The following is a 114,030-nucleotide window of genomic DNA, read 5'->3' as shown; positions in this document are numbered from 1 at the left end:
CACCTGCGTCGGCGCCCTGGTGCTGCTCGACTACGAACCGCGCGCCTTCACCGAAGCCGAAATCGCCCGCCTCGCCGCCGCCGCAGCCGATCTGGTACAGAAATTCGGCGGTGGAGAGGAGGAGGCCAGTCCGGTCGCTGCCGTCCCCACAACCACGGCGTCATCCCGGCCTTGAGCCGGGACCCATCCTGAGATGGCGGTGCTGGCGTGATCTGGAGATGGGCCCGGCTCAACGCCGGGGTGACGCGCGGTAGGGGTTGGGCAATTGAGGGGGCCCTACGCCCCCGCCTCAATCCAAACCGGCACCGACTTAAACGCCGGCGTCTTGCTGCGCGGATCGACTGCGGTCCCCACCAGCACATTGGCCTCGGGATAATACGCCATGGCGCTACCCCGCGGCAGGTCGAACTGCGTCACAATCGCCGTCATCCGCCCGGTATCCGACGCCAGCGTCACCGATTGCCCTTCGCGCACCCCGAACGCCGCCATATCCTCGCCATTGAGGAATACCGCATGCCGCCCGGCGCCACCGCGATAGCTGTCCTTGTCTTCATAGATGATGGTGTTGAACTGGCCCTCGCTGCGCACCGTCGCCAGATGCAGCCGTTCATGCGCCAGCTTCGCCAGCGGCGTCACCACGAAATGCGCCTTGCCATCGATAGTGCCGAATTCGGGCGTATGCAGCAGCCGGTTCTTGATGTGGAATTCGCGCTTGGCCACATCGATATCGGCCAATTCCTCCATGCCCGGCACGATGGCCGCAATCGCCTCGCGCACCTTGGAATGCGCGCTGAACGCCTTGAAGGCGATCGGCGAGTCCGGCAGCAGTCCCTGCCCGATTTCGCCCAGAATCCAGCTTTCCGGCCGCACATTGTCCAGCCGCCTGATGCCGCCATCGCTGAGCCGCACATAGTTGAACATCGATTCTTGGGTCGTCGGCTCCCATTCCTCATCGCGTGCCGTCACCGGCAGCACCAGCACCTCACCCTCGCCCAACCCATGCACATGGCCCATATTCAGCGTCGTGGTCAGGAACAGCTTGAAGCCGATGGCTTCCATGGCCCGGCTGGCAAAAGCCGTGTCCGGCGTCGCCCCCCACAGATTGCCGCCCATGATCACCGCGCTGTCGATCTCCCCCGCCTCGGCCGCCTTGAGGCAGGCCATGGTGTCGAAACCCGCTTCCTCGGGGAATTTGACGCCGAATGCTGCTTCCATCTTGGCCAGCACATCCTTGGCCAGCACCGGCTTGACCCCGATAGTGCCGATGCCCTGCACATTGGAATGCCCGCGCAACGGCAACAGCCCGGCATAGCGCTTGCCCACCATGCCGCGCAGCATCGCCAGATTGGCGATCGCCTCCACATTGGCGACGCCATGCATATGGTGCGTCATGCCCATGCCCCAGGCAAACACCACCCGCTCGGCCTGCCCATAGCGGCGGGCAATATGCTCGATCTCGTCACGCGAAATCCCGCAGGCATCGGTCACCGCATCCCAGCTCAGTGCCGCAATATCGGCCTTGAGTGCGGCAAAGCCAGACGTGTGCGCCGCGATGAACTCATCGGCCGCAAAACCCAGCTCCAGCACCGCCTTGGCGATGCCCTTGAGCAAGGCAATATCCGAGCCGATGCGCGGCTGCACATAATCCGAGGCGATTTCGCTGCCGCCCTTGAGCATCGAGCTGGGCGATTTCGGCACGGCGAATTTGACCAGCCCCGGCTCCTTGGCCGGATTGATCACGATCACCTCGCCGCCCCGGTCGCGGCAGTTTTTCAGCATGTGAATGAAGCGCGGATGGTTGGATGACGGATTGGCCCCGATGACGAAGATCAGATCGGCCCCGGTCAAATCCTCCAGCTCGACGCCGGCCGTGCCCTTGCCGATGGTGCTGCCCAGCCCCTCGCTGGTCGCCTGATGGCAATAATACGAGCAGTTATTGACGTTGTTGGTGCCATAGGCCCGCGCCAGCAGCTGGAAAATAAACCCCGCCTCGTTGGACGAACGCCCCGACGAATAGAAAAAGCTCCGGCGCGGCGCCGTGGCCGCCAGCTTTTTCACCGCATGGGCAATGGCAAAATCCCAATCCACCGGCGCAAAGCGATCTGCCCCCGCCGCTTTGAACAAAGGCGTCCCCAGCCGCCCCAGATGCTCCATTTCGCGCCCGGTCAGTTCCTGCAGGTCGGCCAGTTCGTGCTCGAAAATCTCATGCGGAATCGCCGGCTGGATATCGGTCGATTGCGCCTGCACGCTCTTGTTGCAGACCGAGGGAAACTCATCGAGCTCATTGGTCATGCCGCCGCGCTGCCCGCCCATGCCATAGGCACAGGCCTTGCAGGTATTCTTGGCCGTCAGCGCCTTGGCCGCCTTGCCCACGCCCATGCGGGAAATGGTGGCGAGGGTATAGAGAACCTTCTTGGGTCCGCCCCCGACGATGTGGCTGGTATCGGCCAATTTTTCTGCTCCGGCTTGCTGTTGGCGCAGTTTCGACGGACCGTGCCGACGAAGCAAGCCCGATTGCGCCTACTTCCCCTCCGGCGCCACCCGGATCAGCTGGCCATTGGCCTCGTCGGTCAGCAGATAGATCGCCCCATCCGGCCCCACCCGCACATCGCGAATTCGACCCAGTTGCCCGGCGAACAGCCGTTCCTCGCCGACAATGGCATCGCCCTCGACATCGAGCCGCACCAGCAATTGCCCGCTCAGCCCCCCGGCCAGCAGATCGCCCTGCCAGTCAGCCAGCAAATCGCCGTCGTAAAAATCCAGTCCCGAAGGCGAGATGGACGGGTCCCAATAATGCAGCGGCTGCTCCATCCCGGCTTTTGCCGTGCCTTCCCCGATCGCCAGCCCGGAATAATCGACGCCATAGGTGATCACCGGCCAGCCATAATTGCCGCCCGGCTGCGGCATATTCACCTCATCGCCGCCGCGCGCCCCATGCTCGACGGTGAACAATGTCCCATCGTCGCGCAAGGTCGCGCCCTGCGGATTGCGGTGGCCCTTGCTCCACAATTCGGGTGCCCAGCCCTCCAGCTTGGGATTATCCGCCGGCACCGAACCATCGGGGGCGATGCGCGCAATGGCCCCCGCCAGATCGCCCATATCCTGCGCCCGGTCCGCATCGCCGCGCTCGCCCAGCGTCACGAACAGATTGCCGTCCTGCCCAACCACGATGCGCGAACCGAAATGCCGGTTGGTGGTGGTGAAATTATTCATGCGGAAAATCACCTGGCTGTTTTCCAGCCGCCCGCTGTCGCCCTCCAGCACCAGTTTTGCCGACAGCACCGCCGTGCCCTGCCCGCGTTGCAGGCCCGCATCCGCGGCACGCTCGGCAAAACTCAGATAAATCTGCCCGCTGCTGGCAAAGTCGGGTGCCAGCGCCAGATCGAGCAAGCCGCCCTGCCCTTCGGAGTACACTCTAGGCACGCCCGCAACCGGCGCCCCCACCACGCCATCTTCGATCACCCGCAACTGCCCGCTGCGCTCGGTCACCAGCATCCGCCCATCCGGCAGAAAGCCCAGCGCCCAGGGATGGTCCAGCCCTTCGGCCACCACAGTCGCACTGAGCGGGCCGGCGCTTGATTCGATCGTCTGGGCCGTAACCGGCAGGCTGGCGACACCCAGCATCAGCATGGCAAGCAGGGAAATCCGAAATCCGGGCATAGTGGGGCCTTTCGACGCTATTGGGTTCAAAACTTGAATGCGTGTGTGGACATGACCATCTTCAGTGTCACACCCGCTTGACCGAAACGCGGCCGGCGGGCAACGTGGGCCAAATTCCCCTAAAATTTTATCGTGAAGCGCATGCCGCACGGATTTTGGCTGGGGATGAGGCTATTTATCTGCCGTGCCGCATGGAGGCGACGAAATGGAAAAGATCCCGATGACAATTGGCGGCCATAAGGCGCTGGTCGTCGAGTTTGAGCATCGCACCGCCACTGAGCGCCGTCGCATCATTGAGGCCATTGCCGAAGCGCGCGCCCATGGCGACTTGTCGGAAAACGCTGAGTATCATGCTGCCAAGGAGCAGCAGAGCCTCAACGAAGGCCGGGTCAAGGAACTCGAGACGATTCTGGCGCTGGCCGATATCATCGATATCACCAAGCTGTCGGGCTCGACCGTCAAGTTCGGCGCCACCGTGACCTATGTCGACGAGGATACCGAGGAAGAAAAGACCTATCAGGTCGTCGGCGATCCCGAGGCCGATGCCTCGGCTGGCCGCATTTCGATTTCCTCGCCCATCGCCCGCGCCATGATCGGCAAGGAAGTCGGCGATTCCTTTGAGGTCTCGGCCCCGGGCGGCGCTCGCAGCTACGAGATCCTCAAGGTCAAATACGCCTGACGCCTTCGGGCGCTCACGCCAGCTTTGCATGCGATTCGCGGCGGCATCCTGCCGTCGCTTCTCGTTGCCGGCCCCAAAACGCGGGCCGCTGTCCGGCATGGCTGTGACATTTGCGTGTGTTCCACAGGCACATGCAGCTCTACGCAATGGTTTGCCTTGAAAGAGTGGCCCTTAGACCCTTAACTAGGGCCTGAGGATAATTCGCATTTAGTCGGAGAGCGTTGCGATGCACGCGAAAGTCATCATCATCGGTTCCGGCCCGGCCGGCTACACCGCCGCCATCTATGCGGCGCGCGCCATGCTTGAGCCCGTGATGATTCAGGGTCTGCAGCCCGGTGGGCAGCTGACCATCACCACCGATGTCGAGAATTACCCCGGCTTTGCTGACGTGGTTCAAGGCCCCTGGCTGATGGACCAGATGAAGGCGCAGGCCGAACATGTCGGCACCAAAATCGTCAACGACCTCATCGTCGATGTCGATTTCGACAAGCGCCCCTTCGTGCTCACCGGCGATAGCGGCGACATCTACACCGCCGATAGCATCATCATCGCCACCGGCGCCCAGGCCAAATGGCTGGGCCTGCCGAGCGAACAGAAATTCCAGGGCTTTGGCGTTTCCGCCTGCGCCACCTGCGATGGCTTTTTCTATCGCAACAAGGAAGTGCTGGTCGTCGGCGGCGGCAATACCGCTGTCGAGGAAGCTTTGTTCCTCACCAATTTTGCCAGCAAGGTCATCCTGGTGCATCGCCGCGACGAATTCCGCGCCGAGCGCATCCTGCAGGACCGCCTGTTCAAACACCCCAAGATCGAAGTGCGCTGGAATACCGAGATCGCCGATATCGGCGGCTCAACCATGCCGCCCTCGGTCAATTCGGTGACGCTGCGCGATATCCCCACCAATCGCACCTATGAGCAGCCGATCGACGGCATTTTCGTCGCCATCGGCCATGCCCCCGCCACATCCATCTTTGCAGGTAAGCTGGACATGAAGCCCGGCGGTTATCTGCTGGTGAAGCCGGGCACCACCGAAACCAATATCCCCGGCGTCTATGCCGCCGGCGACGTCACCGATGATGTCTATCGTCAGGCAGTGACGGCGGCGGGCATGGGCTGCATGGCAGCGCTCGAAGCCGAGCGCTATCTCGCCGAACACGAACTTGCCGAGGCGGCGGAGTAACAGCCGGCCAAATTAGAAAGCGTCAAACGAAATGCTCGACTGGGACAAACTCCGGATTTTCCACACCGCCGCCGAGTCGGGCAGTTTCACGCATGCCGCCGAAAAACTCGGCATGAGCCAGTCGGCGGTCAGCCGGCAGATTTCCGCGCTTGAGGATGATCTGGGTCTCAAGCTGTTCATTCGCCACGCCCGGGGCCTCGTGCTTACCGAAGTGGGCGAGCAGCTGTTCCGCACCGCCCACCGCATGAGCTGGGAGCTGGCGCAGGTCGAAACCCAGATGTCCGAAAGCCAGGATGTCCCCACCGGTCCCCTGATCGTCACCACCACCGTCGGCATCGGCTCGACCTGGCTCAGCTCGCGGCTTGATGAATTCCTCAAGCTCTATCCGCTGATCCAGCTCGAAATCCGCCTCAACGACGCCGAGCTGGATCTGGCGATGCGCGAGGCCGATGTGGCCATCCGCCTGCACCGCCCCAACCAGTCCGAGATGATCCAGCGCAAGCTGTTCACCGTGCACAACCACTTCTACGCGTCGAACGCCTATCTCGACGCCTATGGCGTGCCCACCAGCGCCGAGCAGCTCGATGATCACCGCATCATCAGCTTCGGCGAGCCGGTGCCGTCCTATCTGGGCGACATCAACTATCTCGAACGCATGGGCCGCACCGATTCGAGCCCGCGTCGCGCCGCGCTCAAGGTCAATGCCATCTATGGCATGCTGCAGGCCTGCCGCGCCGGTATCGGCATCGCCATGCTGCCCGCCTATGTCACCGAAAAGGCCGATGGCCTGATCCAGGTGCTGCCCGAGGTCGAGCTGCCGGCTTACGAGGCCTATTTCGTCTATCCGCCAGCCCTGAAAAACTCCAAGCGCGTCGGCGTGTTCCGCGACTTCCTCGTCGGCAAAGCGCGTGAGTGGAGCTTCTGACCGGCCAAGGCAAAATCACGCCAGTGGCGTGATTTTAGGTCAGAAGGCCATGAGGGCTACGCCCGAATGGCGGTCCCTGCTCCAGCACACGACGGCATAGCCCCATGCCCATGCCCATCACCACCATCGCCTTCGACGCCGACGACACCCTCTGGCAAAACGAGCAGTTCTTCCGCCTCACTGAGCAGCGCTTCGTTGATCTGCTGCGCGACTATACCGACGCGCCCGACCTCAGGGAGCGCCTGATCGCCTCGGTCATGCGCGACCTGTCATTTTACGGCTTCGGCATGAAAGGCTTCGCCCTTTCGATGATCGAGACGGCGCTGGAGGTCACCGACCACCGCGTTCCCGGCACCGTCATCGCCGAAATCCTCGCTGCCGGCCGCGAACTTCTGCGCTACCCCATCGAGACCCTGCCCTATGTCGATGCCGCGCTGGACCAGTTGCAGCAGACCCACCGGCTGATTCTGATCACCAAGGGCGATGTGTTCGACCAGGAGCGCAAGCTCGCCGCCTCCGGTCTCGCCGAGTATTTCGCCGCCGTCGAAATCGTCGCCGACAAGAATTCGGCGGTCTATGCCCGCATCTTCGAGCGTCACACCGATGGCGCTGCGCGCACCATCATGGTCGGCAATTCGCTGCGCTCCGATATCCTGCCCGCGCTGGCTGCCGGCAGCTTTGCCGCCTATGTGCCGCATGACCTCACCTGGGCCTATGAGCAGGCCGAAGAACCCGCCAATGAGCCGCATTACATCAAAATCGCCCATCTGGGCGAGCTGGCTGCGGCCATCGCCAGCTTCGATTCGCTGCAATAACCCGGTTAATTGCCAAGCCTTTCACCGACCTCTTTTAAAACCACATGCGCAAGACGCATGGCTTCCATGTCACCTGCTCGATTGATGAGCAGAAGCTCGCGGCCTATATGCCCACCAGCACAGCGGGCGCTTCTCCTCCTCCCTTGCGCCTGCTGCGTTCCCTCCTTGCGGGGGCTTGCCCCTGCAAACTGATGTGGCTCCACTCTCCCCTCGAGTGGGGCCACATTCATTTTCGGCCTACGCGAAATTTGCATGGCTGACATGTTGGTGATCCTATTGTCTACCAACTCACTAGAGTACATATTGCACCTGTCGCTGAGACGCGGTCTGAACCCTCCTCCCTCGGACCAAGTATCGCGACACCGAACCGGGATCGTATCCTCCTCCCTCGATCCAGGTTCAATGGCAGAGCGCATCTCCTCCTCCCTTGCTCTCTGCCCCACTTTCGATTTGGCTTCGGCCCAGTCATCAGGCCCTGTCTTCGGACAGGGCCTTTTTTTTCGTCGGTGCCGCTGCACGCAACGAAACACCAACCGCCGCGTTGAGCATCGCGCAACCTGCGCGTTTGGAGAATTCCGTGGGCACTTCCGTTCTGATCAGCATCCTGATCACCTTCCTGGTGATCGTCCTCATTCTCTGGCTGGTTCAGCGCCTGCCGATCGAAGCGCGCATGCGCCAGATCGTGCAGATCGTGGTGATCGTCATCGGCATCATCTCGCTGCTGAAATATCTGGCGATATTCTGAGCGTTCAGAAAGGCATGGACAGATTGCCGCTGTCAGAATTGCATGGCAGTCATGCTGACCTTTCCCTTGCTGACCAGACGGTCAAAACCTATATTGGCCTTGTCGCTGGTGAAGCCGCTCCGTACCTCCTCCCTCGGACCCGCTTCTTGCGACACCGGACTTAGGCCTTTTCTCCTCCCTCGGCCTCTGTCCACCCGGTTCGGCGCATATCCTCCTCCCTTGCGCTGGGCCATTACTAAGATTTGGCTTCGGCCCTATCATTGGGCTCCAACTTCGGTTGGAGCCTCTTTTTTTTGCCTATATGCCGGCGCCGACCAGCGAATCTGCATGGCAGCACTTCCCATTGCGCGTTTGTGTCGCGCCTGCCGTCATCAGATAGTCATCTCGACCAGATCAACGGCGTTCGTGGCGCCGTTCCTCCAAGGTCAGATGCTTCGGCTGATGACCCCTAGGCCCTGCCCATCCCCTCGGGCGGGGCCTTTTTTGTCCCCCACCCGGCACATTCTGCCGCCCCTGCTCCACCCGTCATTGATTCTGCACGGTTTTTTGTCGGCATAGAGCTTGCATGACGGTCCCTGACCGAATGCAGGAGTGTCCGATGGTTGGCATCAACACCACCTACCCCACCAGCAGCTACTATCAGGCCGCCGCCTCCAATCACGCTGCCAGCAAGGCCAGCACCGCTTCCGCTGCATCCACCGGCAGCAGCACCACCGATTCTGCGGCGACCATGGTGACCCTCTCCGACGAGGCCCGCGCCGCCCTGACCGAGCGCGATTTCGCCACGGTGATCACCGACACCCGCGCCAAGCTGACCGCCCTGCTCAAGGACGCCGACCGCACCTCGCCGCTGCAAGGCGGCAAACTCGCCCTCGACCTGACCAGCCTCGATCCCCGCGAACTCTTCGCCATGGCCAGCGATGACAGTTTCAGCCCCGATGAACGGACCGCCGCCGGCCTCGAAATGCAGCGTCGCTTGGAGGCGGCATTGTCCGGCCCCGCCGCCGTCGCCAAGGTCACCGGCAATTTCACTGGCCTCTACAAGGCCGCCGCTGACTATCTCGACAGCCTCAGCGCCGAGGAAAAGGCCGGCGCCGACTGGATCGCCGGTCGCGCCGCCGTCACCGATGCACAAAAGCAGTTGCAGACCGATCCCAAGACCATGCCGGATGCCGGCGACGACGATCCGGTGGCGCTCTATCTGGTGCTGCTCGACGCCGGCAAGCAGACCGCCCCGCCCGACATCGCCGATGTGGCGACCGGCACCCGCAAGGTCCTCGACCAGCTCTATGCGACGGCGCTGGAAAACGGCAAGGCGCCGACGTTCAACAAGGCCACCACCGTCGGCACCTATATCGACATGGCTAAATTCGACAGCCGCAGCCTGTCATCCATCGTGCTCGACGGCACCGCTCAATTCAACACCGCCGAAATCAACGCTGCCCAGACCGCCTTGCGCGGCAAGAGCGGCGCCGCCCTGCTGGCCGGTTTCCAGAACGCCGCCAAATCCAGTGACCCCAGCGCCTTCAGCCAGAACATCATGGCCATCTACGGCTCGATGAGCGCCGAAGAACGCCAGGCCGTCGGCTGGAGCGACCAATTCTACCAGGCCGCCGTCTCCAGCTACCAATCGACCAACAAACTGATGCAAATGTTCGCCCAAGCCGGCGGCAGCGATACGGGCTTTCTGAGCTGGATGGGGAAATAGGACCAGCGCCCTACGCCTAGCGATCTCACCCACCCGCCGTGTCACCCCGGCCTTGAGCCGGGGCCCATCCTGAGATCTCGAGATGGGTCCCGGCTCAAGGCCGGGATGACATCGTGGTCGTGGGACGAGCGGGGCCCCTACCGAATCCCAGCACAAAACCCCTGGATCCGCCGCACCGCTTCTTCCAGCTCGGCATTGCTGGCCGCATAGCTCAGCCGGAAATGCCCCGGCAGGCCAAACGCCGTGCCGTGCACCAGCGCCACGCCGGTCTCTTCCAGCAGCGCCATGACGAAATCCTCGTCCGTCACCAGCTTGGCCCCGCCAGCCGAAGTCTTGCCCAGCAGCCGCTGGCATGACGGGAACACGTAAAACGCCCCCTCCGGGATCAGGCAATCCAGCCCGGTATTGGCATTGAGCCCGGCCACCACCAGATCGCGGCGCGCCTGGAACACGTCCCGCCACTCGGCCAGGAAGTCCTGCGGCCCGTTCAGCGCTTCCACCGCCGCCCATTGCGAGATCGAGCTGGGATTGGTGGTCGACTGGCCCTGCAATTTGGTCATCGCCGCCAGCAACGGGCGCGGCCCGGTGCAATAGCCGATGCGCCAGCCGGTCATGGCATGCGACTTGGACACCCCATTCATGGTCAGCGTGCGCGCCTGCAATGCCGGCTCGACCTGGGCGATGGTGGCGAAGCTGCCGCCATCATAAACCAGCACCTCATAGATATCGTCGGTGAGAATATGCACCTGCGGATGGCGCAGCAACACATCGGCCAGCCCACGCAATTCCTCGGCGCTATAGGCCGCGCCGGTCGGGTTGGACGGCGTATTGAGCAACAGCCACTTGGTTTTGGGCGTGATCGCCGCTTCCAGCACTTCGGGCGACAGCTTGAAGCCGGTCGACGCATCCGCCACCGCAAACACCGGCTCGGCCCCGCACAGCCGCACGATTTCGGGATAGCTCACCCAATAGGGCACCGGCACCACCACCTCGTCGCCGGGGTTCAGCGTCGCCATCAGCGCGTTGAAAATGATCTGCTTGCCGCCGGAGCTGACAAAGCAATCGGACGCCGTCACATCGAGCCCGTTGTCGCGGCGGAATTTGGCGGCCACGGCTTCCTTCAGCTCGGCAATGCCATCGACATTGGTATAGCGGGTCTTGCCCTCATCCATGGCGCGCTTGGCAGCGTCGCGCACATTGAGCGGCGTATCGAAATCGGGTTCGCCGGCGCTGAGCGCGATGATATCGCGGCCCTCCTGCGCCATGACGCGCGCCTTCTGGCTGATTGCCACCGTCGCCGACGGCGCCACCCGCGCCAGTGCTTCGGACAAGAACCCCATTTCATTCTCCCGCTTAAATGCCGGGCAGACTGATACGGGCTCGCCGGGTCGGGAGCAACTGGTCAGTTCGGACGAGGCGCCCCGGTACTGCCCCGAATGACCAGCTCCAGTGCCAGCAATTCCCGCCCATCGGGCATCTGGTCGTCGAGTACCGCCGCCACTGCCCGTTTGGCGATCTCCTCCATCGGCTGCGCCACCGTGGTCAGGCCCGGCAGCGTCTCGGCCCCTTCAGGCACGCCGTCAAAGCCGACAATGGACACGTCCTCCGGCACGCGCCGGCCCCGTTGCTGCAGCCAGTCCATCGCCAGCAGCGCCACCCGGTCCGACATGGCCAGCAGCGCCGTCGGACCATCGCCCGCGCCGAACAGCTGTTCCATGATCGCCGTAACACCGGCCCGGCTGGCATCGGTCTCAAACGCGACCACCTCCGCCGGCGCTGCCTCCAGCGCCTGCGCATAGCCCTCGGCCCGGTCACGCACCGTCGCATAGGGCCCGGCCCGCAACGCCGAAAACTCCAGCGCCACCATTGGCGCGTCGCCCAGCCCGATAATGCCAAACCGCCGATGCCCCAGCCCCAGCAGATGCTCGGCCGCCTGCCGCGCCCCGCCCAGGTTGTCGATGGCGATGGCCGGCACCTTGCCCATCGCCTCATCAAGAGCCAGCGCCACGAAGGGCAGGTCGCGCTGCTGGGTCAGATCCACCAGCAACTCACCCTGTTCGGCGCACATCAGCACGAAGCCATCCACCAAGGCGCTCTGGATATTCCAGGCCGGCCGCTGCCGGTTCTGCGCCGACACCAGCGCGATGCCGGCGCCGCGCGCATCGCAACAGGCCGAAATCGCCGCCATCATCGCCCGCGCCCACGGGTCCTCGAAAAAATACGATAGCGGCTCGGCCGTCGCCACGCCGATGGCGTTGATCTTGCCCGCCCGCAGCAGCCGCCCGGTCAGGCTCGGCCCGGCATAGCCCAGTTCCTTGGCCACAGCGCGCACCCGCTCGCGCACTTCTTCACGCACGATATCGGGCCGGCTGAACACGTTGGACGCCGTGCCCTGCGACACCCCGGCAGCCTTCGCCACGTCCTTGAGCTTGATGCTGGTCTCGCCCTGCTTTGCCAATTTCCACCCGCTCCGGTTTCTCGCTGTTGCGGTATCACAATTTTTGTATCGGTTCAATTTCCACTTGACTCCGTGGCAGTACAGCTCCTATTTTGAACCGGTTCAACGCATTCCTCCACATATATATAACGCATTCCTCCACATATATATATTGAACCGATTCAATATGGAGCCTGAAATGATCCCCGCCAGCTATCTGTTCAAGTCTATCTATCACCAGCACTGGATCGAGACCGATACCGCCCCGGTCGTCACCGAGCGCAACCAGCCCTATATCGATGGCCTGACCAGCCCGCTCACCGCCGCGATCACCGCCATTCTGGGCCGCCCGCACAAGGCGCATCGGCATCGTTAACCCAGCCTGAGCCGCCGGTTGCGGAGCCTGTTTTCCGCCTCCGGCGGCTCGCTCCGCCACAGTTTTGCCTTCAAATGGTACGCGTCGGACCCCATTGCCCCCAAACTCGAACCGCATTCGCGTGGCTTGATGAGGGCATTGCGAAAGACAAGGCAGACGTCGATCCCATGCACAATTCCACGTCCGGCAAGCGGAAAAATATCGGGCTCTATGCTGTAGCCTCCACGGCCCTGCTGGCCCTGGCTACGGTTTCAGCCCTGCTGGTTGGCGTTACGCCGGCCACCGCCGCCAATCTGGCCAGCCAGCCTGACACCCAGATCGCGGTGTTCATGGTGCCGCTGACCATCCTGGTCCTCGCAGTGTTGTTCGAAGTCACGCGCTTTGCCTTGCGTGGCAATTTGCCGGCGGAGGCCCCTGCTCCCCGGCGTATCGCGCATCATTGGTCCCCTAGCCAGCGCTACACCTGATCTCCGACGTCCTCCCTGACCAACGTCACCAACTGGGCCGGCCTTGCGCCGGCCCTTTTCTATTTTCTGCAACTCGACCATCGGCCTATTGCCGCGCGCCCGACGGCGGTCCAGACTTGGCGCAAGGAGGACTTCAACATGCTTGTCGATACCATCCTGCAAACCAAGGGCGTGATGGTTCACACCCTGCCCGAAGCCGGCACCCTCAGCGATGCGGTGGCCGCGCTCAATGCGCATAATGTCGGCGCCTTAGTGATCACCGATGCCGGCGGCGCCATCATCGGCATCCTCTCCGAACGCGACATCGTGCGCCGCCTCGGCCAGGACCCCACCGGCGCCCTCGCTTTGTCGATCAGCCAGTGCATGACGCGCGGCGTCGTCACCTGCACCCGCGACACCCCCATCGCCGATGTTATGGAGCGCATGACCCAGCTCCATATCCGCCATATGCCGGTTGCCGAAGATGGCGATCTGGTGGGCATCGTCTCCATTGGCGACGTGGTGAAGGCCAAGATCGAGCAGGCCGAACGCGAGACCGAAGAGCTGCGCGAATACATCGCCTCCTGACCTGAAACGCCATTGAGTTCGCCCCGCGCCGTAATTAGTGTCGCGACGCATGCGGGGGCAGGTCGATGAAGCGGTTCTGGTTGTGGACGTTAGCGACCGTCGTCGTGCTGCTGCTGGCGGGGCTGCTGGCGTTTCGCCTCAGCCCCTGGCCCTCGGCGCTGCTCATCCAATATGTCTTCGCCCAGGGCGACGCCGCCTCCGAGGCGCGGCTGGAAAAGCACGTGCCGCCCGGCATCGTCACCCGCGCCGATCTGGCCTATGGCCCCGACCCCATCGAGACCTTCGACCTTTACCTGCCGCCTGACGCGACCGCGCCATTGCCCGTCATCGTCTGGGTGCATGGCGGCGCCTGGATCGCCGGCAGCAAAGCCGGCGTCGCCAATTATGTCAAAGTCCTCGCCGGCAGCGGCGTCGCCACGGTGAGCGTCGAATATTCCACCGGCTATGGCAGCAGCTACCCCACCCCGGTCCGGCAGGTAAACGCCGCCCTTGCCTATCTCACGGCCCACGCCGCCGAGCTCAATATCGACCCAACGCGCATCATTCTCGCCGGTGATTCCGCTGGCGCGCAGATCGCCGCCCAGCTTGCCAATATCATCACCGACCCGGCTTACGCCGCCGCCATGGACATCGCCCCCACCATCACCCCGGCCCAATTGCGCGGCGCGCTGCTGGTGTCGGGCGCCTATGACATGACCGGCATTGATCTCGACGGCAGTTTCGGCTGGTTCCTGCGCACCGTGTTGTGGGCCTATTCCGGCGTCAAGAATTTCGTCGAGGACGAAGCCTTCGATCTGGCCCCGGTTACGAACTACGTCACCCCTTCCTTCCCGCCATCCTTCATTTCCAGCGGCAATGGCGATCCGCTCGGCGTGCAGGCCGTCGCCTTGGCCCAGCGCCTCACCGAACTGAATGTATCGGTTGAGTCCCTCTTCTTCCCCGCCGATCACGTTCCTTCCCTGCCGCATGAATTCCAGTTCAATCTGGATACGCCCGAGGGTATGACCACGCTCGACGCCATCAACGCCTTCGTCGCCAGCCGCTTCCGCTAGCCCCCGAGCACCCCCATGCTGCAGAATTATCTCATCGTCCTGCTCGGCGTCGTCGCCGCCCAGGCTTCGCCCGGCCCCAATATGTTCGCCGTCATTGCCGTGGCGCTCGGCCGAGGCCGCCGCTTGTCCCTGCTGGTGGTCGCCGGCATCGCCTCCGGCACGCTGGTCTGGGCCGCCATGACCGCCCTCGGCCTCGGCGCCCTGTTTGCCGCCGTGCCGGCTTTGCTCACTCTGCTCAAATTCGTCGGCGGCGCCTATCTCTGCGTCATGGGCTATCGCGGGTTGCGGGCCGCTTTGCGCGGCAGCGATGCGGCGCTGAAACGCGAAACCCGCCCGCTCTCCGAACTGGCCGCCTGGCGGCGCGGCTTTTTCGTCGTCATGACCAACCCCAAAGCCCTCTTGATGTGGATGGCCATCGCCACCTTCCTGTTCGGCTCCGGCCTGGGCGGCGGCGAAGTGCTGCTATTCGGCCCCATCGCCGCAACCTCGTCCATCCTCATCTACGGCACCTACGGCATCTTGTTTTCCAGCGGCCCCGCCAGCCGGGGCTATGCCCGCTTCTGGCGCTGGATCGAAGCCGCCTTCGGCACCGCCTTCGGCGCCCTCGGCCTCACTTTGATCCTCTCCGGCCTCCGCGACCTGCGGCCTTAGGCCAGCCGCATCAACCCCGCAGCGGTCGGCCCAAAGCCGCATTGCCGGTAAAACGCCTCCAGCTGCGGCTCGAAATCCACATGCAGCCACTGCGCCCCGCGCTGGCGCGCCGTCTCCCCTGCCTGCTGCACCAGTTGCACCGCGATGCCGCGTCGGCGATAGGCCGGCGCCACGCAGGTATCGAGAATGAAGGCGTGCACGCCCCCATCCCCGGCCACATTGACGAAGCCAATCAACGCCGCGCCGTCATACGCCCCGACATGCCCCAGGCTCCGCTGCAATATCGGCTGAAAACTCTCCGCCCCCTCGCCGCCCCAAGCCAGCCGCCACAAGCCCCGCATGGCGTCGTCAGACGGAAACGGATCGACCACAATCTCGATCATGCCAGCCCCCATTTACCGATCGCCCCCCACACTCGATCAGTCCCCTCGCCCCTCCGGGGAGAGGGTTAGGGTGAGGGGGCGGCGGCCCCAAACACGGAATGCCCAAACGACCCCACCTTACCAACCTGACCAAGTCTTCACCTCCCCGCAAGGTCACGCATAGGCAACACCAGCTAGGGTCCTTCTTGCCGGGCCTACCCGGCTCCCATGCAAAGGACCTCCCATGAAGACGATCACCACCACCGCCATCGTGGCTCTGATGACCGCCACCATCGGCCTCGCCGCCGTCGCCCCGACCTATGCCCAAAGCGCTGCCCCCTCCGCCCAGCAACACAACTTCCGTGCCGACCATCACGGCCAGCGTCAGGGTGGCCGCATGGATGCCCGCATGGGTGGCGGTGATGTCCTCAATTTCGCCCGTGGCGCTGAAGGCGTCGAGATCGCCCTGGTCCGCCTCAGCCACCGCGTCACGCTGACCACCGAACAGCAGCCGCTCTTCGACACGCTCAAGACCGCCGCGCTGGCCGCCGCGACCGACTTCACCACCGCCACCGCTTCCCTGCGTCCCACGGCTCCCGCTGATGGCGAAACCGCCACGCGTCCCGGCCCCGCCGAGCGCCTTGATGCCCGCATCGCCATCGCCGCCGCCCATCTCGCTGCGCTCGAAGCCGTGCAGCCCGCCGCCACCGCCTTTTTCGATAGCCTCAGCGCCGAGCAACTGGCCCAACTGACCCCACAGCGCCCCGACCGCGGCGGCAAGCCGGGCCAGTTCAACAAGCGCGGCCCCGCCGCTCCGGCAGTAGAAACCGCGCCCGCCCCCCAGGGCTGACGCCACCGTTGCGATAACCCGCCAGCCCCCGGGCGGGTGGTCGCTCAAACCCCGGCGCTCAACCGCCGGGGTTTGCTTTTATCTGCCCATCCTCTACCAATCGGAGACCCGCCGCTTGGACCCATAGCTGATGAGCACTCTGCCTCTCGACCCGGCCCGCATTCGCGCCGAATTCCCCGCCTTTGCCGAACCGTCCCTCCAGGGCCAAGCCTTTTTCGAAAATGCCGGCGGCTCCTACACCGCTCGCGCCGTGCTCGCCAAGCTCGACCATTATTATCGCGCCACCAAGGTGCAGCCCTATGGCTTCTACCCGGCCTCCGAGGAAGCCGGCGCCGCGATGAATCTGAGCTTCGAGCGGCTGGCGCAGGCGCTCAACGTCACCGCCGACTGGATCCATTTCGGCCCCTCGTCATCGGCCAACACCTATGTGCTGGCCAATGCCTTTGCCGGCTGGCTCAAGCCCGGCGACGCCGTCATCGTCACCAATCAGGATCACGAGGCCAATTCGGGCGCCTGGCGCAAGCTCGCCAAAATGGGCGCCGAAATCCGCGAATGGCGCGTCGATCCGGTCACCGGCCAGCTCTCCCTGGCCGATCTCGACAAGCTGCTCGATAGCAAGGTCCGCCTCGTCGCCGCGCCGCATTGCTCCAATATTGCCGGCGAGATCAACCCCATCGCCGATATCGCCGCCCGCGCCAAAACCGTCGGCGCGGTCACTGCCATCGACGGCGTCAGCTACGCCCCGCATGGCCTGCCCGACCTCATGGCGCTCGGCGCCGATATCTATTTCTTCTCGGCCTACAAAGTGTTCGGTCCGCATCAGGGCATCATGGCCGTGCGTCCCGAACTGGCGATGGCGCTGCCCAATCAGGGTCATTTCTTTAATGAAGACAAGCCGCGCTACCGCCTGACCCCGGCCGGCCCCGACCACGCCCAGATCGCTGCATCATCCGGCATCGTCGATTATCTCGAAACCGTCGCCACCATCGCCGGCGACAATGTGGAAGGCGAAAATCCCTATCGCCGCGCCCACGCCGCCATGCGCGCCCAGGAAATCGCCCTCGCCGCCCCGCTGCTGGATTATCTGCGCGGCAAGAACACCGTCCGCCTGATCGGCCCCGCCGACCCGGCCACCCGCGCCCCCACCATCGCGCTTGGCCTTTCCGAACCCGGCGCCGCCGTCGCCACCAGCCTCGCCAAACACGGCATCATGGCCGGCGGCGGCCACTTTTACGCCTACCGCCTGCTCGAAGCCGTCGGCATCGACCCCACCCACGGCGTCCTGCGCCTCTCCTTCACGCACTACACCTCGCCAGAGGAAATCCAGCAGCTCATCGCCGCACTGGATGCCGAGCTGAAGTAGGCGAAATCCAACAGTCGACAACCCTCCCCCCTGCGGGGAGGGACAGCGAGATAGGACTTAGCGTTTGCTAAGTCCGTGATCGAGCCGGGAGGGGGTATCTCTCCGCAAGCTCGATGCGCGTGATTACCCCCACCCTTGATCCCTCTCCGCAAGGGGAGGGTGTCGACTGCACACTCCACCCCAACCAAAAAGCCAAATCCAATGTCCCGCCCCGTCGCCGCCCTGCTGCTTCTGATCTGCACCATGCTGTGGGGCTTTGCCTTCATCGCGCAAAAATCCGCCATGGACAGCATGGAGCCGCTGACCTTTGCCGGGGTGCGTTACCTGCTGGGCGGCCTTCTGGTGCTGCCGCTCGCCCTACGCGAACGCCGTCGCCGTGTCGAACCGCTCACCCGCGCCCATTGGGGCTTCATTCTCGCCATGAGCGCGGTGTTCTTCGCCGGCTCCTGGCTGCAGCAGGCCGGGCTGGCCACCACCACCGCCACCAATGCCGGTTTCCTCACCGGGCTCTATGTCTTCTTCGTCCCGGTGCTGGGCTATGTGCTGTTCCGCAACCGGGCCCATCCGATCATTTTCGTCTGCGTCCCGCTGGCGCTGATCGGCACCTATTTCCTCAATGGCGGCGGCCTCGACAGCTTCAATGGCGGCGACGGCCTCATCGTCATCGGCGCAGTATTCTGGGCGCTGCATGTCATCCTGCTCGGCCATGTCGCCCGCGCCACCGGCCTGCCGATTTTCGTTTCGGCCGTCAGCTTCCTCATCGCCGGCGTGGCCGCATCGTCGCTGGCCTTCGTCCTCGAAACCCCGACCATGGCCGGCATCAGCGCCGGCTGGCTGGAAATCGCCTATGCCGGCATTCTGTCCACCGCTGTCGCCTTCACCTTCCAGGCCATCGGCCAGCAATATGTGCCGCCCGCCAATGCGGCGCTCATTCTCTCCGCCGAAAGCCTGTTCGCCGCCATCGGTGGCGCGCTGCTGCTGGGCGAGCGCCTGCCCCCGATCGGCTATGCCGGCGCCGCGCTGATCTTCGCCGCCATCCTCGCCGTCGAAGCCCTGCCCCCCCTCTGGTCCCGCCGCCAGGCCCATATGGCCCGAACAACGAATTAGGGGCCTGCGTCCCAACCCACCGCTCGTCACCCTCGGGCTTGACCCGAGGGCGTTGCACTTACGCTAAGCGCAGCAAGTATAGAGCCCTCGGGTCAAGCCCGAGGGTGACGGACCGGGGCGAAGCCCCCCCCTACTGCCCATACCGATACATCTGATACGTCTTGCAGATCACCAGCAGCACGCAGCCCTGCAGCGTGATCTGGTCATCGCTGACCTGGGTGATGGTCCCGCTGGCGGTCTGCCCATAAATATGCAGATCGCCCTTCCACAAATTCGGCGCCACCGGCTTGGCGTGATCGATCATCAGCGTGTTGAGATAGGGCAGGTTTTCCTTGTTGTCGGCGCCATTGCCGAGCCAGATCAGCGTGCCGCAGAGTTGGGTGCCATCGCCGCATAATTCGACGCTGTAGCGCGAATCCCGCATCTCGATTTCCCAGATACCGGCCGGCGACGCCGCCAGCACCGGCTGCGCCAGCAGGGCCAGCGCCCCAACTGCAAAAACCGCTTTCCGCATCGTCAAAACTCCATACAAATTCGGCCCCACAATGGCATCAGCCAAGCTGAACGCCAACTGAACGGCGGGCCTCACGCCGTCATGCCGTCGTCACACAGCGCCGCTAGCCTCCCCTTGGTCCCGGCCCCTTCCCCAGGCGGCCCGACCCTGGGAGCCTGCGGCCGCCAACCCCGCCGCTCCTGCCGACGCCATCGGCATTTCTGGCCGCCCACCCCCGGGCGGCCATTTTTTTTGTGGAGCACCGCTCTTAGCCCTCGCGCGTACTCCACAGGTCCGGCACAAACAGGCATGGCCAAGCTCTATTTTTCCTACGCGGCGATGAATGCCGGCAAGTCGACCTTGCTGCTGCAGGCCGCCTATAATTACCGCGAGCGCGGCATGCGGCCGCTGCTCTATACCTCGGCGCTTTATGTCGAAAACGGCATCGGCCTGATTGCCTCGCGCATCGGCATTGCCGAGCCGGCGGCCCTCTATTCCGCCGATGACGATCTGTTCCACGCCATCCGCGAAGAGCAGGAGAGCGGCAAGGTCGATTGCGTGTTTGTCGATGAGGCGCAGTTCCTCACCCCGGATCAGGTCTGGCAATTGGCCCGGGTCAGCGACCGGCTGAAGATTCCGGTGATGTGTTTCGGCCTGCGCACCGACTTCCAGGGCAAACTGTTTCCCGGCTCCCAACAACTGCTTGCCATCGCGGATGAGTTGCGGGAAATTCGCACCATCTGTGAGTGCGGCGCCAAGGCCACCATGGTGGTTCGCCAGAATGTCGATGGCCGCGTGCTGACCGATGGCGAGCAGGTTTCGATTGAGAAATCGGTCTATATCTCGCTCTGCCGCAAGCATTGGGAAGAAGCTGTCGGCCGCTGGCCGGTGAAAGGACCGTGATCGTGCAGCCTAGCCCCAGCGAGCCCATTGGCGTCCTGACCATCCGCACGCTGGCCATGCCGGCGGACACCAATCCATCCGGCGACATTTTCGGCGGCTGGGTGATGAGCCAGATGGATATTGCCGGCGGCATCGCCGCCCATGAACGGGCTCAGAGCCGCACCGTCACCGTGGCCGTTGAGGCCATGACCTTCATCTCCCCGATCAAGGTGGGCGACGTGCTGTGCGTCTACACCACCATTGAGCGCGTCGGCACCACGTCGATCACCGTAGCCATCGAAGCCTGGGCCCGCCGCAACCACGTTGACGATCGCGTCAAGGTCACCGACGGCCGCTTCATCTATGTGGCGCTGGGCGAAGACGGCAAAAAGCGTCGGATTGAGCCCTGACTCCATGCTGAACGGGGTCTGCCAATCCGTTCAGCCAGCGTTCAGCCAGCCGCCGCTATTGACCATATCGACAGATCCGGTTGCGGGGGTCGGAACTCTTTTCTTCCTGCCCCCGTTACTTGACTAAACAGTAAGCGTCACCGGCCGCCAGCGTCGTCCCGATCCCCGGGACCGGTCGGCAGAGTCCTGAGGAGCAGACCATGAATCGCCAAACCCGCAAGATGTTGCTCAATATCGCTACCGGCGTTGCCGTGGCCGCCACCGCTGCGGTGGTGTTCCTGCCGGCTGCCTATGCCGCACCGGGCACCATCACCAGCAACGTCAATGTGCGCTCCGGTCCGGGCACCAATTATGCCGTGGTCGACACCGTGCAGCGCGGCACCACGGTCGATGTGCAGCAGTGCCAGGGCTCTTGGTGCTTTATCGCCAAGCCCGGCCCCGATGGCTGGGTCTCGGCCAGCTATCTCAATGCCGGCGGCGGTCGCCCGGTCAATCCGAGCCAGCCCGGCCTGTCCTTCGGCTTCCAGGTCGGCCCTGACGGCCCCAGCTTCAATTTCGGCGTTGGCCCGACGCCGTCGCAGCCGCCCTACACGCGCCCCACACCGTCGCGTCCCCCGGTGGTTCGCCCGCAGCCCCCGCGTTTCTCGGAAGTCTGTTTCTATGATCGTTCGCGCTTCCGTGGCGACAGCTTCTGCATGAATGAAGGTGATAGCGTGCGCAATCTGGGCGATTGGGCCGACCGCATTTCCTCGATCGAAAATCGCGATGGCCTGCAGGTCCAGGTGTGCTCGGACAGCAATTTCCGCAGCTGCCGCACCTACACCACCAGCGCCTCCTCGCTGGGCGACTTTGACGACTACATCGTCTCGATCCGCCTCCGCTAACCTCATCTGATACGGGCGCAGCTTCGGCTGCGCCCTTTTTTTGCGCCTTGGAGCCCGGCTCCCGCCGCGCTAGGCTGCTGTCGTCGATCAACGCCGGGGATCATACCGCCATGCGTCGTTTCCTGACCGCTCTTGCCAGCCTCCTCACCCTTCTCCTGCTCAGCCAGGCCCCGGCCTTCGCCGCCCCGGAGGTCGCCGGCACCCATGCCTGGAGCCGCCAGCCGCTGGTGCTCTACAACGGCCCCGGCGCCCAATATGCCATCACCGGCCAATTGCCCGCTCTGGTCGCCATCAAGGCGATGCGCTGCCAAAAACTATGGTGCCTCGTCGATGGCGCTGGCGGTCGCGGTTGGACGCCCAAGCACGGCGTCGCTTTCGGCCAGCCCCCCGGCACGCCTCGCCCGCCTTATGCCGGCGGCAGCGGCAGCGTCTGCTTTTATCAGGGCGCCAACTACACCGGCGCAGCCCTCTGCGTCCCCTCCGGCCGCGTCATTGACGACCTCGCGCTACTCGGCCTGGATAACAGCTTCGCCTCGGTCAAAATCGATGGCCCGGTCTCCGCCGCTGCCTGCCGCGATCGCTTCTTCCAGAGCTATTGCGAGCGCATCACCGCCTCCCAGCCCACCCTCGACCGCTACCTCCGCCGCGCCCTCTCCTCGATCCGGGTTTACTGACAGCTGCCCCAAACACCATGCGGTCCCCTCCCCCTTGAAGGAGGGTTCCTTTGGACTCGGCTCCGGCATATCGGTTCCTTCGCCTCCCTCCCCCTTGAGGGGAGGGATTGAGGGTGGGGGTCGTGCAGTTGCCCACAATGCCACCCCCTCCCCGGCCCTCCCCTCAAGGGGGAGGGAGGGCAAGAGCCGATAGTGTCATTGCCGCCAACGCAGCGTTTCGGAGCGGCAGTCTAAAATAACACTCTCCCCTCGATGGGGAGGGAACGAGGGTGGGGTGGGGCCAAATACACCGACGCAGCGGCCCGCGTTGCACGGCCCACCGCGTCCCCCAACAGCAATAGCTTTCCCCAACCAACAGTCTATCGTGCCTCCGCTGGACTGAGTCCATGAGGGGACTGCGACGCCAGCGTCTCAGGGGGAAACCATCATGCCACGCATCTCCGAATACTTCTTTCGCACGGCCATTCTGTTCCTGCTCGTCGGCATCGCCGTCGGCCTGCATATGTCGATCAGCGGCAATCACGGCGTGGCCAGCGCCCACGCCCATATCAACCTGCTCGGCTGGGTCACCAGCGCCCTGTTCGGCGGCTATTACGCCCTGAACCCGGCCAAGGCCGTCGGTCGCCTGCCCATGCTGCAATATGCGATCTACACGCTCGGCGTCGTAGTGATGACCGCCTCGCTCTACATGCTGCTGCAGGGCAACACCGCCATCGTGCCCGTGCTGTCCGTCTTCTCGATCGTCACCTTCATCGGCGTGCTGCTCTTCGCCTGGATCGTCTGGACCCCGGCCCGCCACTAAACCCACCGCGCCGCCCCGCGGGGCGGCGCGTCTCCCCTCCCGGCAATCCATCGTCCCTGCACACCGCATGGCCCACCCGGATAAACCGGATGGTGACGATGGCAGCCCGTTCTGCCTTGATCTCGCCGCCAAGCTGCCGTCTCTAGAATGATTACTTTTGCAAAGGGTCATTTCATGGGTTTCTTCGACGATATCAAAGGCAAGATTTTCGGCGCTCCGGTCACCGCCTCGACCACCAGCACCCCGACCCCGGCTCCGACCACTTCGGTCGCCGACAAGCAGCAGGCCGCGCTCGACGCCGGCATGGCCGCCGCCAACAAGGTGATTGCCGACTCCATCGCCGCCAACGCCGCCGCCGCTGCTGCCGCCCCCGCCGCCAAGGTGGATGTCGCCGCCGTGCTCGACGCTGCCGTCGCCAAATCGGGCCAGAAGCTCAACTGGAAGACCTCCATCGTCGACCTGATGAAAGCCCTCGACCTCGACAGCTCGCTCACCGCCCGCAAGACCCTGGCCGACGAACTCGGCTACACCGGCGACAAATCCGACTCCGCCACCATGAATATCTGGCTGCACAAGCAGGTCCTCGCCAAACTCGCCGCCAATGGCGGCACCGTCCCGGCGACGCTACTCGCCTAAGGCACAAAGCCGCCCCACCCCGATGTCATCCCGGCCTCGAGCCGGGACCCATCCTGAGATCGAGCCGGATCAACCGGTGCGTTGCCCCCAGCGCCTCCCTCCCCTTCGATGGGGAGGGACCGAGGGTGGGGTGGGGCCACGCACACCGAGCCCCCGCGACAAGCCCACCCATGACTCCGCCGCCAAACCGGACTACACAGCCCGTCAACACAGGAGTCCGGCATGCTGCCATGGGTTAAACTCGATGAAACCATCATGCCCGGCGGCGGCGCGCTCAAGCTGATGCAACGCGGCACCGAGTTTTCCATCATGTCCGGCGTCATCGAGCTGATGAACAGCCGCCTCAGCGGCTCCGAAGAACAGCTCGCCACCCTCTCCGTCGCCCGCATCGGCACCCGCGCCAAACCGCGCATCCTGATCGGCGGCCTCGGCATGGGCTTCACCCTGCGCGCCGCCCTCGACAGCTTCGGCCCCGACGCCGAAATCGTCATCGCCGAACTGGTCCCCGCCGTCGTCGCCTGGGCTCGCGGGCCCCTGAGCATTATCCATGGCGCCAGCCTCGACGATCCCCGCGTCACCATTCACGTCGGCGACGTCGCCACCGCCATCAGCGGCGGCAAACCCTTCGACGCCATCCTGCTCGATGTCGATAACGGCCCCGATGGCCTGTCGCGCCCCGCCAATGACTGGCTTTACAACGCCACCGGCCTCGCCGCCGCCAAGGTCGCGCTCACCCCCGGCGGCCATCTCGCCGTCTGGTCCTCCGCTCCTGACGCCCAATTCACCCGCCGCCTCAAGCGCGCCAATCTCGCCGTCGAAGAGCTCAGCGTCCGCGCCAGCAAATCCGGCCGCGGCGCCCGCCACACCATCTGGTTCGCCACCAAGCCCGGCGGTAAACCAGCGGCCTCCTGACACCCCTTGTCAGCAGCGGCTGTTCCCTCTCCGTTCGATAGCCCCTATGCTGGCGGCAACATTGCATAAACGCGCCTCAGCCCCCATCTGAGTCGCCTCCCCAGCGCATGGTGTCTTCATGGCCGACAAGTCCGCACGCCCCGGCAAAGCCGAGTTTTCCATCGACGATTTCCTCGGCGAGATCGAGAAGGCCGAGGATATCGCGGCCAGCAAGCCGCTTTATGCCGAGCGCATGCGCAACAAGCGCGCCCTCGACCGTGCCGACCAGAAAGTCGCGTCCGACGCCGCCGAGGCCGAAGCCGCTGCGCTCAAGGCCGAGCAGCAGGCCGCCAAGAAGAAGACCGCGCTGGAAAAGCGCCGCACCACCAAATCCTCCAACGACACCGCCACCGGCATGGCCGCCAAATCCAGCAAGACCAAGATCAACTCGGTCGACCGCGTCGATTTCGACGGCATGGGTGAAACCCCACAAGCCGGCTTCGGCCATATGCCCTCGCCCGCCGCCATGTCGGCCCGCGACATTTCCCGCGCCGCTGCCGCCGATCCCGAAGCTTTGTCCAAAATCCGCTCGGCGCTGGATGACAGCATCAAGAAGAACAAGGCCCGCAAGGGCGAGAGCCTGGAAAACGCCCAGACCGTCGGCATCACCGCCACGGTCAAGGCCCTCGAGCAGATCATCCTGCATGGCCGCAAGGAGGTGGAGGGCTCCTCCCCCTGGGTGCCGCACAAGGCGCAGTCCAACCTCAAGCGCGACGCCGGCAAGCCGTTCCGCATGGTCACGCCCTATGAGCCCGCCGGCGATCAGCCCACCGCCATCGCCGAGCTGGTCGAAGGCATCAACAATGGCGAATCCGACCAGGTGCTGCTCGGCGTCACCGGCTCGGGCAAGACCTTCACCGCCGCCCAGGTCATCGCCCGCACCAACCGTCCGGCGCTGATCCTCGCTCCCAACAAAACCCTCGCCGCCCAGCTTTACGGCGAGTTCAAAAGCTTCTTCCCCGACAACGCCGTGGAATATTTCGTCTCCTATTACGACTATTACCAGCCCGAGGCCTACGTCCCGCGCACCGACACCTACATCGAAAAAGAATCCACCATCAACGAGCAGATCGACCGCATGCGCCACTCGGCCACGCGCGCCATTCTCGAACGCGACGACGTAATCATCGTCGCCTCGGTCTCCTGCATTTACGGCATTGGCTCGGTGGAAGATTACACCGCCATGACCATCGACGTGCAAAAGGGCCAGAAGATCGACCAGCGCGAGCTGCTCGCCAAGCTGGTGGCCCTGCAATATAAGCGCGGCGACACCGGCTTCGTCCGTGGCACCTTTCGCGTGCGCGGCGACACGGTGGAAATCTTCCCCGCCCACTATGAAGCCGCCGCCTGGCGCGTGTCGCTGTTCGGCAACGAGATCGAATCCATCACCGAGTTCGATCCGCTGACCGGCAAAAAATCCGCCGATCTCACCTTCATTCGCGTCTTCGCCAATTCCCACCACGTGACGCCGCGCACCACGATGAACCAGGCCATCAAGGCCATCCGCACCGAGCTGCATGCCCGACTCGCCGAGCTGAACGCCGCCGGCCGCTTCCTCGAAGCCCAGCGCCTCGAACAGCGTTCGCTGTTCGATCTGGAAATGATGGAAGCCACCGGCTCCTGCGCCGGCATCGAGAATTACTCGCGCTACTTCTCCGGCCGCAAGCCGGGCGAGCCGCCCCCGACGCTGTTCGAATATCTGCCCGATAACGCGCTGGTGTTTGTCGACGAAAGCCACGTCACCATCGGCCAGCTCGGCGCCATGTACAGAGGCGACCTCCGCCGCAAGGCGACCCTGGCCGAATATGGCTTCCGCCTGCCCTCCTGCATGGATAATCGCCCGCTGCGCTTCGAGGAATGGAACGCCATGCGGCCGCAATCGGTCTATGTCTCGGCCACCCCTGGCAGTTGGGAGATGGACCAGACCGGCGGCGTGTTTGCCGAACAGGTCATCCGCCCCACCGGGCTGATCGATCCCCCGGTGGAAATCCGCCCGGCCAAGGCGCAGGTCGACGATGTGGTCGATGAAATCCGCCAGACCAACAAGAAGGGCTACCGCACCCTGCTCACCGTCCTCACCAAGAAGATGGCCGAGGATCTGACCGAATATCTGCATGAGCAGGGCATTCGCGTGCGCTACATGCACTCCGATGTCGACACCATCGAGCGCATCGAGATCATCCGCGACCTCCGCCTCGGCGGTTTTGACGTGCTGGTGGGCATCAACCTGCTGCGCGAAGGCCTCGACATTCCCGAATGCGGCCTCGTCGCCATTCTCGACGCCGACAAGGAAGGTTTTTTGCGCAGCGAAACCTCACTGATCCAGACCATCGGCCGCGCCGCCCGTAACGTCGACGGCAAGGTGGTGCTCTATGCCGACCGCATCACCGGCTCGATGGAACGCGCTTTGGCCGAAACCAGCCGCCGCCGCGACAAGCAGACCGCCTACAATCTCGAACACGGCATCACCCCGCAATCGGTGCGCAGCAACATCCACGACATCGTGGACTCGGTCTACGAACGCGACCACGTCACCGTCTCCATCGGCAAGGGCCGCGACGGCAAGGAACAAGTCCAGGTCGGCGCCAACCTCGCCGCCGTCATCAAAGACATCGAAACCCAAATGCGCGAAGCCGCGACCAATCTGGAATTCGAGAAGGCGGCCAGACTGCGCGACGAGGTCAAGCGGCTGCGGGAGATGGAGTTGGATACGTTGAGCGGGGAGGTGAGGTAGGCCGAGCCCTTGGGGCACGACCCAGAAGGGCCTAGGACTGGCCGTCGCTCGCTTGAGCTAGGTTAGCAAGATCTGTAACTATCGAGCCAAAATTCCCTTGTTTTGACTTAGCCCAGTCACAAAAAGATTTATCGAGAGGCTGGCCCATCCCGCCCCTTACTGCATCGACCCAGGTTTCGTACTCATCCTTAGGCAAACAGGTCGCACCGACTATCAGCGCGTACTGTTCAAAAACACTAAACTGATCGAAACGGGTCTTATTTTTACGAAAATAGGCCACGTTAGCGATTGTCGCATTAATTAGTATGATCTGCCGGCCGTCGAGTTCAGAGACTCGCTCAATTTCTCCGAGTGTCTTTGCCGTTATTGGTGTCACCCGTCGAACAAATAGCTCTAGGAGCCACGCTCTAATCACCGGGACGCTTCGCCCGGCGCCAGCCTTAAGATGGCCCACAACTGACGGTGTGATATCAAATCCATTTGGAAGCGCTCCAGACTTTGAAAGATTATCAAGTAACAGAACCACATCCTTGATAAACGGAAGCAACAACTCCAGGTTATCACCGATAAACTGTACGCATTCCGCATTCTGGGTAATTCGGAGCGCCCTGAGTATAGAACGAATTTTTCCAAAGTCCCAAAATTCTGCACTTAGTAGGTCGGAGAGTAGTTCGACTAGGTTCAGCGCTTGCAGAAGCCAGTTCTTCCTCATCAGGCTCCTCAGCTTCATCAAAGTAGAGTGAATTGGAGAGCGATTCTAATGCGGCGCGCTGCGCCTCATCGAATGCGTCCAGTCCCTCATCATCAAGAAAGTCCACATACTGCTCACGGGTAACAACCCGCGTCTTCTGAGCATTCAGGGTGAGCCCCTCTGACAGAAGAACCTCAGCCGCAAATGCCAAAGAACGATACGCGCTCTCCCCTTGACGTACATAAATTCGGATATCGTCAACAAAACGAGTGAATTCGCACTCTTCAGCTTCTAAAGCATGATCAAAATCCGACAGCACAGCTTCGGCAATAAACCGTGACGCTGTTCCACCCACAGGTATTCCATAAGACTGCTTCGCACGTATCTTCTTGATAATCTTCTCTATCAAGTAAGCAACGCCTTTATTTGCTGAGGCAGCGCGAAGAACATTCTCTATTCTATGAAAATAAATTCTCTGATAAAAATCGGCAATGTCGGTAAAAACGACAAATTCAATAGTCTCATCCTTAGCTATTTCTCGCTGAAACTCAATCCAATCTCGATATGTCCGGCCATCCTTCAATACAGACCCGGAACCTTTATTCTCAAATCTGTATGAAAACGGCCCAAACACTTCATTTGGCGCCTTAAAATTCTCCAAATCAGGCGCGATGTCTACAGTTCCTGCCATTAGGAGCAGAGCATCAAGCATAATTAGCTGGTTCGCAATTCTGAAACCGTAGCGGGATTTTGGTGCTAATGCTTCGACAGAATGAGACGGCTGGAAATTGGAAACATCGTACGACTTAAGCTGATCTACGATCTCATCCACCTTTTCCGCCAGGTAGACGAGTTCAATTAGATGAGGAAAAATGTCGGTATCACCGAAGCGACAAAGATGGCTTACCGCCGTCCGAATAGAATTTTCTGCAAGATAAGTCGCCAATTCATGCCCCCCGATTGACCGCATCTTCATAATTGCAATCGTTGTTAAAGACAACGGCGATGCGAATTCTGCTCCTTGCCTGCTGAACAAGCATGAATTTTGTCTCGTTGCTGTTTTTTGGTCGCACTTGAGAGAGGTCGAGTTTGTTGCGGGTCCGCCCTTATCCCGCCGCACAATTTGCTCTCGCCAGATTAAGCCGAACAGCCCACACAAACTCGGTGTCATCCCGGCCTTGAGCCGGGACCCATCCTGAGATGGGGCCGCATTAAACGAACTCAGGATGGGCCCCGGCTTCCGCCGGGGTGACGCGGTGGGTGGGCAGTATCCTGCCAGCCCGGTCCACCGAGGATCGCCCCCTACCGACAAAGCTTCTCACACGGCACGCCATCCCCGTCGCCATCCAGCTTGCTCCCCCAGCTGCAATTGGCCAGATAGAACCGTGCTTCCTGACAGGAGCTAATCTCGGTGCAATAGCGCCGCGACGGGCAGGACGCGGCATTCTGCGGCTGCTGCACCACGCGCTGTCTCGGCTGGCTTTGCACCGGCACAGACAGCGCTGGCGCGATAGGTGTGGCGCCGAGATAGTCATCGCTGACCCAGCCGACCCGGCCATTGACCGAGACCTGCACCCAACCACCGCGCCGCTCACCGGTCCGCACCGGCGTATTGCGCGGCAAAGTCGTGAGCACACGCGCGCCGCTGGTCGGGGCCTCGCGCAGATTGAGGCTGCTGGCCGACACGAACATGGTCGCTTCGAAAGCCGGTGCGGTCGGGATCGCTGCCTGCACGGCGGCAGGATTGGTCGAGGCAATGACCGGCGTGTCCGTGCCACCGATAATATTGCCCAGCGCCCCCAAGGCCATAAGTCCGGCCAGCACCCAGAATAGTTTTCGCATCCTCGTCCCCCGACACACCATCGCGTCTCACGCGCGGTCTGTCCATCCAACGGCCTCGCCCGAGGGGGGTGGGCTGTCGCGCCGGTGTGCTTGGCCCCACCCCACCCTCAATCCCTCCCCATCAAGGGGAGGGAGGCGCAGGTTGTGATGCCGGTGTTCATCGTCTCCCTCCCCCTTGTGGGGAGGGATCAAGGGTGGGGGTGGGTCACACGCACCGAACCAGCGGACCAGACCCCAACTTCTCCCCGCGCCCGCCAGCCGCGCTACACTCTCCGGTTATCCCGTTCACCGGAGCCCACCATGTCCAAACGCCCCCGCAGCCTCAGCGGCAAATCCATCACCGCCTATAACCGCCTCTCGGTCGACCTCGCCGCGCTGAATTATGTGCTGCGCATCAACAAGCCCTCCGGCGTGATCAGCGAGGCCAGCGTGCAAACGCTCAATGCCGCCATCGATGCCGCCAATCGGCTGTTTTGCCGGGAGCCCGCTTTGCCGCGCTTTGTCGCCCTCGATCCGCAGGTCAAATTCACCGCCGCCGATTTTGCCATTCTGGTTACGCGGCTCAGCGGCGCCGCCGTCACCTTCGAGGGGCGCTATCTCCACCTCACCAAGCCCAACACCAGTGCTGACACCAGTGCCGGCACGAATGCCCGCCGGCTCGGCCCGGACGGCCTGCCCTCGCCGCATCGCTGAGCCCTCCCCACCGTCACCACCCGGTTTATCCGGGTGGTCCACACTGCGCCCTGGGAAGATGGATTGCCGGGACAAGCCCGGCAATGACGAAGGCGTACAGCGCGAAAAACAAAAAATCTTATCCCCGCCCCATGACCCGCATGCCATCATGCTCCCATTCCCGCCAGTTCACGCGGCCCCTACGCAGGGTCGGGTGGGAAGACCGGCAGGAGGGGGCGCCCGCCTGGGTAGGGGATTTCGTCGCTGGATCCGGCACAGCCGGACAAATCTCGCCTCGGCGACATTTGCAGCATTGAAGGCCAGGAGGGCTGTGCTCCCGGCCCGGCAGCCGCACCTGCAAGAATGGTCGCGCCTGAACCGGCCCCAGCCTAAAATCCGGCTCGTGACGGGCGGCCCTTGGCTCGCTTTGTACTATTCGGTGGAGTCAAAGGCCGCCCGTTACCGTGTCCCCGCCGGCGCTTGCGTCGGGCGGCATTTCGGCGTGCCTTGCAACCGCCACAGCGCTGAGGCATTGCCAGTCTCAGTGTCCAAACCGTCCCCGGAGGCTCCCATGCGCCCATTTTCCCGCCCGGCCCAGGCCAGCCTTGCCGCCATCGCCGCGCTGCTCCTCAGCGTCGCTCTGGCCGCGCCCGCATTGGCGGCGCCGACGGCACGGGTCAGCGGCGGCAATATCGCGGTGCGCACCGGTCCCGGCAGCCATTATCCCACCATCGGCAACCTTGCCGACGGCAGTGAGGTGACGCTGGATTATTGCACCCGCAATGAACAATGGTGCTTCGTCACCGACACCGGCTGGGTGCGCGCCTCCTATCTGGTCGGCTGGGCCGCCAAAATTCCGGTCACCCCGCCCCGTTTCGAGGGTCCGATTTTCGGCCCCGAATTCGGCTTCCAGCACCGCTGGTAGGCTAGAGCGGCAGCACCCGCGAATATTTCACCTGCCCCAGCGAAAAGCTGCTCTCAATGGAAGCGACGCCCTCCACCTGGGTCAGCTTTTCCCGCAAAAACTGCTCATAGGCCCCCAGATCGGCGCAGACCACCCGCAGCAGAAAGTCGAATTGTCCGGTCATCAGATAGCATTCCATCACCTCGGGCCACCGGCTGATCGCCGCGCCGAACGCATCCAGCTCATGGCTCCGCTGCCGCTCCAGCTTGATCGAAATGAACACCGAAACCGGCAGCCCCACCGCCGTCTGGTCCACCGTCGCGCTATAGGCGGCAATAATCCCCGCACTCTCCATCTGGCGTATTCTGCGCAGGCAGGGCGACGCCGATAGGCCCACCCGGTCGGCAATCGCCTGGATGGTCATCCGCCCATCCTCCTGCAGCGCCCGCAGGATTTTGCGATCGATGGCGGTCAGCGCGATTTCGGCGGTTTTCACCATTTTCCTGCTCAAATCTTCCTAAATCCTGCGCCATCCTGCGCCGTACGGGTCAAAATAGACGAGAAAGACTTCCCCGCAAGGCGCAAAATCGTCAAAATTGCGGGGAGGCCTCATGGATAGCGGCGGCATTGGCGGAGCGACGGACACGCGGGTCGCCAGCATTGAGGCGCTGACGCGCAAGATTCTGTGGCTCTCCAACTGGATGATCCACCACGCCAATCACATTCGCCCCAATGTCGACGGGGTGAAAGTCGGCGGCCATCAGGCCAGTTCCGCCTCGATGGCGGCGATCATGGCAGCGCTGTATTTCGGCGTGCTGCGGCCCGAGGATCGGGTGGCGGTCAAGCCCCACGCCGCCCCGGTATTCCACGCCATCCAGTACCTGTTCGGCAAACAGAGCTTGGACAAGATCGAGAATTTCCGCGCCTTTGGCGGCGCGCAATCCTATCCCAGCCGCACCAAGGATACTGACGACGTCGACATTTCCACCGGCTCGGTCGGCCTCGGCGTCGCCTTCACCGCCTTCGCCAGCCTGATCCAGGACTATGTCAGCGCCAAATCCTGGGCCGATACCAGTCGCCCCGAAGGCCGCATGATCGCGCTGGTCGGCGATGCCGAGCTGGACGAGGGCAACGTCTACGAATGCCTGCTCGAGGGCTGGAAACACGGCCTGCGCAACACCTGGTGGATCATCGACTACAACCGCCAGAGCCTCGACGGCGTGGTCCGCGAGGGCCTTTACGACCGTATAGAAGCCATTTTCCGCGCCTTCGACTGGAAGGTCGTCACCCTGAAATATGGCGCATTGCAACGCGCCGCCTTCGCCGAACCGGGCGGCGACAAGCTCAAGGCCTGGATCGACGCCGCCCCCAACGCCATCTATTCGGCGCTGATGTTCCGCGGCGGCGCCGCCTGGCGCGAGCGCCTCAATGACGAAATCGGCGATCAGGGCAAGGTCAGCGCTTTGCTCGCCCGCCGCAGCGATGCCCAACTGGCCGAACTGATGGCCAATCTCGGCGGCCATTGCACGCAGAGCCTGCTCGAACAATTCGAGGCCGCCGGCACCGAACAGCCGACGGTGTTCATCGCCTACACCGTCAAGGGCTGGTCTACGCCGCTGGCCGGCCACAAGGATAATCACGCCGGCCAGATGACCGGCGCGCAGATAGATACTTTGCGCCAGGCGATGAATGTCCGCGAGGGCCATGAATGGGACAAGCTCGAAGGGCTGGAGCATCCGGCCGCCATCGAGCGCTTCCTCGCCCAGGTGCCGTTCAACACCAGTGCATCCCGTCGCCACACCTCGCCCGCCGTCGCCACCATCGGCCCGCAATTCGTCGGCACCGGCGCCACCTCCACCCAGACCGCCTTCGGCAAAATCCTCGACGCCATCGCCAAAACCGATAGCGATCTGGCCCGCCGCATCATCACCACCTCGCCCGACGTCACGGTGTCCACAAATCTGGGCACCTGGGTCAATCGGCGCAATCTGTTCGCCAGCCACGAGATGGCCGACACCTTCCAGAAAGAAGCTATCCCCAGTGCCCAGAAATGGCGCTTTACTCCAGAGGGGCAACATCTGGAGCTGGGCATCGCTGAAATGAACCTTTTCCTCGCGCTCGGCGCGGCCGGCCTCAGCCATTCGCTATTCGGCGAGCGCCTGCTGCCCATCGGCACGCTCTACGACCCGTTCATTTCGCGCGGCCTCGATGCGCTGAACTATGCCTGCTACCAGGACGCCCGCTTCCTGCTGGTCGCCACCCCCTCCGGCGTGTCGCTGGCCGGCGAAGGCGGGGCGCACCAGTCCATCGCCAGCCCGCTGATCGGCATGTCGCAGGATGGCCTCGCCAGCTTCGAGCCGGCCTTTGCCGACGAGCTGTCGATCATCATGGATTGGGCGTTTGACTATATGCAGCGCTCCGGCGATGCCCGCCCCGATCTGGCCGATTGGCCGCGCGACGTCACCGGCGGCTCGGTCTATCTGCGCCTCTCCACCCGCGCCATCGAACAACCACCCCGCAGCGTCGACCAGTCCCTGTCCGACGCCATCATTCGCGGCGCCTATTGGCTCAAAGCCCCAACGCCGGAGTGCGAAGTGGTTATCGCCTATCAGGGTGTGCTCGCCAGCGAAGCCATCGCCGCAGCGGCAGCCATCGGCGGCGACCGGCGCAATGTCGCCGTGCTCGCCGTCACCTCGGCCGACCGGCTCAATGCCGGCTGGCACGGCGCGCAACGAGCGCGCCTGCATGGCGACCGCACTTCCACCTGCCACATCGAAACCCTGCTCGCCGACGTGCCGCGCCATGCCGGCCTGATCACCGCCATCGACGCCCATCCGGCGACGTTGGGCTGGCTCGGTAGCGTCCTCGGCCACCGCACCATCACGCTCGGCGTGGAGCATTTCGGCCAGACCGGCACCGTCAACGACCTCTACGCCCATTTCGGCATCGACGCCGCCGCCATCGAAACCGCCGCCCGCAGCCTGATGGGAAGGGGATAGAACGTTTCCGGCACAGGAAATCATCGGCTCTTGCCCTCCCCTCCCCCTTGAGGGGAGGGGCCAGGGGTGGGGGTCCATCAGTGCCCCACCAAACCACCCCCTCCCCAACCCTCCCCTCAAGGGGGAGGGGGCGACACCGCCCACATCCGTGGCAGCCACGCCCTCACCAGCCGGGTGGTGCCGCCCCCTCCGCCGCCAACAAAGTGAACGCCCCTCGCACAAGCTGGCTTGCCAAGCAAAATTGGATTTGTCAGACATATGGCATTGGACTGGTTTCGGGAGGAAACCGGGCCGTCGCGGATAGCGGCGCCAGGCGCAAAATGACCAGCTCCGGCAAGGAGCGGCTTACGGAAACGTCCAGAAGAGCATCTGCAACAAGGAGGGAGCATGATGAATTCAATGCTGAAATTCGCCGGAGTGCTGGCCGTCGCCACGGCTTTGACGGCACCGGTTTTGGCCCAGACCACCGTCGTCGCGCCGGGGCAGTCCACCACCGGCACCTATATGGACTACATGAAGACGGTCTATGACCGCGCCACCTTCGCCGAATTGCTGCAGGTGCCGATTGCCACCTTCGACAAGGAATTCGAGCTGACGCCAATGGCGGCCGAAAGCTGGAGCCAGTCCGAGGATGGCCTCACCTGGACCTTCAAGCTGCGCCCTGGCCTGGTCTGGTCCGATGGCGAACCGCTCACGGCCGATGACTACATCTTCGCCCTGCAGCGCGCCGCCACGACCGGCTACGACTTTGCCTGGTATTGGGATTTTGCCGGCGGCATCAAGGGCTGGAAAGAGGTCACCGAAGGCACTGCCGACGTCTCCACCCTCGGCCTCAAGGCCGTCGATGATCTGACCATCGAAGTCACCACCATCGCGCCAAAACCCTATCTGCCCTCGGTCACCAGCCTCTGGTATCCGGTGCCGAAACACCAGTTCGACAAATTCGGCGACGATTGGGCCGTCAATGTCGACACCATCGTCTCCTCGGGCCCGTTCGAGCTGGAGAGCTGGGAAAAATCCAACAACTCGGTCGTGATGACCAAGTCCGACACCTATACCGGCCCCTGGCAGGCCCAGATCGACCGCCTCGAAATCGACCCCACCCTCGGCGCGCCCGAAGTGGGCCTTCCGGCCTTCCTCGCCGGCGATGCGGATTATTCCTTCCTCAATACCGGCCAGGTGCCGGTGGCGACGCAGCGCTACCCCGATGGCATCCGCAAGAACGCGGTCTTCGCCACCTCCTATATTTCCTACGATCTGGATGCCGCGCCGTTCAACGACGTCAATGTCCGCCGCGCCTTCTATTATGCCGTGGACCGCAACGAGCTGACCTCAACCGTGCTCAAGGACATCGCCATCCCCGCCGGTTCGATCCTGCCGCCGGGCTATCCTGGCTACAATCCCGACATCGCCGCCGAGGCCGTATTTGACCCCGAAAAGGCCAAGCAGTTCATGGCCGATGCCGGCTTCGCCAATGGCGAGGGCTTCCCCGAAATCGAGATCTGGTATCGCGAAGAGGGTGGCTATAACGGCGCCATCATCCCGGCCATGGCGCAGTTCCTGCAGGCCGAGTTCAAGGACGTGCTGGGCATCACCATGAATATCCGCGTCCTGCCCGGCGCCGACTGGATGGATGGGCTGCTCAACAAGAAGAACAACATCTTCATCGCGCCCTATGAGTACGACTATCTCGACCCGTCCAACTTCTACGGCATCTTCTACAATGGCGGCCGGCACGGCTACCACATCCCCGAATATGACGCGATCGTCGCCGAGGCCGACTCCGCCTCGGAGTGGGATACCCGCTATCAGCTCTACGCCCAGGCCGAGCAGATCATGATCGATCAGGGGCTGATCGTGCCGCTGGTCCACCCGATCACCATCGCCGTCATCTCCGATGAACTCGGCGGCGATGCCTCCCAGCCCAATGCCCTGGGCTTCACCCCACTCGACCGCCTGGCCCACTACTTCTTCACGCATTTGACGAAGCAGTAATCCCGGTCTTGCCGCGCCTCCCGGTCCCCGGACTGGGAGGCGCCCTTCTCTCCTGCCAGGGCCAACCCATGCCACTTGTCGAAATCGAAGACCTCCGGGTCAGCTTCAGCCAATATGGCGGCCAGATCGATGCGGTCCGTGGCGTCAGCCTGACTGTCAACGAGGGCGAAAGTCTCGGCATTGTCGGCGAATCCGGCTCCGGCAAATCGGTCAGTTGCGCCGCCCTGCTGCGCCTGCTGCCCGCCACCGCCAATGTCAGCGCCAGCAAGCTCCGCCTCGACGGCATCGACGTCCTCACCGCCAACAAGGAAGACCTCGCCCGCCTGCGCGGCCGCGCCGCCGCGATGATCTTTCAGGACCCGATGACCGCCTTCGACCCGGTCTTCACCATCGGCCACCAGATCGGCGAAACCATCCGCGCCCACCGCCGCGTCTCGCAACGCGAAGCCCTGGCCGAAGCCGAACAATTGCTGCTGCGCGTCGAAATCAAGAACGCCGGCGACGTGCTCAATTACTATCCGCACCAGCTCTCCGGCGGCATGTTGCAGCGCGCCATGATCGCCATGGCGCTCTCCTGCCGCCCCAAAGTGCTGATCGCCGACGAGCCCACCACCGCGCTCGACGTCACCATTCAGGCGCAGATACTCCAGCTCATCAAACAGGTGCAGGCCGAGTTCGGCATGGCCCTGATCATGATCACTCATGACCTCGGCGTCATCGCCGAAACCGTCGACCGCGTGCTGGTGATGTATGACGGCGCGGTGATGGAAGAAGGCTCGGTGCAGCAGATATTCGATGCCCCGCAGCACGCCTATACCAAAACCCTGCTCGCCAGCCTCACCACCAGTTTCGACCCCTCGCGCGGCGACGATGCCACCGCTGCCCCGGCGCTCGAATTGCGCGGTCTCGCCAAAACCTACCGCATCCGCCGCCGCGCGGGCCTGCTCTCGACCTACAGCGATTTCCACGCCGTGCACCCGGTCGATATCGTGCTGCCGCGCAACAAGATCGTCGGCCTGGTCGGCGAATCCGGCTCCGGCAAAACCACCACCGGCATGATGGCCATGCGCCTCACCGAGCCCAGCAGCGGCCAAATCCTGGTCGATGGCACCGATATCTCCGGCCTCGACTCCGACGCGCTCAAAGCCTTTCGCCGCCGCATGCAGATCGTGTTTCAGGACAGCTATTCTGCCCTCGACCCGATGATGACTTTGGCCCAGATCATCGCCGAACCGCTGCATATCCATGGCGTTGGCACCGCCCGCGAACAGACCGAAAAGGCGCTCGACTGGCTCGAACGCGTCGGCCTGCCGCGCAATTTCGGCAATCGCTATTCGCACGAACTCTCTGGCGGCCAGCGCCAGCGCGTCGCCATCGCCCGCGCCCTGATCCTCGGCCCGACTGTGCTGGTGGCCGACGAACCCACCTCGGCGCTCGATGTCACCGTCAAGGCGCAGATCATCGGCCTGCTCAAGGAGTTGCAGGCCGAAATGGGCCTCTCCATGCTGTTCATCAGCCACGATCTATCGACGGTCAAATCGCTCACCGATAGCGTCGTCGTCATGTATCGCGGCCGCGTCGTCGAGGAAGCGCCCACCGACCGCATCTTCAACGAACCGCAGCACCCCTATACCCGCGCTCTGCTCGACGCGATCCCCGCCGCCAATCCCCGCGACCGCCGCACCCGCAGCTTCCTCGCCGCAGAACAGATCGCCGCGCAAACGCCGCGCTACACCGTGATCCAGACCGGCCTCGCCCCCAACGCCACCCCGCAACTGGTGACCATCGCCCCCAACCATCGCGTCGAAGCGATTGTGACCACGTGAGGGAGATCGATATGCAGCAGCTCAGCAAATCACCCCCTCCTAACCTCCCCCTTCAAGGGGGAGGTACTGTCCGATGGGTAAACCCAGATCGCGCCCCAAACTCGATCTTTACCTCCCCCTTGAAGGGGGAGGCTAGGAGGGGGTGGAGTCCCACGCACCCGGCAGCGAGGACGCCATCATGCTAGGCTACATCCTGCGCCGCCTGATCTCGGTCGCCGTCACCTTCATCGTCGTCTCCCTCATCATCTTCTTCATGATGCACGCCATTCCCGGCGGGCCGTTCGACGCCAATGACATGCCGGTCTCCGCCGCCGTGCGGGCCAAGCTGATGGCCCAGCTCGGCCTCGATCAGCCGTTGTATGTTCAGTATCTGCGCTACATGTGGGGCGTGCTGCATTTCGACTTCGGCGTGCCCTATCAAAGCCCCGGCGAAACCGTCACCCAACTGCTGTCCCGCGCCTGGGTCCCCAGCCTCGTCCTCGGCGGCCTCGGCGTCGTCATCGGCACCCCGCTTGGCATTCTGCTCGGCATGGCCGCCGCGCTCAATCGCAACACCTGGATCGACTATCTCGCCTCGACGCTGGCGACATTGGGCCTGACCATTCCAGTCTTCGTCTCGTCCATGCTGCTGATCCTGGTCTTCGCCGTCTGGCTCAACTGGCTCCCCGCCAGCGGCTGGGGCAAGCCCGAGCGCTGGATCCTGCCGATCACCGCCTATGCGCTGATCCCGCTGGCCACCTATGCCCGCTACACCCGCTCGGCCATGCTCGACACGCTCAACCGCCCCTTCGTCACCGTGCTGCGCGCCAAGGGGCTCAGCGAGCGCCGCATCGTCTTCCAGCACGTGCTGCGCAATTCGGCGATCCCGCTGGTCACAGTATTCCTGCCGATGTTCATCGGCACCGCCACCGGCTCGATCTTCGTTGAAGCCATGTTCCGCGTGCCGGGGCTCGGCGCCTATTTCGTCTCCTCCATCGAGGGTCGCGATTATCCCCTCGAAATGGCGCTGATGCTGATGATCACCTTCATGTACTGCATCGCCTATCTGCTCAGCGACATCGTCTATGCCCTGATCAACCCCCGCATCCGCGTCGGAGGCGAGCCATGACTATCGCTGCGCCCGCCCCCGCCTATCGCCAGCGCAATCCGCTCTGGTTCGCCTGGCGGCGCTTCACCGGCAACAAGGCCGCCGTCACCGCCGGGGTGGTGCTGGCCATCCTGATCCTGATGGCCATCTTCGCGCCGCTGATCACCCCCGCCCCACCCGAGGCCCAGCTGTTCCGCAAGGAGGCGCTGGCCTTCCCCTCGGCCCAGCACTGGTTCGGCGTCGATGATCTGGGCCGCGATTTTTACACCCGCATCGTCTACGGGTCCCGCGTCTCGCTCACCATCGGCTTTGCCGCTGCGGTGTTCAGCATCATCATCGGCATTCCCCTCGGGGCGCTGGCCGGCTATTTCGGCGGCCGCACCGACTGGATCGTCATGCGCGTCATCGAGCTGTTCTCGGTGGTGCCGCCACTGCTGGCCGCCATGCTGCTCGGCGCCCTCACCCGCGGCGGCTATTTCACCATCGTACTGATCGCGGCGCTGTTCGGCTGGGTGCAGGTGTGCCTGCTGGTGCGCGCCCAGGTCAAAGCCTTCCGCGAAAAGGAATTCGTCCGGGCCGCGCAGGCGCTGGGGGCTTCCCCCTGGTATATCATCCGCCGCCACCTCATTCCCAATTCGATCTCCCCGATCATTGTCGGCTTCGTGCTCGCCATCCCCATGGCGATGATGCTCGAAGCCAGCCTCAGCTTCCTCGGCATCGGCGTGCCCCCGCCCACCCCGACCTGGGGCCAGATGATCAATGAGGGCATCGATTTCATGTTCTTCTACTGGCACATGGCGGTGTTCCCCACTGCCGCGCTCGCCATCACCGTGCTGGCCACCACGCTGTTTGGCGATGGCCTGCGCGATGCCCTCGATCCGACCCTGAAAGGCCGTTGAAGTGTCCGAAAATCTCGCCCGGCAATTCCTCATTCGCGAGGATGTCGTCTTTCTCAATCACGGCTCGTTCGGCGCCTGCCCGCGCCCGGTCTTCAGCACCTACCAGAACTGGCAGCTCGAGCTGGAAGGCCAGCCGGTGGAGTTCCTCGGCCGCAAGCTGACCGAGAATATGCGCGTCCCCCGCGTCGCGCTCGCCGCCGAACTGGGCTGTAGCCCGGAAGACCTCGTGGGCCTCACCAACGCCACGCTCGGCCTCAACATCGTCGCCCAATCGCTCGACCTCAAACCCGGCGACCAGATTCTCACCACCGACCACGAATATTCGGCGCTGGAAAAGACCTGGGCCTATGTCACCCGCCGCACCGGCGCGGAAGTGGTCGTGGTCAAAGTGCCGATGCCGCTGCTGACCGAGGCGCAGTTCACCGACACCATTCTCGCCGGCATGACCGAGCGCACCAAGGTGCTGTTCCTCAGCCACATCACCTCGCCGACCGCCCTGCTCTTCCCCATCGAACGCGCCATTGCCGAAGCCCGCAAGCGCGGCATCTGGAGCGTCATCGACGGCGCCCACACCCCCGGCCATATCAAGCTCGACCTCGATGCCCTCGGCGCCGATTTCTATGCCGGCAATTGCCACAAATGGATGATGGCCCCCAAGGGCTCGGCGTTCCTCCACGCCCGCCCCGAAATGCAGCCCCTGCTCAACCCGCTGGTCATCAGCCATGGCTGGACCGACAAGTCCAAGGAGCCGGGGACCAAGGGCGCGTTCGGCAATTCGCCCTTCATCGATGAGCTGGAAATGCAGGGCACCCGCGACCCATCTGCCTGGCTCACCGTGCCGGCAGCGCTGGAGTTCCGCCGCGACAATGACTGGGATGCCGTCGCCGCCCATTGCCAGTCCCTGGCGCAGGACACCGCGCGCCGCCTTGGCGAACGCACCGACCTCGCCCCGCTCAGCGCCGCCGAATTCTGTGCCCCGCAAATGGTCGCCATGCCAGTGCCCGACTGCGACGTCGAAGCCATCAAGGACGCGCTGCTCACCCGCTACAATATCGAAATTCCCGTGTTCAAATGGCAGGACATTTGCATCGTGCGCCTCTCGGTGCAGGGCTATAATTCCAAGCCACAGATGGATTTACTGATCGACGCGCTGACCGAATTGCTCGGCCTTTCGGCCTCAGCCGCCCCGCGCGCCGCATCGCAAGGCTGACAAACCCCGCAAACTGTGATGTGTGGAGCCAGCGACACACCAGGAGGATATGGCGCAGTGACACAGGCGGCCCTGAGCTATCTCGAGCCACTCGAAACCCGCACCCGGGGGGTGGCGGTGCTCGACGCGCTGGCCGATATGGTCGAGCGCTCCGGCCTCAAGATCGGTGACCGCCTGCCGCCCGAAGTCTCGCTGGCCGCCACGCTCGGCGTCGGCCGCTCCACCATCCGCGAAGCGCTCAATCGCTGGGAAGGGCTGGGCATCATCCGCCGCCGCCGTGGCGATGGCACCTATCTCTCCGCCCGGGTGCAGACCTCGCGTGGGCTGGTGCCCACCATGGTCCGCCTCGAAGGCGAAGCGCTGCTGCGGCTGATGGAAATCCGCCGCACGCTGGAAAACGACGTCGTGCGCAAGGCAACGCTCAAGGCCACCACCAACCAGCGCCAGCAGATTTCCAGGCTCTGTGATGTGCTGCTGATTGAAGTCGATGCCGGCCGCCCCTGGCGCAAGGCCGACCACGCCTTCCATGGCGCCATTTACGACGCCACCGGCAATCCGATGTATGGCCAGTTGCTGATGAATCTCGATCACGCGCTGGAACGCGGCGGCCACTCGCCCTTCGCCGCCGACAATTTCGGCCTCGACTCGTTCCCCATCCACCGCGAGCTGGCCGACGCCATCCTCGCCAGTGACGTCGACGCCGCCGTCTCGGCCATCAACCGCCTGCTCGACACCGTCGAACGCGAAGTCAAAGCCATCATCGACGGCGGCAAGCTGGCCCAGTAGGCGGTCGCCTAGATCCAGCCGCCCAGTTCGCGGCGTACCATGGCTTCGATCATGTCCATGCCGGCAGCACTGTCATTGAGGCATGGGATATAGGCGAAGTTCTCGCCCCCGGCGTCCTTGAAAATCTGCTGCCCTTCCATGGCGATTTCTTCCAGCGTCTCGATGCAGTCGGCCGAAAACGCCGGCGCCAGAATAGCGATCTTCTTGGTGCCGCGCCCTGGCAACGCCGCCAGCGTCGCGTCGGTATAGGGCTCCAGCCACTTGGTCGGGCCGAAGCGCGACTGGAACGTCACCATGATCTTGGACTCGTCCCAGCCCAGATATTCGCGCACCAGCCGCGTGGTCTTGTGGCACTGGCAATAATACGGGTCGCCCCGCTCCAGATATTCCACCGGCATGCCGTGATAGCTGGTCACCACCAAATCCGGCTCGAAGTCGAGCGCTGCCACGCCATCGCGGATCGAATTGCCGAGCGTCTCGATATATTTTGCATCGGCGAAATAGGCCGGCGCGGTGCGCACGGCGGGCTGCCAGCGCATCGTCCCCAGCGCCTCGAACGCCTTGTCATTGGCCGTTCCCGTCGTGGTCGCCGAGTATTGCGGATAGAGCGGCACCAGCAGGATCTTCTGGCAACCCGCCGCCCGCAGCTTCTCCATCACGCTCTTGGTGGAAGGATTGCCATAGCGCATGGCAAAATCCACCACGATATTGTCGTGCCCGGCCAGCCGCGCCGCCAGCGCCTCGGTCTGGTCGCGCGTGATCACCCGCAACGGGCTCTCATTTTTTTCCTTATCCCAGATCTGGGCATAGGCTTCGCCGCTCTTTTGCGGCCGCACGCTCAGAATCGCCAGATTGAGAATCGGCCACCACAGCCACTTCGGCGTCTCGATGACGCGCGGGTCGCTGAGGAATTCCTTGAGGTAGCGCCGCACGCTCCAGTAATCCGTCGCATCCGGCGTGCCCAGATTGAGCAGCACGACGCCGATCTTGGGCGGTTGAACGAAGGGATGATCGGGCGGAAAATTTTGGGACATGAGCGGCCAGTTTGGAAGGGTTCTAGGCTGGGGCGCACCTTAACCGCTCCACCGTCATCCGCAAGGCGGCGATGGGTCGCGCTAGAGGCTCGCGATCAGCAGCAGCACGCCAAAGGCCAGCACCGCAAACGCCCCCAACAGCTCCACCCACCAGACAATCGCTCCCGTCACCGGGTTGTCGACGCCCCCGATCCGCCGCGCCAGCCCCTTGGCCGTCACCGCCAGTGTCGCCAGCAGGGCCACGGTGATCGCCGTGCCCGCCCCCATCAGGAACACCGCGGCGATTCCCGCCACCAGCAGCCCCTGCGACAACGCGAACACCAGCACCACCAGCGCCCCCGAACACGGCCGCAGCCCCACCGCCAGCACCACGCCCAATTGCTCGCGCCAGCTGCCGCTCGCCGCCTGCGGCGTCACCACATGCGCATGGCCGTCATGGTGATCATGGTCGCGGTGATGTTCATGAACATGATCATGCAGATGCCCACGCGCCTTCTGCGTCATATCCTCATGGTGGTGGTGATGATGGCCCCAGCCAAAAATCTTGCGCGCCACCAGCCACAGCCCCAGCAGCGCCACGAGGCCGTAGGAGGCAATACCGATCCAGTTGGCGGCGTCACCCAGGGCGACACTGCCCAGGCCCATCAGCCCCGCCGCGATCAGTACGAACACCACCGCCACCAGCGATTGCAGCATCGCCGACAGCACGCTCAGGCTCACCCCGCGCCGCAGCTGCGTCTCGTTGGCCAGCACATAGGACGAGATCACCACCTTGCCATGCCCCGGCCCGGCGGCATGAAACACGCCATAGAGAAAGCTCAGCCCGCCCAGCACCCAGAACGCGGTCCAGTCGGTGCGCAATGCGTCGAGCGAATTGGTCATGGCGCCATAAAAATTGCGCTGCTGGTCCTGCAGCCAGCCGAAAAAGCCGCTGCGTGGCAGGTTCAGTCCCGGCTCCGGCGGCGGGCCGCCAAACGGCGTGGCCGGGCGCGCTTCGGCAACCTGGTTGGCTGCCTCCAGCGCCGTCGCCGCCACCGGCGCAGCGCCGCAATTGACCGCGATCATGCCCTGCGTGCCGCGCATCGCCGCCGCAAGATCGGGCGGCAGTTCCAGCACCTCCGGCCCCAGCGCATAGAGCCGTTCCTCGACCGCCCGGTCCATCGGCGTCGGCGGCACCAGCACCGCTGCGCAACTGTCCGGCGCATTCTCCAGCGTGACATCCGTCGCCTCGGCAAAGCTGATGGCGACGTAATATTCCGGGTCATACACCGCCAGCTCGAACCGCCCGCCTGCCGGCAACGGCGTGGTGGCATTCACCGAAAAGCTCAGCGTCACCCGGCCATCGTCATAGACCATGCGCTGGTCGCCCACTGCCGTGAAGGCCATCGGCGCATCGCGCGCGCCGGCATAGGTGTAAAAACCAAAATCGGCGAGGTCGGCCATATTCTCGTCGGCCAGCGGCTGCAATTCCTCGGGGCTGGTGACGCGGTCACCATTGGTGTCGAGCCCCTGTACCATCCAGGCCGAAAAGGCCGCGTCGAAAGTCCAGGCATGGCGCAGCCCGGCCACCGCGCCAGTGCTGTCAAACACCACCACGGCCTTGGCATCGATCAGAATATGCGGATGCGCCATGGCGGGCACGACCAACCCCAGCATCACAGCGACAACGCCGATCACCCGGCGCGAAACAGCCCAAAAATTCAAAGACCTGCCCTTAACCGATAGGATGGTTCTGGAACCACTCGACCAGATGGTCGATCAGCGCCCGCACCTTGCCCGCCAGATGCCGCCGATGCGGATAGACCGCCTGTAGCGTCTGTCCGGTCGGCAAATATTCACCCAGCACCGGCACCAGCTCGCCGCTGTTCACTGCCGGATCGGCCAGATAGGATGGCAATACGACAAATCCGAGACCCATCACCGCCGCCTGCCGCGCCGCCAGCGGGGAATTGACCCGCAGCGGCCCATTGACCGGCACCGAAATGGTCTTGCCATCCTCGACAAAGCGCCAGTTCGACTGCCCCTGCAGATTGACGTCGACAATGCAGGGCAGATGCCGCAAATCCTCGGGATGCTTGGGCGTGCCATGCAGCTTGAGCAGCTCTGGCGCCGCTCCCACCACCACCTGCATATCGGCAATCTTGCGCGCGATCAGCGAGGAATCGCCGAGCGTCGAAATGCGCAGCGCCACGTCTATCCCCTCGTCGATCAGGTCGACATAGCGATCCTCTAGCCGCAGATCGAGCGTCACCTTGGGATATTTCTTGAGATAATCGTAAATCGCCGGCGCCAATGTCGACTCGCCGAAATTGCGCGGCGCCGACACCCGCAGCAGCCCGCGCGGTGCCGCGGTCTGATCGGTAATGGTGGCGTCGAGATCGTCCAGCTGCTGCAACAGCGCGCTGGCTTCGCGGTAATAGGCTTCCCCCGCCTCGGTCAGGCTGAGCTTGCGCGTGGTGCGGTTCATCAGCCGAACCCCGAGATAATCCTCGAGATCGGTGACATATTTGCTGAGCAGTGCTTTGGAGCGCCCATGCTGGCGCGCGGCCGCCGAAAACCCGGCGGCGTCGAAGACCTGAACGAAAGCACGGATGCGGGCGAGGTCCTGCGTCATGGCACTCCGTTCACGTCAGCGAGGTAATCTACGCATAACTCACCTGCGCTGGGTGAACAATAACTGACCTTGGTCCGTCCACGATTAACGATAGGATAGGACGCCAATCGACGTGACCGAGGAGCCGGACTATTTTCCTGCCTATGTCCAGACCTTCATCCCGATCCACTCTCTACCGGCTCATCGAAGCCGGCCAGCTCGCGCATAAGGCGCTGCTGCTGCCTTTGCTCGAGAAGGGACTGGAACCGGGCGACGACGCCGTGCTGTTTGAGCTGGGCCGCTCCGGCACCACCGAAGCCGAGCTGGCCGCCGAGCTAGGCCTGCCCGAGGCCGCTCTGGTGGCCCGCCTCACCCGCCTGATCGAGCGGGGCCTGGTCATTCGCCAGGCCGTTGGCCCCGAACTGGCGCCGGGCATTGCCCTCACCGAACGGGGTGTACGCATCCGCAACAGTCTGGCCGATCACTGGAGCCAGCTGGAAGAAGCGCTGATGGGCGAACTCAAGCCCAAACAGCGCAAGCAGCTGGGCGAGCGCCTCAAGCGTTTCGTGGCGCTGCTGCGCCTTTGAAGTAAATCTGAGCGGACCATTCAGGTCTGGTTCATCCGTAAAAGTGTTTTCTAGGGTCACAGGCAGGCAATGCCTAACAGACAAGGAGAACCAATATGGTTTTGAGCAAGAAACTCATGGCTGGCGGCCTCGCCGCCCTGGCGCTTCTGGCGACGTCTGCCGCGGCCTTTGCAGCCCCGGCAGTCGCCACCGGCAATGTGAATGTGCGCTCGGGTCCGGGCACGCATTACAGCGCCATCGATACGCTGCGCCGCGGCGAACGGGTCGACGTGCAGCAGTGCCGCGGCAGCTGGTGCTATGTGGTCAAGAGCGGCCCGGATGGCTGGGTTTCCGCCAATTATCTCGATCGCGGCCGCCCCGGTCGTCCCGGTGGCGGTTGGGATAATGATAGTGGCTGGGACAATGGGTGGGATCGCCCGCCGCAGTGGAACCCACGCCCGCCGCGTCCGCCCCACTGGAACCCGCGCCCGCCGCGCCCGCAGCCCTGGCCGGGCAACAATGGCGGCAGCGTCTGCTTTAATGGTCCCAACGGCTATTTCTGCATGGGCAACTAATGTTTTGAACGCCGCCCTTCGGGGCGGCGTTTTGCTATTCCTGCCCCGGCAGACGCGGATCGGCCACCACCGGCACCCGCTTGATGCGCTCACGCGCCATCACCACCAGCCCCGCTCCGACAATGATGGCCGTGCCGATCAGCGAGATCGGGTCGATCCAGTGGTTGAACACCACCACGCTGAGCACAATGGCGCAGGGCAGCGAGAAATAATTGAACGGCTGCACCACGCTGGCCGGCGCCATCGAGAGCGCCAGCATCATCAGCCCGTGCCCGATGCTGGTGGTCACCATGATGGTCATCACCATCAGCACATCGTTCCAGCCCATCGGCTGCCAGAAAAATACGCCCACCGCCCCCGACATCACCAGCCCGATGGTCGCGGTATAGATCATGCTGGTCGCCGCGCTATCGTGCCGGCCGACCTTGCGGGTCACCACGATATAAATCGCATAAAGCGTTGCCGAAGCCAGCGCGAACAGCACGCCCCAATCCAGCGGCAGGCCGCCCGGCCGCACGATCACCAAGGCGCCAAGGAACCCGATGCCCACCGCGGCAAAACGGAAAATGCCCACCTTTTCGCCGAGAATGGGAATGGCGAACAGCGTCACCAGCAGCGGATAAACCAGGGTGATGGCCTGCAATTCGCCCAGCGGCACGGTCTGCAGCGCCAGCGCGAACAACCAGATATCGGCCATCAGCAGCACGCCGCGCAGCACCTGCCACAGCGGTTTTTTCGAAGCAAAGGCCTGGCGCAGCGGCGCCTGCCGCATCACCAGAAGCAGCGAAAAAGCGGCAAAGCCCCAATAGCGCATCATGGTGATCTGGAACGGCGAGTAGGTCTGCACCAGAATTTTGGCCAGGGCATCCTGCACGCCGAAGACCACAATGGTGATGAGCGTCAGGAAGATGGCGCGGCCGATATTGTCGGCACGAGCATCGGCAACGGGAATGGACATGGCGATGGGCAATCAATGGACGTGAAAACGCCCCGGCACAGCGAGGTGTCGGGGCGTTCAAAGCGCTATCGCAAAGCTCAGGCCTTGGCCATAGCCGACTTGATCAGACCCGCAATGGCCGTGAGCACGCCGCCGCTGACCAGCCCGGTGGCGCCCTGCCCGGCCAGTGCAGCAAAGTCGAGGCCACCGGCCGCGCCTGCCGTTCCCGCAGCGCTCGCAGCCGCACCAACCAGGCCATCGAGGCCCGGAATCATGCTGGCCAGCCAGGTTCCGGCGATGCCCCCGACCGCGCCCACGATCGAGTTGCCGGCCGTGCCGAGATTGAGCGATTTGGCCAGTTGGCCGATAATGTTACCACCGGCGCCGCCGGCGATGAGCTGGACGAGGATAGGCACGATGACTTCCATTTACTTCCCCCCTCATGGAGTGCCCGCAAGCTAATGGCTTGCCGTAACAACAAGAGCCTACGCCCGATTCTGGTGCAACAAAAGGACAACGCTCCTGTCTGAAACTGTCAGCAGCCCCCGGTAAACCGGCCCTCTCCGGCATTGAAGAAAGCCGCCAAAGCGGCCTATGGTCCGGCCACAAGGTCCCACACAGCCATCATGTCGAATCGCACCAACTCACCACCCGCTCATTCCGCCGCGCTCGTCACCGGGGCCAGCGACCGCATTGGCGCCGCCATTGCCCAGGCGCTAGCCCGTGCCGGTCACCAGGTCATCATCCATTATCGCAGCAACGCCGAGGGTGCCGCTGCGGTGCGCGACGGCATCCGCCAGCAGGGTGGATGCGCCGAAATCATCCAGGCCGACCTCGCCGACCGCTCGCAGCGCGCCACGCTGATCGCGCAGGCCGCCAGCCATTTCGGCCCGCTCACCGTGCTGGTCAACAACGCCTCCACCTTCGAACCCGACAGTGCCCGCGATGTCGATGAGGCGCTGTGGGACCAGCATTTCGCCATCCATGCCGAGGCGCCGATTTTCCTCGCCCGCGACTTCGCCGCGCAACTGCCGGCAGGCGTCGACGGCAATATCGTCAATCTGGTCGATGAGCGCGTGCTGCATCCGACGCCGGCCTATTTCAGCTACGGCCTCTCCAAGGCAGTGCTGTGGTCGGCCACCCGCACCCTGGCGCAATCGCTGGCCCCATCCATTCGCGTCAATGCCATCGGCCCCGGCCCGGTGCTGCCGCATACCCGCCAGAGCCAGGCCGAATTCGAACGCTCCGTCGCCGCCTTGCCGTTGCAGCGTCATGCCGGCCCCGAGGCCATCGCCGATGGCGTCATAATGTTGCTCAACACTCCGTCCATGACCGGCCAGATGCTGGCGCTCGACGGCGGCGAGCATCTCGAATATCTGCCCAAGAGCAAACCGACGCCCCGGCTATGACCGACGACACCACGCCCCCGCCCAGCGGCCACGAAGTCATCCGCGCCTTCGTCCGTACCCTGCCCGCCGCCCCCGGCGTTTACCGTATGCTCAATGCGGATGGCGAAGTCATGTATGTGGGCAAGGCACGGAGCCTCAAGGCCCGCGTCACCAATTACACCCGCCCCGACGGCCTCGAAGTCCGCCTGCAGCGCATGATCGCCGCGACCACCAGCATGGAATTCGTGGTCACCGAGACCGAGTCCGAAGCGCTGCTGCTCGAAGCCAACATGATCAAGCGGCTGAAACCCCGCTTCAACGTGTTGCTGCGCGACGACAAGAGCTTTCCCTATATCCTCATCGCCACCGATCACGAGGCGCCCGAACTGACCAAGCATCGCGGCACGCGTCGCCGGCAGGGTCATTATTTCGGCCCCTTCGCCTCGGCCACCGCCGTTGGCCGCACCATTGCCAGCCTGCAAAAGGCGTTTCTGCTGCGCAATTGCTCGGACAGTTTCTACGCCGCCCGCACCCGTCCCTGCCTCCAATTCCAGATCAAGCGCTGCGCCGCTCCCTGCACCCGCGAGATTTCGCTGGAAGGCTATGCCGAGCTGGTCGAGGACGCGCGTCTGTTCCTCTCGGGCAAATCCAAGGGCGTGCGCGATCATTTGCAGCACGACATGAACCAGGCCGCCGAACAGCTTGATTTCGAACGCGCTGCCCTGCTGCGCGACCGCCTCTCGGCGCTGGCGCTGGTCCAGTCGCAGGGCGACGCCACCGCCAAGACGGTGGAAGAGGCCGACGTCTTCGCCATCCATCACGAAGGCGGCCAGTTCTGCGTGCAGGTGTTCTTCTTCCGCGCCTTCCAGAACTGGGGCAATTACCCCTATCGCCCCCGCGCCGACGCCAGTCTCTCCGACGCCGAGGTGCTGGAAGCCTTTATCGGCCAGTTCTACGAAAACCGCACCCCGGCCAGGCTGGTGCTGATCAGCCACGAGCTGTCCGAACCCGAGGTGATGACCGAGGCGCTCTCCACCCGCGCCGGCCGCCGCGTCTATATCGAGCAGCCCAAGCGCGGCGAAAAGCGCGACCTGGTCAATCACGCCCTCAACAATGCCCGCGAGGCGCTGGGCCGCCAGCTCGCCGAAGGCGCTACCAACCGCGTGCTGCTCGAAGGCGTGGCCGAAACCTTCGGCCTCGAAGACGTGCCGCGCCGCATCGAAACCTACGACAACTCGCATATCTCGGGCACCAACATGGTCGGCGCCATGGTGGTGGCGGGCGAGGAAGGCTTTTCCAAAAAGCACTACCGCACCTTCAACATCAAATCCGACATCACCGCCGGCGACGATTTCGGCATGATGCGCGAAGTGCTGACGCGCCGCTTCACCCGCCTTGCCAATGAGAGCGACAACGAGGCCGAGGACGACACCACCGGCATGCCCGACTGGCCCGACGTGGTATTCATCGACGGCGGCGCCGGCCAGCTCAACGCCGTGCGCGAAGTCATCGCCGAACTCAACCTGCCCAAGGAGGTGATCTTTATCGGCATCGCCAAGGGCGAGGAACGCGACGCCGGCCGCGAAAAATTCTTCATGGAAGGCCGCGAAGCCTTCATGCTGCCGCATCGCGATCCGGTGCTGTATTACGTCCAGCGCCTGCGCGACGAAGCCCACCGCTTCGCCATCGGCACCCACCGCGCCAAGCGCAAAAAGGAGGCGGTGAAAAACCCGCTCGATGAAATCGAGGGCATCGGCCCCACCCGCAAGCGCGCTTTGCTCAACCATTTCGGCTCCGCCAAAGCCACCGGCCGCGCCTCCCTCGCCGACCTCGCCGCCGTCCCCGGCATCTCCAACGCCATGGCCCAGCTGATCTACGATCATTTCAATCGGGTGGAATAGGCCCCCAAGCGCCCCTACCAAAGTCAGACTCGACAGTCCCAACTTCCGGCGCTACAACCACCGCCATGATCCGCTCCGTCGCCACCGTTTCGTTTTGGTTTAGCTATCCGCTCCCGGCGGAGGCTATTGCGCGCTTGATCTGATCTCACAAGATACGACCAAACACCGAGCCAGCCGCCCCCACCCGAGGCGGCTTTTTTATTGGCCGCCTCCCCGAAAATTCCTCGAGGAGACCACCAAATGCTCAAATCTACCGACGACCTTCGCATTACCGCCATCAAGCCGCTGACCACCCCGATCGAGGTGATGCGCCAGCATCCGCGCACCGACGCCGCCACCCGCACCGTCATCAGCGCCCGTCACGCCTTCCACAATATCCTTGCCGGCTCGGATGACCGCCTCGCCGTCGTCGTCGGCCCCTGCTCCATTCACGATCCCGCTGCGGCGCTGGATTACGCCAAGCGCCTCGTCGCGCTGCGCGAATCCCTGGGCGACCGGCTGGAGATCATCATGCGCGTCTACTTCGAAAAGCCGCGCACCACGGTCGGCTGGAAGGGCCTGATCAACGACCCCAATCTCGATGGCAGCTTCCAGATCGATGTCGGCCTGCACACCGCCCGCGCCCTGCTGCTCGACATCAACAATCTCGGCCTGCCCGCCGCTTGCGAATTCCTCGACATGACCACGCCGCAATACATTGCCGATCTGGTCAGCTGGGCCGCCATCGGCGCCCGCACCACCGAAAGCCAGATTCACCGTGAGCTGGCCTCGGGCCTGTCCTGTCCGGTCGGCTTCAAGAACGGCACCGACGGCAATGTGCGGATCGCTCTCGATGCCGTCGCCTCGGCCAGCCAGTCGCACCATTTCCTCGCCGTCACCAAGGACGGCCAGTCCGCCATTGCCGCCACCACCGGCAATGAGGATTGCCACATCATCCTGCGCGGCGGCAAAGCCCCCAATTACGACGCCGCCAGTGTCGACGCCGCCGCCGCTCTAGCCGAAAAATCTGGCCTCGCCCCGACCATCATGATCGATGCCAGCCACGCCAATTCGTCCAAGAAGCCGGAAAATCAGCCCGACGTGCTCGCCGATATCGGCGCCCAGATGGCCGCCGGCGACCGCCGCATCATCGGCGTCATGGTCGAATCCAACCTCATCGCCGGCCGCCAGGACCTCATCCCCGGCCGCGAACTGGTCTATGGCCAGTCCATCACCGACGGCTGCATCGATTGGGACACCACCGTAACCGCCCTCGAAGCCCTCGCCGACTCCGTCACCCAGCGCCGCGCCGTGACCAATCAGGCTGTGGCGTAACGCCATTGTCGCAGTCGACACCCTCCCCCTTGCGGGGCTTCGAGCCGGCCGCAGGCAAAATCGCTCCGACGGAGCGATTTTAGGTGAGAAGGCCATGAGAGCTACGCTCGAATGGCGATCAAGGGTGGGGGTTGGATTGGCCCCAATTCATCGGGGCTCTCGCACCCCCTCCTAGCCTCCCCCGTCAAGGGGGAGGTGCCGTCCGGTGGTTGATGAGAGCGCGCCACACCCTTGACCCCCTCCCCCCATTCCTGTTCTGTCGCCCCATGGCCAGAAACCCGCTCCTCCTCGTTCCAAATCTGATCACCGTCGCCCGTATCCTGGCGATCATCCCCATTGTCTGGCTGGTGATGCAGGGCGATGTGGTGCTGCGGCTGATCGCGCTGATCATCTATGTGATCGCCGCCGCCAGCGACTGGCTCGATGGTTATCTGGCGCGCGCCTGGAACCAGTATTCGCCGCTCGGCCGCATGCTTGATCCGATTGCCGACAAGCTGCTGGTCGGCATTCTCATCGCCGCACTCGCCTGGGATGGCAGCTTCTCCGGCCTCGACATGATCCCAGTCTGCATTATCCTGTTCCGCGAATTCTTCGTCTCCGGCCTCCGCGAGTTTCTCGGCAACACCAAAATCGTACTGCCGGTCAGCTGGCTGGCCAAGTGGAAGACCACGCTGCAGCTGGTGGCGCTCGCCATCGTGCTGCTCGAACGCATCATCCCCGGCCTGCGCCTCACCAGCGATCTGGTGTTGTGGGGCGCCGGCGCGCTGACCTTGTGGACCGGCTTTCAATATCTGCGCGCCAGCTGGCCGCATCTGGTCGAAGAGCCGAAATGAAAATCCTCTATTTCGCCTGGCTGCGCGAACGCCTCAACCGCGGCGAAGAAGAGGTGTCGCCTCCCGCTGAAGTGGCCACCGTCGCCGACCTCATCGACTGGCTGGCCTCTCGCGACGAAGCCTTTGCCCTGGCGGTCGAAAAGCGCAGCCTGATCAAGGCCGCCGTCGATGCCAAGCTGGTCAGCCACCAAGCACCCATCGCCGGCGCCAGCGTCGTCGCGCTGTTTCCGCCGATGACCGGGGGCTGAGATGGCGGTCCGCGTCTCCCCCGACCCCTTCGATCCCGGCGCCGAAACCAACGCCTTCCTCGCCGCTGGCCAGGGAGCCGGCGCCGCCGTCACCTTCACCGGCGTCGTCCGCTCCAATCCCGCCGATCCGATCACCGCCTTGACGCTGGAATGCTATCCCGAGCTGGCCATCAACCAGCTCACCGCCATCGTCGACCAGGCCACGGCCCGCTTCGGCCTGCTGGCCGCCTCGGTGATCCACCGCTATGGCACCCTTGGCCCCGGCGAGCCCATCGTCCAGGTGATGACCCTTTCGCCCCACCGCGACGCCGCCTTCAAGGGCGCCGAATTCCTGATGGACTACCTCAAGACCGACGCCCCGTTCTGGAAACAGGAAACCGGCCCCAAAGGCAGCCACTGGATCGAAGCCAAAGCCGCCGATGACGCGGCGAAAGCGCGTTGGGAATAAGCAGGAAGGCCTGCCAGAACTATTTTGCACCAGACCAGCACCACCCACGATGTCATCCCGGAATTGATCCGGGACATCCTGAGATGTGGGTTGCCCGCGCATCTCAGGATGGGCCCCGGCTTTCGCCGGGGTGACACCGTGGTTGGGGAATGTCTCCACAAAAACAAAAAAAGCCGGGCACTTGGCCCGGCTTTTTCACAAATTGAATCCGCTTACTCAGCAGCGGCAGCGCGCTTGGGCTGAACTTCGGCGGTATAGGCGTCGATCAGCGTGCGGCAGGCTTCGCCCGGGGTAAACTTGTACTCACCGACCTCGCTGACCGGGGTCACCTCGGCGGCGGTCCCCGTCAGGAAGCACTCGTCGAACTGGCTCAGTTCCTCAGGCAGAATATGGCGCTCGGTGACCGTATAGCCATTGCGCTTGGCCAGCTCGATCAGCGTCTGGCGGGTAATGCCATTGAGGAAGCAATCCGGGGTCGGCGTGGTGATGTCCTTGCCCTTGATGAAGAACACGTTGGCACCCGTGGCTTCCGCGACATAGCCGCGATAGTCCAGCATCAGCGCGTCGGCATAGCCATTGGCCATCGCCGCGTCCTTGGACAGGGTGCAGATCATGTAGAGGCCGGCCGCCTTTGCCGACGACGGAATGGTCTCCGGCGACGGACGCTTCCACTTGCTCCATTCGAGGCGAATGCCCTTGAGCTTTTCCTCGACCGAGAAATAGCTCGGCCACACCCAGGCGGCGATCGCCACATGCACCGTGTTATTGCCGCCGGTAACGCTCAGCTGTTCCGAACCGCGCCACGCGACGGGACGCACATAGCCGTCGACTAGGCCGTTTTTTTCCAGCACGAGGCGCTTGGCGTCCTCGATCTGCTCAACCGTCCACGGAACGATCATGTCCAGCGTCTTGGCCGAGCGGATCAACCGTTCGGTGTGTTCGCGCGACTTGAAGATTTCGCCGCCATAGGCGCGTTCGCCTTCAAACACCGAGCTGGCATAGTGCAGCCCGTGCGTTAATACGTGAACCTTCGCGTCTTTCCAGGGTTTGAGTTCGCCATCAAACCAGATCCAGCCATCACGCTGGTCCATGGGCACGCCTGCCATAATCCACTCCCGATAATTTGCATTCAAGCGCCATCATTCATGGCCGCCAGTTGGCGCCAATCATGCCCGAGGCCCAGGGCCTTGGCAAACCGCAAAGGCTGGTGGATAAGACGAGATGGCGTCCTGATGGGAAGAGAATGGCAGCGAACATAAAACATGTCAACATAGCTGACATAAATTCCACGCCCCCCGGCGGCGAGGACCTGCCGCTCGATATTATGGGCCTGTTCTTCTTCGCCTATCGCGATTTTACCGGCGATGCCGATGCCCTGCTCGGGCGCCAGGATTTTGGCCGGGCCCACCACCGGGTGCTGTATTTCGTCAATTTGCGCCCCGGCATGCCGGTCGCCGATCTGCTCGATATCCTCAAGATCACCAAGCAGAGCCTGGCCCGCGTGCTGCGGCAGCTGATCGACAACGGCTATATCGAGCAAAAAACCGGCCATTCCGACCGCCGCCAGCGCCTGCTCCACGCGACCGACAAGGGCCGGCAGTTCTTTGGTACGCTCTCGGCTACGCAGGCCAGCCGCATCACCGCCGCCATCGCCGCCCTGCCCCCCGATTCCCGGCGCATCGTGACGCGTTTTCTGGTCGGCATGGTCGATCCGGCCGATCGGGCAGTGCTTGACCGGCTAAACCTGACGTCAGGACTATAACGAACAGTCGCGCGAACTATTCGCAGCCGTTAACCAGCAGACCATGCCTTCTATTGCCTAGTCGTCATCATCTGACGATATAATGTTGGCAGCACCGGGGGGACTGCTGGATATGCTGGCGCGGCAGAAAAAATACGAAGATTTATTGTTCACCCATCTCGCGGGGCGCGATGCCGGCGAGATTCGTTTCTTCGTCAATGCGCGCCGCTTCGACATTATGCGGCGCACGCTCGAGCCGCATCTGGCTGGCAAGACTGTTCTCAATATTGCCAGCGGCCCCTTCGCCATGGAATTTTACCTGTCGCCGGCCTGCAAGCGCATCGACAGCATCGATATTGATGGCTTGCTGGCGCCCTTGCACACCAGCCTGGTCGACGCCGGCCTGATCGCGCCCTCCAGCTTCGAGGTCTGCGATGTCATGGCCTTCGAGCCCAGCCAGCAATATGACGTGATCGTCGTCAACGACATGTTCTACACCAAATATGTCGATTTCTACGCGGTGATGGAGCGCTACGCCCCCTTCCTCAAGCCGGGCGGGCAATTCTATTTCGACATTCTCGACCGCCGCGCGGGAATCTTGTGGTCGCTGTTCAACAAGGATGGGCGCTACCGGCGCTATGACATGGCCGATGTTCGCGCCACGCTGGCGCGGCATGATCTGGCCGTTGAAACCAGCCTGCCCTCGCTCGGCATCAAGGGCGGGTTGGATGGGATGGTCCGGCGCCTGCTCTGGCGCACCGCCGGCGTCGCCAACAACATCATCTTTCTCTGCCGCAAGGGCGGCGCCGCACTGATTTTAGCCGGCGCGCTGCTCATTGGCGAGCCGGTCATCAAAATCTATAGCGATGATCGGCCGATCGCGGCCCAGACCGCCATTGCCTGACGCTGCTAGATCGGCAGTCCGGTACGCGCCTTGACCGTGCGGATGCTCATATTGGAGTGAATGCGCGCCACGCCCGGCAAACGCGCGCTGAGCCGGCGATGCAGCCGCTCGAAATCGTCGTGATCCTGACAGACCACGCGCAAAATATAGTCCGACTGCCCCGCCATCAAATGGCATTCGAGCACCTCTGGAATGTCCTGCACGGCAGCCTCGAACGCTTCCAGCGCCGCCTCGCTCTGGCTGATCAGCCCCACTTCTATGAAAAACTGCATCGAATAGCCGAGCCGCCCGGCATTGAGCACCGCCCGATACGCCTCGATCAGCCCCTGATCCTCCAGCGCCTTGAGCCGCCGGTGACAGGCCGAAGCCGACAACCCCACGGCCTCGCCGAGCACCTGCACGCTCTTGCGGCTATCCACCTGCAGCAGCCGCAACAGCTTGCGGTCCACCGCGTCGATCGGCAATACCATTGCGCGCTTTCCCTGAAGTCTCGAATGATATTCGACCATGAGCGGCGGTGGCTCAAAAATGCAAGCGCCACGGCAAAAAAGAAGGGCGCGAAACCGAAGTTTCGCGCCCCCACCGGAGACACCACAAAGGAGCGTCAGCCTCTGCAGCAGTCCACCGATCGCTTGGTGTCGGGGAGGACCGGCACCAAAACAGCGTCCGGATGATGACGTTGACTGCCGTCCGGGTTCGTTCGGATAACGGGACCGGACGACAAGGGTTCCCCCGCCGCGCATCTGTGATCGGCGAATGAAGAGGCCAGACCCTGCCCGGCAGATAGGTTTTGCCCTCCAGGGTCGAAATCCGCCACAATCACCGGCCAAGCCTGCCGCCGGAACAAGGAGAATATCTATGCTGCGCCCGACCCTGCTGAGTCTCGCCACCCTCGCTTTGCTGTCCCTCCCGGCGGCCGCCGATGGCGACCCGCTGGCCGATCTGATCGGCACCAGCTGGCAGTTGACCGAACTCGGCGGCGCGGCCTCCGCTGCAGACGTCACCTCGACCCTGATTTTTTCTGCCGACAGCGTGAACGGCAATGGCGGCTGCAATTCCTATGGCGGCAAGCTCGAACCGACCCCGAACGGCATCGCCATCAGCCAAACCTTCTCGACCATGATGGCATGTCCCGGGCTGGATCAGGAGCAGGCCTTCTTCGCCGCGCTCGAAGCCACCAAGAATTTCGCCATCACCGGCGGCAACCTGCAATTGCTGGATGACGGCGCCACCGTTCTGGCCGAGTTCACACCCGCCAGCTAAGCCCCGCTTGCCGGCCCCAGTTCAAACATGAGTCTCCACGCGCGAGCATTGCGCGTGGATTTATCGCCCGCGCCATGGCGTCCCGCCCGCACAAATGCTTTAAGGGCAGCCAATCATCTTGACCCGGACCTGCCCCATGACCATCACCAAGGAACAAGAATTCAAGATCCGCTTCGTCGAAGTGCTCAAGGATTTGCAGCAGAACGGCTCGAAGGACAAGGAAGCCATGTGGCTGCTCGGCAGCCTGGCGGCGGATCTGGCGGACGATCTCAAAACCGCCGATTGGTCGAGCGCCAAGCGGACCATGGCCCCCGCCACCTATGACACGCTGCTGCGCACCTTCGAGGCCCAGGGCAATGAGCATCATCGCGAGGGCCGGTCGGCGCATGCTTATGTCATTCAGGTTCTCGCCATCTCCCTGATTGCCCGCACCCAGGGCGGCGACCCGCAGATCGCCGCGGGCGAAGCCCTGCTCGACCAGATCATCGACTACACCGCCGCCATCTATCGCCGGGAAAAAGTCGCCGAGGCCAACTAGAGCGTGGCAATTTGCGTTGCGCCCTCATGGCCGGACCTGCTCCGGCCATCCGGCACCCAGGTCGATCGTCTCTGACCCAATTCCGCCTTGTGCCGAAAGCACCATGGCGCAACCCAACGGAGGCCCCACCTATGACGCATCCCCTGCTCGCAGCAGCCATCATCGCCACCTTGCTCGCGCCTGGCGCCGCCCAGGCCGTCGAAACCTCGGTCACCATCAATCTGGCGACTCAATCCGACTTCGAGCGCCGCGTCATGCATTATGACTGTGCGGCAGCCGAGCCGCTCACCGTGACCTATATCAACGCGGCGCCGAATTTCCTGGCACTGGTGCCGATTGTCGAGGAACCCGAAGAACTGGTGTTTACCGCCGTCATCGCCGCTTCCGGCGTGCGTTACGCCGCCGGGCAATGGGTTTGGTGGACCAAGGGCGCCGATGCCAGCCTCTACGACATGACACTTGGCGAAGATGCCCAAGCTGTGCTTACTTGCTCGGAGTTGATCAACACCCCGTGAGCCATGGACCCGCACGCTGCGCCGGAGCTTTTTCCCCACATCCGCATCGTTTTGGGCATGGTCGTCGGTCTAGGCATCTCCCGCCTATTGCTGGGCGTGTCCAGTCTGGTTCAACATCCGAAGCGGAAAACCTTCTCGACGCTGCAATTGCTATGGGTCGGCGCGATCCTGCTCGAACTCATTCACTTCTGGTGGTGGGAATTTGCGCTGTTCCAGCTCGACGACTGGACCTTCGGCGTCTTCTTCTTCATTTTTCTCTACACCATCGTGCTGTTCCTGCAGGCGGCGCTGCTGTTTCCTGATTCGCTGGCTGAATATGACGGCTATGAGGATTTCTTCCTTAATCGTCGCCCCTGGTTCTTCGGACTATTCATCGCCAATATTCTTTGCGACCTGGTCGACACCTATATCAAGGGCGAAGCCCATTGGAGCAAATTCGCCTTCGAATTCGCCCTGCAGGCGCCCATCGGCATCGCCCTTTGCGCTATCGCCATCTGGACGCCAAACCGGAATTTTCACCTGACGCTGGTGTCGGTCTATCTCATCTACAAGCTGTCGTGGATCTTCCGCCTGTTCAACACCGTCACCTGAGCCCTGTTGCTCGCGCGTGAGGCGGCGGCTATCACCCCGATCACGCGTTCCTTCCGCACCAGGAGATTCTTCCGCTTATGAGCATGCTGATCGCCGCTTTCATGTTCATCGCCCTACTGGCCGTATCGACGGCGCATTTGCTGTGGTCACTCGGCTTCACCTGGCCGATCCGCGGCGAGAAGCTGCTGGCCCAGACCGTGGTCGGCTTCCGCGATATCGAGCGCATGCCGCCCAGGCTGGCTTCCTTCGCCGTGGCGGTGGTCACCCTGGCTGCCGGCATCCTCGCCCTGGCACTGGCCGACCACACCAGCGGCGGCCTGCCCCTGACGCTGCTGGGCCTGCCCCTCGCCATCATGTTCCTGGCACGCGGCATCATTGGCTACACCGCCTGGTGGGCCGAAAAGACTCCCGAAGCCAATTTCCGCCTCAATGACGCCCGCGTCTATTCCCCGCTTTGCCTGTTCCTGGGCGCCGGCTTCGTCGCATTGGTGATCCTGCGACTGCTCTGAACGCCTACCGCAAACGACCAGCGCCGAACCCTTGCGGATTCGGCACTGGTCCAGTTCGAGGCGACGGGCTGCGCCTAATAGAGGAAAATCTCCGGGTTGCCCTTCGGGTCGGCCACCGCCACCACGCGGTTGACGTCGATATGGTTGGCAGTGAACCAGCCATTGAGCGCCCCGTCGGCGCGAATGGCATCACGGAACTTACCGAGCTGAACCGACTTGGCGGCCTCGGCACTGGCAATCTGGGCCTGTTCAGTTGCCGGATAGAGCGTCTTGGTGTCGAAGGTCTTGATGCTGGTCGCCTTGTCGAGGAAGGCCAGATCGCCGGCCGTCCAGCTACCGATCATGTCGACCAGATTGCCTACCGGCACCAGCTCAGTCTTGACCCCCATGGTCACCTTGGCCGCGGCGGGCGCCGGCGTGGTCGCGGCGAAGGCCGCAGTGCCGGGAATAGCGAGAATGGCAGCGAGCAGCACTGCCGCCGATACTGAGCGCATCGGTTTCATTTTGAACTCCATGGATTGCGAGATCAGGCCGCAGGATTCTGCGAGCGGTCATCGGCGTGACATCGCGTCGACGCTAGCATCAGGCGCTCCACCCAAGGCAATTTTGGGCTTGATCTTGGGAATTGTCGCGGCATGATTTGGGCAATCGCAAGGATTGTGGAATGTTTCAAATCATGTCCGGAATGTAATCTTGGACAGGTGCCGAACTGACTGACGTGATCCGCCTGCGCAAATCTGGTCAAGTCATGGCGGGCAACGCGCCCGCCATTGCACTCTATCAGCGTCTTGGCATGGTTGCCGTCGACTAACCGCGCACCAGCGCCACCACCGAGCGCGGCGTCAGCGTCGCGATATTGTCGGCGATCGGCACCGTGGCCAGACTGTCGGAGAGAATGCCGACGCTCCATCCGCCCTCGGGCAAATGCGCCACCACCGGTTCGGCGCGCCGGTTAAACCACACCAGCACCTCGTCATCCTTGTGCCGCAGCTGCATGCCCAGCACCGAAGCGCTGGAGTCGCCCCAGTCGCCTTCATTCATCTCGCGGCCATCCGGGTGCAGCCAGACCACGTCACGCACGCCGTTCTTCTCCTGCCCGGAGAGGAAATGGTCATGCGTCAACGCGGGATGCGCCTTGCGGAACCGGTTCATCGCGGCGACGAAGTCGACCAGCTCGCCATCGCCGTTTTCCCAGTCCAGCCAGGTGATTTCATTGTCCTGCGCATAGGCATTGTTGTTGCCCTGCTGGGTGCGGAACATCTCGTCGCCCTGCTGCAGCAGCGGCACGCCGCGCGACAGGAACAGCGCCGCCAGCAGCGCTCGCACGTCGCGCTTTCGGGCGGCCTGAATGGTCTCGTCGTCGGTCTCGCCCTCGGCCCCACAATTCCACGAGGCATTGTGGTTGTGGCCGTCATTATTGTTCTCGCCATTCGCCCCGTTATGCTTGTCGTGATAGCTCACCAGATCGCGCAGGGTGAACCCGTCATGCACCGCCAGCATATTGACGCCATGGCTGGGCTTGCGGCCGGAGAAATTGAAGATTTCGGCCGAGCCAGCGACCTTGCCGGCCAAGGCGCCGATCTTGCCGTCCTCACCGCGCCAGAACTCTCGCACTTCGTCGCGATAAGTGTCGTTGTGCTCCTTGAATTCCTTGCCGAACTGGCCGAGCGCATAGCCGCCCGGACCCGGATCCCAGGGCTCGGCCACCAGAATGGCCTTGCTCAGCACCGGGTCGGCCTTGATCTTCTGCAGCATCACCGCATTGGGGTCGAAGCCGGGATCGCGGCCCAGAATGGTGGCCAGATCGAAGCGGAAGCCCGAGACGCCCATTTCCTCGACCCAGTAACGCAGCGAGTCGATCACCAGCCGTTGCGTGGCCGGATGGTCGCAGCGCAGCGTGTTGCCGGTGCCGGTGTCGTTGACCAGATGCTGTTTGCCGTCGACTTCCACGAACCGGTAATAGGTCTTGGCGTCGAGCCCCATCAGGCTCAGCATCGGCCCATTGGCGTCGCTTTCGCCGGTGTGGTTATAGACCACGTCGAGGATCACCGAGATGCCGTTCTTGCGGTAGAGATCGGTCATGTTCCGCAATTCCTGCGGCCCACGCGGCGCCAGCCTTGGGTCGATGGCTGAATAGGCCACCGGATTATAGCCCCAGGCATTGGTCAGCCCGAGCACCGGCAGGTGCCCCTCATCGATCCACGCTGCCGTCGGCATCAATTGCAGCGTGTCGACGCCGATATATTTCAGATGATCGATCACCCGCTGCGTGGTCAGCCCGGCAATGGTGCCGCGTAGCGGCCCCTGCACACTGGGATGGCGCATGGTGTAGCCGCGCACGTTCATTTCATAGAACAGGCCCGGCGCCTTCTTGCGCGGCAGAATAGTCTCGCCGGTATTGCTGATCACGATGGCCTTGGGGATCAGCGGCGCGGTGTCGACGGCCTCGCTGCGATCCAGCCGCAGCCGCGGCGACCGCACGAACACCCGATCCAGCCGTTTGGCATAGGGATCGACCAGCAGCTTCATCGGATCAAAGAAATAGCCCTGATCGGGATCATAGGGCCCATCGGCGCGCAACCCATAGCGCGTGCCCGCCGTCAGCCCCGAGACCAGCCCGGCCCAGATATGGTCCTGATGCACATCGAGCTCGAAGCGGTCGGTTTCCTCGTCCTGCTCGTCATAGATCGACACCCAGATCGTGGTGGCGCTTTCCGAGTACACAGCAAAATTGACGCCGCCCTCGGTGAGGGTGGCGCCGAGGTGCTCAATACTGCCCCCATTGGGGACAATCATGGGTTTCATTGGTGTTCCGATGCTAAAGCAAGGTGTTCGCAAATAACCTTGCGACAACAAAAGGTTAGGGCCGATGAGGTGACCCTGGTCAAATCATGTACGGCCCTAGGTGATGACGCTGGGTTCCCGCCGGCCAGTGCGCTGCTTGATCCCCGTGAGCTGATCGACCAACGCGATGAGCGGCTCCAGGGCAGTTTGCGTCTCGAGATCGTGTCGTCCATCGGCGGCCTCATAGCGCTCCAGATAGAGCCGCAACGTGGCGCCGACCGTACCGGTTCCGCTCAGCCGCACAACGATGCGACTGCCGTCAGTAAAGCCGATCCTGATGCCCTGTCTGGCACTGGTCGAACCGTCGACCGGATCGTGGTAGGTGAAGTCGTCAGCGTAAGCAACTTGCAAGTCTTCTGCAAGAATTCTGCCAGAAAGCTTGGGCAATTCTGCACGCAAATCATCGACAAGCTTGCCAGCGATTGCGGCATCGACCTCTTCATAATCGTGACGCGTATAGTAGTTGCGCCCATAACTCGCCCAGTGCTCGCGCACGATCTGATCGACGCTCTGCTTGCGGACCGCGATGATGTTGAGCCACAGCAGCACGGCCCAAAGACCGTCCTTCTCGCGCACATGGTTCGAGCCGGTGCCGGCGCTTTCCTCGCCGCAAATGGTCACCCTTCCGGCATCCAGCAGATTGCCGAAAAACTTCCAACCCGTTGGCGTTTCATGCATTTCGATGCCGAGCTTTTCCGCCACCCGGTCTGCCGCCGCACTGGTCGGCATCGAGCGGGCAATGCCGGCAATGCCATCTTTGTAGCCCGGCGCCAGATGCGCATTGGCCGCCAGAATGGCCAGCGAGTCCGAGGGCGTAACGAAGCGGTTCTTGCCAATGATCAGATTGCGATCCCCATCGCCATCCGAGGCCGCGCCGAAATCAGGCCCCTCCGGCGTCATCAGCAGATCATGCATTTCCTTGCAATAGACTAGGTTCGGATCGGGATGCCCGTTGCCAAAAGTGGGCGACGGCGTGCCGTTGATCACCGTCCCCTTGGGCGCACCAAGCAGGCCTTCGAGAATGGCGTGGCCATAGGGGCCGGTAATCGCATGCATGGCGTCGAAGGTCATGCGGAAGCCCGAGGCGAACAGCGCGCGGATGGCGTCGAAATCGAACAGCGTCTGCATCAGCGCCGCATAATCAGCCACCGGATCGATCACCTCGACCACCATGTCGCCTGAACGCTGCGTGCCGATCTGGTCCAAAGCCACGTCGGGCGCATCATTGGTCAGATAGCGGTCGATCACCTTGCTGCGCGCATAAATCGCGTCGGTGATCTTTTCCGGCGCCGGTCCGCCATTGCCGATATTGTATTTGATGCCGAAATCGCCATCCGGCCCGCCCGGATTATGGCTCGCCGACAACACCAGCCCGCCAAAGGCCTTGTGATGGCGAATGACATGGCTGGCCGCCGGGGTCGACAGCAGCCCGTTCTGCCCGACCAGCACCTTGCCGAAGCCGTTGGCCGCCGCGATGCGGATCGCCTTCTGGATGGCGACATCATTGTAGAAGCGCCCGTCGCCGCCAATCACCAGCGTCTGGCCGGCGATCCCGTCCAGGCTGTCAAAGATCGACTGCACGAAATTCTCGGCATAATGGGGCTGGGCAAACACCGTGACCCGCTTGCGCAGGCCCGAGGTTCCCGGCTTCTGGTCGGCAAAGGGCGTGGTTTTAATGGTCAGGATCGTCATTGGTGCTCAACCCGGTAATAGTGGCGTAGAGATCGGCGTAGCGCGCGGCGCTTGTCGCCCAGGAGACATCCGTCTTCATTCCCCGCCGCTGGATTTTCTTCCAAAGTTTGTCGTCATTATAGAGGCGCACGGTACGGCGCAGCGCCTCATAGAGCGCATGGGCGCTGCCGGCGTCAAATTTGACGCCCGTCGCCACCTCGGCCGCAATCGCCGCCGGATTGGCATCGATCACTGTATCGGCCAACCCGCCAATGCGGCTCACCACCGGCACGCAACCATAGCGCAGCCCATAAAGCTGGGTCAGCCCACAGGGCTCAAAGCGCGACGGAATGAGGATAGCGTCACAGCCGCCCTGCATCAGATGGCTCAGATTTTCGTCATAGCCGGTGACCAGGCCCACCTTGCCCGGATGGCGCTGCCACATATGGCGGAAGCCTTCTTCAAGCGACGCGTCGCCCGAGCCCAGCACGGCGAGCCGGGCGCCGAGTCCCACCAGACCATCCACCGTGTGCAGCAGTAGATCCATACCCTTCTGGTCGGTCAGCCGGCTGACCACGCAGAACAGTGGCCCGTCCACTCCATCGAGCCCAAAACGCTCCGCCACGGCCAGCTTGTTGGCGCGGCGATGCTGGGTGGTGTTGGCCGAATAGGTCTGCACCAGCGCCGGGTCCTTGCTCGGATTCCACGCCTCGGTGTCGATGCCGTTGAGAATGCCCACCACGGTATCGGCCCGCCCATTGAGCAGCCCTTCCAACCCCATGCCGAATTCCGGCGTACGGACTTCGTCGGCATAATTGGGGCTGACCGTGGTGACGTAATCGGCACATTCCATGCCGCCCTTGAGGTAGGACACGCCGCCATAATATTCGACGCCACCCACATCGAAAGCATGCGGCGGCAGGCGCAGCTGGCCGAAAATCTCCCGGCCAAACGAGCCCTTGAAGGCGATATTGTGGATGGTCATCACCGTCTTGACGGTGCTGTTCGGCCCGAACTTGATATAGGCCGGCGCCAGCCCCGCCTGCCAGTCGTGGCAGTGGATCACATGAGGATTGTAGCCCTCGACCAGCCCCATGCCCAATTCGGCCGCCACCCAGCTCAGCGCCGCGAAGCGCTTCCAGTTGTCCGGCCAGTCCCAGCCGTCAGGGCTGACATAGGGATTACCCGGCCGGTCATAGAGGATCGGCGCATCGATAACGATGACGTCCAGCCCCTCCACCCGCGCCGCGATCAGCTTGGCCGGTACACCGAACACATCGGGTAGGTCCTTGACCACCCGGCCGCCACTGAGCTTGGCCATCACCGACGGATAACCGGGCACCAGCGTCCGCATGGCGACGCCATGCCCGGCCAATGCGCCCGGAAGGGCGCCCGCCACATCGGCGAGCCCCCCGGTTTTGATCAGCGGATAGACCTCGGACGCTACCGAGAGAACTTCAATCATCGCCCAGCCAGATATTTATTGATCATTGCCTGGGTGATCAGCGTCACCCCTTCATCGCTGCGGCGGAACCACTTGGCGTCGAATTCGGGATCTTCGCCCACCACCAGCCCTTCGGGGATGTTGACGCCACGGTCAATCACCACCTTTTTCAGCCGCGCATTTCGCCCGACGTCGCAATAGGGCAGCACCACCGCTTCGTCGAGCACCGAATAGGAGTGCACGCGCGAGCCGGTCGACAGCAGTGTGCGCTGCAAATGGCCGCCCGAAATGATGCAATCGCCTGACACCAGCGAGTTGACCGCCGAGCCGCGCCGACCGTCAAAGTCATGCACGAATTTGGCCGGCGGGGTGATCTCGGCATAGGTCCAGATCGGCCAGTCACGGTCATAGAGGTCGAGCTGTGGCTTGATATCGGTCAGGTCGATCGACGCCTTCCAATAGGCATCGATGGTGCCCACATCGCGCCAATAGCTCACCTCTTCATTGCTGGAGCGGACGCAGGAGCGCGGGAAGCGATGCGCCCAGGCGGTGCCGTTCTTGACGATATAGGGGATCACATCCTTGCCGAAATCGCGGCTGGAGCCTTCGGTGGCGGCGTCGCGGCGCAACTGCTCCATCAGGAAGCGCGTCTCAAACACATAGATGCCCATGCTGGCCAGCGCCATGTCCGGCTTATCGGGAATCCCCGGCGGGTCGGCAGGCTTTTCGACGAAATCGACCACCCGGTCGCGCCCGTCGACATGCATCACGCCAAAGCCGGCGGCCTCCATGCGCGGCACTTCGAGACACCCGATGGTCACGTCGGCCCCGGTGTCCACATGCTGGCGCAGCATGATTTCATAGTCCATCTTGTAGATGTGGTCGCCCGCCAGGATGACGATATAGCGCGCGCCCGAATCCTCGATAATGTCCATGTTCTGGTACACGGCGTCGGCGGTGCCGGCATACCACATGTCCTCGCGCACTCGCTGGCTGGCCGGCAGCACGTCGAAGCTCTCGTTACGCTCGGTGCGCAGGAAATTCCAGCCGCGCGACAGATGGCGGATCAGGCTATGCGCCTGATATTGCGTCGCCACCGAAATGCGGCGGATGCCTGAATTGATGGCGTTGGAGAGCGCAAAGTCGATGATGCGGGACTTGCCGCCGAAATACACCGCCGGCTTGGCGCGCCGGTCGGTCAATTCCATCAGACGCGTGCCGCGCCCACCGGCCAGCACATAGGCCATGGCCTCGCGGGCCAGCGGCGATGGTACTCTGTAGTCTGCCATTTTCTAACCCTCCACTACTGCCCGTTTGCCGGGACGTATCGCTTTCTACCCGGCTCAGGCCGGCTCAAATTTCAGGAATAATGTCGATAATGGCGGCAGATAAAGCTCTGCCTCCGCCGGCCAGTGCCTGCCCTCCACTGCATAGGCATCAACCGCCCCCTGGTTGCCGCTGTTGGACCCGGCATACCAGCCCGCATCGGTATTGATGCGCTCCACCCATTTGCCGGCCTGCGGCATGGGAATTTTGTAGCCGGTCCGCGGCACCGGGGTGAAGTTGGAGATCACCAGCACCGGATCATGCCCCGGCGTCTTGCGCAGCCAGGCAAATACCGAATTGGTGTGGTCATTGCCGATCACCCATTCAAACCCATCCGGCTCGCAATCGCGCTCATGCAGCGCCGGCAATTGCCGATAGGCGAGATTGAGATCGGCGATCAGCCGCCGCATGCCCTCATGGGTGCCGGATTCGAGCAGATACCAATCGAGCGCCTTGTTCTCATCCCATTCGTCGCGCTGGGCGAATTCCTGGCCCATGAACAACAGCTTCTTGCCCGGATGGCCCCACATATAGGCGAGATAGGCCCGTAGATTGGCGAATTTCTGCCAGTCATCGCCTGGCATCTTCTCCAGCAGCGAGCCCTTGCCATGCACCACTTCGTCGTGGCTCAGCGGCAGCAGGAAATTCTCGCTGAAGGCATAGACCGTGCCAAAGGTCATGTCGTTATGGTGGAACTTGCGATGCACCGCCTCGCGGCTCATGTAGCGCAAAGTGTCGTTCATGAAGCCCATGTTCCACTTGAACCCAAAGCCCAGCCCGCCGGTATAAGCGGGGTGGCTGACGCCGGGCCAGGAGGTGGATTCCTCGGCAATCATGAAAGTGCCCGGATGCAGCCGATAGGCTTCCGAATTCACCCGGCGCAGAAACTCCACCGCTTCCAGATTGTGGTTGCCGCCGAATTTGTTGGGCACCCACTCGCCCGGCTGGCGCGAGTAGTCGAGATAGAGCATCGACGCCACGGCATCGACGCGTAGCCCGTCGATATGGAATTTCTCCAGCCAATACAGCGCATTATTGACCAGGAAGCCGACCACTTCCTTGCGGCCGAAATTGTAGATCGCCGTGTTCCAGTCGGGGTGGTAACCCTGACGCGGATCGGCATGCTCATACAGTGCCGTGCCGTCGAAATTGGCCAGCCCATGCGCGTCGGTCGGGAAATGCGCCGGCACCCAATCGAGAATGATCCCGAGCCCCGCCTCATGCGCCGCATTGACGAAGCGCGCAAAACCCGCCGGATCGCCATGCCGCGAGGTCGGTGCATAGAGCCCGACCGGCTGATAGCCCCAGCTCGGATCAAAAGGATGCTCGGTGATCGGCAGCAACTCGATATGGGTGTAGCCCATGTCGGCCGCATAGGGCACCAACTGCTCGGCCAACTGGTCATACGTCAGGAAGCCACCATCCGGCCGCCGCCGCCAGCTGCCCAGATGCACCTCATAAACCGACATCGGCGTGCGGCGCCAATCGCGCTTGGCGCGCTCTTCGAGATATTTGTCGTCGGTCCACGGAAATGGCGTCGGATCGGGCACAATCGAGGCAGTGCGCGGCCGCAGCTCGGCCTGCCGGCCAAACGGATCGGCCTTGAGCGGCAGTATCACCCCGTCCGGTCCAACGATCTCGTATTTATACAGCGTTCCCGTACCCAGCACCGGGATGAACACCTCCCAGATGCCGGTCTCGGTGCGCTTGCGCATCGGATGGCGTCGCCCATCCCATTCATTGAACAACCCGACCACACTGACGCGCTGCGCATTGGGCGCCCAGACCGCAAAATGCGTGCCATGGATGCCCTCGAATTCCATTTCGTGCGCGCCGAGCTTGTCGAACAGCCGCAAATGGCTGCCTTCGCCAATGTAATAATCGTCCATCGGCCCCAGCACCGGCCCGAAGGAATAGGGATCATAGACGTCCCATTCCCCGCCTGCATTTTTGGCGCGATAGCGGATTGGCTGGCGCTTATCGATGCTGATCTTGCCCTCGAAAAAGCCGGCGGCATGACGCGGGATCAACGTACCGAGTTCGGTATCGTCCAGACCATAGGCGGTCAGCAGTTCGGCATGCGGCACGAAGGCCCTCAGCACCCACTGCCCGCCGACCTCGTGCAGGCCCAGAAACGCGAACGGGTTGGAATGACGACCGCCGACGATCGCTTCGACTTCCCGTGAATCGGCTTGCCAGTCTTCCTTAGTCACACACACGCTCCCCCAACGGCGAATTTGACTCGCCTGAACCCTCAATCCACGCCACGCCCAGACTTGTTCGCTGTTTGCCTCCCTGGCTCATCATCATGCCGGCGGCACTGGGACATTCCAGATGTCCTGCGCATATTGCCTGATCGTCCGGTCGGACGAAAAGAAGCCGACCCGCGCCGTATTGCGGATCGCCATGGCGTTCCAGCGCCGCTTGTCGGCCCAGATCGCATCGACCTGGGCTTGGGCCGCAGCATAGGCATCGAAGTCCCGGGCCACCATAAACCAGTCATGCTCATAAAGCCCGCCGATCAGGTCACGATACCGGTTTGGATCGTCTGGCGAGAACACACCCGAGGCAATAGACTCCAGCACTTCCTTGAGCCGGGACGAACCATCAATGGCGGCACGCGGCAACTCGCCACTGGCGCGCTTCTCGTTCACCTCCTCGGTGGTCAGGCCGAAAATCACGATATTGTCCGCCCCCACTTCCTTGTGCATTTCCACATTGGCACCATCCATCGTGCCGATGGTGAGGGCGCCATTGGCCATGAACTTCATGTTGCCGGTGCCCGACGCTTCCATGCCCGCCGTCGAAATCTGCTCGCTGAGATCGGCGGCCGGCACGATGACTTCGGCCAGGCTCACATTGTAATTGGGCAGGAACACCACCTTGAGCAGGCCGCGCACCGCCGGGTCATTGTTGATGACCTTGGCGACGTCATTGATCAGTTTGATGATGAGCTTGGCGTTCCAGTAGCCCGGAGCCGCCTTGCCCGCAAAGATCTTAACGCGCGGCGCCCAGTCCCGTTCCGGATGCGTGCGAATTTCATCATATAGCGCAACGGCTTGGATGATATTGAGCAATTGGCGCTTATATTCGTGGATGCGCTTGATCTGCACGTCGAACATGGCGTCAGCCGACACCGTGATCCCCAGCCGGTCCTTGATCAGCCGCGCCAGTCTCTGCTTGTTGGCCAGCTTTACCGCGGCAAACTGCCCCTGGAAGCTTGGATCGTCGGCATGCGCGTCCAGCCCGTGCAGCAGCTCGATATTGTCGAGAAAGCCAGGTCCGATGCGCTCGCTGATCAATTTGGTCAGCGCGGGATTGCACTGCATCAGCCAACGGCGTGGCGTGATGCCATTGGTCTTGTTGTTGATGCGGTCCGGATAAAGCCGGTGCAGGTCGGAAAACACCGTCTGCTTCATCAGTTCGGTATGCAGCGCCGACACGCCATTGATCGAGTGCGAGCCGACAAAGGCCAGCTGCCCCATGCGCACGCGCCGGCCGCCATTCTCATCGATCAGCGACACATTGGCTATTTGCGCATCGGTGAACTTGGCCCGGTTGCGCGCATCGGCCAGCACATCGGCATTGATCTGGTAGATGATCTGCATGTGGCGCGGCAGCATCCGCTCCAGCAGCGCCACCGGCCAGCTTTCCAGCGCTTCGGGCAGCAGCGTGTGATTGGTGTAGCCGAACGTGCCCCGGGTCAGCACCCAAGCATCGGCCCATTTGATCCCGTTATCATCGACCAGAATGCGCATCAGCTCGGCGATGGAAATAGCCGGATGGGTATCGTTGAGCTGGATGGCCACCTTGTCGGGCAGCGAGGTCAGCACGCCATATTGCTGGAGGTGTCGCCGCACGATGTCCTGCAGCGACGCCGACGAGAAGAAGAACTCCTGCCGCAGCCGCAATTCCTGGCCCGCCGCCGTCGAATCCGCCGGATAGAGCACGCGGGTGATGGCTTCAGCCCGCGAGCTTTCTTCCAGCGCGCCGATATGGTCGCCGGAGTTGAATTTGTCGAGCAGAATGGGGTCGATCGGCTGCGCGCTCCACAGCCGCAAGGTGTTCACCCGCGCCCCGCGCCAGCCGACGATCGGCGTGTCATAGGCAACCGCCAGCACGTGGTCATTGGGTTGCCAATCCTGCCGAATGGTCCCGTCGGGATCGGTCACCGGCTCGACATGCCCGCCAAAGCCGACCTCATAGGCGCTTTCGCGCCGCTCGAATTCCCATGGATTGCCGTGCGCCAGCCATTCCTCGGGCAGTTCGACCTGCCAGCCCTCGCTCATTTCCTGGCGGAACAAGCCGTGCACATAGCGAATGCCATAGCCATAGGCCGGGATTTTCACCGTCGACATGGATTCAAGGAAACACGCCGCCAGCCGGCCCAGGCCGCCATTGCCCAGCGCCGCATCGGGCTCAAGGTTGATCAAATCGCCCAGATCGACATTGAGATTTTTGAGCGCGTCACGCACCGGCTCGAGCAGCCCCACATTGCTCATCGCATCCCGCATCAGCCGGCCAATGAGGAATTCTAGGCTGAGATAATAGACGCGCTTGTGCGAGGTGCGCCAGGTTTCGCGGGATGACTCCATCCAGCGATCCATCACCCGGTCGCGCACGGCCAGAATTGTCGCCGCCAGCCAGTCATGTGGCCGCGCAACAATCGGGTCCTTGCCGACCGAATAGATCAGTCTTTCGAGAATCTCGGCCTGAATGGCCTCAACATAAGTCGCGCGGGGTTCCGGCGTAGGGGCGTCGTAAACGATCGGCTGTTGCGGCATATCGCAATCCAGATTTCATAACGATGTATTCCCCTCTAGAGACTTTAGTCTTGCACTTAATTTGTGCAGGCGAAAGCCCCCTATGCGCGACGGCGTGGTATTGCCGCGACGACCTGCTAGGCCGGCGGTGCGGGCTGAATGATCTTGTTGACCTCGTCTTCGACGGCCTCTGCATCCACGGCAACGCCGCCCTCGCGCGCCTGTTCCTCGGCATTGCTGAGCAATAGCCGCCGCCCCACCATCCAGTCCTCGCCGGACATTTGCAGTTCGAAGCGTTGCCGGTCGCGCTCGCGCACCCCCTCGATGACCTCGGCGGCTTCCGTCTCCGTCGCACCGAGCCGCTGGATGACTTCGCCGCCAAACACCAGCGCCGTCTCGAAGAGTTCGCGCAGCTGGTAGTCCACCCCGGCCTTGATCAGCTCAAAGGCGTGGCCACGATCGAAGGCCCGCGCCATCACCTTGGCTAGCGGGAACTCGTCGCGCAGCAATTCGGCGATCCGCGTCGTCTGTTCCTTCTTGTCGGTGCAGATCAGGATGATGTCGGCCCGTGCCGCACCGGCCGCCCGCAGAATATCGAGGCGGGTGCCATCGCCATAATACACCTTGAAGCCGATCTGGGCCGCGGCGCGGATCATCTCGGTGTCGTTGTCGATGATCGACACCGAATGCCGCATCGCCAGCAAGGGCTGGCTGGCGATCTGGCCGAAACGTCCAAAGCCGATCAGCAGGATTTTCGCCGAAAGACCATCCGCCGTTTCCACCCCATCCATCGATGGTTCAGCTTGCTTGGGCATGACGAAACGCAGTCCCGCGACGAAGAACGGCGTCAGCACCATCGAGACGATCACCGTGGCGGTGAAGATGGCATTGGTCGGCCCGTCGATAATGCCCGCCGCGACCGCCGTGGTATACAGCACGAAGGCGAATTCGCCGCCCTGCCCCATCAGCACGGCGCGCTCCAGCGCCTCCCCATGGCTCGATTTGAGCAAGCGGGCGATGCCATAAATGGCACCCGCCTTGACCAGCATGTAGCAGACGACGCTGATGGCGATGATCTGCCAGTGCTGCCCCGCTACCGCCAGGTCCAACGACATGCCCACGGCCAGGAAGAACAGCCCGAGCAGGATGCCGCGAAACGGTTCGACATCAGCCTCAAGCTGATGGCGAAAGGTTGAGGTCGAGAGCAGCACTCCGGCCAGAAACGCCCCCATCGCCATCGACAGCCCGCTGACCTGAAACAGCAGCGCCGCCCCCAGCACCACCAGCAATGCCGCCGCCGTCATCACCTCACGCAACTTGGTCGAGGCCAAGGCGGCAAAGAACGGGTTCATGATGCGCCGGCCCAGGAAGATCAGCAGCAGCACGGCGCCAATGGCGACGCCAAAACCGGCAAGCCTGGCCACCAGGCTTTCATCCTCACCCGACGGCGCCAAAATCGCGACAATGGCCAGCAGCGGCACGATCGCCAGATCTTCCAGCAGCAGGATGGACACCATCTTCTGCCCATGCGGCGTCGCCAATTCGCCGCGCTCGCCCAGGATTTGCATGACAATAGCGGTGGAGGTGAGCACAAAGCCCATGCCAAAAATGAAGGCCACCACCGGCGCGAACCCCAGCAGCATCCCCACTCCGGTCAGCAGCGCGCCACAGACCGCCACCTGGATCGCGCCCAGGCCGAAAATCTGCTTGCGCAGCGCCCACAGCTTGGCTGGCTCCATTTCCAGCCCGATAATGAACAGGAACATGACCACGCCGAGTTCGGCCGTGGTCAGCACCGCTTCGGGCTCATGGATCAGCGCGATGCCCGAAGGCCCCAGCACTACCCCGGCCGCCAGATAGCCCAGCACCGAGCCAAGCCCCAGCCGTTTGAACAGCGGTACCGCAATCACCGCCGCGCCCAACAGGGCGACAATCGGAACCAGATCGACCCCATGCGCCGCAGCCTCAGCCGCATGTCCGATCACTTCACCTGCCACGATCGTCTCCGCACCTTGGTCTGCGCAATTTTTTTGCCCCTTGGCGCTCCCCGTCAAGCCAGAAAACATCGGCTTGACGGGAAAGGCACACGGCTTCGCAGCCAGGTCCGTCGCCAATCGGTAACGTCGTCTGACTACAAATGTTCCTTGGAGAAATCCGGCCTGAAGGTGTCGACCAGCAACCCGGCACTCGCTAGGGTGCTGGCCGGATTACACTTCTCGGCAAGGTTGCTGCATGCCCCGCAAGATCATTATCGATACCGACCCCGGCCAGGACGATGCCGTTGCCATCCTGCTGGCCCTGGCCTCGCCAGAAGAGCTGGAGGTGCTTGGCATTGTCGCCGTCGCGGGCAATGTGGGCCTGCACCACAATGCCAATAACGCCCGCAAGGTAGTCGAACTGTCCGGCCGTCGCGACATCCCGGTCTATGCCGGCTGTGCCCGCCCGATCCGCCGCCAGTTGGTGACCGCCGAGCATGTGCATGGCGAAACCGGCCTCGATGGTCCCAACCTGCCCGAGCCCACCATCCCGCTGCAGGCCCAGCACGGCGTCGACTACATCATCGACACGCTGATGGCGGCCGAACCCGGCACGATCACCCTGTGCACGCTGGGGCCGCTGACCAATATCGCCATGGCGCTGATCAAGCAGCCGGCCATCGCCGAGCGCATCGCCGAAATCGTCATGATGGGCGGCGCCTATTTTGAGGTGGGGAACATCACCCCCGCCGCCGAATTCAACATCTATGTCGATCCCGAAGCCGCCGATATCGTGCTCCGCTGCGGCGCGCCGATCACCATGCTGCCGCTCGATGTGACCCACCAGATCCAGTCGACCCCCGACCGCCTCGCCGCCATTCTCGGCCTCGGCAACGCGTCCGGCGCGGCCGTTCACGCCATGCTGACTTTCTCCGAAACCTTCGACCTCAAGAAATACGGCTGGTCCGGCGCGCCGCTGCATGACCCCACCGTCATCGCCTGGCTGCTCCGCCCCGAGCTGTTCGAGGGCCGCCAGTGCAATGTCACCATCGAAACCGGCAGCGACCTCACGGTCGGCATGACCGTCACCGACTATTGGCACGTCACCGACAAGGCCCGGAACGTCAACTACCTCCGCAACGGCAATGCCGATGGGTTTTATGACCTGCTGATCGAAAGGCTAGCACGCCTGCCCTGATCCACCCTGGGAGCATGCTGAAATAGGTCCCCACCCACGGTGGCGGGCCACAGGAGCCATTGGCAACCGCCCCACCCAAGCGTAATGTCCGCCACCCAACCCGAGACCCGATCATGGACCTGTTCACCCTCCTCACCTTCACCGTCGCTTACGCCATTGCGGTGCTGGTCCCCGGCCCCGGCGTCGCAGCCGTTGTTGCTCGCGCTTTGGGCGGCGGCTTCAAGGGCGCTTTTCCGATGGTGCTGGGCATTCTGGTCGGCGATTTGGCCTATTTCGTTTTTGCCGTGTTCGGGCTGGCGGCCATCGCCACCTGGTTCGGGCCGGTCTTCGTCATCGTGCGCTGGGCCGGCGCCGCTTACCTGCTCTATATCGCCTATAAATTCTGGACCTCGCGCCCCGGCGCCGAGCAGATGAAGCCCAAGAATGAGGATGGCTGGAAGACCTTTTTCGCCGGCTTCTCGCTGACCATGGGCAATCCCAAGACCATCGTCTTCTATCTGGCGATCCTGCCCACCGTGGTGCCACTCGACCAGATGAACCTGCTGGCCTTTACCGAGCTGACCGCCATCGTGATTGTCGTGCTGCTGATCATCGGCTGCGGCTATGCTTGGCTCGCCTCGGCGGCGCGCGAAATGTTCAAGAGCCCGAAAGCCCTTGGCCGTCTTAACAAGACCGCCGGCGTGATGATGGCATCCGCCGCCGGCCTCGTTATCTGGCAGCACTGACAGACTAAAGGCTGCCGGTTCCCCCGGCGGCCTGCACCGAGCGCGAACCGCGGGCAATCGCCGCCGCCAGGCAATCGGTCGGGCTACGGCCATCGAGCCAGGCGTCGATAAAGCCGGCATTGAACGCATCGCCCGCGCCGGTGGTGTCCACCACCTCGACGACCGGTGTCGCCAGTTCCAGCACCGCGCCATCCATGGCCAGCAGCGCACCGTCGCCACCCCGCTTGAGCGCCACCACCGGGAAATGCTGCCGCAACTGCTCCAGCGCCGCATGCGAATCCTCGCAGCCGGTCAGCGCCCGGGCTTCTTCCAGATTGGGCAGGAACAGATCCGCCCCCGCCGCATGCTCGAAAAACTGCGGGTCGGCGATCAGCTCATCATCCCAGCTCGGGTCGAGCGAAACCGTCAGCCCCTGCGCCTTGGCGGCGCTGATGGCATCACGCATTTCATGCAAAGTGGCATATTCGGCAATGTGCAGATGCGCCGCTTCGGGCCAGGCCAGCGCCGCCTCAAACGTCGCCGGTCGTGCATGGCCGGCCCGGCGCGACAGGAACGCCCGGTCCTCGCCATTGACCATCACCACGGTCAGCTGTGGGCCGGCCGTTTCGTGCCGATCCAGAAACTGCAGATCGATATTGAGCTCGTCGAACTGCTTGCCCAGCAGCGTTGACATGTCATCGGTACCGAACCGCGCCAACAGCGCCGCCGGCCGCCCGATGGCTGCCAGATGCGCGGCCGAAATCAACGCCCCGCCGCCCGGCGTCAGGGTAAAATCCTGGGCAAACTGCTCGCGCCCCAATTGGGGCATGCCATCGAGACCGCGAAACACCAGGTCGCAGTAAATCCGGCCAAGGCTGAGTACGGCCTTGGCCCCAATGCGGGAAGACGTCATGCGCGGCCCAGAGCCTTCTCGCTCTCGGCGTCGAACAGATAGAGCGAGCCCGGATCGGCATGCACCGTCAGGCTGCTGCCAATCTCCGGCACGACGCGTCCCGGCGCCGTGGCGATCAGCTGGGTCTGGCCGACCAGCACGTGGACCAGGGTCTCTGCCCCCAGCGGCTCGACGGCCTCGACCGTGCCGGTTGCCGACAGCCCGGCGCCGGTCTCCGACCCAACGGTCAGATCATGCGGACGCACGCCCACCAGCACCTTGCCATCATGGCTCGGCAGGGTCAGCCCCGACAGTGCCACGCCGTCAATTGCCAGCGCGCCACCGCTCATGGTCCCGGCCACCAGATTCATCGACGGGCTGCCGATGAAGCGGGCGGTGAACACGTCAGCGGGATGCTCATAAAGGTCGGTCGGCGTACCGACCTGCAAAATCCGGCCATCCTTCATCACCACGATCCTGTCGGCCATGGTCATGGCTTCGATCTGGTCATGCGTCACATAGACGATGGTGGTGCCGAGCCGGCGATGCAGGCTCTTGATTTCCATGCGCATCTGGGCGCGCAGCTGCGCATCGAGATTGGACAGCGGCTCGTCGAACAGGAACGCCACTGGGTCGCGCACCATGGCGCGGCCAATAGCGACGCGCTGGCGCTGACCGCCCGACAGGGCCGCCGGGCGCCGATCCAGCAGCTTTTCCAGACCCAGGGTCTTGCCGGCTTCCTCGATCCGCTGCTGCTTTTCGGCCTTGGAGAGCTTCGACGTATAGAGCCCGAAGCCGATATTCTGGCCCACCGTCATATGCGGATAGATGGCGTAGTTCTGGAACACCATGGCGATATTGCGCTGCTTGGGCTCGCGCTGGTTTACCACCTCATCGCCGATCAGCAGCTTGCCGCCGGAGATATCCTCCAGCCCGGCAATCATGCGCAGCGTAGTCGACTTGCCGCAACCCGACGGGCCGACAAACACCACGAACTCGCCATCCTCGATGGTCAGGTCAATGCCGTGCACGGCGCGGGTTTTGCCGTATTCCTTGACCAGCCCCTGCAGTTCGATTTTTGCCATCAGGCGGATCCCTTCAATGCGTCGAAACGCTCTTTGAGCAATTGCGCGGCCTCAGCCTGGCGGCGCAGCAAAATAGTGTGAGTAGCGGCCAGTTCGGTCGCCTGTTGCCGGTAACCGGCAATCGCCGCCGATAGCGGCTCGGGCGCCGGCCCGCCATAGCGGGTGCGCACGGCCACGAAATATTCGGGCGACACCAGTTCGGCGAAGGTGGCTTCGTCGAGCGTACTGTCCCGTCCGGTCGCCGCCGCGAAAGCGGCCTTGAACGGAGCATAACCATCGCTCATCAGATCACCACCCTCAGCCACCACGGCCTTGGCGACAGCCGCCGCAATCTCGTGGCCCTCGCGGAAGGAGAGCCCTTCGCGCCGCACCAAGCTGTCAGCCAGCTCGGTGATGGTGATGCAGGAGCGGCGGATATTATTGGCCACCCGCGCCGGATCGATGCGGATCTGCGCCACCAGCGCTGCCAGCAGGTCGAGCACCCGATAGGCACTGTCGAAGGCCTGATAGCCCATGGCCTGGGTTTCGCCCTCACTGTCATTCATGTCGGTGAATGGCGTGTTGTGCATCACGTCGAGCATCGCCCGCGCCCGGCCAAAGGTCTGGCTGGAGAGGTGGCGCAGGTGCTCGATCGGCACCGGATTGCGCTTCTGCGGCATGATCGAGGAAATCTGCACCAGGGCATTCGGCACATAGATCTGGCCGACCTCAAAGCTGGTCCACACCTGGAAGTCCTGGATCGGACGGCCCAGATGGAGGAACATCAGTTCCAGCGCCGCATAGGTGCTGGTAATGTAGTCGACCCCCGCAATGCAGGAATAGGAATTCTGCAGCGGCGCGGCAAAGCCTAGCAGCTCGGCCACTCGGGCCCGGTCGATGGGAAAGCCCGAAGTGGTGATCGCCGCCGCGCCCATCGGCGACAGGTCGACAATCCGATAGGCCTCGAACAACCGACCAATATCGCGACCCACCATTTCGATGATGGCAGCGAGATAGTGGCCGAAGGTCGTCGGCTGTGCCGGCTGGCCATGGGTATAGGCCACGATCAGCGTTGCCTTCTCCCGCTCGGCGGCGTCGACCAACGCCGTGTGCAGGGCCAGCGCCTTGCCGATCAGCACGTCCAGCCGTTCCTTGAGGCCCAGCTTGAACAAAGTGTGGTCGATGTCGTTGCGCGAACGGGCCGTATGCAGTCGCCCGCCCAGATCGGGGCCGACGCGCTTTTTCAGTTCCTTCTCGATGAGGAAGAAGAAGTCTTCCACCTCACCGGTATAGACCAGCGTCGCCGGATCGATTTCGGCGTCGATGCTGTCGAGCGCCTTGGCAATGTCGCGGGCCTGGTCGGCGTCGACAATGCCGGTTTCGGCCAGCATCACCAGATGCGCGCGATCAATGGCGCGAAAGCCGGTGACGTGGTGGTTCTTGGCCCCGTCAAACAGCGGCCGCAGCACTGTTTCCTTGTAAACGGGATCGGGGAAAACCGAGTTATCGGCGAGGCGTGGATCAGTCATGTCTTAACCCTTGAGACCGGCCAGCATCACGCCACGCACGATGTAGCGCTGCAGGGCGAGGAATACGAGCAGGGTCGGAATGGTGCCGATGGCGGCGCCGGTCATGATCAGTTCCCACTGGATCGAGGCTTCGGCGGAGAAGCTCGAAATGCCGACGGGCAGCGTATAAAGCTCCTTCGACGTGGTGACGATCAGCGGCCAGAAGAACGCCGTCCAGTTGCCGAGGAAGCTGAAGATGGCCAGGGCCGAGATCGCCGGCACCACCATGGGCATGGCGATCTTCCACCAGATGGTGAACTCGTTCAGCCCGTCGACGCGCGCTGCTTCGAGGAAGTCGTTGGGCACGCCCTCAAAGAACTGCTTCATCAGGAAGGTGCCGAAAGCCGTCATCATGCCCGGGAACATGATGCCCCAATAGCTATCGATCCAGCCGAGCTGGCTGCTCATCAGGTACCATGGGATCACCAGCATTTCGGTGGGGATCATCAGCGTCGACAGGATCGCCAGGAACACGAAATAGCGGCCCTTGAACTCGAACTTGGCCAGCGTGTAGCCAACCAGCGAGTCGAAGAACACGTTGGAAATCGTCACTGTCAGGGCGATGAAGGTGGAGTTGAAGAACCACTTCATGAAGCGTCCGTCACCCAGCACCTTGATATAGTTGTCGAAGGTCGGCGCCAGCGGGATCAGCCGCAGATCATAGACCTGCCCCGAGGTCTTGAGCGAGGTCGAGAACATATAGAGCAGCGGCGTGACCATGATCAGGCCACCGATCAACAGCACGGTCCAGATGATGATACGGCCGGGGCGGATGTCGCGGCGGTTGGCGGCCAACTCGGAGGATGCGGTCATGGCGGTCATTTCTTTTCCCTCAGCACATAGAGCTGCATCAGGGAGACGATGAGCAGGATGGTGAACAACACCACGGTCTGCGCCGCGGCATAGCCCATCTGGTAGGACGAGAAGGCGGTCTGATAGATCATCAGCACCAACGGCTTGGTGGCATTGAGCGGCCCACCCGGATCATTGGTGGTCATGTTATAGACCTGGTCGAAAATCCGCAGGAAGCCGATCGAGGAGAACACCACGAGGAACACGGTGGTCGGCTTCAGCAAGGGCACGGTGATCTTGCGCAGGATCGCCCAGTCGCCCAGCCCGTCGATTTTCGCGGCTTCGTAGAAGGTCGAGGGAATGGCGCGGATACCGGCCATGAAGATGATGATCTGAAAGCCCAGTCCGGCCCAGATGGCGGGGATCAGGATCGACGGCAGCGCTTGCGTGGTCGAGCGCAGGAAAGGCTGCTGCTCCAGACCGGCCGAGCTGAGGAAACCGTTGATGATGCCAATCGGCACCGGCTGATAGAACCAGCGCCACACCCAGCCCATGGCCGCAGCAGTGGTCAGGAAGGGCAGGAAATACAGCGCCCGGATAAAGCCGTGCATGAAGCGCACGCGATCCAGATAATAGGCGATCACGAAGGAGATCAGCAGGCTGAGTGGCGTGCCGATGATCAGATAAAGGAAGGTGTTCTGGAACACTTTCCAGAAAATCGGATCCTTGAACATTTTGACATAATTGGCGAAGCCGATGAACTTGGCTGGGCGCAACAGGTCCCAGTTGGTCATCGACAGCCAGAACGCCTGAAATGTCGGGTAAAATCTTATGCCGGCATAAAACAGCAGCGGCACGGCCAGAAACACCCAGGCCCAGATCACCCGTTTGGTGCTGATGTTCAGCCGGTCCCAGAAGCGTGCTGAGCCTGCTGTGTGGTTTGCGGTCGCCGCCATTTTCGCTCCTGCCAAATAATTCGCCCGGCGGCGGACCAAACCGCCGCCGGACGTAACTTATGCGTTCGTTCTTACTCGGTCGCTGCGTCGATGATTTCCTGCTCGGCGGCGGCCGCCTGAGCAATGGCATCTTCGACCGACTGACCTTCGAGCAGCACGCGGTTGACCATGTCGACGGCAACCTGGCGCTGGCCGGCTTCGTCATAGAACTTGGTCGTGTAGGCGTAATCGAGGCCCTTGAGGAACGGCCCGAGGATCGGATCGGCCACATTGGCTTCGCTCAGCGCGGCTTCGCGGCGGGCCGGCAGTTCGCCAACCGTATCCTGCCAGATTTCCATCGCCTCGGCCGAGGTGATGTAGGTCAGGAACTTCTCGGCGGCAGCCTTGCGCTCGCCTTCGGCAGTGGCGCCGATGGCGTTGGCGAAGTAGCTCGAATAGTTCGAGCGCAGGCCATTGGCGTCGGCCGGCAACTCAACCACACCCCATTCGAACGGGTTGCCGGCGAAGGCGCCGAGACGGAACGTGCCGTCGATGGTCATGGCGGCAAGACCAGCGCGGAACGCGGCCTGACCTTCGTCCATGAAGCCGATCTGGCCCACTTTGCTGTCGGTCTGCAGGTCGGTGTAGTACTTCAGCGCAGCAACGCCGGCGGCGTCGTTATAGGCAACGTTGCCTTCGGCATCATAGGGAACGCCACCGTTCTGACGGATCAGAACTTCGCGCCACCAATGGTGATCCTGGCCGGCCATGTCGAGGGTGACGCCCTCGGACGTGATGTTGCCCGAACCATCGCGTTTGGTGGTGGCTTCGGCTGCCGCGAGGAATTCCTCGAGGTTTGACGGCGGGTTGGCAATGCCGGCTTCGGCAAACAGCGCCTTGTTGTAGAACAGCGCCAGCGAACGCACGGCGGTCGGCAGACCATAATAGTCCTCGCCAACCTTCATCGCCGAGACGATCGGGAAGAATTCGGATTCGATGACGTCATGCGGGAACACGGCGGGATCCAGCGGCTGGATCAGGCCACCCGAGACGAAATTGTCGAGCCAGCCGTAGAACAGCTGCACGACATCCGGGCCCTGCCCGGCGACCTTGGCCGCGACGACGCGGGTCTGGTAGTCGGCATAGGGGAAGGTGGTCTGCTTGACCGTGATGTCGGGGTTAGCCGCTTCAAAATTGGCGATCAGCTTGTCCATGGCCTGTACGCGGCTATCGAACACATACTGCCAGTATTCGATCTCAACGGCCTGCGCCGAACCCAGCGCCAGAAAGCTGATGCCAGCGGCCAAGCCGGCGATTTTTGCCTTGGTAAGCATTAAGTCCTCCTTTTGGCCGCGGACCCTCCGGCGGCCATCTGCATACGGAAACCCGGCGGAAACCCGCCTATCCAGTCCCAAGCGTCTCCGAACTGACTGAACCTGTCAATAAAATAATCTACTTGAGTTATTATGATCGGCCGATAATCTGCCGCCTGTCTCGGCGCACCAGCGGCGGGCACAGGGAGGGGTCTCAGCGTGATTAGCCGCAGCAAACGCAGTTCGCGCCAGCGCGTGGCCATCGGCTCCAATCCCGAGCGCAACCGCGCGCATAACCGCCGCGTCGTGCTCGAAGTCATCCGCATGCAAGGCCATATGGGCCGCACCGAAATTGCCCGCCGCGCCCAGCTCACCGCTCAGGCCGTCGCCAATATTGTCGAGGAACTGCTCGAAGAGGGCCTACTGATCGAACTGGGGCGCTTGCGCTCCGGTCGCGGCCAGCCGCCGATCCAGTTTGCCGTCAATCCCAATGGCCCGATGACCGCCGGCGTCGAAATCGCCGCCGACCGCATGGTCACCGTACTGGTCGATCTTTCCGGCGGCATTCGCGGCCAATCCATCATCCCGCTGACCCAAACCGGCCCCGAGGTGATTCCCGACCAGGCCGCTGCCCAGATCGCAGCATTGCAGGCCAGCCTGGGCGCCGACGCGCCGCCTTTGCTCGGCGTCGGCGTGGTGATGCCCGGCCCGTTTGAAGTCGAAGGCATGAGTTCGGTTGGCCCGGCCACCCTGCCCGGCTGGACCGGCGTTGATCCCGTCGCCCTGTTTTCCAAGGCCACCGGCAGCCATCTCGTCATCGACAACGACGCCACCGCCGCCGCTGTCGGCGAGCGGCTCTATGGCGCCGGCCAGCAGATCGGCACCTTCTGCTATCTCTATTTCGGTGTCGGCCTGGGGCTCGGCGTCATTCAGGACGGCCGCCCGCTGCGCGGCGCTTTCGGCAATGCCGGCGAGCTCGGCCATGTCGGACTGGTGCCGCGCAAGGGCCGAATCGCCCATGGTCCGGCCGGCGCATTGGAACGCTTCGCCTCGGTCTTCGCCCTGCGTGAACACCTGGCCATGGCCGGCATCTATGCGGCGACCGTCGAAGACATCCAGAAGCTGCATGACGAAAACTGCGCCCCGCTCAATGAATGGATCGAGCTGGCCGCCGACTATCTGGTGCCGACCGTCGGCATGCTGGAAAACATCTTCGATCCGGCCACGGTGATCTTCGGCGGTGGCCTGCCCGATTCCGTGCTCGACGCGATGATTGCCGCGCTCGATCCCCTGCCCGTCTCCGTCGCCACCCGCCAGCAGCGCAGCCTGCCGCGCGTCTTGCGTGGCCAGACCGGCCAATTGACCGCCGCATTGGGCGCGGCCGCCCTGCCGCTGCTCGATACCGTTTCACCTCACCTCAGCGTCGCCAGCGCCACTGGCTGACCGAACACTTGCTAAACTGGACGACCCCATGCTGACCGCTCGAGACCGCCTGTACCGCCGCGCCGCCGCGCCCCGTTCCGTTGCCCTGCAGCGGGCCCTCAGTCGTTTGACCTCGACCGTGACCGTGATGAACACCGGCGCCCACCCGGACGACGAACAGAGCGGCATGCTGGCCACCATGCGTTTCGAGCAGGGCATGCGCATCGTCATCGCCTGTTCCACCCGCGGCGAAGGCGGCCAGAACACCAGCGGCCCCGAGCGCACCGGCGCATTGGGCGTGATGCGGTCGCGCGAAATGGAAGAAGCCGCCCGCGTGCTTGACGCCGATATCGCCTGGCTCGGCCATGGCCCCGACGATCCGGTGCATGATTTCGGCTTCTCCAAATCCGGCCCTGACACCCTGTCGCGCTGGGGCCGTGAGCGCACCATCGAGCGGCTGGTCCGCGCCTATCGCCAGTTCCGCCCCGATATCGTCATCCCTACCTTTCTCGACGTGCCCGGCCAGCATGGTCACCACCGCGCCATGACCGAAGCCGCCGAGACCGCGCTGGCGCTTGCTGCAGAACCGGCCGCCTATCCCGAACATGCCGCCGAGGGGCTGACGCCGTGGCGCGTCGCCAAATATTATCTCCCCGCCTGGACCGGCGGCAGCAATGGCTATTACGACGACGAAGTGCCGCCGCCGCCCGCCACCACCCTGGTCACCGCCACCGGGCCGGACCCGGTGACCGGCATGAGCTATGATCGCCTCGGCGAAGTCTCCCGCGCCTATCACGGCAGCCAGAATATGGGCTATTGGACCTTCCCGGCGCAGCTGAGCTGGCCGCTGCATCTGGTCAACGGCGCCGCCGAAAACGCCATCGGCGCCGGCCTCCCCGCCCGCCTCGCCGATCTCGGCGACCACCCTGCGCTAGGCGAGGCCGACGCTGCCATTGCCCAGGCCATCGCCGCCTTCCCCAACGCCGCCGCCCTCACCACGGCTTTGGTCAGCGCCAAGCGCGCCGTCGCTGCTGCACTAGCTGCGCAGACCGCCGACGAAGCCGCCCGCCATGGCCACCGCCTGCAGCGCAAGCGCCAGGAACTCGACGCCGCCTTGGCCCTCGCCGCCGGCCTCGATTTCAGCCTTGCCGTCTCGCCGCGCCTAGCGCCGGGCGGCACCGCGTCGCTCACCGTTGAAATCGACGCAGGCACCGCCGACCACCTCACCATCACCCCGGTGCTGGACGCTAATTTCGAGCCGCTTGCCGCCGTCACCACCGCCGATACCCGCATCACCCTGCCGCTCACCGCCAAGCCCGACGCGGCAATCACCAACGCCTTTGCCCCCGACTGGCTCAGCCTCGGCGGGAATGGTGCGGTGAGCCTGCGCATCGATGCCGTTGTCGCCGGCGAACCGCTATCGATCACCCTAGACACTGAAGAGCCGGTGCAGATCGTACCGCCCTATCAGCTGGCGCTCACCCCCGACGCCATGATTCTGGCCTTGCCAACCCGCGATACGCGCATTGTCGCCATCAAGAGCGATATCGCCGCCGAGCGGGTCAGCTTCGACATCGCGCCCGGCCTCGCCGTTGCCACCAAGGGCTCCGACTTCACCCTGACGCCGGCCGCCGATCTCGAACCCGGCCGCTACACTCTGCACGTTCGCGTCGATGGCACCCCGGCCTATGCCCTCACCGAAATCGCCTACCCCCATATCGGCCGCACCCATTTCGTGCGCCCGCTCGCCCTTGATGTGCTGGCCCTCGACCTGAACCTGCCCAAGAGCCGCATCGGCTATATCAGCGGCGGCAGTGACCGCGTCGGCCTCTGGCTCAAGCGCATGGGCGCCAACGTCACCGAACTCGACGCCGCCGCGCTAGCCGGCGACCTCAGCCAATACGACTCCATCGTCATCGGCATCCTCGCCTTCGGCACCCGCCCCGATCTGGCCGCCGCCACCGAGCGCCTGCATCGCTGGACCGAGGCCGGCGGCCATCTGCTGACGCTCTACCACCGCCCCACCGATGGCTGGAATCCCGACGCCACGCCGCCGCGCATGCTGACCATCGGCTCGCCCTCATTGCGCTGGCGCACCACCAATCCATCGGCCGAGGTCACCATCCTCGCGCCCGAGCACAAACTACTGACCGGCCCCAACGCCATCAGCGCCGCTGATTTCGCCGGCTGGGACAAGGAACGCGGTCTCTATTTCGCCTCCTCCTGGGACCCGGCCTATGTGCCGCTGCTGGCCATGAGCGACCCCGGCGAAGCCCCGCTGACCGGTTCGCTGCTCTCTGCCGAAGTCGGCAAGGGCCGTCACACCCATACCAGCCTCGTGCTGCATCATCAGCTCGACAAGCTGGTGCCGGGCGCGTTCCGCCTACTGGCCAATCTGGTGCAGCCCGCCTGACATGACCGTGCCTCGGCAGCGTTCCGCCGGCATGGTCTGGCTCTTATCCGATATGCTGCTGGTCACCGTGATGACGGTGCTGGTGAAGCTGGGTGGCGCCAGCTTCCCGGCCGTGCAGATGGTGTTCATCCGCTCGCTGATCGGGCTGGTCAGCGTGTTGCCATTGGCGTGGCGACATCGCGCCGCCATCGCCGGCACCACGCAATGGGGCCGCCACATCTTCCGGGTGCTGTGCAATACGCTGGCGCTCAACACCAATTTCGCCGCGCTGACCGCCCTGCCGCTCGCCATGGCCAACGCCATCGGTTTCATGCGCCCATTGGTGGTCATGGCACTGGCCACCTGGCTGCTGCATGAGCGCTCCGGCGGCTGGCGCTGGTTTGGCGCCGTCATCGGTTTTCTCGGCGTGCTGATCATGGTCGCCCCCGGCGAGGTCGCGCTCAATCCGGGCATTCTGGCGGCGCTGGGCTCGGTGCTGTTCGGCTCGCTCGCCGTAGTGCAAACCCGCGCTTTGGCCAACGAGAACACCACCGTACTGATGGTGTTCTACACCGTCGGCCTCTCGGTCTTCACCATCATCCCCGCCAGTCTGGTCTGGCAGCCGGTGGCATTGGGCGACTGGCCGCTGCTGCTCGCCATCGGCATTCTGGCGCAGATCGGGCAATATTGCTTCCTGCGCGCCTATCAATCGGCTCCGGCCAGCATGCTCGCCCCGCTGGGCTATCTCTCCATCGTGCTGGCCACTCTGGCCGGCTATCTCGCCTTTGGCGAAGTCCCGGCCTGGACCACCATTGCCGGCATTGCCATCATCATCGCGGCGCTGGCGCTCACCGCCCGCCTCGACCGACCCCATCGAGAGGAAGCGTCCCTCAATGACTGAGATTTGCGACATTGCCGTCATCGGCCTGGGCGCTATGGGTAGCGCCACCGCCTATCAACTGGCCAAGCGCGGCGCCAAAGTGATCGGCATCGACCGCTTCGCCCCGCCCCACGCAGAAGGCTCCACCCACGGCGAAACCCGCATCACCAGGCGTGGCATTGGCGAGGGTGAAGCCTATGTGCCGCTGGCCATGCGCTCGCACGAACTCTGGCGCGAGATCGAAGCCGAGACCGGCCAGGACATGCTGTTCGAAGTGGGCAGCATCATCATCTCCGAGCATGACGACACCATTGTCCGCCCGGGTCGCACCGCCTTTATCCAACGCTCCATCGGCGCAGCCCAGCACTACGGCATCCCGCACGAAGTCCTCTCCGCCGACGAGATTCGCCACCGCTTTCCCGCCTTCACCCCGCAGGATAGCGAGATCGGCTATTTCGAGCCCGGCGGCGGCTATCTCTGGCCCGAGCGCTGCGTCGCGGCCCAGTTGGAGCTAGCCCAACGTCACGGCGCCACCCTCAAGCTGGGCGCGACCGTCACCGCAATCACCCCATCCGGCAGCGGCGTCATTATCGCCTTCAGCGATGGCAGCACATTGCATGCCGGCCAGGCCATCGTCTCCGCTGGCTCATGGGCTCCGGGCCTGTTGGGCGAACCCTTCACCTCCCTGCTCCGGCCAGTCCGGCAGGTGATGCACTGGTTCGCTCTGGCCCCCGATGCCCCGCCCAACTGGCGCGACGTCCCGGTCTTCATGTGGCCACATGGCGAAACCGAGGATGGGTTTTTCTACGGCTTTCCTAGCCGCGATGGCCTGTCGATGAAAACCGCCGATGAATATTACGGCCCTGCCAGCGACCCCGACCACATCGACCGCGTAGTCCCAGACTCCGACAGCCTGCGCATGCACACCGCCCATGTCGCCGGGCGCCTCGCCGGCGTCACCCCGCGCGCCCTCAAAACCGCCACCTGCATCTACACCGTCACCCCCGACAGCGCCTTCCTCATCGACCGTCACCCCGAACACGCGGCGATCCTCGTCGCCTCCCCCTGCTCCGGCCACGGCTTCAAACACTCGGCTGCCATTGGCGAAAGCCTGGCCCAATGGGCCATTGACGGTCAGCCGGTCATCGACCTCTCGGCGTTTGCCCTGTCTCGCTTCGAATAACATGCGGCAACTGACCAAGGCCCTCGCCACTTCATATGAAATCAAAACAATTGCTCAATTGACACAAGTTTATTGAAGTATAGCCGTAAATTGACTTACGCACTTCTTCGCATCGACTGATCGATAAAATTCAATCCAAAACAGGGAAATTTTAATTAACCCCTCTGTGCTCTACTAAACCCACGCATATTCATGCGGTAAGGGTCTGCAGTCGCAATTCTGAAAGGATTGCAGCATTGGCAAGGGCGCGCGGTCTGGGCTCAGGTTTTACTATCGGCAAACCGAACGGTGCTGCGCTCGTCTTGATAGGCGCCTCGACCTTACTGACCTTTACCACCTTGATCATCGGCTACCATCTACCGCCAGAACGCGGCGAGATCGGTGTCGTATTCCCACCCTGGACCTCCCAGATTGATGCCCTGAGCGCCGTGATCGACGCCGGCGGCCAGATCGCCGGCACCGGCCGATTCTCCAACATTGTCGTGGCCGTCGCCCTGGACGGCAAATTTGCCCAACGCGTCACCGAGCGGGGCGCGCTGTTCGTCGCCGCAGCAAGAGGCCTATGCGGCCCGATTGAGGAGTTGCAGACATGACGCTGGAAATTTTCCGTCAGCGTGGGGCGCTGGTTCTGGTCGGGCTGACAGTCATCCTCGCCGCCGCAACGCTGGCCATCGAACTGGCCCGGTTTGGCTCCATCGGCATCGCCGCCATGCTGGCCATCGGGCTGAGCGTCATCATGGGCGTCAGCTTCCTGCTGTTCCGGGTGAGCGCCCCGGGGCGCCATGTCACCGTCGCCGTGCTGATGGGCCAGGTCGCCGCGATGCTGATCGCCATGCGCGGCCACCCCATGCAGATCGACATCCACATGGCGTTTTTCGCCGCCCTGGCCATGTGCGCGCTGCTCTACGATATCCGCTCCATTCTGCTGGGCACGGTTCTGGTGGCCGTCCACCATCTCGGCCTGGGTCTGCTGTGGAGCGACCTGGTGTTTTACGGTTCGGGCGGCCTCGGGCGCGTTACCCTCCATGCGGTCATTCTGGTTGCCGAAGCGGCGGCGCTGATCTGGATGACCATCAATACCAATGTGGTCCTGTCATTGTCGGAAGAGCGGACCGCCGAACTGGCCACCAGCGCCGAAGCCGAGCAGGCCAATGCCCGCGAACTGGCGCATAATGCCGAGATGACCCGCCACCATGCGGCGCAGATGAACCAGCTACAGGGCGAATTCGCCGCCGTGGTCGAGGCCGGACTGGCCGGTGATTTCAACCAGCGCATGCGCTCCCACTACGATGATCAAAGCCTCAATGATCTGGTCGACAAGACCAATCAGCTGGTCGAGCAGGTCAGCGAAGGCGTCAACGCCACCCAGGCCGTGCTCCGGGCCATGGCGCAGGCCGATGTCACCTGCCGCGTCGAAGGCGAGTTCAAGGGCGTCTTTTCCGACCTGCAGCATCACACCAACGGCGTGGCCGAAAAGCTCGCCGAAGTGGTCGGCCAGCTCAAGAATGCCTCGGCCTCCCTCAAGGTCGCCACCGGCGAAATTCTGTCCGGCGCCAATGATCTGTCGCAGCGGACCACCAAGCAGGCGACCACCATCGAACACACCGCCGTCGCCATGGTGCAATTGGCCACCACCGTGCGAAAGAATGCCGAGCGGGCGCATGAGGCCAGTCTGGTCGCCGCCTCGGTGACCCAGGCCGCCGAATCCGGCGGCGACGTGATGCGCAACGCCACGCAGGCCATGGAGCGCATCACCCAATCCTCGTCCAAAATCTCCGACATCATCGGCATGATCGATCACGTCGCCTTCCAGACCAATCTGCTGGCGCTCAATGCCTCGGTGGAAGCCGCCCGCGCGGGCGAGGCCGGCAAGGGCTTTGCCGTGGTCGCGGTCGAAGTGCGCCGCCTGGCCCAGTCGACGGCCCAGGCGTCAGCCGACATCAAGCAGCTGATCGAGCAATCGAATGTCGAGGTTCAGGGCGGCTCACGCCTGGTGCTCGACGCCGCCGCCCGGCTGGAAGCCATGCTGGTGGCCGCCCGCTCATCCAACGATTTGATGAGCGGCATTGGTCGCGACAGCAGCGATCAGGCAACCGCCATCGAAGAGGTCGGCGGCGCCGTGCGCACCATGGACGTGATGACCCAGCACAATGCGGCCCTGGTCGAAGAAATCAACGCCGCCATCGAGCAGTCCGAAGCTCAGGCCAGCGAACTAGACCGGATCGTGGATATTTTCACCACCGAAAGCCCCCAGAGCGCGCCCACCATAGAGACGCGCCCCAGACCAACCCGCCTCGTCCGCCTCGCGGCCGGGGGCTAGTTACTGCGGTTCAGGCGGGCGATCAGACTGGACGTATCCCAGCGATTGCCGCCCATCGCCTGCACTTCCGAGTAGAACTGGTCCACCAGCGCGGTCACCGGCACCCGCGACTTGTTGCGGCGCGCCTCGTCCAGCACGATGGCCAGATCCTTGCGCATCCAGTCGACCGCGAAACCGAACTCGAACTGCCCCGCTACCATGGTCTTGTAGCGGTTTTCCATCTGCCAGGACTGCGCCGCGCCCTTGGAAATCACCTCGATCACCGCTTCGACGTCGAGCCCGGCATTCTGGCCGAAATGGATGGCCTCGGCCAAGCCCTGCACCGCGCCCGCAATGCAGATCTGGTTCATCATCTTGGCGAGCTGGCCGGCGCCCGAGTCCCCGAGCAGGCGGCTGGCCCGCGCATAGGCCATGATCACCGGCTCGGCCCGCGCATAGGCGTCGGCGTCGCCCCCGCACATCACCGTCAGTGCGCCATTCTCCGCGCCCGCCTGTCCACCCGAAACCGGTGCGTCGATAAAGCTGAACCCGGCAGCCGTAGCCACCTCGGAAAGCTCGCGCGCGACGGCGGCCGATGCGGTGGTGTTGTCAACAAACACCGTCCCCTTGCCCATGCTCGAAAAGGCGCCATCCGGCCCCATTGTCACCTGGCGGAGATCGTCGTCATTGCCGACGCAGCAGAACACGAAATCCTGGCCGGCAGCGGCGGCGGCCGGCGTCGGGGCCATGCTGCCGCCATGCTCGGACACCCATTTTTCAGCCTTGGCCGCGCTGCGGTTGTAAACGGTGACCGCATGCCCCTTGGCAGCCAGGTGCCGGGCCATGGGATAGCCCATGACGCCCAGGCCGAGGAAAGCTACTTTTGCCATGCAATACACTCCATTTCGATAGCACCGCCCGCGGGGCGGATCAGTTCAGCGCAAACTCTTTCATGCGTGCTCAAATCGCCGATGTCGAGTGCGCCAGCCAGCCGAGCGGAAGTGACCTGCTCAGCTGGCCGCGATCAGGTCGCGCGTATAGCTCTGCTGGATGTCGCGAGCACGCAATTGGCTGCGGGTCAGGGTCTCCACCGCCTCGGCATTGCGCATCACCATCAGCCGCTCGCACATATAGGAAATCACCGCCAGATCATGGCTGACAATGACGAAGGTCAGCCCCAGATCCCTTCGCAGCTGATTGAGCAGGTTGAGGATTTCGGCCTGGATCGACACATCCAGCGCCGAAGTCGGCTCATCGAGCAGCAGGATTTTGGGATTGAGCGCCAATGCCCGGGCAATGGCGACACGCTGCCGCTGACCGCCCGACAATTCATGCGGAAAGCGGAAACGGAACTTCTCGCCCAGCCCGATCAGGTCGAGCAATTCGCGGGTGCGCCCTTCGGGGTCCGGCATGTTGTTGATCCGCATCGGCTCGGCAATGGCCTGGCCGATGACATAACGCGGATGCAGCGACGCATAGGGGTCCTGAAACACCATCTGCACCCGCCGCGCCAGATCGGTGCGGCTGGTGGATTTTGTATCCTGCCCATCGATCTTGATCGAGCCGGACCAATCGGGATTGAGCCCCATCATGGTGCGCAGAATGGTGGATTTGCCGGAACCGGATTCCCCCACCAGGCCAAAGCTTTCGCCCTCGGCAACGTGAAAGCTGACATCGCGGACGGCGGTCGACGGGCCGAAGCGGACGCTGAGATGGTCGACATCGATCATGGGCGTGCCTCCAGCCAGCTGGCCTGGCGCTGCAGGATCGGCAGCGGCTCGAGCGGGCCATCAATGGTGGGCAGGCAGGCCAGCAGCCCCTGCGTATAGGGATGGGTGGCCTCGTGCAGACGGTCGGCCTGCAGGGTCTCGATGATCTGGCCGGCATACATGACGATGACCCGGTCACAGAACCGCGCCACCAGCCGCAGATCGTGGCTGATGAAAATCAGCCCCATGCCGCGCCGGCTGACCAGCTCGTCGAGAATCGACAGCACCTGGGTCTGCACCGTCACGTCGAGCGCCGAAGTGGGCTCGTCGGCGATCAGCAGATCGGGCTCGCGCACCACCATCATGGCGATCATGACGCGCTGACCCATGCCGCCCGACAATTCATGCGGATACAGCGAAAACACCCGCTCGGGATTGCGGATATGCACCGCTTCCAGAATCGCCAGCGCCTGACGGATCGCTTCGCGCTTGGGCAGCTTCCGGTCGCCAATGCGGATCGCCTCGACGATTTGCAGGCCGACGCGCATCACCGGGTTGAGCGAGAATTTGGGGTCCTGCAGGATCATCCCCATCCGCCCACCCCGCAAGCCACGGCGCTGCCGGGGCGAGATTTTGGTCAGGTCGATGCCGTCAAATTCCATCTTGTCGACACTGACCTGGGCATAAGACGGCAAGACGCCAAGCAGTGCCCGGCCAGTCAGGCTCTTGCCCGAGCCGCTTTCCCCGACAATGCCCAGTTTTTCGCGGCCCAGCGTCAGCGAGACGCCGCGCACCGCGTTGGTCATGGCGCCGCCTTCGCCGGGAAAGGCGATGCGGAGGTTTTCGATTTCTACCAGGGGGCCGCTCATTGGCGCTGCCTCAAATGCGGGTCGAGCAGATCGCGCAAGGCGTCGCCCAAGAGATTAAAGCCAAGGCTGACCACGAAGATCGCGATGCCGGGGACCGTTGCCACCCACCATTGGTCGAAGATGAATTTGCGACCGGTGGAGATCATGGCGCCCCATTCCGGCAGCGGCGGCTGGGCGCCGAGGCCGATAAAGCCCAGCCCGGCGGCGGTCAGGATGATGCCAGCCATATCGAAGGTCATGCGCACGATCACCGAAGACATGCACATCGGCATGATGTGATAGACGATGATGTGGAAATCCGACGCGCCGGCGAGGCGGATGGCGTTCACATAATCGGAGTTGCGCACCACCATCGCTTCGGCGCGCGCCAGCCGCGCATAAGGCGGCCAAGCGGTCAGGGTGATGGCCAGCGCCGCATTGACGATGCCGGGCCCGAGCGCGGCGACGAAGGCCAGCGCCAGCAGCAGCTTGGGAATGGCCAGGAATACGTCGGTGATGCGCATGAAAATGCGGTCGATCCAGCCGCCGTAATTGCCGGCAACGGCGCCGATCACCAGCCCGACCGGGGCCGAGGTGACGATCACCAGCCCGACAATCAGCAGGGTCAGGCGCGAGCCATAGACGATGCGCGAATAGATATCGCGGCCCAGCTCGTCGGCGCCGAACCAGTATTGCGCGCCCGGCGCCGCCAGCCGGTCGGCCAATACCGGCAGATAGGGATCATGCGTGGCCAGGATCGGCGCCAGCGCAGCGCAAAGCAGCAGCGCGATGACGATGATCAGCCCGACCATGCCGAGCGGATTGCGCACGAAGCGGCGGGCAAAGCTCTTGAATTCGGCTAGCCGGGCAGCGCGGAGAGCGCGCTTGGAGTCGACAATGGTGGTGGTGGTGAGGTTCATGGGTGCCTCCTAGCGCGAGCGCGGATCGAGCGTGCGGTAGAGCACGTCCGACAGCATGTTGAGGAACACAAAGACCGCGCCGACCAGCAGCGTGCCGCCCAGGACTGCATTCATGTCGGCGGCGAACAGCGAGGAATAAATGTAGTTGCCGATGCCGGGCCAGGAGAAGATGGTCTCGATCAGCACCGAGCCTTCCAGCAGCCCGCCATAGCTGAGCGCGATCACCGTGACCAAGGGAATGGCCGCGTTGCGCAGTGCATGTCCGGCCACGACGCGAAATTCGCTGGCGCCCTTGAGCCGGGCAGTGAGAACATATTCGCTGTTGAGCTGGTCGAGCATCACCGAGCGGGTCATGCGCGAAATATAGGCCAGGCTGAAATAGCCGAGCAGCACGGTTGGCAGCAGCATGTGGCTGATGGCGTTCTGGAAAATCTCCCACTCGCCCTGCATGGCGCTGTCGAGCAGGATCGAACCCGTCCAGCGGTCGACAATGCCGACGAAGAACACGTCGAGCTGCCCGGGTCCGGCGACCCAGCCGAGCTTGTAGTAAAACACGAACAGTCCCACGAGCCCGAGCCAGAAGATCGGCACCGAATAGCCGATCAGCCCGACAATACGGATCACATGGTCGGGCCATTTCTCGTGCCAATAGGCCGAGGCAACGCCCATCGGCACACCCAGCACCACGCCCAGCAGCAGACCCAGGGTCGCCAGCTCCAGCGTGGCCGGGAAGAAATTCAGCAGATCGGTCAGCACCGGCCGCGCCGTGGCAAAGGAAGTGCCGAAGTCGCCGCGCAGGATCTTGCCGATATATTCAAAAAATTGCTGCCACAGCGGCTTGTCCAGCCCCAGTTCCAGAAACACCCGGTCATAGGTCGCCTGGCTGGCCTTTTCGCCGACAATGGAAATCACCGGATCGATCGGCAGCACGCGGCCGATGAAAAAGGTCAGTGCCGACAGGCCAAGCAAAGTGATGGCGACGGTGAGCAGCCAGGAGGCAATGCCGATGATGGGGCGCAGCGCGCGGGGAACAGATGTGGTCAAACGGAATACTCTTTCCTTCTCCCCTTGTGGGCGAAGGTGGCGCGTAGCGCCGGATGAGGGGTGCGCGATGGTCGACCGCACACCCGAATGGCGATTTGCCCCCTCCCGCATGGAGAGGGGGCAGTTAGACGCTTACTGCTTGGTCACGCCGCCATAGCGGTCGTCCGAGAAGGTGATGCCGAGTACGACACCCTTGACGTCGGCGCGCATGGCAACCTTGCGGCTGTCCTGGAACATGTAAACGAAAGGCGAGCTGTCGGTATGGGCGCGCTGGATGGCGTCATACATGGCTTTGCGCTTTTCGGTGTCCTGCTCCTGCACGGCGGCCAGAACCTGGTCCGACAGCGGGCCCGAATCCCAGCCGAAGCGGTCGGCGAGATTACCGTTGGCGCCATCGGGATCGGTCTTGTCGTTGACGGTGAAGGCCTTGGCGTTGGAATGCGGATCTGGATAGTCCGGACCCCACAGGCCAAACCAGACGTCCAGATCATGGCTGCGATAGCGATCGAGCCACTGGCCACCATCGACGACCAGCAGATTGAGCTCGATACCGGCCTGCGCCATGGTCGCCTGCACGGCCTGGGCATATTCGGTATAGGGCGGCACGTTCCACACCACGGTATCCAGCTTGATCGGGGTGGCGACGCCACTTGCAGCGATCAGCGCCTTGGCCTTTTCGACGTCGAGCGAATAGGGGTTGTAGTCGATATTGCCGCCCAGGAACCCGTCCGGGATCATGGTCTGGTGCACCTTGACGGTGCCACGGCCGATATTGTCGGCAATGCCCTGGTAATCCACCAGATACTTCATCGCCTCAACCACTTCGGGATGGCTCAGCGCTTCGTTCCGCACGTTGAGACCGAAGTAATAGATGGTCGAGGAATTGCCTTCCATAATCTGGATGTCAGCATTGCCCGACACGGCGCCGACATCATCGGGGCCGAGCTTGTTGGCAATGTCGATATCGCCCTTTTCCAGCGCCAGGCGCTGCGTCGCGCTTTCCGGCATATGCTGGAGGAAGATGCGCTCGACGCCGGGAGCAGTGCCCCAGTAATTGTCGTTGCGCGACAGCAGGATCGACACTTTCGGGTCCCACTTGGTCAGCACATAGGGGCCCGAACCGGCCGAATTTTCGCTCTTGAGCCAGGCATTGCCATAGTCGTTGCTGCCATCGGCCAGAGTGGCCTCATGCTGCTTGACGATCTCGGAGTCGACGATGCCGCCGGTGAAGGACGACAGCACATAGAGCACGAAGCTCGGGGCGTATTTTTCGTTGACTTCAAGCACCAGGGTGCCGGCGTCGGTCGCCTTGATCTTGTCGACAACGTTGTCCTTGTCGATGCCGAACTGGGTCAGGATGAACGAGATACGGCTGTCGATCAGAATGACGCGACGCAGCGAATATTCGGCGTCATAGGCGGTCACCGGATTGCCCGAGGCAAACTTGGCGGCCGGGTTCATCTTGAAGGTGAAAGTCTTGCCATCTTCGGAAACCGACCAGCTTTCAGCCAGCACGCCGGAGATATTGGTCGGATCAGCGGGATCGAAGGTCACCAGCGTCTGGTAGATCTGCTGGCTGGCGAGCACGCCGCCGACTTCACTGACTTCACCCGGATCGAGGGTGATGATGTCGTCAATCGCGTCCGCGATGACGAGTGTATTGGTGGGCGTCGCCGCCATGGCTCCCGAAGCGGTCATGACCGCTCCAAGGGCTACGGCTGCGAGCGTCTTAAACAGGCGCATTGCAGTCTCCCTGGTTGATTGCTTGATTGTCTGGTGAAACATCATCGCTGGCTGATCCCCTCAAAGCTGAAGACCAGCGCGGCGATGGGTAGAAGGGCGTCGACTTCGGCGAGTGCATCAGGCGTCAAAATCCCGGCATCGCCGAGCAGACAGACGAGGCCACGCACGTCATCGGCGATGATGATGGGCTGGCACAGCGTTGCGCCATAACCCATGGCGACCAGTTGGTCGGTCTCGGGAATGAACTGCGCCATCTGCGCCGGATTATCGCCCACCACCGGCAGCTTTTCGCCGAAAATGCGCAGGTTCCAGGCGCTGTCATCAATCGGATCGAAGCCGCCAATCGGAAAGCCGACCGGATCGGAGGTGCCGATGCGATGGGTGACCGAGCGGTCGGGCGCCGTCGCCAGCCAGGTGACGGTGCGCACGCCGGGAATGGCTTTGAACAGCTCGCAGAGCAGCGCAATCGTCGGCTGCGGCCCGGCCGCCAGCGCCTGATTCAGCCTTGCGGCCAGAGTGGAATTCAGTCCGATCATTCGGGAAATACTCGCATGGTGCCAACCCATAATTCGATGGCGGTGTCGGTGCCGATATTGTCGCCGCGGTGCGGCTTGCGGGAGTCGAAATGCAGGGTGTCGCCGGGCCCGAGCAGATAGGCGGTGCCATCGACCTCGTAGCGCATCGTGCCGCTGACCAGATAGACGAACTCCTCGCCCTCATGGCTCATGACTTCGGAGACGTGACCGGGCGGCACATGGGCAAGGCACGCATTGAGCTTGGCGTCGGGAAAGCCACGTTCCAGAAACTCGTAGAACCGGGCGGTACCGCCAACCTGATAGGTCTGGCGCTGGCCGGAATGGCTGACCACGCTATGGGTCCGCGCCGGCTTGCGGGAGACGAAGTGATCGACCGAGGTTTCCAGCGCCTTGGCCACATTATACAGCGACGCCAGTGACGGCGTCGAGATGCCGCGCTCGATCTGGGAGATGAAGCCCACCGTCAGCGACGACTCGGTCGCCACCTGCTGCAGCGTCTTGCCAATAGCCTTGCGGCGCGTGCGCAGCCGCTGGCCCAGCGTCGTGTCGACGACAGCTACCCCCGCCGTGTCGCGACGATCATCTTTGGCAATCAGCTCTGACAAAACGCACCCCAGCGCGGCCGCATAATTTTAGCCACACTAAATTACGGCCTGCCGTTGTCAACTGTCCGGCGCCGGATCGGACCTGCTGTGCAGCGGTTTTCCGCCGCAGGCCCGCGCCGCGTCAGTTCTGCGCCAACTCCCAGGCGATGGTCTGTTCCAGCGCCTCACGCTCGGAAATGGTTTCGACAAAACCCAGCTCGGCGCGGATGCGACTGCTATCCAGTGTCAGCGGATAGGCCAGATTGGACGCCTCGGCCCGGTCGGCCATGATGCCATTTTCGGCGGGCGGCACGGCAATCACCTCGGTCGCGATCCCCATCACATCGAGAATGGTGTGCGCCCACTGCGTCACCGTACGATCCTGCGGCTGCGCCGCATTATAGGTGCGCCCGGCGGCGGCGGGATGGGTAGCGGCCAGCGCCAGCGCCTCGGCCATATCATCGATATAGCCATAGGAATTCAGCCAACCCGCCGCCCGCTCATCAATGGCGAAGGGCTTGCCCGCCGCCGCATTGCGGATCGCCCAGGCAAAGCGGTGCTGCTTGTCTTCCGGCCCAAAAATCATCGGCAGGCGCATGATGGCGCTTTCGAAACGCCTATCCGCCCGCGCCGCTTCCTCGATCGGGAGCTTGTCGTAATCCTCGAACAGATCGTCTTCGACCCCCTTGGGTCGGCGCGAATTGCCGCGATAGGGATAGCGCAGCGTGCGCAGCGGCGAATCCTCAGTGGCCGGTTCCAGCCGGATCGGCGGGCTGTCTTTTTTCAGCAAGCCACCATAATTGGCATAGACGTCGGTGGAGCTGACCAGCACGTAACGCCCGCCAATCGCAGCCATGGCATCGAGCACCGACTGGGTGTTGCGCAGGCTGAGGGTAAAAATATCGATGACGGCGCTGACCTGATGCGCCTTGAGCAGGCGGATCAGTGCCGGCGTGTCCATGCGGTCGGCGACCTCGAAGCGGACACCGTGCGGCAAGGCCACCGGCTCGATTCCGCGGGCGATAGCCAACACGTCCTGCCCATGCGCCAGCAGCCGCCGCGCCACGGCCTTGCCCAAAAATCCAGTACCGCCAATGATTGCGATCGTCATCCCGGGCTCCGTTCCACGCCAATCCTGACCGGACCCGAGCCATTTGGCCGGGCCGATTCCAGCCCAGCTTTTAGTCTAGCGCGCGGCCCGGAGCCAGCCCATGGCGTCGCTTGGCACCCCCAACCGCTCGCCAGGCATCAGAATCTAGCCCGGGTTCCGTTCGGCCAGTTCGATCATGATGCCGTCGGGATCACGCAGGAAGGCGACCTTGTGGAGCACTTCGGTGTTGAACGCCTTGCGTGGACGCTCCACCAGTTCAACGCCTGCCGCTTCCAGCTTGGCGAAAATGGTATCGACGCTTTCAAACAGGAATGTCAGATGGCGCAGCCCTGCCCTTCCGTCGGGCACATCCTCTGCCGGCGCGGCGCCGTTCACCGGCGCGATGATCTCCAGCATGCCGCCGCCGGCATCGAGAAACGCCAGCGTCGAGCCGCCGCCAGTGAGCTTGCGCAGATGCAGCTTGAGGCCGAGCAGGTCGCAGTAAAACGCGATGGTCCGGTCCATATTACTGACCGTCATGCCGACATGTTCGAAAGATTTGAGCATTACAGTTTTCCCTTGTCGGCCAGCGCCGGATCGGGCGTCAGCCGTCCGCGTTCGTCGGCTTCCAGCAGTTCCTTGCTGACATTGCGGATATGACGGGACATGGCCTTATAGGCCGCGTCCGGATTGCGCATGCGGAGCGCCGCGACCACCGCTTGATGGTCCCCGATCCACAGCGGCCGCACGCTGGGGGCATGGATATGCTCGTGCAGTTTTTTCCACATCACCGACTCGTCCCGCTGCGCCCACAACGCCTCGATGATCGAGACGATGATCGCATTGCCGGTCATCTTGGCGATGGTCATGTGGAAATCGCGATCGCCCTTTTCATTGAGCAGCATCACGTCGGTTTCCTGCTGCATCTGGGCGATGCATTCTTCGAGCACCATGATGTCGTAGATAGTGGCGCGCTCGGCGGCCATTGCCGCAGCGCTCGCCTCCACCGCCATGCGGGCTTCAAGCAGTTCGAACGGCCCCGGCCCGGCGTCATCGCCGATACCGTCGAAATTGACCTGCTTGACCCGGCCGGGCAACACCACCATCCCGGTCCGGCCACGCACCTCGACAATGCCGCGCATTTCCAGCGCGATCACCGCCTCGCGCACCACCGGCCGGCTGACTTCCAGCTGCTCGGCCAATTCGCGCTCCGATGGCATGCGCCAATTCGGGTCCTTGGCATTGGCTTCGATCATGCGGGCAATCCGGCGCGCCACGATCTGGTACAGCCGCTGCTCGCCCGCCAGTTGAAATCCGTGTCCCGCAGTGTCCATCTCAGTCTCCCCTTGCGCCCGCCGCCAATCGGCGGCGGCGCGCCTGTCGTGTGTTGCCGCTCTCAGCCGCTGGCGGCGACCCGCTGATCGGCTTCCGGCAGCCAGGAATGATACAGCGGATGATCCGGCATGATCGGCATTGGCGTCGCCTGCCCGGTGCGCTGCGAGTGATAGGCAGCGGTCACCAGTTCGAGCGAATTGCGCGCATCCTGCAGGGTTACCGGCGGGTCCTTATCCTCCATGATCGCCTGGTGGAACAATTGGAACTGACGCGTATAGCCATCTTCGGTCGGCACATAGCCCGCCAGCGCATCGTCAACCCGCTTCTGGTGTTCCGGGGTGCCGGCGGTAAAGACCCAAGGATCGCGCCCCACAGTATAGGGCTCCAGAATGCTCTCGGCGACCAGATCATGGAAGCAGAAACGCAGGCGCGAAATCTCCTTGCGCGATCCCAGCGTCATCGACAGCGTGGCCAGCGAGCCATTCTGCATCTTGACCGCCAGGGCCATGGTGTCCTCGACCTCGATCTTGTTCACCAGGGTTGCCCCATAGGCAAAGATCTCGCTGCAGGCGCCGTGGATATAATTGAGCATGTCATGGGCGTGGATGGCGTGCCCGAGTAGCCCGCCGCCCAGTTCAGTCGCCCATTTGCCGCGCCACGGCACTTCGTAATAGGCCGGGCCGCGCCACCAATGGGTCTCGATGGTGGTCATGAACGGCTTGCCGGTCAGCCCCATTTCGATCAGGCGCTTGAGCTTCTGCAGCCCGCCACCATAGCGGTACTGGAAGATCGGCATCAGCTTCTTGCCCGAGGCGGCGACGATGCGGCTCATTTCGTCGACATCGGCGATGGAGCCAAAGAGCGGCTTTTCGCAGATGACGTGCTTGCCCGCCTCGATGGCGCGCTTTGAAAACTCGAAGTGGGAATCGGGCGGCGTCGCCACGTCGATAATGTCCAGATCATCGCGCGCCAGCAGCTCGTCGACATTCTGGGTATAGCTGCCAATGCCGTATTGCTGGCACAGGGCCTCCCCGCGGTCGGCATCGAGCGAGCAGAGCACGGGGACTTCGAAAAGCTCCTTGTTCCAGTCATAGCCGACCATATGGCGGGCCGCGATTCCGGCGCCGATGACGCCAACACGCAATTTTTTGGTCACGATAGTTCTCCTGCTTATTGGCGTGCGGTGATCTGCACCGCTTTGGTCTGCGCTTCGAGCGACAGCCGGCAGACCTCGAACACATGATGCCACTGATCGTGCTCAACCGGCGCGAGGTTTACACCCTCCAGCTCGCCCTCAATTCGTTCCAGAGCGAATTCGAGGTTCGCTACGACCTGTTGCTGGCGATGACAACGCTGACCGCGCTGCCCCTGGCCTGCGCCTTCATCTTCCTGCAGCGCTACATCACCACCGGCATCGCTTCCACCGGCATCAAGTGAGTTCGATCCCATGGCAAATCTCAGCCTGACCAATATCAAGAAGTCCTTCGGTTCCGTCGAAGTCATTCCCGATATCAATCTCGAGATCGAGGACGGCAAATTCGTCGTCTTTGTCGGCCCCTCGGGCTGCGGCAAGTCCACCTTGCTGCGCTTGATCGCCGGGCTCGAAGACGCCAGTGGCGGCGATATCCGCATCGATGGCGAGAGCGTCATGCAGGTGCCGGCAGCCGATCGCGGCGTGGCCATGGTGTTCCAGTCCTATGCGCTCTATCCGCATATGACGGTGCGGCAGAATTTGAGCTTCGGGCTCGAAAACATCCATATGCCCAAGGATGAAATCAACCGGCGCGTCGAGGCCGCCGGCAAGCTGCTCCAGATCGAGACCCTGCTCGAACGCCGCCCACGGCAATTGTCCGGCGGGCAGCGCCAGCGTGTTGCCATCGGCCGGGCCATCACCCGCGACCCGAAGATTTTCCTGTTCGACGAACCGCTGTCCAATCTGGATGCCGAGCTGCGCGTGTTCATGCGGCTGGAAACCACCAAGCTGCATGAGCGGCTGGGTAACACCATGATCTATGTGACCCATGATCAGATCGAGGCCATGACCATGGCCGACAAGATCGTGGTGCTGCGCAAGGGCGTCATCGAACAGGTCGGCGCCCCGCTCGACCTCTATAACCGCCCCCGCAATACTTTCGTCGCCGGCTTCATCGGCTCGCCCCGGATGAATTTCGTCGAGGGCATCATCAAGACCGTCACGGCCGATGCGGTGATTTTTGCCGCCCCCGGCCTGCCCGAACTCACGCTGCCGGCGTCATCGCATGACCTCACGGCTGGCGCCAAGGCCACCCTGGGCATCCGCCCCGAGGATTTCGCGCTCAACCCGGCCGGAAGCCAGGGCTGGCCGGCCACGATCAGCCTCGCCGAACAGCATGGCGCCAACAGCTTCCTGCATTGCACGCTGGCCAATGGCGAGCCGATCCTGGTGCATGAGCAAGGCCAGAGCCAGGTCGGGCGCGGCGACACCATGATGCTGGGACCAAAGCCCGGCCATTGGCACCTGTTCGACGCCGACGGCCTGCGCGTCGATATCCAATGACGACGCCGTCCGATCGTCCTCTCCCGTTCGCCCTACAGAGTACACCATGAAGCATGCCTGGCGTTGGTTCGGTCCGAGCGATACCGCACGGATCGATGATATCGTACAAACCGGGGCCACAGCCATCGTCACCGCGCTGCACCATGTGCCCGATGGCGCGGTGTGGACGCCCGACGAAATTGCCAGGCGCCAGCACCAGATCGCCCACCGCAGCGATGGCACCCCGTCGGGGCTGCGCTGGGAGGTGGTCGAAAGCCTGCCGGTCTCGGAAGACATCAAGAAGCAGAAGGGCGAATGGCGCCGCCACATCGCCAATTACCAGCAGAGCCTAGAACATCTGGCGGCGGCGGGGGTGTTCACCGTCTGCTACAATTTCATGCCGGTGATCGACTGGACCCGCACCCAATTGAATTGGCGCGTGGCCCATGGCGGCACCTGCATGCGCTATGACGCCATCGATTTTGCCGTATTCGACATCTTCCTGCTCCAGCGCCGCGGCGCCCGTGAAGCCTTCCCGGCCGAGATTGTCGACGCCGCCAGCGCGCGCTTTGCCGGCATGACCGAGGCGACCAAGGCAGGCATCGCCAGCAGCGTCATGGCGGGCCTGCCCGGCGCCGCCGACACCCTCTCGCTCGACAAGGTGCGCCAGCATCTGGCTGAATATGGCGCCGTAGCGCCCGACCGCTTGCGGGCCAATCTGCTCGATTTCCTCAACGAGGTGGTGCCCGTCGCCACCCGGCTGGGCATTCGCCTCTGCTGCCACCCCGACGATCCGCCGTTTCCCCTGATGGGCCTGCCCCGCATCATGTCGACCGAAGCCGATTTCCGGCTGCTGATCGACGGCGTCGACGCGCCCGCCAACGGCATCACCCTCTGTTCCGGCGCGCTCGGCGCCCGGCCCGACAATGACCTGCCCGGGATGATGGAGCGGCTGGGCCACCGCGTGCATTTCCTGCATTTGCGCAATGTCCGGCGCGAGACCACTGCGGTCGGCGGCTCGTTCTACGAAAGCGAACATCTCGACGGCAGCGTCAACATGGTGGCACTCATCGCCGCGATCCTGCGGGAGGAACAACGTCGCCGTGCCGCCGGAAGAGCCGACCACACCATCCCCATGCGCCCCGACCATGGCCAGGACATCCTCGACGACATCGGTCGCGGCGCCCAGCCCGGCTACCCGCTGATTGGGCGGATGAAAGGCCTGGCCGAATTGCGCGGCGTCGAGACCGCGCTCCGCGCCGGCATCACCGAATTCGAACCGGCCCATGCGGTCCACCTCGAAGCCGGCCTGCCTGTTTGAGCTGGGGTCAGGCAGCATCCACCAGTTGGAGAATGGCCCGCGCGCAACGCTCATGGGTAATCAGCGTCTTGACGATGCCGCCGCGAATGGCGCCCAGAATGGCGTCGGCCTTTTCGGCGCCGAACGCCAGGCAGATCACCTCGTTGCAACTTCGCAATTGCTCCAGATTGACCCCGATGGCGCGGCGGGAGAGCGACGTTTCCACCGCCCGGCCATCGGCGGCATAGGTCATGCCGCAAATTTCGCCGATAGCCTCACCGGCCCGAATTTCGGCGATTTCCTGTTCGGTCAGCGAGTGCCAGAGCGAGGTCTGGCCGTCGCGCAGCGCCCCCAGCCCGATGACGGCGGTGGTCACCTGCTCGAACAGCGCCGCCGCCTTCTCCACATCGGCCTGCCGACGCATCGCCTGCGCCGCCTCGGCGTCACTGGCAATCAGCGGCGCATAGAAGGAGTGGCTGGGGCTATTTGAAATGCGGGCAATGGAATGCACCATTTCCACCGAGGTCTGCCCCGATACCGCGCCGGGCCAGGCGCCGGCCAGCTGAACCACCGCACCATTGGCAAAAGGCTGCAGATTGCGTGTCATCGCTTCGGCCACGCGGGTCGAGGCGATGCCCAATATCTGGCTCGTGCTCGCCAAATCGCGAATCGTGCTCGCCGCCACCTTGCCGATACTGTCCAGCATCAGCTCCAGATCGTCGCCGGTGTCCTTGACGATGACGGCGCCCCTGAGGCCGGTGCGCGCCTGCAGCGCCGCCGACAGCTCATAATCGATCTCGTCCACCGGATAGGTGAACTCGATCCGCACGATGCCATCGCGCACCGCCCGCTCGATCAGCCGCGCCACCCGGAAGCGGCTGATTCCCAGTTCGTTGGCGATCTCCGACTTGGACAGCCCGTCGAGATAGAAGCGACGCGCGACCGATGTGCTGAGGATGGTCTCGCTCATCGAAGTGTGCATTCAAGGCCCCGCTAAATCATTACCCGCTCATATGAGCAGGCTTTCCACAGCCGACAACCCTAAAACTGTTGAATTATGTGGAATATTCGCCTCATTCCGCATATTCGGCAGCTTGACAGCCGCTCATTTGTATAGCTCAAATGATTTACGTTGTGCTCATGTGCGTGAATATAGCTTTATGTCTGGCAATCGCGTCTCTCCCAATATCCTCGTCCTGATGACTGATCAGCAGCGCTTCGATGCGCTGCGTTGCGCCGGCAACGCGGATATCGTGACCCCCAATCTGGATCGCCTGGCATCACGCGGCGCGCGGTTCGAGACCTGCTACGTGCAAAATCCGATCTGCAGCCCCTCGCGCGCCAGCTTTACCACCGGGCTTTATCCGCATGCGCATGGCCTGTGGGCCAATGGCGCCGAGCTGCCGCTCGACCGGCCAATGGTTTCGCGCACTCTGGCCGATGCCGGCTATGATTGCGGCATGGCGGGCAAGCAGCATCTTGGCCCCTGCGCCAATGGCAATGAGCGCCGCCGCGACGATGGCTATCGGGTATATCAGTGGTCGCACGACCCCATCCATCGCTCGCCGGACAATGCCTATCATCTCTGGCTGCGCGACAAGCACCCGGCGCTCTGGGCCTCGCTGGGGCTTGATCAGAACGAGTCGGCCGAGGCCGGCAATATCGCCAAGGGCGCGACGCCGATCGATCAGGTGCCGGTCAACGCCCATTACAGCCACTGGATCGCCGAAGAAGCCATCGACTTCATCGCTCAGGACCGCGATGGCCCCTTCTATTTCATGGCCAATTTCTTTGACCCCCATCACCCCTTTGGCGCGCCGGCCGAGTTCCGGGCGCTGTATGATCGCGATGCGCTGGCCGGGCCGTTCATGGCCGAGGGCGAGTTGACCAACAAGCCCGCCGTCCAGGCCGAATATCACCTCAAATCCTATGGCGGCCATGCGCCAGGCTATGTCGAATATAGCGACGACGAGCTGAAGGAAGCGCGGGCCGGCTATTACGCCATGGTCTCCATGCTCGACGCCGAAGTCGGCCGCATTCTCGACGCGCTGGACGCCAGCGGGCAGAGCGAGAATACGCTGGTCATCTTCACCTCCGACCACGGCGAACTGCTCGGCGACCATCAGCTGATGCTCAAGGGGCCGATGCTGTATGACGCGCTGGTGCGGGTGCCGCTGCTGGTCTGCTGGCCGGCCCAGATTGCCCCCGGTCAGGTGCGACCCGAAATCGTGCAGAATATCGACATCACCGCGACCCTGCTCGCGGTGGCCGGTGCCGCCAACGCGCAGCCGACGCAAGGCGCCAGTCTGATGCCGCTGCTGTCGGGCGAGGATGCCCCGGACTGGCGCAGCTGGGCCATCGCCGAATATCGCGACAGCGGCCACACCGCCACCCCGCCGGTCCACACCACCATGCTGCGTTCGGACAACCTCAAGCTGGTGGTCTGGCATGGCGAACCCGCCACGGGTCGGCCGCATGAAGGTGAGCTCTACGACCTGGCGGTCGACCCCCATGAGCTCAACAATCTCTACAACGACCCCGCCTATGGCCAGGCTCGGGATCGCATCAAGGATCTGCTGCTGGATGTGCTGGTCGCCAATGAATGGCCGCGACCGCCCCGGCATGCCCAGTGGTAACCACAAGCCTTTTTACACGGAGGAGAACGTCAATTGAAACTCAAACACCTACTGCTTAGCGCTGTCGCTGTGCTGGCCATCACCCCGGCCATGGCGCAGGAACAGGTGATCATCGCCCACGCCGCCGGCATCAATGGTGCCTCGGTCGAGGAGGTCATTGCCGCCTTTGAAGCCGACACCGGCATCAAGGCCATCGGCGTCACCATGTCGGACACCGATTATGGTGCCAAGATGCAGCTGGCAGCCCGCACCGGCAATGCCGATTTCGACGTTGCCCTCGGCATCGGCAGCGACATTTACGAGCTGACCCGCGACGCCGGCATCTATGCCCCGCTCGACACCTCGGGCTGGAATGCCGACGTGCTGGCCGCCATGCAGGGCGCCGGACTGGTCGGCGACGACTACGCCGTCTCGCAGGACACGGCCGCGCTGATGGTCTATTCCCCCAAACTCGCCGACAATCCGCCCCAGAGCTGGGCCGATTTCTTTGACACGGTCAACTGGCCCGGCAATCGGGGCCTCGCCTCCGCTGGCCTGGGCGTGCCGGTCAATATCGAATATGCCCTCGCCGCCGATGGCGTTGCCGCCGACGCGCTTTACCCGCTCGATATCGAGCGCGCCTTTGCCCGCCTCGAAGCCATTTCCGACAATATCGTGCTCTGGGACAATGCGCCCAAGGGCATCCAGGATCTGGTCAATGGCGACACAGTGATGACCTGGTCCTATGCACCCGCCGCACTGGCCGCCGTCAAGAACGGCGAAGATGTGCTGCTGGCCGCCCCGGCCGGCACCGTCGTCACCCGTCAGCTCGGCGTGGCGATGTCCAAGGGTCCCAATGGCGTCGCCGCCGCGCAGACCTTCCTGGAATGGTGGTTCCGCCCGGAAAACCAGGTGCAATACACTCGTGGCACCAATAATGGCATCGTGGTCCCGTCGCCCCTGGTGCTTGAGCAGTTCACCGCCGAAGAGCGCGCCTATATGCCGTTCTCGGGTGAGCATCCCGAAAATTACCACACCCTGGGCTATGACTATTATGCCGAGCAGGGCGACCTGGGCCAGAGCAACCTCGCTCTGACGCTGGACGCGTGGAACGAATTCCGGGCCCGCTAACATCATGGCGTCGAACTCCAACACACGGTGGGGCAGCTCCTGGCTGCCCGCCGGCCTAGCGGCGGCGCGGTCACCCGCGTCGCTTGCCCTGCCCGCCCTGCTTTTTGTTGGCCTGTTCGCGCTATGGCCGATCGCGCAATTTCTGGTCGACAGCCTGAAAAACGGCCAGGACTGGTCGCTGCTCCAGTTCCAGCGCTTGCTGGTGAGCGGCAGTTTCCACGCCGTCCTGGCCAAGACCCTCACCGTCGCCGTGTCGGTGACGGCCATCTGCGTCCTGCTCGCCTATCCGGTGGCCTATGCGCTGGTCCGGGTCAGCGGCCGAGCCAAAGCGGTGCTGATCGGGCTCATCGTCCTGCCCTATCTGACCTCCGTCATCGTCCGCACCTATGCCTGGGCCGCCATTCTCGCCCTGCAGGGTCCGATCAATTATGTGCTGCTGGGGCTGGGTGTGGTGTCCGAGCCGATTCTGCTCGGCCACAGCGATTTCGGCACGATTATAGGCATGATCCACATCCAGCTCCCCATTGCGGTGCTGACCATGTGGTCGGCCATGGAAAAGATCGACGCCCAGCAGCTCACCGTTGCGGCCAGCCTGGGTGCGCCGCGCACCGAGGGCTTTTTCACCGTCTATCTGCCACAGTCGCTGGCCGGGGTCGGCTCCTCCGCCACGCTGATCTATATCCTGTCGCTGGGTGCCTATGTCATTCCGCAGACGCTGGGCGGCACGCGCGGCCTGCTATTCGCGCAAATGCTGGTCGATCAGGCCACCACGCTGCTGAACTGGAACCTGGCCGCCGCCATGGCGGTGATCATGCTGTTTGCCGCCGCCGTTCCGGTGCTGGTGCTGGCCTTGCTGCGCCAGGCCCGCGAGCACGTGCAAATCCGCCAGCATGCGGCCGGCGGTGCCGGTTCCTGGCTGAGCAAATTGCTGCTCCCCCTGCTCAATGCCATTCCGCCGCGGCTCTGGACCTGGGCCTGGATGGGAGCGGCCGGTCTGGTGCTGGCCTTCCTGCTGCTGCCCGAACTGGTCATCCTGGTGTTCTCCTTCGGCCCGGAAAAGCAGATCAGCTTCCCGCCGCGCTATTTCACCCTGGATGGCTATACCAACACGCTGAGCGATCCCTCCTGGATGGCCCCATTGGGCCGCAGCGTCACCTATGCCGCCATCGATGCGCTGATCGCCACGGTGCTGGGAACCCTGGCCGCTTACGCCTTCGCGCGCAGCAGCAAGAACTGGAGCAGCATCGGCATGGTGTTGCTGGCCCTGCCGATTATCCTGCCCGAGATCATCATCGCCATCAGCTACTTCATCTTTGCCAACCGCATCGGGCTGTCCGGCTCGCCGCTGGGCATTGTGATCGGCCAAGGCGCGGCCGCTGTCGGCCTGGTCGTGGTCATCCTGTCCGGGATCATGCGCCAGCTCGATATCAGCCTGGAGCACGCCGCCATGATGTCCGGCGCCTCGCGGCTCCGCGCCGTCTGGGATGTGGTGTTGCCTCTGGCGGCGCCGGGGCTTGTCGTCGGCTTCGTCTATGGCTTCCTGCACGCCTTCGACAATCTGGTGTTGCCGCTGTTCATCGCCGGAACCAACGACACCGTGACGGTGCGGATGTTCCTGTCGCTGCAGGAAGAGCTGACCTCCTCGCCCGCGGTCATTGCCTCCTTGCTCATCGCGCTTTTGGCCCTGGGGCTTACCGGGGCGCTCATGCTCGGGCGTCGGACCGGCAGCAACATCCTGCCGATTCCGGGTGCAAAATAAGAAAGGGATTGAAATGGTCGATCCACAAACCACTCGCCGCCCCGGTTTCGTCCGCTTGGAGGGCATCCGAAAGACCTATGGTCAGGCCGTTGCATTGGACGATGTCAGCCTCGACATCGCCGAAGGCGAATTTCTGACGCTGCTCGGCCCATCCGGCTCCGGCAAGACCACCTGCCTGCGGGCCATTGCCGGCATGCTCAGCCCCGATAGCGGGCAGCTGACCATCGCCGGGCGCGACGTGTCCTCCATTCCGATGCACCGCCGCAATATCGGCATGGTGTTTCAGAACTACTCGCTGTTCCCCCATCTCAATGTCGGCCAGAACGTCGCCTATCCGCTCAAGGTGCGCCGCGTCCCCGCAAACGAGATCCAGCAGCGCGTCGAGCGGGCGCTCGATCTGGTGCAGTTGGGCAAGTTCATTTCCCGCCGCCCTTCGGAACTGTCCGGCGGCCAGCAGCAGCGCGTCGCCCTGGCGCGGGCCATCGTTTTCGAGCCCGACGTGCTGCTGCTCGATGAACCGCTGTCGGCACTGGACCGGATTTTGCGCGAGGAAATGCAGCTCGAACTGCGCCGCATCCATCGCGAGATCGGCACCACCATGATCTGCGTCACCCATGACCGCACCGAGGCCCTGACCATGTCGGATCGCGTCGTGGTCATGCGCAATGGCCGCATCGTGCAGGACGCCTCCCCGCGCGAGATCTATCTGCGCTCGGGCTCGCGTTTCGTCGCCGAATTCCTCGGCGAAGTGAACGTCCTGCCCATGACGGTGACCAATGCCGCCGAGCTGGCCGACGAGGCCGGGCGCAAAATCACCCTCGGCAACGCCGCGCCGGGTGCCCCCGGCACCCCGGTCGATCTGGTGGTGCGCGTCGAGCATGTCGGCATCGCGCCGGCAGGCGGCGCTGCCACTCCCTGGCAGGGCAAGGTGGTTGATGCCCTGTTCCTCGGCGACTGCATCCGCATGACCATTGCCTGCGGCACCCACAAATTGGTTGCCCGCGTGCCGATGGAACGGGCCAGCGGCCTCGAAGCCGGCATGACCGTCGACCTCGATCTCTGCCTGCAGCCACCCATGGCGTTCGCGCGCTAACCGGGCCGGCCACTGGCCGCTCAACCGATATTTTCGGGAAGGAAAATACATGTCTCTGGCTTTGGTGCTTGAGGAAAAAGGGCAGCTGGCGCTGCGTGACTTCGATATCGGCCACACGCTGGGCGCAGATGATGTGGAGATTGCCATCCACACCGTCGGCATCTGCGGCTCCGACGTGCATTACTATACCCATGGGCGCATCGGGCCCTTCGTGGTCGAACAGCCCATGGTTCTCGGCCACGAAGCGGCCGGCACGGTCACCGCCATTGGCGCCAATGTCAGCGACCTGCGCGTTGGCGACCGGGTTTGCATGGAGCCGGGCATTCCCGATCTGACCTCGCGGGCGTCCAAGCTGGGCCTCTACAATGTCGATCCCAGCGTGCGCTTCTGGGCCACGCCGCCCATTCACGGCTGCCTGACCGAGCGCGTGGTGCATCCCGCCGCCTTCACCTTCCAGATCCCCGACAATGTGTCCTTTGCCGAAGGCGCCATGGTGGAACCCTTCGCCATCGGCATGCAGGCCGCCGCCAAGGCGTCGATCACTCCCGGCGATGTCGCTCTGGTCATCGGCGCCGGCCCCATCGGCGTGATGACGGCGCTGGCCGCGCTGGCCGGTGGCTGCGCCCGCGTGCTCATCTATGATGTGGTCGCCGCCAAGCTGGAAGTTGCCGGTCGCTATGCCGGCATCGTCGCGCTCGACCATCGTGGCTCGCTGGTCGATCAGGTCGCCGCACTGACCGGCGGCTGGGGCGCCGACGTAGTGTTTGAATGCTCGGGCCACCCTTCGGCGTTCAAGACCCTGTTCGCCACTCCGCGCCCCGGTGGCTGCGTGGTCTTTGTCGGCATGCCGGTCGATCGCTTCGATTTCGATCTGGTCGCCGCCCAGGCCAAGGAATTGCGGATGGAGACGGTGTTCCGCTACGCCAACATGTATCCGCGCGCCATCGAGCTGATCGCCTCGGGCAAGGTCGACCTCAACCCGCTGATTTCCAAAACCTACCCCTTTGCTGACTCGGTCGCCGCCTTTGACCGCGCTGTCGAAGGCCGGTCAACCGATATCAAGCTGCAAATCTGCCTTGAGTCTGCTTGATGGGTGACGACGGATCGGCCGCCAAATCCTGTTGCTCCGCCAGCCGCGGTTCCGGCACCGTCACGCCTGAACCCGCTGCGGTCGGCCGGGGCGGCCAATCCGTCGACGCCATTCATTTCCCCCGTGCCACCGGCCTGGTCGGCACCAACCAGCCCATCTTCGCCGCCGATGGCGAAAGCCCCAGACGAGCGGTGAAGCTGGCGGCCTTCCGTCTCGAGGCCGAGACGGTGACCAATGCGCGCTTCGCGGCCTTCGTGGCCGAAACCGGCTACGTCACCGAAGCCGAACGCTTCGGCTGGGCGCCGGTGTTTCGTGGCCTGCTCGGCCCCATCCCGCCGGCCGCCTCGCCCGGCGAGTTATCCTGGTGGGTCAAGGTCGAAGGCGCCTGCTGGCAGTCCCCCGAAGGGCCGGGCTCGAACCTTGCAACGCGTCAGGATCATCCCGTAGTGCAGGTCTCATGGCGCGATGCAAAAGCTTTCGCCGAATGGTGCGGCGGCCGGCTGCCCAGCGAGGCGGAATGGGAACATGCGGCGCGCGGCGGCCTGGCCGACCCCAAATTTCCCTGGGGCGACGACGAACCCGATGACCAGACCATCCATGCCAATATCTGGCAGGGGCAGTTTCCGCATCACAACACCGCGGCCGATGGCTATTTCGGCACCGCGCCGGGCACCGCCTTTGCCCCCAATTGCCAGGGCCTCTACAGCATGATCGGCAATGTCTGGGAATGGACGGCCGACCCGTTTCGTATCCGCTCGGCCAGCCTGCAGGCGCGGCGCCGCAACGACATCGCCACCCAGACCCAGGAAAAGACGCTCAAGGGCGGCTCGTTCCTCTGTCACATTTCCTATTGCTATCGCTATCGCATCGCCGCGCGCATGGCGCTCACCGCTGACTCCTGCGCCAGCAATGTTGGGTTTCGCGTCGCCTATGGCGTCCAGACCGCCACTCGTTAACGTCTGCCCCCATCATGAACATCTATCTGCCGATCGCCGAGCTGTCCGTGAACCTCTTCTTTCTCGTGGGGATCGGAGGGGCGGTCGGGTTTTTGTCGGGCCTGTTCGGGGTTGGCGGCGGCTTCCTGCTGACGCCCCTGCTGATTTTCTCCGGCGTACCGGCCCCGGTGGCGGTGGCCTCGGTCACCGGCCAGGTGGTGGCGGCCTCGACCTCGGGGGCGTTGGCGCATTACCGGCGCGGTGCCGTCGATCTGCATCTGGCGCTGTATCTGGTGCTGTCCGGGGTGCTCGGCGCCTTTGGCGGCGTGGCGGTGTTTGCCGTGCTGCGCGACGCCGGCCAGCTCGATCTGGTCATCTCGCTCGGCTTTCTCATTCTGCTCGGCTCGGTCGGCTCTCTGATGCTGGTCGAATCCACTCGCGCCATTCTCAAGCAGCGCCAGGGCGTCGTGGTGCGCGAGCGCCTGCCCAACCAGCATAACTGGATGCATGGCCTGCCACTGCGGGTCCGGTTCAAGAAATCCCGGCTCTATATCAGCGTGCTGCCGGTGCTGGTAATCGGCCTTTTTATCGGCTTTGTCGGCTCGCTGCTCGGCGTCGGCGGTGGCTTCATCATGGTGCCGGCGCTGGTCTATCTGCTGCGCGTGCCGGGCAATGTCGTCATCGGCACCTCGCTGGCCCAGGTGGTGGCGATGATGGCGGCGACCACCATCCTGCATGCGGTGCAGAGCCAGAGCGTCGACATGATGCTGGCCTTTTGCCTGATGGTGGGCGGCACCGTCGGCGCCCAGTTCGGCGCCTCGGCCGGCAAATATCTGCGCGGTGAACAATTGCGGGGCCTGTTGGCCTTGCTGGTGCTGGCTGTCGCCATCCGCTTCGGCCT

General features: G+C 63.4%; 108 protein-coding genes and 1 pseudogene (1 of these 109 only partly in view). 65 read left to right on the top strand and 44 right to left on the bottom strand.

Annotation, left to right across the window (positions count from 1 at the left end; genetic code table 11):
* Positions 1–175, top strand: the final stretch of a protein-coding gene (locus ACX3OW_RS06335; RefSeq protein WP_459094917.1) for an AI-2E family transporter. The gene continues 2,060 nt to the left of window position 1, outside the view; only the last 175 of its 2,235 coding nucleotides appear in the window; its start codon lies beyond the left edge, outside the window; the stop codon is at positions 173–175.
* Between the two features lie 101 nt (positions 176–276).
* On the opposite strand, the gene ACX3OW_RS06330 is transcribed toward ACX3OW_RS06335, so the two are convergent.
* Together ACX3OW_RS06330 and ACX3OW_RS06325 are read right to left on the bottom strand one after the other, a co-directional pair.
* Entirely contained in the window at positions 277–2,451 is a 2,175-nt protein-coding gene (locus tag ACX3OW_RS06330) for an FdhF/YdeP family oxidoreductase (protein WP_459094916.1), read from the bottom strand.
* 69 nt (positions 2,452–2,520) lie between these two features.
* A complete protein-coding gene (locus ACX3OW_RS06325; protein WP_459094915.1) occupies positions 2,521–3,660 on the bottom strand; it encodes a PQQ-dependent sugar dehydrogenase in 1,140 nt (379 codons plus the stop codon).
* Between the two features lie 205 nt (positions 3,661–3,865).
* On the opposite strand from ACX3OW_RS06325, the gene greA reads away from it, so the two are divergent.
* From greA to ACX3OW_RS06295, 6 genes are all read left to right on the top strand, one after another.
* Entirely contained in the window at positions 3,866–4,339 is a 474-nt protein-coding gene (gene greA / locus ACX3OW_RS06320; RefSeq protein WP_459094914.1) for a transcription elongation factor GreA, read from the top strand.
* A gap of 226 nt (positions 4,340–4,565) precedes the next feature.
* A complete protein-coding gene (trxB, locus tag ACX3OW_RS06315) occupies positions 4,566–5,516 on the top strand; it encodes a thioredoxin-disulfide reductase (protein ID WP_459094913.1) in 951 nt (316 codons plus the stop codon).
* Between the two features lie 31 nt (positions 5,517–5,547).
* On the top strand, positions 5,548–6,441 hold the full coding sequence (locus tag ACX3OW_RS06310; protein WP_459094912.1) for a LysR family transcriptional regulator: 894 nt from the start codon (positions 5,548–5,550) through the stop codon (positions 6,439–6,441).
* 104 nt (positions 6,442–6,545) lie between these two features.
* Positions 6,546–7,256, top strand: a complete 711-nt coding sequence (locus ACX3OW_RS06305) for an HAD family hydrolase (RefSeq protein ID WP_459094911.1) — start codon at positions 6,546–6,548, stop codon at positions 7,254–7,256.
* A 577-nt stretch (positions 7,257–7,833) separates the two neighbouring features.
* Complete coding sequence (locus ACX3OW_RS06300; protein WP_459094910.1) at positions 7,834–8,001, top strand: Thivi_2564 family membrane protein; 168 nt, start codon at positions 7,834–7,836, stop codon at positions 7,999–8,001.
* Positions 8,002–8,599: 598 nt separating this feature from the next.
* Positions 8,600–9,709, top strand: coding sequence for a hypothetical protein (locus tag ACX3OW_RS06295; RefSeq protein ID WP_459094909.1), 1,110 nt, complete (start codon positions 8,600–8,602; stop codon positions 9,707–9,709).
* 137 nt (positions 9,710–9,846) lie between these two features.
* On the opposite strand, the gene ACX3OW_RS06290 is transcribed toward ACX3OW_RS06295, so the two are convergent.
* Positions 9,847–11,049 carry a pyridoxal phosphate-dependent aminotransferase gene (locus tag ACX3OW_RS06290; protein WP_459094908.1) on the bottom strand — a complete coding sequence of 401 codons (1,203 nt, stop codon included), beginning with the start codon at positions 11,047–11,049 and terminating at the stop codon, positions 9,847–9,849.
* A gap of 62 nt (positions 11,050–11,111) precedes the next feature.
* Positions 11,112–12,167, bottom strand: a complete 1,056-nt coding sequence (locus tag ACX3OW_RS06285; protein ID WP_459094907.1) for a LacI family DNA-binding transcriptional regulator — start codon at positions 12,165–12,167, stop codon at positions 11,112–11,114.
* Between the two features lie 178 nt (positions 12,168–12,345).
* On the opposite strand from ACX3OW_RS06285, the gene ACX3OW_RS06280 reads away from it, so the two are divergent.
* From ACX3OW_RS06280 to ACX3OW_RS06260, 5 genes are all read left to right on the top strand, one after another.
* A complete protein-coding gene (locus ACX3OW_RS06280) occupies positions 12,346–12,522 on the top strand; it encodes a hypothetical protein (RefSeq protein WP_459094906.1) in 177 nt (58 codons plus the stop codon).
* 167 nt (positions 12,523–12,689) lie between these two features.
* Positions 12,690–12,989 carry a hypothetical protein gene (locus ACX3OW_RS06275; protein ID WP_459094905.1) on the top strand — a complete coding sequence of 100 codons (300 nt, stop codon included), beginning with the start codon at positions 12,690–12,692 and terminating at the stop codon, positions 12,987–12,989.
* Positions 12,990–13,127: 138 nt separating this feature from the next.
* Positions 13,128–13,556: a CBS domain-containing protein gene (locus ACX3OW_RS06270; protein ID WP_459094904.1), complete on the top strand. Its 429-nt coding sequence runs from the start codon at positions 13,128–13,130 to the stop codon at positions 13,554–13,556.
* A 65-nt stretch (positions 13,557–13,621) separates the two neighbouring features.
* The gene (locus ACX3OW_RS06265) at positions 13,622–14,608 is read left to right on the top strand and encodes an alpha/beta hydrolase (RefSeq protein WP_459094903.1); all 987 of its coding nucleotides are present in this window, start codon (positions 13,622–13,624) and stop codon (positions 14,606–14,608) included.
* A 15-nt stretch (positions 14,609–14,623) separates the two neighbouring features.
* Positions 14,624–15,259: a LysE family translocator gene (locus ACX3OW_RS06260; RefSeq protein ID WP_459094902.1), complete on the top strand. Its 636-nt coding sequence runs from the start codon at positions 14,624–14,626 to the stop codon at positions 15,257–15,259.
* Here the strand turns inward: ACX3OW_RS06260 and ACX3OW_RS06255 are convergent.
* On the bottom strand, positions 15,256–15,642 hold the full coding sequence (locus tag ACX3OW_RS06255; protein WP_459094901.1) for a GNAT family N-acetyltransferase: 387 nt from the start codon (positions 15,640–15,642) through the stop codon (positions 15,256–15,258). The genes ACX3OW_RS06260 and ACX3OW_RS06255 overlap by 4 nt on opposite strands.
* A gap of 223 nt (positions 15,643–15,865) precedes the next feature.
* On the opposite strand from ACX3OW_RS06255, the gene ACX3OW_RS06250 reads away from it, so the two are divergent.
* From ACX3OW_RS06250 to ACX3OW_RS06240, 3 genes are all read left to right on the top strand, one after another.
* Positions 15,866–16,471, top strand: a complete 606-nt coding sequence (locus ACX3OW_RS06250) for a Spy/CpxP family protein refolding chaperone (protein WP_459094900.1) — start codon at positions 15,866–15,868, stop codon at positions 16,469–16,471.
* Between the two features lie 130 nt (positions 16,472–16,601).
* The gene (locus ACX3OW_RS06245; protein ID WP_459094899.1) at positions 16,602–17,834 is read left to right on the top strand and encodes an aminotransferase class V-fold PLP-dependent enzyme; all 1,233 of its coding nucleotides are present in this window, start codon (positions 16,602–16,604) and stop codon (positions 17,832–17,834) included.
* Positions 17,835–18,035: 201 nt separating this feature from the next.
* Positions 18,036–18,941 carry a DMT family transporter gene (locus ACX3OW_RS06240; protein ID WP_459094898.1) on the top strand — a complete coding sequence of 302 codons (906 nt, stop codon included), beginning with the start codon at positions 18,036–18,038 and terminating at the stop codon, positions 18,939–18,941.
* Between the two features lie 130 nt (positions 18,942–19,071).
* On the opposite strand, the gene ACX3OW_RS06235 is transcribed toward ACX3OW_RS06240, so the two are convergent.
* Complete coding sequence (locus ACX3OW_RS06235; protein WP_459094897.1) at positions 19,072–19,455, bottom strand: DUF2147 domain-containing protein; 384 nt, start codon at positions 19,453–19,455, stop codon at positions 19,072–19,074.
* 288 nt (positions 19,456–19,743) lie between these two features.
* Between ACX3OW_RS06235 and ACX3OW_RS06230 the strand changes: the two genes are divergently transcribed.
* The 8 genes and pseudogenes from ACX3OW_RS06230 to uvrB all read left to right on the top strand — a co-directional run.
* Entirely contained in the window at positions 19,744–20,337 is a 594-nt protein-coding gene (locus ACX3OW_RS06230; RefSeq protein WP_459094896.1) for a thymidine kinase, read from the top strand.
* 56 nt (positions 20,338–20,393) lie between these two features.
* A complete protein-coding gene (locus tag ACX3OW_RS06225) occupies positions 20,394–20,726 on the top strand; it encodes an acyl-CoA thioesterase (protein ID WP_459095460.1) in 333 nt (110 codons plus the stop codon).
* A gap of 200 nt (positions 20,727–20,926) precedes the next feature.
* A complete protein-coding gene (locus ACX3OW_RS06220; RefSeq protein WP_459094895.1) occupies positions 20,927–21,610 on the top strand; it encodes an SH3 domain-containing protein in 684 nt (227 codons plus the stop codon).
* Positions 21,611–21,720: 110 nt separating this feature from the next.
* The gene (locus ACX3OW_RS06215) at positions 21,721–22,284 is read left to right on the top strand and encodes a peptidase inhibitor family I36 protein (RefSeq protein ID WP_459094894.1); all 564 of its coding nucleotides are present in this window, start codon (positions 21,721–21,723) and stop codon (positions 22,282–22,284) included.
* A 427-nt stretch (positions 22,285–22,711) separates the two neighbouring features.
* Positions 22,712–23,086, top strand: coding sequence for a hypothetical protein (locus ACX3OW_RS06210; protein ID WP_459094893.1), 375 nt, complete (start codon positions 22,712–22,714; stop codon positions 23,084–23,086).
* Between the two features lie 174 nt (positions 23,087–23,260).
* A complete protein-coding gene (locus tag ACX3OW_RS06205; RefSeq protein WP_459094892.1) occupies positions 23,261–23,722 on the top strand; it encodes a DUF3597 domain-containing protein in 462 nt (153 codons plus the stop codon).
* 222 nt (positions 23,723–23,944) lie between these two features.
* On the top strand, positions 23,945–24,634 hold the full coding sequence (locus tag ACX3OW_RS06200) for a spermidine synthase (protein WP_459094891.1): 690 nt from the start codon (positions 23,945–23,947) through the stop codon (positions 24,632–24,634).
* 394 nt (positions 24,635–25,028) lie between these two features.
* Positions 25,029–27,380, top strand: a pseudogene (gene uvrB / locus ACX3OW_RS06195) (excinuclease ABC subunit UvrB); the annotation flags it as partial.
* Between the two features lie 58 nt (positions 27,381–27,438).
* Here the strand turns inward: uvrB and ACX3OW_RS06190 are convergent.
* From ACX3OW_RS06190 to ACX3OW_RS06180, 3 genes are all read right to left on the bottom strand, one after another.
* Positions 27,439–27,957, bottom strand: coding sequence for a hypothetical protein (locus ACX3OW_RS06190; RefSeq protein ID WP_459094890.1), 519 nt, complete (start codon positions 27,955–27,957; stop codon positions 27,439–27,441).
* 10 nt (positions 27,958–27,967) lie between these two features.
* The gene (locus ACX3OW_RS06185) at positions 27,968–29,044 is read right to left on the bottom strand and encodes an RNA-directed DNA polymerase (protein WP_459094889.1); all 1,077 of its coding nucleotides are present in this window, start codon (positions 29,042–29,044) and stop codon (positions 27,968–27,970) included.
* A gap of 356 nt (positions 29,045–29,400) precedes the next feature.
* A complete protein-coding gene (locus ACX3OW_RS06180) occupies positions 29,401–29,940 on the bottom strand; it encodes an SH3 domain-containing protein (protein ID WP_459094888.1) in 540 nt (179 codons plus the stop codon).
* 300 nt (positions 29,941–30,240) lie between these two features.
* On the opposite strand from ACX3OW_RS06180, the gene ACX3OW_RS06175 reads away from it, so the two are divergent.
* Together ACX3OW_RS06175 and ACX3OW_RS06170 are read left to right on the top strand one after the other, a co-directional pair.
* Positions 30,241–30,633 carry a hypothetical protein gene (locus ACX3OW_RS06175; protein ID WP_459094887.1) on the top strand — a complete coding sequence of 131 codons (393 nt, stop codon included), beginning with the start codon at positions 30,241–30,243 and terminating at the stop codon, positions 30,631–30,633.
* 550 nt (positions 30,634–31,183) lie between these two features.
* Entirely contained in the window at positions 31,184–31,537 is a 354-nt protein-coding gene (locus ACX3OW_RS06170) for an SH3 domain-containing protein (protein ID WP_459094886.1), read from the top strand.
* Between the two features lies 1 nt (position 31,538).
* Here the strand turns inward: ACX3OW_RS06170 and ACX3OW_RS06165 are convergent, their stop codons facing one another.
* Positions 31,539–32,015: an Lrp/AsnC family transcriptional regulator gene (locus tag ACX3OW_RS06165; RefSeq protein WP_459094885.1), complete on the bottom strand. Its 477-nt coding sequence runs from the start codon at positions 32,013–32,015 to the stop codon at positions 31,539–31,541.
* Between the two features lie 112 nt (positions 32,016–32,127).
* On the opposite strand from ACX3OW_RS06165, the gene ACX3OW_RS06160 reads away from it, so the two are divergent.
* From ACX3OW_RS06160 to ACX3OW_RS06130, 7 genes are all read left to right on the top strand, one after another.
* On the top strand, positions 32,128–34,515 hold the full coding sequence (locus ACX3OW_RS06160) for a transketolase (RefSeq protein ID WP_459094884.1): 2,388 nt from the start codon (positions 32,128–32,130) through the stop codon (positions 34,513–34,515).
* A 387-nt stretch (positions 34,516–34,902) separates the two neighbouring features.
* Positions 34,903–36,510, top strand: a complete 1,608-nt coding sequence (locus tag ACX3OW_RS06155) for a peptide ABC transporter substrate-binding protein (protein ID WP_459094883.1) — start codon at positions 34,903–34,905, stop codon at positions 36,508–36,510.
* Positions 36,511–36,578: 68 nt separating this feature from the next.
* Positions 36,579–38,336: an ABC transporter ATP-binding protein gene (locus ACX3OW_RS06150; RefSeq protein ID WP_459094882.1), complete on the top strand. Its 1,758-nt coding sequence runs from the start codon at positions 36,579–36,581 to the stop codon at positions 38,334–38,336.
* Between the two features lie 178 nt (positions 38,337–38,514).
* Positions 38,515–39,444 (top strand): ABC transporter permease, encoded by a 930-nt coding sequence (locus ACX3OW_RS06145; RefSeq protein WP_459094881.1) that lies wholly within the window; start codon positions 38,515–38,517, stop codon positions 39,442–39,444.
* Positions 39,441–40,322, top strand: a complete 882-nt coding sequence (locus tag ACX3OW_RS06140; protein ID WP_459094880.1) for an ABC transporter permease — start codon at positions 39,441–39,443, stop codon at positions 40,320–40,322. The genes ACX3OW_RS06145 and ACX3OW_RS06140 overlap by 4 nt, the downstream gene beginning before the upstream one ends.
* A 1-nt stretch (position 40,323) precedes the next feature.
* Positions 40,324–41,532: an aminotransferase class V-fold PLP-dependent enzyme gene (locus ACX3OW_RS06135; protein ID WP_459094879.1), complete on the top strand. Its 1,209-nt coding sequence runs from the start codon at positions 40,324–40,326 to the stop codon at positions 41,530–41,532.
* 57 nt (positions 41,533–41,589) lie between these two features.
* Positions 41,590–42,318, top strand: coding sequence for a FadR/GntR family transcriptional regulator (locus tag ACX3OW_RS06130; RefSeq protein ID WP_459094878.1), 729 nt, complete (start codon positions 41,590–41,592; stop codon positions 42,316–42,318).
* Between the two features lie 8 nt (positions 42,319–42,326).
* Here ACX3OW_RS06130 and hemH read toward each other — a convergent pair whose 3' ends face one another.
* From hemH to ACX3OW_RS06115, 3 genes are all read right to left on the bottom strand, one after another.
* On the bottom strand, positions 42,327–43,352 hold the full coding sequence (gene hemH, locus ACX3OW_RS06125; RefSeq protein WP_459094877.1) for a ferrochelatase: 1,026 nt from the start codon (positions 43,350–43,352) through the stop codon (positions 42,327–42,329).
* Positions 43,353–43,433: 81 nt separating this feature from the next.
* Positions 43,434–45,056, bottom strand: coding sequence for a HoxN/HupN/NixA family nickel/cobalt transporter (locus ACX3OW_RS06120; RefSeq protein ID WP_459094876.1), 1,623 nt, complete (start codon positions 45,054–45,056; stop codon positions 43,434–43,436).
* A gap of 10 nt (positions 45,057–45,066) precedes the next feature.
* Positions 45,067–45,966 carry a LysR family transcriptional regulator gene (locus tag ACX3OW_RS06115; RefSeq protein WP_459094875.1) on the bottom strand — a complete coding sequence of 300 codons (900 nt, stop codon included), beginning with the start codon at positions 45,964–45,966 and terminating at the stop codon, positions 45,067–45,069.
* Positions 45,967–46,109: 143 nt separating this feature from the next.
* Here ACX3OW_RS06115 and ACX3OW_RS06110 point away from each other — a divergent pair, with 143 nt between their 5' ends.
* On the top strand, positions 46,110–46,532 hold the full coding sequence (locus tag ACX3OW_RS06110; protein ID WP_459094874.1) for a MarR family winged helix-turn-helix transcriptional regulator: 423 nt from the start codon (positions 46,110–46,112) through the stop codon (positions 46,530–46,532).
* A 101-nt stretch (positions 46,533–46,633) separates the two neighbouring features.
* Entirely contained in the window at positions 46,634–47,086 is a 453-nt protein-coding gene (locus ACX3OW_RS06105) for an SH3 domain-containing protein (RefSeq protein WP_459094873.1), read from the top strand.
* 34 nt (positions 47,087–47,120) lie between these two features.
* On the opposite strand, the gene ACX3OW_RS06100 is transcribed toward ACX3OW_RS06105, so the two are convergent.
* Both ACX3OW_RS06100 and ACX3OW_RS06095 read right to left on the bottom strand, forming a co-directional pair.
* Entirely contained in the window at positions 47,121–48,044 is a 924-nt protein-coding gene (locus tag ACX3OW_RS06100; RefSeq protein WP_459094872.1) for a DMT family transporter, read from the bottom strand.
* A gap of 77 nt (positions 48,045–48,121) precedes the next feature.
* Complete coding sequence (locus tag ACX3OW_RS06095) at positions 48,122–48,451, bottom strand: hypothetical protein (RefSeq protein ID WP_459094871.1); 330 nt, start codon at positions 48,449–48,451, stop codon at positions 48,122–48,124.
* Between the two features lie 198 nt (positions 48,452–48,649).
* On the opposite strand from ACX3OW_RS06095, the gene ACX3OW_RS06090 reads away from it, so the two are divergent.
* The 6 genes from ACX3OW_RS06090 to ACX3OW_RS06065 all read left to right on the top strand — a co-directional run bounded on the left by ACX3OW_RS06090 (position 48,650) and on the right by ACX3OW_RS06065 (position 54,155).
* A complete protein-coding gene (locus tag ACX3OW_RS06090) occupies positions 48,650–49,432 on the top strand; it encodes an SDR family oxidoreductase (protein WP_459094870.1) in 783 nt (260 codons plus the stop codon).
* Complete coding sequence (uvrC, locus tag ACX3OW_RS06085) at positions 49,429–51,312, top strand: excinuclease ABC subunit UvrC (RefSeq protein ID WP_459094869.1); 1,884 nt, start codon at positions 49,429–49,431, stop codon at positions 51,310–51,312. The genes ACX3OW_RS06090 and uvrC overlap by 4 nt, the downstream gene beginning before the upstream one ends.
* Positions 51,313–51,552: 240 nt before the next feature.
* A complete protein-coding gene (locus ACX3OW_RS06080; RefSeq protein WP_459094868.1) occupies positions 51,553–52,626 on the top strand; it encodes a 3-deoxy-7-phosphoheptulonate synthase in 1,074 nt (357 codons plus the stop codon).
* Positions 52,627–52,892: 266 nt separating this feature from the next.
* Positions 52,893–53,459, top strand: a complete 567-nt coding sequence (gene pgsA / locus ACX3OW_RS06075) for a CDP-diacylglycerol--glycerol-3-phosphate 3-phosphatidyltransferase (protein WP_459094867.1) — start codon at positions 52,893–52,895, stop codon at positions 53,457–53,459.
* Entirely contained in the window at positions 53,456–53,707 is a 252-nt protein-coding gene (gene moaD, locus ACX3OW_RS06070) for a molybdopterin converting factor subunit 1 (protein ID WP_459094866.1), read from the top strand. Before pgsA ends, moaD begins: the two co-directional genes overlap by 4 nt.
* Before the next feature lies 1 nt (position 53,708).
* A complete protein-coding gene (locus tag ACX3OW_RS06065; RefSeq protein ID WP_459094865.1) occupies positions 53,709–54,155 on the top strand; it encodes a molybdenum cofactor biosynthesis protein MoaE in 447 nt (148 codons plus the stop codon).
* A gap of 212 nt (positions 54,156–54,367) precedes the next feature.
* Here ACX3OW_RS06065 and ACX3OW_RS06060 read toward each other — a convergent pair whose 3' ends face one another.
* Complete coding sequence (locus tag ACX3OW_RS06060) at positions 54,368–55,261, bottom strand: branched-chain amino acid aminotransferase (RefSeq protein ID WP_459094864.1); 894 nt, start codon at positions 55,259–55,261, stop codon at positions 54,368–54,370.
* A 137-nt stretch (positions 55,262–55,398) separates the two neighbouring features.
* Between ACX3OW_RS06060 and ACX3OW_RS06055 the strand changes: the two genes are divergently transcribed.
* Together ACX3OW_RS06055 and ACX3OW_RS06050 are read left to right on the top strand one after the other, a co-directional pair.
* A complete protein-coding gene (locus ACX3OW_RS06055; RefSeq protein WP_459094863.1) occupies positions 55,399–55,917 on the top strand; it encodes a MarR family winged helix-turn-helix transcriptional regulator in 519 nt (172 codons plus the stop codon).
* A gap of 82 nt (positions 55,918–55,999) precedes the next feature.
* The gene (locus ACX3OW_RS06050) at positions 56,000–56,800 is read left to right on the top strand and encodes a class I SAM-dependent methyltransferase (RefSeq protein WP_459094862.1); all 801 of its coding nucleotides are present in this window, start codon (positions 56,000–56,002) and stop codon (positions 56,798–56,800) included.
* 5 nt (positions 56,801–56,805) lie between these two features.
* Here ACX3OW_RS06050 and ACX3OW_RS06045 read toward each other — a convergent pair whose 3' ends face one another.
* Positions 56,806–57,270: an Lrp/AsnC family transcriptional regulator gene (locus ACX3OW_RS06045; RefSeq protein ID WP_459094861.1), complete on the bottom strand. Its 465-nt coding sequence runs from the start codon at positions 57,268–57,270 to the stop codon at positions 56,806–56,808.
* Positions 57,271–57,658: 388 nt separating this feature from the next.
* On the opposite strand from ACX3OW_RS06045, the gene ACX3OW_RS06040 reads away from it, so the two are divergent.
* The 5 genes from ACX3OW_RS06040 to ACX3OW_RS06020 all read left to right on the top strand — a co-directional run bounded on the left by ACX3OW_RS06040 (position 57,659) and on the right by ACX3OW_RS06020 (position 60,216).
* Positions 57,659–58,063, top strand: coding sequence for an META domain-containing protein (locus tag ACX3OW_RS06040; RefSeq protein WP_459094860.1), 405 nt, complete (start codon positions 57,659–57,661; stop codon positions 58,061–58,063).
* Between the two features lie 136 nt (positions 58,064–58,199).
* Positions 58,200–58,601, top strand: coding sequence for a hypothetical protein (locus tag ACX3OW_RS06035; protein ID WP_459094859.1), 402 nt, complete (start codon positions 58,200–58,202; stop codon positions 58,599–58,601).
* A 131-nt stretch (positions 58,602–58,732) separates the two neighbouring features.
* Positions 58,733–59,116 (top strand): MliC family protein, encoded by a 384-nt coding sequence (locus ACX3OW_RS06030; protein WP_459094858.1) that lies wholly within the window; start codon positions 58,733–58,735, stop codon positions 59,114–59,116.
* A 57-nt stretch (positions 59,117–59,173) separates the two neighbouring features.
* Complete coding sequence (locus ACX3OW_RS06025; RefSeq protein ID WP_459094857.1) at positions 59,174–59,707, top strand: hypothetical protein; 534 nt, start codon at positions 59,174–59,176, stop codon at positions 59,705–59,707.
* Positions 59,708–59,784: 77 nt separating this feature from the next.
* A complete protein-coding gene (locus ACX3OW_RS06020; RefSeq protein WP_459094856.1) occupies positions 59,785–60,216 on the top strand; it encodes a DUF3995 domain-containing protein in 432 nt (143 codons plus the stop codon).
* 74 nt (positions 60,217–60,290) lie between these two features.
* Here ACX3OW_RS06020 and ACX3OW_RS06015 read toward each other — a convergent pair whose 3' ends face one another.
* The 8 genes from ACX3OW_RS06015 to ACX3OW_RS05980 all read right to left on the bottom strand — a co-directional run bounded on the left by ACX3OW_RS06015 (position 60,291) and on the right by ACX3OW_RS05980 (position 74,261).
* On the bottom strand, positions 60,291–60,719 hold the full coding sequence (locus ACX3OW_RS06015; protein WP_459094855.1) for a hypothetical protein: 429 nt from the start codon (positions 60,717–60,719) through the stop codon (positions 60,291–60,293).
* 304 nt (positions 60,720–61,023) lie between these two features.
* Positions 61,024–63,021: a glycogen debranching protein GlgX gene (gene glgX, locus ACX3OW_RS06010; protein WP_459094854.1), complete on the bottom strand. Its 1,998-nt coding sequence runs from the start codon at positions 63,019–63,021 to the stop codon at positions 61,024–61,026.
* A gap of 96 nt (positions 63,022–63,117) precedes the next feature.
* Complete coding sequence (locus ACX3OW_RS06005) at positions 63,118–64,752, bottom strand: alpha-D-glucose phosphate-specific phosphoglucomutase (RefSeq protein WP_459094853.1); 1,635 nt, start codon at positions 64,750–64,752, stop codon at positions 63,118–63,120.
* On the bottom strand, positions 64,733–66,193 hold the full coding sequence (gene glgA, locus ACX3OW_RS06000) for a glycogen synthase GlgA (RefSeq protein ID WP_459095459.1): 1,461 nt from the start codon (positions 66,191–66,193) through the stop codon (positions 64,733–64,735). The genes ACX3OW_RS06005 and glgA overlap by 20 nt, the downstream gene beginning before the upstream one ends.
* A complete protein-coding gene (glgC, locus tag ACX3OW_RS05995; RefSeq protein WP_459094852.1) occupies positions 66,193–67,464 on the bottom strand; it encodes a glucose-1-phosphate adenylyltransferase in 1,272 nt (423 codons plus the stop codon). The genes glgA and glgC overlap by 1 nt, the downstream gene beginning before the upstream one ends.
* Positions 67,465–67,518: 54 nt before the next feature.
* A complete protein-coding gene (gene glgB / locus ACX3OW_RS05990; RefSeq protein WP_459094851.1) occupies positions 67,519–69,720 on the bottom strand; it encodes a 1,4-alpha-glucan branching protein GlgB in 2,202 nt (733 codons plus the stop codon).
* An 87-nt stretch (positions 69,721–69,807) separates the two neighbouring features.
* Entirely contained in the window at positions 69,808–72,285 is a 2,478-nt protein-coding gene (locus tag ACX3OW_RS05985) for a glycogen/starch/alpha-glucan phosphorylase (RefSeq protein ID WP_459094850.1), read from the bottom strand.
* A 116-nt stretch (positions 72,286–72,401) separates the two neighbouring features.
* Complete coding sequence (locus tag ACX3OW_RS05980; RefSeq protein ID WP_459094849.1) at positions 72,402–74,261, bottom strand: monovalent cation:proton antiporter-2 (CPA2) family protein; 1,860 nt, start codon at positions 74,259–74,261, stop codon at positions 72,402–72,404.
* Between the two features lie 235 nt (positions 74,262–74,496).
* On the opposite strand from ACX3OW_RS05980, the gene ACX3OW_RS05975 reads away from it, so the two are divergent.
* Positions 74,497–75,438 carry a nucleoside hydrolase gene (locus tag ACX3OW_RS05975; RefSeq protein ID WP_459094848.1) on the top strand — a complete coding sequence of 314 codons (942 nt, stop codon included), beginning with the start codon at positions 74,497–74,499 and terminating at the stop codon, positions 75,436–75,438.
* 113 nt (positions 75,439–75,551) lie between these two features.
* Entirely contained in the window at positions 75,552–76,163 is a 612-nt protein-coding gene (locus ACX3OW_RS05970) for a LysE family translocator (protein WP_459094847.1), read from the top strand.
* A 4-nt stretch (positions 76,164–76,167) separates the two neighbouring features.
* On the opposite strand, the gene ACX3OW_RS05965 is transcribed toward ACX3OW_RS05970, so the two are convergent.
* The 6 genes from ACX3OW_RS05965 to ACX3OW_RS05940 form a co-directional block, all read right to left on the bottom strand.
* Positions 76,168–77,055 carry a carbohydrate kinase family protein gene (locus tag ACX3OW_RS05965; protein WP_459094846.1) on the bottom strand — a complete coding sequence of 296 codons (888 nt, stop codon included), beginning with the start codon at positions 77,053–77,055 and terminating at the stop codon, positions 76,168–76,170.
* A complete protein-coding gene (locus ACX3OW_RS05960; protein WP_459094845.1) occupies positions 77,052–78,119 on the bottom strand; it encodes an ABC transporter ATP-binding protein in 1,068 nt (355 codons plus the stop codon). The genes ACX3OW_RS05965 and ACX3OW_RS05960 overlap by 4 nt, the downstream gene beginning before the upstream one ends.
* Positions 78,119–79,627, bottom strand: coding sequence for an argininosuccinate lyase (gene argH, locus ACX3OW_RS05955; protein ID WP_459094844.1), 1,509 nt, complete (start codon positions 79,625–79,627; stop codon positions 78,119–78,121). The genes ACX3OW_RS05960 and argH overlap by 1 nt, the downstream gene beginning before the upstream one ends.
* Before the next feature lie 3 nt (positions 79,628–79,630).
* Positions 79,631–80,479, bottom strand: a complete 849-nt coding sequence (locus tag ACX3OW_RS05950) for a carbohydrate ABC transporter permease (RefSeq protein ID WP_459095458.1) — start codon at positions 80,477–80,479, stop codon at positions 79,631–79,633.
* Between the two features lie 5 nt (positions 80,480–80,484).
* A complete protein-coding gene (locus ACX3OW_RS05945; RefSeq protein WP_459094843.1) occupies positions 80,485–81,414 on the bottom strand; it encodes a carbohydrate ABC transporter permease in 930 nt (309 codons plus the stop codon).
* A 71-nt stretch (positions 81,415–81,485) separates the two neighbouring features.
* Positions 81,486–82,727, bottom strand: a complete 1,242-nt coding sequence (locus tag ACX3OW_RS05940; RefSeq protein WP_459094842.1) for an extracellular solute-binding protein — start codon at positions 82,725–82,727, stop codon at positions 81,486–81,488.
* A gap of 198 nt (positions 82,728–82,925) precedes the next feature.
* On the opposite strand from ACX3OW_RS05940, the gene ACX3OW_RS05935 reads away from it, so the two are divergent.
* The 6 genes from ACX3OW_RS05935 to ACX3OW_RS05910 all read left to right on the top strand — a co-directional run bounded on the left by ACX3OW_RS05935 (position 82,926) and on the right by ACX3OW_RS05910 (position 90,903).
* Positions 82,926–84,149 (top strand): ROK family protein, encoded by a 1,224-nt coding sequence (locus tag ACX3OW_RS05935; RefSeq protein WP_459094841.1) that lies wholly within the window; start codon positions 82,926–82,928, stop codon positions 84,147–84,149.
* 28 nt (positions 84,150–84,177) lie between these two features.
* Complete coding sequence (locus ACX3OW_RS05930; RefSeq protein ID WP_459094840.1) at positions 84,178–86,541, top strand: PIG-L family deacetylase; 2,364 nt, start codon at positions 84,178–84,180, stop codon at positions 86,539–86,541.
* Between the two features lies 1 nt (position 86,542).
* The gene (locus ACX3OW_RS05925; RefSeq protein WP_459094839.1) at positions 86,543–87,421 is read left to right on the top strand and encodes a DMT family transporter; all 879 of its coding nucleotides are present in this window, start codon (positions 86,543–86,545) and stop codon (positions 87,419–87,421) included.
* Complete coding sequence (gene solA / locus ACX3OW_RS05920) at positions 87,414–88,583, top strand: N-methyl-L-tryptophan oxidase (RefSeq protein WP_459094838.1); 1,170 nt, start codon at positions 87,414–87,416, stop codon at positions 88,581–88,583. The genes ACX3OW_RS05925 and solA overlap by 8 nt, the downstream gene beginning before the upstream one ends.
* A gap of 236 nt (positions 88,584–88,819) precedes the next feature.
* Positions 88,820–89,176 (top strand): hypothetical protein, encoded by a 357-nt coding sequence (locus ACX3OW_RS05915; RefSeq protein WP_459094837.1) that lies wholly within the window; start codon positions 88,820–88,822, stop codon positions 89,174–89,176.
* On the top strand, positions 89,173–90,903 hold the full coding sequence (locus ACX3OW_RS05910; RefSeq protein ID WP_459094836.1) for a methyl-accepting chemotaxis protein: 1,731 nt from the start codon (positions 89,173–89,175) through the stop codon (positions 90,901–90,903). Before ACX3OW_RS05915 ends, ACX3OW_RS05910 begins: the two co-directional genes overlap by 4 nt.
* Here ACX3OW_RS05910 and ACX3OW_RS05905 read toward each other — a convergent pair.
* The 12 genes from ACX3OW_RS05905 to ACX3OW_RS05850 all read right to left on the bottom strand — a co-directional run bounded on the left by ACX3OW_RS05905 (position 90,900) and on the right by ACX3OW_RS05850 (position 101,847).
* The gene (locus ACX3OW_RS05905) at positions 90,900–91,772 is read right to left on the bottom strand and encodes an NAD(P)-dependent oxidoreductase (RefSeq protein WP_459094835.1); all 873 of its coding nucleotides are present in this window, start codon (positions 91,770–91,772) and stop codon (positions 90,900–90,902) included. The two genes, ACX3OW_RS05910 and ACX3OW_RS05905, sit on opposite strands and share 4 nt — an antisense overlap.
* A gap of 120 nt (positions 91,773–91,892) precedes the next feature.
* Positions 91,893–92,612: an ABC transporter ATP-binding protein gene (locus ACX3OW_RS05900; protein WP_459094834.1), complete on the bottom strand. Its 720-nt coding sequence runs from the start codon at positions 92,610–92,612 to the stop codon at positions 91,893–91,895.
* Positions 92,609–93,460, bottom strand: a complete 852-nt coding sequence (locus ACX3OW_RS05895; RefSeq protein ID WP_459094833.1) for an ABC transporter ATP-binding protein — start codon at positions 93,458–93,460, stop codon at positions 92,609–92,611. The genes ACX3OW_RS05900 and ACX3OW_RS05895 overlap by 4 nt, the downstream gene beginning before the upstream one ends.
* Positions 93,457–94,359 (bottom strand): ABC transporter permease, encoded by a 903-nt coding sequence (locus tag ACX3OW_RS05890; protein ID WP_459094832.1) that lies wholly within the window; start codon positions 94,357–94,359, stop codon positions 93,457–93,459. The genes ACX3OW_RS05895 and ACX3OW_RS05890 overlap by 4 nt, the downstream gene beginning before the upstream one ends.
* Before the next feature lie 9 nt (positions 94,360–94,368).
* Positions 94,369–95,403 carry an ABC transporter permease gene (locus ACX3OW_RS05885; RefSeq protein WP_459094831.1) on the bottom strand — a complete coding sequence of 345 codons (1,035 nt, stop codon included), beginning with the start codon at positions 95,401–95,403 and terminating at the stop codon, positions 94,369–94,371.
* Between the two features lie 132 nt (positions 95,404–95,535).
* Positions 95,536–97,101 (bottom strand): ABC transporter substrate-binding protein, encoded by a 1,566-nt coding sequence (locus tag ACX3OW_RS05880; RefSeq protein WP_459094830.1) that lies wholly within the window; start codon positions 97,099–97,101, stop codon positions 95,536–95,538.
* Positions 97,102–97,187: 86 nt separating this feature from the next.
* The gene (locus tag ACX3OW_RS05875; RefSeq protein ID WP_459094829.1) at positions 97,188–97,682 is read right to left on the bottom strand and encodes a hypothetical protein; all 495 of its coding nucleotides are present in this window, start codon (positions 97,680–97,682) and stop codon (positions 97,188–97,190) included.
* On the bottom strand, positions 97,679–98,287 hold the full coding sequence (locus ACX3OW_RS05870; RefSeq protein ID WP_459094828.1) for a helix-turn-helix domain-containing protein: 609 nt from the start codon (positions 98,285–98,287) through the stop codon (positions 97,679–97,681). Before ACX3OW_RS05870 ends, ACX3OW_RS05875 begins: the two co-directional genes overlap by 4 nt.
* Positions 98,288–98,408: 121 nt before the next feature.
* Positions 98,409–99,377 (bottom strand): NAD-dependent epimerase/dehydratase family protein, encoded by a 969-nt coding sequence (locus tag ACX3OW_RS05865; RefSeq protein ID WP_459094827.1) that lies wholly within the window; start codon positions 99,375–99,377, stop codon positions 98,409–98,411.
* A gap of 144 nt (positions 99,378–99,521) precedes the next feature.
* Complete coding sequence (locus tag ACX3OW_RS05860; protein ID WP_459094826.1) at positions 99,522–99,923, bottom strand: VOC family protein; 402 nt, start codon at positions 99,921–99,923, stop codon at positions 99,522–99,524.
* A complete protein-coding gene (locus tag ACX3OW_RS05855; RefSeq protein ID WP_459094825.1) occupies positions 99,923–100,690 on the bottom strand; it encodes a FadR/GntR family transcriptional regulator in 768 nt (255 codons plus the stop codon). The genes ACX3OW_RS05860 and ACX3OW_RS05855 overlap by 1 nt, the downstream gene beginning before the upstream one ends.
* Before the next feature lie 62 nt (positions 100,691–100,752).
* Complete coding sequence (locus ACX3OW_RS05850) at positions 100,753–101,847, bottom strand: Gfo/Idh/MocA family protein (RefSeq protein ID WP_459094824.1); 1,095 nt, start codon at positions 101,845–101,847, stop codon at positions 100,753–100,755.
* Between the two features lie 83 nt (positions 101,848–101,930).
* Between ACX3OW_RS05850 and ACX3OW_RS05845 the strand changes: the two genes are divergently transcribed.
* The 3 genes from ACX3OW_RS05845 to uxuA are packed head-to-tail and all read left to right on the top strand — an operon-like array spanning position 101,931 to position 104,527.
* Positions 101,931–102,128 carry a hypothetical protein gene (locus tag ACX3OW_RS05845; RefSeq protein WP_459094823.1) on the top strand — a complete coding sequence of 66 codons (198 nt, stop codon included), beginning with the start codon at positions 101,931–101,933 and terminating at the stop codon, positions 102,126–102,128.
* A gap of 10 nt (positions 102,129–102,138) precedes the next feature.
* Entirely contained in the window at positions 102,139–103,227 is a 1,089-nt protein-coding gene (locus ACX3OW_RS05840; RefSeq protein WP_459094822.1) for an ABC transporter ATP-binding protein, read from the top strand.
* A 46-nt stretch (positions 103,228–103,273) separates the two neighbouring features.
* A complete protein-coding gene (gene uxuA / locus ACX3OW_RS05835; protein ID WP_459094821.1) occupies positions 103,274–104,527 on the top strand; it encodes a mannonate dehydratase in 1,254 nt (417 codons plus the stop codon).
* A gap of 7 nt (positions 104,528–104,534) precedes the next feature.
* On the opposite strand, the gene ACX3OW_RS05830 is transcribed toward uxuA, so the two are convergent.
* Positions 104,535–105,476 (bottom strand): sugar-binding transcriptional regulator, encoded by a 942-nt coding sequence (locus ACX3OW_RS05830; protein ID WP_459094820.1) that lies wholly within the window; start codon positions 105,474–105,476, stop codon positions 104,535–104,537.
* A gap of 190 nt (positions 105,477–105,666) precedes the next feature.
* Here ACX3OW_RS05830 and ACX3OW_RS05825 point away from each other — a divergent pair, with 190 nt between their 5' ends.
* The 7 genes from ACX3OW_RS05825 to ACX3OW_RS05795 form a co-directional block, all read left to right on the top strand.
* A complete protein-coding gene (locus ACX3OW_RS05825; RefSeq protein WP_459094819.1) occupies positions 105,667–107,142 on the top strand; it encodes a sulfatase-like hydrolase/transferase in 1,476 nt (491 codons plus the stop codon).
* A 33-nt stretch (positions 107,143–107,175) separates the two neighbouring features.
* Positions 107,176–108,252 carry an ABC transporter substrate-binding protein gene (locus ACX3OW_RS05820; RefSeq protein WP_459094818.1) on the top strand — a complete coding sequence of 359 codons (1,077 nt, stop codon included), beginning with the start codon at positions 107,176–107,178 and terminating at the stop codon, positions 108,250–108,252.
* A 4-nt stretch (positions 108,253–108,256) separates the two neighbouring features.
* Positions 108,257–110,011, top strand: coding sequence for an ABC transporter permease subunit (locus tag ACX3OW_RS05815; RefSeq protein ID WP_459094817.1), 1,755 nt, complete (start codon positions 108,257–108,259; stop codon positions 110,009–110,011).
* A gap of 13 nt (positions 110,012–110,024) precedes the next feature.
* The gene (locus ACX3OW_RS05810) at positions 110,025–111,104 is read left to right on the top strand and encodes an ABC transporter ATP-binding protein (protein ID WP_459094816.1); all 1,080 of its coding nucleotides are present in this window, start codon (positions 110,025–110,027) and stop codon (positions 111,102–111,104) included.
* A gap of 49 nt (positions 111,105–111,153) precedes the next feature.
* Positions 111,154–112,194 carry an NAD(P)-dependent alcohol dehydrogenase gene (locus ACX3OW_RS05805; RefSeq protein WP_459094815.1) on the top strand — a complete coding sequence of 347 codons (1,041 nt, stop codon included), beginning with the start codon at positions 111,154–111,156 and terminating at the stop codon, positions 112,192–112,194.
* Entirely contained in the window at positions 112,194–113,150 is a 957-nt protein-coding gene (locus ACX3OW_RS05800; protein WP_459094814.1) for a formylglycine-generating enzyme family protein, read from the top strand. The genes ACX3OW_RS05805 and ACX3OW_RS05800 overlap by 1 nt, the downstream gene beginning before the upstream one ends.
* A 14-nt stretch (positions 113,151–113,164) precedes the next feature.
* The coding region (locus tag ACX3OW_RS05795) for a sulfite exporter TauE/SafE family protein (protein ID WP_459094813.1) at positions 113,165–114,030 on the top strand (866 nt) is incomplete at its 3' end.

Source organism: Devosia sp. A449 (genome assembly GCF_054489375.1).
The sequence above is the reverse complement of the archived record's forward strand: the minus strand, read 5'-3'. Positions and strand labels throughout refer to the sequence as shown.

Excerpts from the sequence above, each read along its gene's own strand:
- ACX3OW_RS06325 (WP_459094915.1), bottom strand. The coding sequence starts at position 3,660 with ATGCCCGGATTTCGGATTTCCCTGCTTGCCATGCTGATGCTGGGTGTC.
- greA (WP_459094914.1), top strand. The coding sequence starts at position 3,866 with ATGGAAAAGATCCCGATGACAATTGGCGGCCATAAGGCGCTGGTCGTC.
- trxB (WP_459094913.1), top strand. The coding sequence starts at position 4,566 with ATGCACGCGAAAGTCATCATCATCGGTTCCGGCCCGGCCGGCTACACC.
- ACX3OW_RS06310 (WP_459094912.1), top strand. The coding sequence starts at position 5,548 with ATGCTCGACTGGGACAAACTCCGGATTTTCCACACCGCCGCCGAGTCG.
- ACX3OW_RS06305 (WP_459094911.1), top strand. The coding sequence starts at position 6,546 with ATGCCCATGCCCATCACCACCATCGCCTTCGACGCCGACGACACCCTC.
- ACX3OW_RS06295 (WP_459094909.1), top strand. The coding sequence starts at position 8,600 with ATGGTTGGCATCAACACCACCTACCCCACCAGCAGCTACTATCAGGCC.
- ACX3OW_RS06290 (WP_459094908.1), bottom strand. The coding sequence starts at position 11,049 with ATGGGGTTCTTGTCCGAAGCACTGGCGCGGGTGGCGCCGTCGGCGACG.
- ACX3OW_RS06280 (WP_459094906.1), top strand. The coding sequence starts at position 12,346 with ATGATCCCCGCCAGCTATCTGTTCAAGTCTATCTATCACCAGCACTGG.
- ACX3OW_RS06275 (WP_459094905.1), top strand. The coding sequence starts at position 12,690 with ATGCACAATTCCACGTCCGGCAAGCGGAAAAATATCGGGCTCTATGCT.
- ACX3OW_RS06270 (WP_459094904.1), top strand. The coding sequence starts at position 13,128 with ATGCTTGTCGATACCATCCTGCAAACCAAGGGCGTGATGGTTCACACC.
- ACX3OW_RS06265 (WP_459094903.1), top strand. The coding sequence starts at position 13,622 with ATGAAGCGGTTCTGGTTGTGGACGTTAGCGACCGTCGTCGTGCTGCTG.
- ACX3OW_RS06260 (WP_459094902.1), top strand. The coding sequence starts at position 14,624 with ATGCTGCAGAATTATCTCATCGTCCTGCTCGGCGTCGTCGCCGCCCAG.
- ACX3OW_RS06255 (WP_459094901.1), bottom strand. The coding sequence starts at position 15,642 with ATGATCGAGATTGTGGTCGATCCGTTTCCGTCTGACGACGCCATGCGG.
- ACX3OW_RS06250 (WP_459094900.1), top strand. The coding sequence starts at position 15,866 with ATGAAGACGATCACCACCACCGCCATCGTGGCTCTGATGACCGCCACC.
- ACX3OW_RS06245 (WP_459094899.1), top strand. The coding sequence starts at position 16,602 with ATGAGCACTCTGCCTCTCGACCCGGCCCGCATTCGCGCCGAATTCCCC.
- ACX3OW_RS06240 (WP_459094898.1), top strand. The coding sequence starts at position 18,036 with ATGTCCCGCCCCGTCGCCGCCCTGCTGCTTCTGATCTGCACCATGCTG.
- ACX3OW_RS06235 (WP_459094897.1), bottom strand. The coding sequence starts at position 19,455 with ATGCGGAAAGCGGTTTTTGCAGTTGGGGCGCTGGCCCTGCTGGCGCAG.
- ACX3OW_RS06230 (WP_459094896.1), top strand. The coding sequence starts at position 19,744 with ATGGCCAAGCTCTATTTTTCCTACGCGGCGATGAATGCCGGCAAGTCG.
- ACX3OW_RS06225 (WP_459095460.1), top strand. The coding sequence starts at position 20,394 with ATGCCGGCGGACACCAATCCATCCGGCGACATTTTCGGCGGCTGGGTG.
- ACX3OW_RS06220 (WP_459094895.1), top strand. The coding sequence starts at position 20,927 with ATGAATCGCCAAACCCGCAAGATGTTGCTCAATATCGCTACCGGCGTT.
- ACX3OW_RS06215 (WP_459094894.1), top strand. The coding sequence starts at position 21,721 with ATGCGTCGTTTCCTGACCGCTCTTGCCAGCCTCCTCACCCTTCTCCTG.
- ACX3OW_RS06210 (WP_459094893.1), top strand. The coding sequence starts at position 22,712 with ATGCCACGCATCTCCGAATACTTCTTTCGCACGGCCATTCTGTTCCTG.
- ACX3OW_RS06205 (WP_459094892.1), top strand. The coding sequence starts at position 23,261 with ATGGGTTTCTTCGACGATATCAAAGGCAAGATTTTCGGCGCTCCGGTC.
- ACX3OW_RS06200 (WP_459094891.1), top strand. The coding sequence starts at position 23,945 with ATGCTGCCATGGGTTAAACTCGATGAAACCATCATGCCCGGCGGCGGC.
- ACX3OW_RS06180 (WP_459094888.1), bottom strand. The coding sequence starts at position 29,940 with ATGCGAAAACTATTCTGGGTGCTGGCCGGACTTATGGCCTTGGGGGCG.
- ACX3OW_RS06175 (WP_459094887.1), top strand. The coding sequence starts at position 30,241 with ATGTCCAAACGCCCCCGCAGCCTCAGCGGCAAATCCATCACCGCCTAT.
- ACX3OW_RS06170 (WP_459094886.1), top strand. The coding sequence starts at position 31,184 with ATGCGCCCATTTTCCCGCCCGGCCCAGGCCAGCCTTGCCGCCATCGCC.
- ACX3OW_RS06165 (WP_459094885.1), bottom strand. The coding sequence starts at position 32,015 with ATGGTGAAAACCGCCGAAATCGCGCTGACCGCCATCGATCGCAAAATC.
- ACX3OW_RS06160 (WP_459094884.1), top strand. The coding sequence starts at position 32,128 with ATGGATAGCGGCGGCATTGGCGGAGCGACGGACACGCGGGTCGCCAGC.
- ACX3OW_RS06155 (WP_459094883.1), top strand. The coding sequence starts at position 34,903 with ATGATGAATTCAATGCTGAAATTCGCCGGAGTGCTGGCCGTCGCCACG.
- ACX3OW_RS06150 (WP_459094882.1), top strand. The coding sequence starts at position 36,579 with ATGCCACTTGTCGAAATCGAAGACCTCCGGGTCAGCTTCAGCCAATAT.
- ACX3OW_RS06145 (WP_459094881.1), top strand. The coding sequence starts at position 38,515 with ATGCTAGGCTACATCCTGCGCCGCCTGATCTCGGTCGCCGTCACCTTC.
- ACX3OW_RS06140 (WP_459094880.1), top strand. The coding sequence starts at position 39,441 with ATGACTATCGCTGCGCCCGCCCCCGCCTATCGCCAGCGCAATCCGCTC.
- hemH (WP_459094877.1), bottom strand. The coding sequence starts at position 43,352 with ATGTCCCAAAATTTTCCGCCCGATCATCCCTTCGTTCAACCGCCCAAG.
- ACX3OW_RS06115 (WP_459094875.1), bottom strand. The coding sequence starts at position 45,966 with ATGACGCAGGACCTCGCCCGCATCCGTGCTTTCGTTCAGGTCTTCGAC.
- ACX3OW_RS06110 (WP_459094874.1), top strand. The coding sequence starts at position 46,110 with ATGTCCAGACCTTCATCCCGATCCACTCTCTACCGGCTCATCGAAGCC.
- ACX3OW_RS06100 (WP_459094872.1), bottom strand. The coding sequence starts at position 48,044 with ATGTCCATTCCCGTTGCCGATGCTCGTGCCGACAATATCGGCCGCGCC.
- ACX3OW_RS06095 (WP_459094871.1), bottom strand. The coding sequence starts at position 48,451 with ATGGAAGTCATCGTGCCTATCCTCGTCCAGCTCATCGCCGGCGGCGCC.
- ACX3OW_RS06090 (WP_459094870.1), top strand. The coding sequence starts at position 48,650 with ATGTCGAATCGCACCAACTCACCACCCGCTCATTCCGCCGCGCTCGTC.
- uvrC (WP_459094869.1), top strand. The coding sequence starts at position 49,429 with ATGACCGACGACACCACGCCCCCGCCCAGCGGCCACGAAGTCATCCGC.
- ACX3OW_RS06080 (WP_459094868.1), top strand. The coding sequence starts at position 51,553 with ATGCTCAAATCTACCGACGACCTTCGCATTACCGCCATCAAGCCGCTG.
- pgsA (WP_459094867.1), top strand. The coding sequence starts at position 52,893 with ATGGCCAGAAACCCGCTCCTCCTCGTTCCAAATCTGATCACCGTCGCC.
- moaD (WP_459094866.1), top strand. The coding sequence starts at position 53,456 with ATGAAAATCCTCTATTTCGCCTGGCTGCGCGAACGCCTCAACCGCGGC.
- ACX3OW_RS06065 (WP_459094865.1), top strand. The coding sequence starts at position 53,709 with ATGGCGGTCCGCGTCTCCCCCGACCCCTTCGATCCCGGCGCCGAAACC.
- ACX3OW_RS06060 (WP_459094864.1), bottom strand. The coding sequence starts at position 55,261 with ATGGCAGGCGTGCCCATGGACCAGCGTGATGGCTGGATCTGGTTTGAT.
- ACX3OW_RS06055 (WP_459094863.1), top strand. The coding sequence starts at position 55,399 with ATGGCAGCGAACATAAAACATGTCAACATAGCTGACATAAATTCCACG.
- ACX3OW_RS06050 (WP_459094862.1), top strand. The coding sequence starts at position 56,000 with ATGTTGGCAGCACCGGGGGGACTGCTGGATATGCTGGCGCGGCAGAAA.
- ACX3OW_RS06045 (WP_459094861.1), bottom strand. The coding sequence starts at position 57,270 with ATGGTATTGCCGATCGACGCGGTGGACCGCAAGCTGTTGCGGCTGCTG.
- ACX3OW_RS06040 (WP_459094860.1), top strand. The coding sequence starts at position 57,659 with ATGCTGCGCCCGACCCTGCTGAGTCTCGCCACCCTCGCTTTGCTGTCC.
- ACX3OW_RS06035 (WP_459094859.1), top strand. The coding sequence starts at position 58,200 with ATGACCATCACCAAGGAACAAGAATTCAAGATCCGCTTCGTCGAAGTG.
- ACX3OW_RS06030 (WP_459094858.1), top strand. The coding sequence starts at position 58,733 with ATGACGCATCCCCTGCTCGCAGCAGCCATCATCGCCACCTTGCTCGCG.
- ACX3OW_RS06025 (WP_459094857.1), top strand. The coding sequence starts at position 59,174 with ATGGTCGTCGGTCTAGGCATCTCCCGCCTATTGCTGGGCGTGTCCAGT.
- ACX3OW_RS06020 (WP_459094856.1), top strand. The coding sequence starts at position 59,785 with ATGAGCATGCTGATCGCCGCTTTCATGTTCATCGCCCTACTGGCCGTA.
- ACX3OW_RS06015 (WP_459094855.1), bottom strand. The coding sequence starts at position 60,719 with ATGAAACCGATGCGCTCAGTATCGGCGGCAGTGCTGCTCGCTGCCATT.
- glgX (WP_459094854.1), bottom strand. The coding sequence starts at position 63,021 with ATGAAACCCATGATTGTCCCCAATGGGGGCAGTATTGAGCACCTCGGC.
- ACX3OW_RS06005 (WP_459094853.1), bottom strand. The coding sequence starts at position 64,752 with ATGACGATCCTGACCATTAAAACCACGCCCTTTGCCGACCAGAAGCCG.
- glgC (WP_459094852.1), bottom strand. The coding sequence starts at position 67,464 with ATGGCAGACTACAGAGTACCATCGCCGCTGGCCCGCGAGGCCATGGCC.
- ACX3OW_RS05985 (WP_459094850.1), bottom strand. The coding sequence starts at position 72,285 with ATGCCGCAACAGCCGATCGTTTACGACGCCCCTACGCCGGAACCCCGC.
- ACX3OW_RS05975 (WP_459094848.1), top strand. The coding sequence starts at position 74,497 with ATGCCCCGCAAGATCATTATCGATACCGACCCCGGCCAGGACGATGCC.
- ACX3OW_RS05970 (WP_459094847.1), top strand. The coding sequence starts at position 75,552 with ATGGACCTGTTCACCCTCCTCACCTTCACCGTCGCTTACGCCATTGCG.
- ACX3OW_RS05965 (WP_459094846.1), bottom strand. The coding sequence starts at position 77,055 with ATGACGTCTTCCCGCATTGGGGCCAAGGCCGTACTCAGCCTTGGCCGG.
- ACX3OW_RS05960 (WP_459094845.1), bottom strand. The coding sequence starts at position 78,119 with ATGGCAAAAATCGAACTGCAGGGGCTGGTCAAGGAATACGGCAAAACC.
- argH (WP_459094844.1), bottom strand. The coding sequence starts at position 79,627 with ATGACTGATCCACGCCTCGCCGATAACTCGGTTTTCCCCGATCCCGTT.
- ACX3OW_RS05950 (WP_459095458.1), bottom strand. The coding sequence starts at position 80,479 with ATGACCGCATCCTCCGAGTTGGCCGCCAACCGCCGCGACATCCGCCCC.
- ACX3OW_RS05945 (WP_459094843.1), bottom strand. The coding sequence starts at position 81,414 with ATGGCGGCGACCGCAAACCACACAGCAGGCTCAGCACGCTTCTGGGAC.
- ACX3OW_RS05940 (WP_459094842.1), bottom strand. The coding sequence starts at position 82,727 with ATGCTTACCAAGGCAAAAATCGCCGGCTTGGCCGCTGGCATCAGCTTT.
- ACX3OW_RS05930 (WP_459094840.1), top strand. The coding sequence starts at position 84,178 with ATGCTGACCGCTCGAGACCGCCTGTACCGCCGCGCCGCCGCGCCCCGT.
- ACX3OW_RS05925 (WP_459094839.1), top strand. The coding sequence starts at position 86,543 with ATGACCGTGCCTCGGCAGCGTTCCGCCGGCATGGTCTGGCTCTTATCC.
- solA (WP_459094838.1), top strand. The coding sequence starts at position 87,414 with ATGACTGAGATTTGCGACATTGCCGTCATCGGCCTGGGCGCTATGGGT.
- ACX3OW_RS05910 (WP_459094836.1), top strand. The coding sequence starts at position 89,173 with ATGACGCTGGAAATTTTCCGTCAGCGTGGGGCGCTGGTTCTGGTCGGG.
- ACX3OW_RS05905 (WP_459094835.1), bottom strand. The coding sequence starts at position 91,772 with ATGGCAAAAGTAGCTTTCCTCGGCCTGGGCGTCATGGGCTATCCCATG.
- ACX3OW_RS05900 (WP_459094834.1), bottom strand. The coding sequence starts at position 92,612 with ATGATCGATGTCGACCATCTCAGCGTCCGCTTCGGCCCGTCGACCGCC.
- ACX3OW_RS05895 (WP_459094833.1), bottom strand. The coding sequence starts at position 93,460 with ATGAGCGGCCCCCTGGTAGAAATCGAAAACCTCCGCATCGCCTTTCCC.
- ACX3OW_RS05890 (WP_459094832.1), bottom strand. The coding sequence starts at position 94,359 with ATGAACCTCACCACCACCACCATTGTCGACTCCAAGCGCGCTCTCCGC.
- ACX3OW_RS05880 (WP_459094830.1), bottom strand. The coding sequence starts at position 97,101 with ATGACCGCTTCGGGAGCCATGGCGGCGACGCCCACCAATACACTCGTC.
- ACX3OW_RS05875 (WP_459094829.1), bottom strand. The coding sequence starts at position 97,682 with ATGATCGGACTGAATTCCACTCTGGCCGCAAGGCTGAATCAGGCGCTG.
- ACX3OW_RS05865 (WP_459094827.1), bottom strand. The coding sequence starts at position 99,377 with ATGACGATCGCAATCATTGGCGGTACTGGATTTTTGGGCAAGGCCGTG.
- ACX3OW_RS05860 (WP_459094826.1), bottom strand. The coding sequence starts at position 99,923 with ATGCTCAAATCTTTCGAACATGTCGGCATGACGGTCAGTAATATGGAC.
- ACX3OW_RS05855 (WP_459094825.1), bottom strand. The coding sequence starts at position 100,690 with ATGGACACTGCGGGACACGGATTTCAACTGGCGGGCGAGCAGCGGCTG.
- ACX3OW_RS05845 (WP_459094823.1), top strand. The coding sequence starts at position 101,931 with ATGATGCCACTGATCGTGCTCAACCGGCGCGAGGTTTACACCCTCCAG.
- ACX3OW_RS05840 (WP_459094822.1), top strand. The coding sequence starts at position 102,139 with ATGGCAAATCTCAGCCTGACCAATATCAAGAAGTCCTTCGGTTCCGTC.
- uxuA (WP_459094821.1), top strand. The coding sequence starts at position 103,274 with ATGAAGCATGCCTGGCGTTGGTTCGGTCCGAGCGATACCGCACGGATC.
- ACX3OW_RS05830 (WP_459094820.1), bottom strand. The coding sequence starts at position 105,476 with ATGAGCGAGACCATCCTCAGCACATCGGTCGCGCGTCGCTTCTATCTC.
- ACX3OW_RS05825 (WP_459094819.1), top strand. The coding sequence starts at position 105,667 with ATGTCTGGCAATCGCGTCTCTCCCAATATCCTCGTCCTGATGACTGAT.
- ACX3OW_RS05815 (WP_459094817.1), top strand. The coding sequence starts at position 108,257 with ATGGCGTCGAACTCCAACACACGGTGGGGCAGCTCCTGGCTGCCCGCC.
- ACX3OW_RS05810 (WP_459094816.1), top strand. The coding sequence starts at position 110,025 with ATGGTCGATCCACAAACCACTCGCCGCCCCGGTTTCGTCCGCTTGGAG.
- ACX3OW_RS05805 (WP_459094815.1), top strand. The coding sequence starts at position 111,154 with ATGTCTCTGGCTTTGGTGCTTGAGGAAAAAGGGCAGCTGGCGCTGCGT.
- ACX3OW_RS05800 (WP_459094814.1), top strand. The coding sequence starts at position 112,194 with ATGGGTGACGACGGATCGGCCGCCAAATCCTGTTGCTCCGCCAGCCGC.